The following is a 115,343-nucleotide window of genomic DNA, read 5'->3' as shown; positions in this document are numbered from 1 at the left end:
ACTCTCGTCCCTTTATGAAAAAAGGGACGAGAGTTTACCCGCGTTGCCACCCTGGTTGAAGCTGTCCTCACAACTCCCACTTTCACAGTTAACGCCTGCAAAACGTTTGTATTTACTACCTTCAATACAAAACCTCCGGGACGTCTTTCAACAGATCATCATGGAGAAGTGCTCTCAACCTGTGGCACTTCCTCTCTGTTCATGTGTACTTCTGCCTACTTTTCCCTTCCATGGTTGTTCGGTCGATATTAAGAATTGTTTATAATCATAATGTTTGCCGCTTCTCTTGTCAAGCGCGGTTCAATTTTTCTTTCAGTTTTTTTACATCTCCAAGTGAGATACCAAGATCTTCAGCAATTTCAATCCTGTTCAACTGCCCTTCAATTTCCATAAAGCGGTGAAAGTCTGCTCCAAAAATACTCGGTCCTGCTGACTGCATATCCGATTGCTTTTGGTCGTACCGCATCGACTGTAGTCCTCCTTATTGATTGGATTTCCTAACGACTAGCCAAGCGAAACACAGTAGATAATGAATGGTGCTCCGTTTTCTATCCTAAGTATGCCCAAGTCAATCGACGACTATGCCACCCTGAAGAGCGTTGTTCAGTAATCAAAAGTGGATTCAAATCATGTACGTTTTCACGGAAACCGTTATATCACTTTATCAGCGATCCGAGCTGTCCAATAGCAAGGTTACAGGGCCATCGTTTGTTAGATGGACCTGCATATCTGCCCCAAATGTTCCGGTTTCAACGTTAATGCCGGAGTCCTCTATATATTGATTGAATGCCTCATACAGTTGCTTAGCAGGGCCCGGTTTTGCCGCGTCCATGAAGTTTGGTCGCCGTCCCTTCCTGGTATCCGCGTACAAAGTGAATTGAGAAATAGAAAGCACACTACCTCCTATTTCTTTTAAGGACAAATTCATCTTACCCTGATCATCTTCAAAAATCCGGAGTGATGCGATTTTATTCGCCAAATATTTGGCATCTTCTGTTGTATCCTCATGCCCGACACCCAGTAAGACAACCAACCCGGATTCTATTTTGCCCACCGTTCTATCCTCTACCGTAACTCCGGCTTGTTTTGCTCGTTGAATGACAGCTTTCACCTTTCAAGCACTCCTTACTGCAGCATTCTTGTTACCGTGTAAACATCTTTTATTTGCTTCAGTCTGTCTACTATCTTTCGGAGGTGACTGATATTATGAATCAAGATGGTAATATGAATAAGGGCCATCTTATTGCGATCTGATTTACCATTGACTCCAATGATATTCGTTTTCGTTTCATTGACAGCTTGCAGGACTTCGTTCAGTAATCCCCGACGATCGAACCCAGATATTTCTAAATCTACATGATACTGCTTTGACAATGCATCATTGTTTTCCCAATCAACTTCTAATATTCGGTCCTTAGCTTCCTCTGTCTGTATGTTCGGGCAGTCACTTCGATGAACGGAAACACCACGGCCTTTTGTGATGTAACCGACAATATCGTCGCCCGGAACAGGATTACAACATTTAGACAACCGGACTAGCAGATTGTCGACACCTGCCACCCGGACACCAGAATCTCTTTTTCGACCTTGTCCTGGTTTTACATCTGTTTTCGCTACGCCTTCCAACGTTTCAGCTAAATCCTGCGTTTTCAAGTTCTGTTTTTTCTGTTTCTCCGTCAGACGCGTGGCGATTTGTGCAGCGGTGATTCCCTGGTATCCTACAGCCGCATACATATCGTCTTCATTGCTGAAGTTGAATTTCTCTGCAATCTTTTCAATATTCTCAGCAGTTAAAATATCTTTTGGCTCGAAGCCTGCTGCTTTCACTTCTTTTTCAACCAATTCTTTTCCTTTGACTACATTTTCATCACGGCGTTGTTTTTTGAAGAATTGTTTGATCTTGTTTTTCGCCTGTGATGTCTGTGTAATACTAAGCCAGTCCTGTGAAGGTCCATAGGAGTGCTTAGAGGTCATTACCTCGACGATATCCCCGGTATGAAGGCGGTAGTCAAGCGGCTCCATTTTTCCGTTCACTTTGGCGCCGATTGTTTGGTTGCCGACCTCGGTATGGATTTTATAGGCAAAATCCAGCGGTACAGAACCAGACGGAAGCTCAATGACATCTCCTTTCGGTGTAAAAACATACACCATATCGGAAAACAAATCGACTTTCAACGACTCCATGAATTCTTCTGCATCATGTGTTTCATTTTGCCATTCCAATATTTCCCGGAACCAGCTCAACTTGGCTTCTGAATCCTCTTGAGTCTGATCAAGCTGCTTCCCTTCTTTATACGCCCAATGAGCGGCAATTCCAAATTCAGCAATCTCGTGCATATCCTTTGTCCGGATTTGAACTTCCAGGGGTGCCCCTTTCGGCCCGATTACCGTTGTATGCAAGGATTGATAAAGATTTGGTTTCGGCATAGCGATATAATCTTTGAAACGACCCGGCATTGGTTTCCAGCAGGTATGGATGATTCCCAATACAGCATAACAATCCTTAATGCTGTCGACGATTATTCGTACAGCCAGTAAATCATAGATTTCATTAAACTGTTTGTTCTGCAAGGCCATCTTTTTATATATACTATATAAGTGCTTCGGCCGTCCGGAAAAATCTGCCTTGATATGGACTTCATCTAGCTGCTTTTGCACTTCCTGCATAACTTCTTCAATATAATTTTCTCGTTCCTCGCGCTTTTGTTTCATCAAATGCACGATCCGATAGTACTGCTGGGGATTTAAATATCGTAATGCCGTGTCTTCTAATTCCCACTTGATGGTGGAAATACCAAGACGATGCGCCAAAGGGGAAAATATTTCCAGTGTCTCGTTTGAAATCCGTCTCTGCTTTTCAGGCGGTAAATGCTTCAGCGTTCGCATGTTATGGAGTCGGTCCGCTAATTTAATCAAGATAACCCGAATATCTTTGGCCATAGCCACAAACATTTTACGATGATTTTCTGCCTGCTGCGCCTCTTTGGACTTATATTTAATTTTCCCAAGCTTGGTAACGCCATCCACAAGCATTGCAACCTCATCATTAAAAGCTTCTGCAAGCTGCTCTACCGTTACATCGGTATCTTCGACAACATCATGTAAGAAGCCACCGGCAATCGTCTCCGGATCCAATTCCAAATGAACGAGAATACCCGCTACTTGGACAGGATGAATAATATAAGCTTCTCCAGATCGCCGGTACTGGCCTTCATGAGCTTTCTCAGCATAATTGTAAGCTTCTCTGATAAAGGATATATCTTCTTCGGGAAGATACGTACCGGCTTGCTCCATGACATCTTCTGCTGTCAAAATTTTATCTTTCGACATGTAATCACCTTGATTTCTTTTACTATTGGACTGGATGGACAATGTATTGGGAATAAAAATCTAACATATTAAAAAGGCAGATCGCCTGAATCAAGTAAGAAAGTTTTCGTTTATTTCCATGAAGATGAACCTGTCGCAAAAGGTGTAAAATAACATCATTTGCTGTTGATGCTTTCTTCTAGTATAAAAAAAGCGTAAAAAAAGTAAAGAAAAAAAGTTTGTTCAATCACAAAAACACACTGGAATGTAGCTAAACAGGAGTACTCTTGAGAGCACTCCTTCTTTTTGCCTTTATTTAATATTGCATTAAAGTAAGAACCTCATAGCCATCCAGCTTTTCACGGCCGTGTAAGTAAGTCAATTCTATCAGGAATGCACAACCTGCAACAATCCCGCCAAGTTCTTCAACAAGTTTGATGGTTGCTTCGATTGTACCTCCTGTCGCCAGCAAATCATCCGTGATCAGGACACGCTGGCCAGGCTTGATGGCATCCTTATGGATTGTCAGTACATTCTTTCCATATTCAAGACCGTAATCGACTTTGATCACTTCACGCGGCAGTTTGCCTTCCTTTCTTACTGGAGCGAAGCCTACTTCCAACGCATAGGAAACCGGGCAGCCAACAATGAACCCTCTTGCTTCTGGTCCTACAACCAGATCGATTTCTTTGTTGCGGGAATACTCGACAATTTCATCGACTGCAGACTTATAAGCAGTCCCGTTATCCATGAGGGTGGTGATATCTTTGAATTTCACTCCCTCTTTAGGCCAATCTTCTACTACGGTAATATATTTTTTATAATCCATGGCTTACTTCCTCCTTAGGTGATCCGCTCTTTTCTATAAATGGATCAAACCATGCTCTCAATTCATCATAAGACGAGTAATAAAGTTTTTTTTCTATTTCCAGCCTGTTTTGCATCTTCTGATATGCAGGCGCTTCGGTTAAATCCTTTTTTGCTGGATGAGGATTCGTTTTTAGCAGACCATCTTCTATTTTAACAAATTCCAATTCAAAAAACACTTGACTGATAAATTTTATCTTTTCTTGCTTCCAACCTTTGTGTTTTGCAAGTATATCTAATTCTTTCTTCATGTCAAATTGTTTTCGCTTTAACATCATGGCATAGAACCACTTGAAATCCTCCCGGCTGGGGAGCACTTCCAGGAAATGGCCATCTTTTTCATAAAAACAGGCAAAAATCTTACCTGGATTCAACCGGGACAGTAGTTGCTCCAAATCATTTAAACGTTCAGGCAAATCAAGCAAAATCAAACTGTCAACATTTTCCTGATCCCAGGAAGACAGCTTGTCCTCGCTGTATAACGATGCGGTGACTTCAGCTGGTACGCGTAACCCCATGGATTCCTCATGGAAACAGACAGCAAGACTTTCCTGGAAAAGCTCCAATGGTATTTGCTTTGTGAGATGCCTGGACCCTCTATAATCAAAGAGCTGCCAAGTATTCACGGCTAGATCTTTAACCATTAACTGCACTTTTTGTTTACCGTTCCATTCGTTAATCTCCAACTCTCCGATCAAATCAAGATTGGATCGCGGAGAAATCTTATGATAAAGATCACCCATTCCGAAAGCAATGCCATCCACTATTTTTTGCTCTCCTTGAAATGAAAATTTCAAATGATTTTGCTGGCTTCCGATCAGCCTTATTTCTGCAGGCTTGGCCTGAACGTGGAATAACGGTTTTGGGTTGCTCATCCCGAATGGCGCCAGTTTATTAATCTCCTTGATGATCGAGACATCCAACTCATTGATATCGACGGTTGAATCAATTGTCAATGACTGTTTGTAATCCTCTTCGGTAAGTTTACTGGCTGCAGCATCGTTCAAAAGATTACGAAGTATCGGAAGGTTTTCCTCCGGCAATGTCATACCGGCAGCTTGCGCATGCCCGCCAAAGTGCGTAAAGGTTTCCCTGATTTCCATACAGTTTTTAAACAAATCAAAAGCATCGATACTTCTTGCAGAACCCTTGGCTTGTTTCTTATCAGCATTAATGGATAAAACAATCGCGGGACGATCATACTTTCTTACCAATTTGGATGCTACAATCCCAAGAACCCCTTCATTCCATCCCTCTTGGGCGGCAACAATCACATGTTCTCCTGTATCGCCTGCTTCAACCAATGCTTCAGCTTCTTTGGCAATATCTGCAACTATTTTCTGCCTTTCCAGATTCAATTCCTGGACGAACCCTGCCAATTCTTCCGCTTCGGATGAATCTTTGGTAAGCAGTAAATCTACAGCCATATCTGCATCCTGCAGTCTCCCCACGGCATTGATTCTTGGACCAATAAAAAAACCGATATGTTCTTCGGTAATATCGCCTTCTATTTTACAAACCTTCTTCAAAGCTTTTATCCCTGGACGATTTGATTGGGAGATAGCTTTCAAGCCAAATTTCGCCAACACTCTATTTTCATTGACCAGCGGTACCAAATCAGCTATGGTTCCAATCACAGCCAAATCCAACAGGTGCTTAGGAAAATAGCCTAGTAAGTGCTGGGCAAATTTAAATGCTACACCGACGCCAGCTAGTTCCTGAAACGGATAGTCAGTGGAGCATTTTGGATGAACGATCGCCAGTGCAGCAGGAAGCTGTTCTTGTACTTCATGGTGGTCGGTAATAATCAGATCCACCCCGATTTCTTTGGCGATTTCTGCCTCCTCAACTGCAGCAATCCCTGTATCCACCGTGATGATCAAGTCTATTCCTTCCGTTTTCGCTTTACGGAAAGCTTGTTCATTGGGGCCGTATCCTTCTGTAAAACGGTTAGGGATGTAAAAAGTACATTCCGCTCCTAATTCTCGAAGCGTCTCCAGCATGACAGCAGTCGAGCTTACGCCATCTGCGTCATAGTCACCAAAAACAAGGATTTTTTCTCCTTCCGCTATGGCTTGGTGTACTCTTTCCGTTGCTTTATCAATGTCATTCATTAAAGCCGGATCATGTAAATCTTCCAGACTTGGATGAAGGAATTTTTCCGCCTGCTCCTTTGAAACGATACCTCTCTGAAATAACAGCCGCTCTGTTACGGGAGTTAAGGAAAACTCCTCTTGAAAACCGATATCATTATCTGAATCACTATATGTAAACTTCCAATTAGCTTGGCTTTGTAACATAAATTCACCCCTGACCCACTTATTATACTAGAGTGAATCAGGGGTAGCAAATGGATTTTCCGTAGTTCTCGTCATTCCTTGTGATTTGGCAATTCTGCTTTTTTCTCTTGCTCCTGACCGCTCGCCATCGAATCTATCTCTACGACAGGCTCGTTTAACTGTTCATTTTCCTTTTTTAAGGAGCGGACTTCCCTTTGTAGCCGCAGCACTTTGACCGAGCCGACAGCAGCTGTAATTAATCCCCCCATCAACACAGATATCAAGATAACAAGAATCAACGGTGCATTGCCAGTTCCAAATAAGTAATCGACTTCTACAGGCTCGACATTAATAACAGCAAAAATTGCTACAATTAATGCAAAAATAAGTGCAAGAATGATATAGCTTTGCCCTTTCATTTCAGTCCTCCTTTAACCGCATGATAGAAGGATATATACATCGGTCATGGATATACTTCCCAACAAAAGCATAAAAAAAACCCCGTAAATACAAGGCCACTGAACCTAAGGGGCTGTCAAAGTTTGTTGTTGACGAAAAGCGGTCTGTATGGAAATTAAATTCCACACAGACCGCTTTTTAAAATTCTACCTAATTATAGAGATTCAGTTTTTCAGTGTCCATGGAAACACCGAGGTTACCTTACACCTGCGGTCCACCGGTTTGTTTTTTCTTCACATAGTTGATCGGTTTTTCTTTGATATTTCTACCACGGAAAATCAACCAAAGCTGGGCAGCAATAAATAATGACGAATAGGTTCCGGCAATCAGCCCGACAACTAACGCAAACGAAAAGTTAGTAATTGAGGATGCGCCGAACACCAGTAGCATAACTGCGGCAAACACCACTGTAATCACCGTGTTGAAGCTTCTCGCCAAGGTTTGCATTAAGCTGCGGTTGACGATTTTCGCCAGTTCGCCGAACGATTTTACCCGTTTCTTCAGCTTCAGGTTTTCCCGGATCCGATCAAAAGTAACAATGGTATCATTGATCGAATAACCGACTATTGTCAGTATCGCAGCGATAATTGTAATATCGAATTCCAATCTCGTAATGCTGAACAACGCCACAATGAAAAATGCATCATGCAGCAAAGCGATGATTGCTGTAAGTGCAAAGAAAAATTCAAAACGGATTGTCACATAAATGATGATGCATATCGCGGCATACAACACTGCCATCACAGCGTTTTTGGCGAGCTCCTGTCCAACGACAGGCGATACCGTACTAACGCTTGGATTGTTCCCGTATTCACTGCTGAAATAGTCTTGAATCTCCCCTACTTCTTCCTGAGCCAATACTGTACCAAACCTAGCTACCGCTATGTCGTTATTATCACCGGAGATGACAATTTGTTCCGGAGAATAACCTAGTTCATCGAAATCTTCTTCAATTGCTTCCTGAGTCAGGCTTGTATCAGCAAGAACTTCTACTCTGGATCCTGCAGTAAAGTCGATCCCGAGGTTCAAGCGGAAGACAGAAAGGCAAATGACACCGGCAAGGACAAGAATCAGTGAAATGGCAAAGAACTTCTTGCGATGGCCCACCAAATCAAATGTTCTTCCAAATAGCTTCGGCTCCACTTCTTCTGTACTAGCTTTATCCTGAATATCCTTGCTTTTCACCCCGAACCAGCCAGGGCGCTTATTTAGAAAGCGGCTATTTACCCAAAGACCAAGAAATAGCCTTGTCCCATAAACAGCTGTAATAAAGCTGACCAATATGCTGATTATCAGCATGGTGGCAAACCCTTTAACCGAGCTCGTCCCGAAAATAAATAACACGGCAGCCGCAATCATCGTGGTGATATTTGCGTCAAGAATCGTAGACAAGGAATTTTTGTTACCTGCTTTGAAAGCGGACTGTACCGATTTGCCGGTTTTTAATTCTTCTTTTATCCGTTCATACGTGATGATGTTGGCATCGACCGCCATCCCTACCCCTAGGATCAAGGCGGCGATTCCCGGCAACGTCAATACCCCGTTCATCCATTCAAATACGAGCAGAATCAAATAAATATAAATACTTAGTGTGACCGAAGCAATCACACCAGGAAAACGGTAGTAAATCATCATAAACAAGAAAATGAGCGCTACCCCGATAAAACCGGCAAATACCGTTTTATCAAGCGCCTGTTGTCCGAATTGAGCCCCCACAGAGGTGGAATATACCTCTGTTAAATTAACCGGCAAGGAACCGGCATTCAAAATATCGGCCAATCGCTGCGCAGAATCTACTGTGAAGTTTCCGCTGATTTGAACATTCGATGTATTCAGCGTTTGATTGACAGCCGGTGCCGAAATATATTTAGGGTCCTCTTTCTTCGATTCTTCTTCAAATGAATCGCCTTCTTCATAATCCATCCAGATGACCAGACGATTATCGGGCATCTGTGAGATTTGTCTCGTAACATCTGCGAACTTTGAAGGGTCCTTCAATTGAAGGGTAACGATCGGTTGATTGGTATTTGGATCAAAGTCCTGCCGAGCGCTATTTTCTTTTAAATCATCTCCGTTTAAGTATTCTTTATCATTCACGTCCCGGAATGATAATTCAGCCGAAGTCGATAGTAACTCCCGTGCTTCGTTCTGATCTTCCACCCCGGCAAGCTGAACCCTGATTCGGTTCGGCTCTTCAATGTTGAAATTCGGTTCATTGACACCGAGAACATCGACACGTTCACGGAGGGCTTCCGTCGTCGCTTCCAACGTGTCCATGCTGACATCCGAATCACCATCCAGTGTTTCCACCTCATATAAAACTTCAAAACCACCCTGTAAATCAAGACCTAGCTTGATATCTTTGGTTATGCCTGTAATCGTTGTCCCAATCGTCCCTGCAAAAATCAACACGATTAGAAAAAAGGCAACGATTCTGCCTCTTTTAACCATCCTGTTTGTGCCTCCTCTACTCCATCCGCTCTAACAGCAAATACAGCTAAATTGTGACCGGCTAAATTGCCGGGTTCTTTTTTCATTAGTTTCTTATCAAGCAACACATAGGAACATTATAGAAATTATTTACATGAAGGTCAATGGACTATTCTTAACCTTCTTCTTCGACAGGGCCGGATAAAGCGGCGATTGATGCCATTATATCGTCGTCTTGATAAGCTTGAACGGTTAAATAACTCATATAAATATTTGAACTTAAATGAAAAATATCTCCCACGACTTCATGAACACGCTTTGAAGGATTACCCTTCCACACTTTCTTCTTGAGACAATTCCACACATCATTTGAAGTCGCCCGGGAGTACCCCATCAATTTAAACTCTTCCACTTTGCTTTCCAGTATCAAATCCATTTCTTTCTTCCACTCATCAACCAGTCTTTCTTCCAAAATGGTGCGCCCCCTCTAGCGTTTAATAATTTTTATCCCTGCCTGTCATGCTTGGCCAACTACCTTGCATATACATTCATTGTATATGAATTATAAAAATTTGAGAAGGCAGGTCGTTACTTGTGACCAAGCAAACATTTCTTCAGGGGACCCTGATTTTGATAGCAGCTGGCATGATTACCAGATTTCTAGGCTTCATCAACCGAATCATAGTGGCAAGATTAATGGGGGAGGAAGGAATAGGACTGTATATGATGGCCTTACCGACTTTGTTCCTCGTCTATACCCTCACCCAGTTCGGGCTGCCCATTGCTATCTCTAAGCGTGTCGCTGAAGCAGAAGCGCATGGCGACCTAAAGAAAATCAAACGGATTCTAATTATTTCCCTGACTATAACCGGGACGCTGAGTATCATTTTCCTCGCAGGACTAATATTGATTGCCCCGGTTGTAGCAACTAAGTTTTTAACAGATGAACGGACGCTATATCCATTGCTCGCAATCAGTCCGATGGTGCCGATTTCGGCTGTTTCCTCTGTCATCCGGGGTTACTTCCAAGGAAGACAAAACATGAAACCACAGAGCTATGCCCAAGTCATAGAACAAATTGTCCGGATTTGCTGTGTTTCATTCCTAGTAAAGTTGTTTCTTCCCTATGGAGTCGAATTCGCAGCCGCCGGCGCCATGTTTTCTGTTATTGTGGGTGAACTTTGTTCGTTGTTTTTTATGCTGCGCATGTTTAAAACAAAGAAACGCATCAAACTGCGGGCTGACGTCCTTCAATATATTAAATCTGGACGGCAGACATTCAATGAACTTATGTCGATAGCCCTGCCCGGCACTGGAAGCCGTCTTGTTGGTTCTGTTTCCAATTTTATTGAGCCGATTCTCGTTTCACAAAGTCTAGCGATTGCAGGATTTCATACGGTAGCTGCAACAAAACTTTATGGTTCGCTTACAGGATACGCACTTCCACTACTGTTCATGCCGACCTTCATCACCCACTCACTTGCTGTTGCCATGGTACCTAATATTAGTGAAGCAGACGCCAAACAGAATAAACAACTCGTGCATTATCGCATTCATCAGGCAATCCGGATTTCGTTTGCTTCCGGTGCTTTAGCAACTGTGATTTTAATGCTGTTTTCCGTTCCCATACTTGAATTCATGTATGGAACCAGCAGTGCGAGTCGATTTTTGGTACTGATGGCTCCGTTCTTTGTTATGTTGTATGTCCAGTTTCCATTAAATGCTGCCCTGCAGGCGTTAAATTATGCTAAAGAAGCTATGTGGAATAGCATAATTAGCACAGGCATAAAATTCATTGTCCTGGTTATCTTTGCTACCAACCCTCAATTTGGGATCATGGGGGTTGCCTTGGGAATGATTGTAGGTGTAGTGCTCGGAACCATGCTCCACCTGGCGACATTGATAAAAGTCATTCACTTCAAACTACCATGGCTGGATTTTTTAAAAATGGCCTGTTTGTTTTCTATTACTTGGTGGGCAGGAAAGCTGCTAAAGCAATTGATTCCAGGATATGCGGACAATCTGGTGGTTTTCCTTTGCACACTTACAGTACTGGGTACCTTCTATCTCGTTTTACTGTTCCAGTTCAAGTTTTTATCGGTGGCCGAGTTGCATCAATTGCCGATTTTTAATCGTTTCATCCGTAAATAGGAAAGTACAGAGAACCTGCCGTGTCTTACTTGAAAAAGGGCATAAATTGTAAGGAAAGCGGCCAAACAAACAAAACTAAATCAGCTAAAGTAGAGTACGGGCAAGCGGACGGACAACATTCTGTTCCGTGAAGTGAAAAAAAACAACTTCTCCATATCTGAGAAGCCTGTTTAGGATATACGGTGAGACCCCGGAGGGCTAAGAAAGCTCGAGGTGGCTCACCAGCCCCATCCTCGGAAAGCACATTCCCGTTCCGTATCCGGTCGATAGTACATATCGAAGGATTTACCATCTATTTTTTTTCATTTTTTATATCGACAAATATTCGACCATCTTTGTCGATACTGCAAAAAGAAACCTGCTCAATCGTGAGGTCCCGCTTGTTCACTTCTCCCAATAGCCAGTCTTCGCTTTTATCGATTTTTTCCAAAGCACCATACTGGATTTTTCCGTCCACGATTACAGGTACAACATAGCCTTCTGATGAGATACCATCACTGCCATTAACCGACTTTTCAAATATGGATAATTTACCGGAAGCTTCAAGAATCGCAAATTCAACATCTTGAATACTTTTAGTACCATTTTCTCGCAGCTGTTGCATTAGATCATTAAAATTGTATCGTTGTTTGCGCATTTCATGCTCATCAATTTTCCCTTTCGAAATGATCACTGAAGGTTTGCCCTCAAACCATCCACGAAATCGTTGATTTTTCAAAGAGGCCCAGGCAGTAAAACGCTGTATGAGCAGCAAAATAGCCATAGGTATGATAGCTTGGGCGATATTCGACTTGGGTTCCTCGATTGCGAACACCGCCATTTCCCCTACCATGATGAATACCACGATATCCAGCAGGCTTAATTCTCCGATTTCCCTCTTTCCCATCAACCGAAAAATCACCACGATGATTAAATAGGTAAAAACAGTGCGGAATATTATCTTCCCCAGTTCAATTTCCATAAACAAGTTCCTTCCCACAATCACAATTACAGTTATTATTACTAATAGACTTGATTTTATGCTGAAGGTAATGCTTGCTTACAAGCTTTGCTGGAAAGGAACCAGATAGCGAAAATAAATATAAACGGTCGACACAATTAAAGAAATGATGACAAGCGGGATTCCATAGCATAGAAACCGAAGAAAAGGGATCCGCTGTCCATTCCCCTCTGCAAGTCCCGCTACTACCACGTTGGCAGAAGCCCCGATTAAAGTCCCGTTGCCTCCCAGGCAAGCCCCCAACGCCAAAGACCACCAGAGCGGATCCAGGTTCGCCATTCCGTATGATTGAAATTCCTTAACCACTGGAATCATTGCAGCAACGAACGGGATATTATCGATAATTCCAGAGAAAAGGCCGGCCGTCCATAAAATCAACAAAGCTGTAAAGGGCAAGTCCCCTTCTGTGAGCATCATAATTCCTCTAGCCAATTCGTCGATGACTCCTACTTTCTCCAATCCACCCACAAGCATGAATAATCCGATAAAGAAGAATAAAGTAATCCATTCCACCTCTTGAAATACTTTTTCTGTACCAGCTTCCTTGTCAGTGAGAAGAAGTAATAAAAGTGCTCCCGCTACTGCTACAGTTGTCAATTCAATATGAAATACTGGATGAAGCAAAAAACCTGTGATTGTCAATAGAAGGACCGTAACCGACTGATACAACATCGGTGTCTTCTTTAAATAGGTTGTTCCATCCATACCCATCAACTGATCAATTCGATCCTCGTTTTTCTGCAATTTATTCCGAAATAAAAGAATAATAGAAACCATCATGATTGAAAACAGGATGACGACAACCGGTCCCAGATGAACAATAAACGAAAGGAACGTTAAGTGCTCGACTGCCTGGCCGATCATGATGTTTGGAGGGTCACCGATCAAGGTAGCGGTGCCTCCAATATTGGCGCTAAAAATGATTGTCAATAAATATGGAAATGCCGGGAGTTGTAACAGCCTGGTCAAAGTCAAAACAATCGGAACAAACAGAAGTACGGTTGTCACGTTATCGAGCAATGCAGAGCCAAGAGCGGTAAGGACAGAACAGCCAACTAACAGTGGGATGGGATCCCCATGCACCCTCTGAGCAAATGTAACTGCGATAAATTCAAACAGCCCCGTTTTTTTCGTAATCGAAACGAGTACCATCATCGAAAACAATAATGCAATGGTGTTCCAATCGATGTAATGCGTATAAGCATCTTCCCATTGGTAAATGCCAGTAAGCAGAAGCAGAACTCCTCCGGATAAAGCAACAAGTGCCCGGTTGATTTTCTCGGTCATGATGAAAAAATAACTGATAATAAATATAGCAATGGCCACCACTGCAGACATATTTTTCTCTCCTTCCTGCAGATAACGCTTCCTGTTCGAGCTTTTCTTTTATAAAACCATTACTATGAATGTATTCACAGCTTGGGCAAATATTTAATTCTAATTTAAAAAAACTCGAATAAGCTGTTACAAAAGGGACAAACACATAGGGAGGTAATCAGATGGCGCGAGCACGATTGACCGCACTTCTTTATGGATGGATTACGGCATTGGGAATTATCCTGGCAGCAAGCCTGATTTTATCCATTCTGTTGAAGTTCACCAGTTTTGGGGAGGCTGCTTTGAATTGGACGACCATCGCAGTCAGTATTGCGGCACTATTCATCGGTGGGCTTATTTCTGGCCTGAAAGGGAAGGAAAAGGGATGGATATTGGGGTGTCTGACAGGATTGGGCTTTATACTTTTTATTCTGCTTTACCAGTATCTTGGATACCGCACGGGAATTAGGCTGGAACAGCTCGTTCATTACGGGGGATTCTTAGCAGCATCGGTAATCGGAGGCATGCTGGGGGTCAATTTAAGCTCGGAAAGTAACGATTCTAAATAGTAGCAAAGCGTGAAGAAGAGTAAAAAGCCCTTCTGTCAGTTTCTGTCTTTAGGAACAAGACCGGACGAATTTTCGAGTCTTGTTTCTTTTGTTGTTTCAAAACCTTATCTACTCCAGCTCTCCAAAATACATCATTCTTCCATTCACCTGTCCTATGCAAAGCGGAGCGACAACACTGCTTCAGGGCTGAGGGTTTTCGGTATTACTTACTTTCATTACCAAGGTAAAAAGAAAGATAAAAAACTCCGATGCTCCCACATATAGGGATGCATTCGGAGTTTGTAAAAACAAAAACGTATGATTTTAGTCTTGAGAAACTACATCCCTCACCGCAGAACGGTCGTATGTAATCTTTGTGCCATCTTGAGTAGTTAAAACAAGTGTACCCTCGTCCAGCGCATGCACGGTTCCATGCATACCGCCAATCGTGATAATTTTATCCCCTTTTTTCAGATTAGACTGCATTTGACGAACTTGTTTTTGCTTCTTTTGCTGCGGACGGATCAAAAGAAAATAAAAAATAACGAACATTAAAATGATCGGTGCTAATGATGCTAAGATATCCATCGTATTTCCTCCCTTCTAAAAGTTTTTTGCATTCGGTTTGTTGAAACCATATTGTTCAAAGAATTCCTCTCTGAAATCGCCAAGACGATCTTCTTTTATCGCTTCGCGGACTTGCATCATTAATTCTAACAGAAAATAAAGATTATGGTAAGTAGTTAAACGAAAGCCGAATGTTTCGTTAGCCTTAATCAAATGCCGAATATAAGCCCTGGAATAATTTCGGCAAACATGGCAGCCGCAATTCTCATCCAACGGCCCGAAATCCCGAGCATACTTAGCATTGCGGACAACAAGTCTGCCGTTAGAAGTCATACAGGTACCATTTCTCGCAACCCGAGTAGGTAGCACACAATCAAACATGTCTATTCCCCGGATTGCCCCGTCAATCAAAGAATCAGGAGATCCTACGCCCATCAGATAACGCGGTTTGTTTGTCGGCAGCAATGGAGTAGTAAACTCCAGCACTTTATTCATGACATCTTTCGGCTCTCCGACAGACAATCCTCCGACGGCATAACCGGAAAAATCAAGCGAAGTAAGATCCCGTGCACTTTGACGACGCAATTCTTCATACTCACCGCCCTGGACAATTCCAAACAGCCCTTGCTCTTCTGGACGTTTATGAGCCGCCAGACAGCGCTCAGCCCACCTGCTCGTCCTTTCCACTGAAGCTTTCATATAATCATGGGATGCTGGATATGGGGGACATTCGTCGAATGCCATCATGATATCCGAACCAAGGGAATTCTGGATTTGAATTGCTTTTTCAGGGGATAAAAACAATTTTTCGCCACTAATGTGATTCCGAAAATGAACCCCTTGCTCTTCAATATCCCGTAGATCGCTTAGACTGAAAACCTGGAACCCGCCCGAGTCGGTCAAAATTGCCCCATCCCAATTCATGAATTTATGAAGGCCGCCAGCTTCTTCTACGATGTCTTCACCAGGACGCAACCATAGATGATAGGTATTGGAGAGGATGATTTTAGCCCCCATCTCCTCCAGTTCTTCCGGGCTCATTGTCTTTACTGTCGCAAGCGTTCCGACAGGCATAAACATCGGCGTATCAAACGAACCGTGTGGTGTATGAACACGTCCCAATCGGGCTCCTGTTTGTTTGCATGTTTTGATATGTTCATAGGTGATTGGCATTAACTGCACCCTTTCTTTGTCGTCTGTTGTGACTTATACAATCAGCATCGCATCTCCGAAACTGAAAAAACGGTATCGGTGATCGACTGCTTCTCGATACGCTTTCAGGATGAAATCCTTCCCGGCCAGCGCGCTTACCAGCATAATCAGCGTTGACTTCGGAAGATGGAAATTCGTGATAAGTCCATCAATTGCTGTAAATTGGTAAGGAGGATAGATGAATATGTCCGTCCAGCCGCTGGCTTGTGTGAATTTTCCATCATTGTCCCGGGTGATAGTTTCCAGTGTTCTTGTCGAAGTCGTACCAACTGATATAATTTTTCCTCCAGCAGCTTTAATTCTATTCAACTGATTAGCTGTTTCCTCCGACATGTGGTAAAACTCACTATGCATATCGTGTTCTTCTATACTATCCACACTGACCGGCCGAAAAGTCCCCAAACCGACATGAAGTGTAACAAAGGCGAGCTCGACACCTTTCTCCTTAATTCGTTCAAGCAGTTGCTCGGTAAAGTGAAGTCCGGCTGTAGGCGCTGCTGCTGAGCCTTCTTCTTTTGCATAGACTGTTTGGTACCTGTCTTTATCCGGCAGTTGCTCCTTTATGTATGGAGGGAGCGGCATTTCACCAAGCTGTTCGAGCACTTCTAGAAAAATCCCGTCATATTCGAACCGGACAACTCTTCCACCATGCTCTTTGACCCCCGTGCAGACTGCCCTCAGTTGTCCGTCACCGAATGTGATGACTGTTCCTTCTTTTACTTTTTTAGCAGGTTTCGCAAGCACTTCCCACTCATCCTGCTGCTGTTGGTGAAGCAGCAAAACTTCTATTTTTCCGCCAGTATCCTGTTTGCTGCCATAAAGTCTTGCCGGCAATACTTTTGTATCATTCAAAACCAGGCAATCGCCAGGTGATAAATAATCAATCACGTCGGAAAAGTGCTGATGGCTGATTGTTTGTTTCTCGCGGTCCATTACAAGCAAACGGGAAGCAGTCCGATCTTCCAATGGTGTTTGAGCGATTAATTCCTCTGGTAAGTCAAAATCAAAATCATTTATATCCATCGTCAATCTCCTTACTATTTTATCGGAATTTTCCTATGATAAACAAAATCACCGATAAGATGATGCTGACCACAATTGAGGTCATAATCGGAAAGTGGAAGGACACATTGCCTTTTTTAAAACTAATATCGCCAGGAAGCCTGCCGAATATCCCCCACAACAATCCAATGATAATAAAAACGACTCCTATTACAATAAATAGTTTTCCCATTCCGGTCAAGCTTTCGGCACCTCCCGGTTGAAATGATGATATGCTTTAGCAGTGACCTGCCTTCCCCTCGGCGTGCGCTGGATGAATCCAGTCTGCAGCAAGAACGGTTCATACACATCTTCAATTGTCTGGGATTCTTCGCCTATAGTCGCAGAAATCGTATCCAATCCGACAGGTCCCCCGTTGAATCCATCTATAATCCCTATTAGCAGTTTATGGTCGATATGGTCCAGACCTGCAGCATCCACCTGCAACATTTCCAATGCCGTTTGAGTTGTTTGTTGCGAAATAATCTGCTCGCCTTTCACCTGGGATATGTCCCTGACTCTTTTTAGCAACCTGTTGGCAATCCGGGGGGTGCCCCTGGACCGTCTGGCGATTTCAGTAGCTGCTTCTTTTTCAATTCCTACTTGGAAAATATCAGCGGTTCTTTCCACAATGGCGCACAGATCCTTTGTTTCATAATATTCCAGCCGACTGAGGACTCCAAACCGATCTCGCAGCGGAGCTGTCAGCAAACCTGCTCGTGTCGTAGCACCTACTAGCGTGAACGGCGGCAAATCAAGCCGGACAGATCGGGCACTGGAACCGGAACCTATGACAATATCAAGGCAAAAATCCTCCATCGCGGGATAAAGAATTTCTTCTACCGCCCTGGGCAGCCGGTGAATTTCATCAATGAACAAAACATCTCCAGCTTCCAATGATGAAAGTATCGCTGCAAGGTCACCCGCCCTCTCGATCGCGGGTCCTGATGTGGTACGAAATTGCACACCCATTTCATTGGCTATGATGGAAGCCAATGTCGTTTTCCCGAGTCCTGGAGGTCCATAAAGTAAAACGTGATCAAGCGGCTCATTTCTCATTTTGGCTGCCTCTATAAAGATACGCAAATTGCCCTTTGCCTTGTCTTGTCCAATATACTGTGCAAGGTTGATCGGACGCAGGCTAAGCTCCATCGACTGGTCGTCTTCCTGCAATTCGCCGGAAATCATTCGTTCTTCCACGTTATCTCCCCTTTACCAATAAGAAATTCTCTCTGGTTGATTCATTTATGGCACAGCGCTTATTTCATCAACAAAGCCAATCCTTTGCGGATATAAGGATCGGGATTTTCATGTTGTTCCTGTTTTAATGTCGGTACGATTGCTTTTACTTCCCGTTCAGAATATCCTAACGCCTTCATAGCGGCAATTGCTTCCTCTAAGGCATTGTTTCCCTGGAGAGCTTCCGCTTCCGAAGATTGGGCGGCCGTTTCCACTGCGACAGCTGCAAATCCATCAGGCAGCTTCCCCTTCAAGTCGAGGATCATTTGACGTGCCGTTTTTTTGCCGATTCCCGGAAATTGTGTCAAGAACTTATCATCTTCCCTTTCGATAGCCGATACGAATTCTTCTACCCGCACAGAAGCAAGAACGGCTAACGCCCCTTTCGGACCAATACCCGATACATTCAGCAGTTTAGAAAACAATAATTTGTCATCTGTTTTTTTAAAACCAAACAAGGTTTGATTATCTTCTCTGACGTAATGATACGTATAAATCAGCACTTGCTCACCTAAAGCATCCTGAAATGCGAATGGGTTTGCACAAATAATTTCATAACCAACTCCATTCGCTTCTACAATTACAGCTTCTTCATTCACTGCTTCCAAATTTCCCTTTATGTATGCAATCATTACGATTATTCTCCCTTATCAATAGTAGCCTGTATCTATCTTACCATACAAGCGTATGTTCGTATAACTGTTTTCTTCCTCCTGCATACTTCGGTAATGTAGGCAGCTTCGCGCAAAATGGTAAAAAGGATTCCGGCTGGTAACCGGAATCCTCCATTAACTGTTAACTGAGCGTTGAGGAGCCATACCTCGATAAGCCTCCAGAACATATTCGTAAACTTGCTTGGATTCAATTTTAATCCCATCCTGAAGCCTTTGTCTCTGATAACTCTCCAACTCACCTGTATCAATCTGATAAAAGGACTGTATCACCTGCTCATGGATCGGTAATCCTTCAAAAATAGCCAATTGATCATCTGATAAACCGAAATAACCATTCTCCTTCATATACGGGGATATATCTGCTATTTCTTTTTTTAAGACAACCTTTCCTTCCTGCTGCTCAACTACCTGCCAATCATGGTAATAGGACCAGAAGTCTTCCATTGCCCAAATTTTTTCCTCATGTGTGCTTTCTTCTACATGTCCGTCCATGTACTGTTTCTGCAAGGTCACTTCCAATACAAGCGGTTCTTTTTCCGTAACCTGTACTTCTTGTTCTGCCGCCCGAGTCGTCCGCTCACCGGTTGATTGTATTAAACCAAACTGTAGCAATACGCTGGTTATCCCTATAACTGCCATACTGCAGACAAAAAGCTTCCGTCGTTTTCTCACACTATTCACCCCATGTGTTAATATAACTAAACCTCTATTTGACAGTTTGGCCATTTTCACACTTTTTATCCTAATGAAGAGTGATCAGCGTACAGAAAAACCGGCTGTTTCCCATGAGACAGCCGGTTAAGAGGCACTCTATAGTTGGGCGAGGATTTCCTCGTCCGCGTCCAGGTTATGGTAAACATCCTGAACATCTTCGTTATCTTCGAGCATATCCACTAGACGGATCATCTGTTTCGCTTCGTCTTCGCCGAGCGGTGAGAGTGTCTGTGGTATCATCGTCAGTTCTGCCGTGGTAAACGTGTATCCATTATCTTCCAACTGCTGTTTCACTTCAGAGAAGTTTTCCGGATCTGCATAGATTTCAAAAACGTCATCCGTCGTTTCCATTTCTTCCGCGCCGGCTTCTATGACCGCCAACAACATTTCATCCTCGTCCGCGTCTGTTGTACTTCTATCAATGACAAGATAGCCTTTTCGATCGAACATGAACGCTACACATCCATTTTCACCGAGGTTCCCGCCATTTTTATTGAAAGCATAGCGAACTTCAGAAGCAGTCCTGTTCTTATTATCTGTCAAAGCTTTCACCATCACAGCCACCCCGCCTGGTCCGTAGCCTTCATATGTCATTTCTTCATAGTTTACGCCTTCCAGGTCACCAGTCGCTTTTTTTATCGCACGCTCGATATTATCATTCGGCATATTATTTGCTTTTGCTTTATCGACTGCTAAACGGAGTGACGGATTCATTTCGGGATCCCCACCGCCCTGTTTCGCGGCGACGAATATTTCCTTCGCCATCTTCATGAATACTTTCCCGCGCTTTGCATCCTGTGCATTTTTGCGTCGTTGTATATTTTTCCATTTAGAATGACCAGCCATAGGACATTCTCCTCTCTTAATGCTGAATAATTCAGTCAGGCACTGCCTGTAAGTAAAAGTTGAGAAAAAATTCCTTTCTTACTATAACATAAAATTTTTACCTTATAAATGTTTATATTTTGAAGCTGATTTTTGAAGAGATAAATGCAGCGTGTTAGTTAACCACCGCTTCGGCAGCATACTTCGCTTTCCACGGGCACGGCTTCAGCTAACTTGGTAAAGAAAATAGCTTTTCCAATTGGTTCTTCAGCTCGCGCTTTCCCCGCAGAGTCTGTGTATGCTCCTGCGCTAAGAGGCATGCTGATTAGTGCTAGCATAGAGACTTTCCCAACAAGACTTCTTAAAACGGTTTTCTGTAAATGTGTGCCTTTCTATCTAAAAACAGTTGGGGTTCCGTCTTTTCTCCTTCTCAAGCTGTCCAAGTATTATAAACCGGATTTACTGCTATTCAATGTATTGATTTCCAGCGCAAAAAAGCCTTTGCTACAGCAACTACTGTGCAAAGGCTAAGTTCCTTCCAAATGTATCACCTGGCTGGTTCTCTGGCATCCCGATCTCTCATTTGATTCCAATAAATATCCCCGTTGTAAACAAGGACCTCTTTGCCTTCAGCTTGGCGCTCCACCTCGCTGTACACTTTATCTGCTATCGATGCAGCCTTGTCATCATACTCCTGATTCAAAGTAAGAGATACAATGATCCGATCATCGCTAACGTAAACCTGAGCAAGTTTGATTTCATCCAGTTTATTTAAGTCCTCGGAAATGGATTGAGACTGCTCATTATAGAAACCTTCCAAATGCTGCTGGCCTGGCGGCAGGTTCTCCTGGTAGCCGGTAATATCCTGTGCTTTTTCCTCTTGGCCATTTTGATTCTTCCCATCATCCAACTTGCTTTCCGCCTCATCATGTGTACTATAGTCGATCGGCATGGTCGAGTCTTCCATGTCCTCACTGATCATTTGTCCTTCTTCCTGCTGATCGGAACACCCTGCTGCAAGAAGAAAGAGCAAACAGCCAAAGACGAATAATAGTAGTTTATTCAATAAAAAAACCTCCCTTACCCTGTAGAATGGGATAAGGAAGATTTTTTAATCAGTTATTTTCTGGGAGCAGTTTTTACAAGGATGGTCCTGGAGCGATTTCCCTCTTATGAGCAGACTTTTTATGGAGCTGCTCAATAATTTCTTTGTCTTTTTGCGGGATTTCTTCGCCTTTCAAATACTTGTCGATTTTCTCATAAGTCGTGCCCATTTCATTCTCGTCAGTTTGGCCTTCCCATAGTCCTGCACTAGGCTGTTTATGGACAATATCATCCGGTACGCCCAAATATTCCGCCATTTTCCGGACCTCGCCTTTACCCAGGCTGACTAATGGGACCAAATCTACACCGCCATCTCCATACTTGGTAAAATAGCCAGTATAAAATTCTGCCGCGTTATCGGTTCCGACTACTAAGTACTGATAATTAGCCGCTAAAGCATATAAGGTGCTCATCCGTAGACGGGCGCGTAGGTTAGCATCCGCCAGCTGCTGGTTATCCGGATTGACAGACTGCTGGTCGTTAAGCTGGGTTTGAATGTTGTTGAACAATACGTCATGTGTCTCTGATAAGTCAACAGTTATTGAGTCAATTCCACAGCTGTCAATCACCTTTTTGGCGTCTTCCATGTCCTGTGGGTTACTTTTGCAAGGGAGTATTACACCTAGTGAATGATTCGGCGCCGCCCGTTTTATTAGATGGGCAACAACGGCAGAATCGATACCGCCACTAACGCCTACCAATAAACCCTTCACTCCAGATTCTTCGATTTTTTCCTGAAGCCATGCTACAATCTTTTCTACTTTTTCCTGCATCGTATGTCTCCTCCCGTTTGATAATAATTTATGTTAGCACAATTTCTACGTCTTTCACAAATTTAACCCGCTGCTTCCATTTCTCCTCCAAGTTGGACACATATTCGGACAGTTGCTTCCATGATCGCTTTCTTCGGGAAAACAACAGCCATTCTCTAATCAAATCGACCGGTGTTGCAACACTTCTTAAAATAAATTCAATTTCCTCCTCCTTTTTCAAGAAGAGATGGCTGCACAATTGTTTTATATCATGGTTGACATAAGGCAAAAAACGCTGGCCAAGTTGAATCCAGTCGTAACTTTCAGGAGCCATACTAAGCAAATCAAAATCGATAACATTCACAGTGCCCGAGTTTGTTCGTAAGAAATTATGGGATGCGACATCACCGTGTGTCCAACTGCGTCTATCCACGGCTGTTTTTTCCATTGTGTACCAGTCAATGTCTTTCCGTAGTCGTTCCAAAAGGCTGGCCGTCGTGTCGATGATTTCCCGGGCCAATGAATCTTTACCTGCAGCCTCAAAGAGAAAACGGGTTTTAGAAAACCTGTGCAACCGTTTTTCCCACTTATACACTAACGGAGACCGGATGACCGGATCCGCTACGTTTATTCCCCTGGCTGCCAAATGAAAATTCCGGAGAACCTCCACGGCCATTTCCCTATCTTGTTTGTTGGCGAACTGAAGGGATAGTCCCTCCCGGTAAGGCATTAAAAGCCAATAGTAACCATATTCATATAAAAAGAGTTCCCCATTTGGAAAATGGACAAACCTGACAATGTTCGGATCAGGATAAGCCACTTGAAAATCGAGCTGTTGCTGCACTGATGCCCTTTGTTTGATTCCTTTCAGGATATATTCCTGGCCACAATTATCACGGAGAACAAAGACGGCGTGCTTAAGGTACCTTAATTTTTCCGGACACAGATGTGCCTTCGTTTGTAAAAAGGAAGAGAGACGAGCCTGAAAGGCTTCGTCTCTAAGTGCCAGCTTATTCACTTTCTTCTTCTTCCTCCCGAGAATATGGCGGATATGGAGGATTGAAATTTGTCATCCCTGTATATGGCTGCTGCGGCTGGAATTGTTGGTAGGATGGCTGATTGTAGGCAGGGTACATTTGCTGAGGCATCATCTGTCCACCAAATGGCTGCATACCCTGCGGGGACATAAAGCCCGGGTATCCATAACCCGGCCATTGCTGACCCGGATATCCAGCCATGGACTGGTTAGGGTCGGCATACTGCCCCAAGGTTTGAGAACCGCCGCATCCGCAATCATCACTGTACATTCCTGCTACGTTTTGTGGCATTTGGGTCATTTCCATCGACGAAGAGGATTCCATCAAGTCTTCCATTCCCTGTGAAACACCTTGCACGGTGGGATAAGAAAATGATTGATTGGCCGTCATATTCTCTGCACCGAACTGGGAGCCACACGGTACGGTCTCACCCATCGGATAATGGTGTACCGGCATGGTCATAGGCTGCATCGGAATACAATATGGCATCGGTTGATAATAATGCATAGGCATTGGTTGTTGTGCTGGCAATGTCTGTGCAGGTATTTCATAAGCCGGTTTTTCCTGTTTCCATTTTTTATCCTCGTGTTTTTTTGGCGACTCATAAGATGGCATTTTCGGGACGGTCATATTGATTGGGAACTTTTCCATATGCTGTTCCATCATCGGCACTTTTGGTACATCCATCATTTTGGAAGCTGGTTTCTTATGGTCATCTTCCTTGATTACCGGAAATGCTTTTGGCGAAGTATCCTTCCAAGGATGCTTCGCAGGCTGTTTACCAGCCTGTGGCTGTGTTTCCGGCTTTTCTTTTTCCTTAGGCTTCTGCTGGCTTTCCTGTTGCTTCTTCTTTTGTTTTTGCTGCGCAGTTTGGGGAGGGTATTGCTGCATTTCCTTATCTAAACTCCCCTCTTGTTTAACTTGAACTGAATTGCCAGGTATCTTGATTTTCATTCCCGGCATGATCATATCCGGATTGGACAGGTGCGTATTCACCTGCTTCAGTTCTTCAAAATCCACTCCATACTTTTTGGCTATTTCCCACAGTGTTTCTCCTTTTTGCACTACATGAATTCTCAATACTGAAACTCCCTTCTGTATAATTATGGCAGACACTAGCGAGCCTGAATTACAGAACAATTCCATACAACATATGCGAATGCCCCAGAAAGGTTGATGAAATATTCCATGATCATGAAAAATATACCCAAAAAATACAAGCTGCCGGCAGGGATGACTTTCTTTATCCTTGCCGGCAGCTAGACTTTTCACACTTCATCCGTGTTCATTTGGTAAACGGGATAGGTACCGAGGAGTGTCACTTTACAGCCTAACGCCTCCAATTCGGCCTTCACCCCGGGAAACAAAACTTGGTCATAAGCTTGGTTGACATCAATAATGAAATAATAGTTTCCGAGCCCTGTCTTCATCGGCCTGGATTCGATTTTGGACAAGTTCATTTTCCGCCACGCAAAAGCGGACAACACTTGATGCAATGCACCCGCATAATCGCTCGGAAGCGTAATCAATAAGGTTGTTTTTTGCGTGCCGGCAGCATGCCCGCTGCTGATTACGGGTTCCTCTTGCTTCGATAACACTGCAAATCTTGTATGGTTATTCGGATAATCATGGATATCCTCCGCCAAAATTTTCAAACCATATTCTTTAGCAGCAAGTTTGTTGCCAATTGCTGCGGCGGTCGGATCCGAGGCCGCAACCATTTCTGCCGCCTTCCCTGTGGAAGTAGTGTAATGCACATCCGCCTGCTGCAAGTGTTTATGTAAAAATTGATGACACTGAGCAATTGCATGGCTGTGTGAATACACATGGGCGATATCTACAAAAGAGTCGGTCGCTCTTTCGTTTACCAGCAAGTGCTGTTTGATTGGAACGACTATTTCTGCAACGATAGGCAGTCTGACTTGATGGATCATATAATCAATCGTCAAGTGGACCGTTCCCTCGATTGCATTTTCCAATGGCACGACGGCTATATCGATTTCTTCATTTTCTACGGCGTCCATACATTCAGGAATAGTCGCATAATCTGCTTTTTCTTCCCCATTAAAAAGGGAATCCACTGCAATTTTCGTAAAGGTCCCCTTTGGCCCCAAATACCCTATTTTCTTTGTCACCATACTTCCCCCTGTTCTAAGCACCAGAACTTAATATTTCCACTTTATCGACAAAATCCAGCCGTTTCAATTGTTGGATCAACGTCTCGATTTGAATAGTCATTGCGGAAGTATTCAAGGATAACGTCACATTGGCCTTTCCCTGGAGCGGAATCGTCTGGTGGATAGTCAGAATATTTCCTCCTGCTTTTGCTACCGTATCTAGCAAGTTGGATAATGTACCTGCCCTGTCTTCCAAGTGAAAAAACAAGGTGATCATCCGCTCCTTTACCATTGCCTGGAAAGGAAATACTGCATCCCGATACTTATAAAAAGCACTCCGCGACAAATCGACCTGTTTCACAGCATCAAATACAGATTCCACTTTGCCGCGTTCAATCAGCGCTTTCGCTTCAATCGTTTTTTTCATGGCATCAGGAAGAATGTCGCTTCGTACAAGATAAAATTTTTCCTCTTTTTCAGCCATCGGTTTATTCCCCTTTGTTATTGCCTAGCTCCGCCTGCCAGTACTCTATTCTATGAACTCAAATTCGTAATCCAGCAGTCGTACTGTATCCCCATCTTCGGCTCCCTGCTTTCGGAGGGCTTCATCGATTCCCATCCCCCGCATTTGCCGGGAAAACCTACGGACGGACTCATCGCGGTTGAAGTCGGTCATACGGAATAACTTCTCGATACGCTCGCCGGAAAGGACAAATGCACCGTCAGGATCACGGGTGATTTGGAAACCTTCCTGCTCCGGCTCATACTTATAAACAACACGTTCTTCTTTCTCCTCGATCGGCGTGCTCTCTTTGGGAATGGTATCGAGTAAATCTGCAACAGCGAACAATAGCTCGCGTACCCCATCTCTTGTTACGGTAGAAATTGGATAGACAGGATAATCGTCCGTCAATTTCGACCTGAATTTCTTAAGATTTTCTTCGGCGCCCGGCATGTCCATTTTATTAGCGACAATTATCTGCGGCCGATTTTCCAATGCCATGTCGTATTCCTTCAATTCTTTATTAATAGCTACATAATCCTCGTATGGATCCCGTCCTTCGCTGGCCGCCATATCGATCACATGGATAATTACCCGGGTTCGTTCCACGTGCCGCAGAAACTGATGTCCTAATCCAACCCCTTCATGGGCACCTTCTATCAGTCCAGGCAGATCAGCCATGACAAAACTGCGCTGATCCGTCGTTTCTACTACTCCGAGATTTGGTGATAAAGTAGTGAAATGGTAATCGGCAATTTTCGGCTTTGCCGCACTGACAACCGATAATAAAGTTGATTTCCCTACACTAGGAAAGCCAACTAAACCAACATCCGCTATCAGCTTCAATTCAATTTGGATATAGCGCTCTCGTCCGGGCTCTCCATTTTCGGCCAATTCCGGTGCCGGATTTCTCGCAGTCGCAAACCGGATATTTCCCCGTCCGCCGCGTCCGCCCTGAGCAATCACTGCCCGTTGTTTATGTTCCACAAGATCAGCAATGACTTGCCCTGTATCATCATCTCTCACCGTTGTTCCCGGGGGAACAGCCAATACTAATGGTTCAGAATTTTTTCCGTGCTGTCCCTTGCTCATGCCATTTTCTCCACGTTTTGCTTTAAAGTGTTTTTGGTATCGGAAATCCATCAATGTGTTCAAGCCTTCGTCCACTTCAAACACAATATCCCCGCCATTCCCGCCGTCTCCTCCGGCAGGTCCGCCCATCGGCACATATTTCTCTCTCCGAAAAGCAACCAGGCCATTTCCACCATCGCCTGCTTTTACATACACCTTTACTTGATCGACAAACATAGTTGATCACCTCTTCAGCTGCACACCCATTTGACTGTACACCGATTTTTTTCTGTTTCTGAGACCTTAACAAGAAATCGTTCGTCAAGTTCAGACAGCTCTTTGCTCATTTTTTCAGGCGTATTGTACACCCCTGAAAATTCCAACAACACAACCAATTGATCCAATTGATCAGAATGAAGCGTAAGATTCCCCTCATACATTTCCATTTCGTTTGTATGCCGGCCGATTACCTCTATCAGCTTATTCAGCCGAGACACTATCTCTTCATCATAAATAGAATACCCGTTTGACTCCAGCGAAATGTCGTAATCAAGCCGAAAATTGCTGTGATGCCAGTTAAAACTTATCGCCCATAAAGCTATTTGCGGCAAGCATGCACTCGTAATCCTTCGTTCCTTTTCCATTTCAGCACTGATTTGGTGGATTTTTTCCTTTACCTTATCTAGTTTGCCCATTGAGGCATATCCACTAATCAACTGCATCGCATTCATCCAATCATGACGATAATGACTTAATAGATCTACAACCTTTTCGGGTTCCATCTTGTTATCCGCCCCCCACTCAGTTATCAAAATTATAGCAAAAAAGCCGGAGAACGAAAACAGGGCTAATTTCTATTTATGTACAGGCATAAAAAAAGACCCTAGCCTCTACTGGTTAGGGTCTTTTTTCCATTAAGCTTCTTGTACTTCCGGATACACGCTCACTTTTTTGCGATCGCGTCCCACACGTTCAAACTTAACGATGCCGTCAGCTTTAGCGAACAACGTATCGTCGCCGCCGCGTCCTACGTTAGCACCTGGATAGATTTTTGTTCCGCGTTGGCGGTAAAGAATAGATCCGCCTGTTACGAATTGTCCGTCTGCACGCTTCGCACCAAGACGTTTCGATTCGGAATCACGGCCGTTTTTCGTACTACCTTGACCTTTTTTCTGTGAGAAAAATTGTAGATTAAGACGTAGCATTTGGTTTGCACCTCCTTATTTTTCAGAGATGGTAATATACTTCCCATAGTCTCTAGCTATGGTCTCCAAGGATACCATCATACCCTCAAGCAGTAAATATGCTTTCGCTTTTGTTTGTTCTGTTAAGTTTTCAGGCAGTTCCATCCGTAAATAACCGCCTTCTTCACCAGCCTGTTCAATGATTGGTTCCATTTCACAAAGACGGATAACGGCATTTACAGATCCGAAAGAAACTGCTGAAACACCAGCGCAGACCAAGTCATAGCCTTCTGATACACTATCAGCATGACCGCTTAATTCAAACGCATGGATATTGCCTTGTTTACGGTACACAGTCACCTTAATCATGCTAGCAAACCTTATGCATTGATTTTATCAATGGTCAGTTTGGTGTAAGGCTGACGGTGACCTTGTTTACGATGGTAGTTCTTTTTCGGCTTGTATTTGAAGACAGTTACTTTTTTGCCGCGGCCTTGTTTTTCAACCTTAGCAGTTACAGTAGCACCATCTACATATGGAGCGCCGACTTTCACGTCATCTCCACCGACTACAAGTACTTTATCAAAAGTGACAGTAGCGCCGTCCTCACCCTCTACTTTTTCTACGTAGATAGCTTGGCCTTCTTCTACTTTCACTTGTTTACCACCAGTTTCAATAATTGCGTACATACTTCTGCACCTCCTCGTTAGACTAAGACTCGCCATTCAGGTGTCAACGAGGTTGACTTATCGACCTGTTCTGAGCGGTTGTAGCATCGGGTGCTACGATGAATAACATACTGATGTTACCATAGTTTAAAAATGTTTGTCAATACTTTCTGCTGCTTTGCCATCGAGGTACACTTCTGCCTGCTCCTGGCTGCCTGCAAAACCGATCTGATAACCTCTCAGGCTGTTGTCGGTTACAGTGTATAACGTATAGCTCAATTTTGCCGAAAGTTCTGGCAAGGAAAGCAACTGTGAAAATAACTCTATCAATTCGTAACTTGCCACCACCACTATTGCCTCGGCCCCGCCGTAAGATGCTTCATATAAATCCCTTTCCAGCATGTAGACCAGCGTTGAAGCAGAAAGCGCCATTCCGCTATTACTATTGTCCACAAGCAAATGCGAAAGAGAATACGACTCTCTTTTTCTGGTCATCTCTAATAAACCAAGCTTCGTAAATCCATAAATCTCTGTTCTTATCGGGTCGCCAGCCAAGTGCTGTCGAAAATAGTGGATCAAATCGGAACGGTCTTCCTCTCTATCCATGTTGATAAAATCTACGATAATGATACCAGCAATATTCCGCAACCGCAATTGTCTGGCAATCTCCTCTGCCGCTAAACGGTTTGCTTTAACCGCGGTATGTTGCTTGCTGTTTCTTCCTGTAAAAGAAGCAGAATTGACATCGATAGCCGTCAATGCTTCCGTTTGGTCTATGTACAACTCTACCCCCTTGTGCAACTTGACGCGTCTCCTGATTGCATGTTCAAAAAGTTGATTTACAGAGTAAGGGAGTTCCTTTATCAGGTCTTTCTTCCATTCTGTTTTTCCCGCTAAAGCAGGGTAATCTTGTCTAACCTTTCGGACCAAGTCCGCGCTGTCCATCACTACTCTGTCCACTTTGTCCGGTTCGAAACTCCGCAGCAAGCGGTTGGGAATCAATCGGTCCTCAAATATACAGGAAGGAGTTTTGGCAGACACTGCTTTTCCCGAAATCTCCTTCCACTGCTGACGCAGCCTGTTCAATTCTTCCGCAACCCACACGAAATCGGTTTGCGCAGCACTGGTCCGGATGATAATCCCCTCTTCCTGATTAAGAATGGATCCCAACTTTTCTCTCCACTCGCTGCGCTGTGGTTCGGCAATTTTTTTAGAAACAGCCACATAGCCTCCAAAGGGCATATATATAACTGAAATTCCCGGCAGGGTAAGATTAGCCGTAAGCTTTGCTCCTTTATCGCCATATGCCGCTTTTTGAACTTGCACGAACAGACGCTGACCTTGGGTTAGCATATTTTCCAGTTTGCGTTCTGAATTTTTTCTAGACTCAGGAAGTTCTTTTTTAAGTAAAAATCCAGGTCTCGAGGCACCAAAATCGACAAAGGCAGCCTGTAGACCCTTCTCGATTTTGGAAACTTGAGCCTGATAAATATTACCGACTTGGTCCTCCCATCCTGGACGATCGACGACAAACTCTTTGACTTCTCCATTTTCTTCAATGATTCCGACTTTTTCTGTTGCTTGTGCTTGTATATTAATGGTTAACAATGATTTTCATCCTCACTTGGAGCGGCTAAGTAATTCACCTGCACTTATCTGGTGCTGCTTCAATTTGAAGTATGCATGTAGACAGGTTTGTTCTTCCAGCCAGTCGGAACCCCTTTTGGCTGGTTTCACATAAATATGATGTGTCTGGCCACGCTTAAATTGAAAAAACACGTGAAGCAGTCTTGTACTGGGGGAAACGATAACCGGCCGGATTTTCGATTTTTCAGGAGTTTCCGTTAAGTAACGTTTTAACAGAAACCGCAAAAAGATATAATAACGCTGTTTCCATTCTAATCTATTTTCCCATAAGATAAAACCTGTCAGCATGACTGCGCTCAATGTGAATGGGAAAAACAGAATGAACGAGACAGCCGCGAACAAAGAGAAGGCAATCGAACTGACGATTGTCATGGTGTGGGCTAGTTTAAACGGAAAAAAATAGGATAAAAACAAAAATACCATTTTGCCCCCGTCCAGTGGCCAAATCGGCAGCAAATTAAATAACAAGATGGTCGTGTTGTACAGTAAGCCAATTTCGATGATGGAAGCAGGTACTACGGAAATTTCTTTAAAAGAAAACAGCATTGCGTATATCCATAGGTGTTGCAACGGGCCGGCGACAACAATCCAGGCTTCCTCCCTGATGGGCCTGCTGCTATGTTCTTCTGTTTCCATCACCCCGCCAAAGACCCAGAGATTGATCTTTCTTATCCGCCAGCCATACCATTTCGCTGTAAAGTAATGGCCAAGCTCATGAACGACAACAATAAAAAATATAATCAGAAATTCTGCAAGTGTACCAGTCAGGACGGCTGTAAGTGCGAATAACCATAGTATCGGGTGAATATGCAGTTGCGGAACCATGTTATGGCTGCTCGTCAACTTGCATCACCTGAACCGGATCGAGATACTGGTTGTTTTTTTGTATTGCAAAGTAAATGTCTTGTTTCTCTCCTTCTACAGGATCAAACTGCCCAATCACATGATTATCCCCAATAAATTGATATTGATACACATCGATATCGGTCAAATATCCATAGATGCTTTTGCTCCGGTCTGCATGCTGGACAATGACTGTTTTTCCAGTATCCGATTTATTGCCCGCGAAGATCACCGTGCCGTCTTCTACAGCGACTACTTCAGATTTTTCACTGGCAGCTATCCGGATCGCTTCCCCATTTGATTGAAATGACTGGCTTACTGTCCCGTTCACTGGTAGAACAGCTGGAAGCTCCTCCGTTTCTTCCTGGTTCGGCACCATTGCCAACGGGCTGCCGAATTTATTTTGATACCATGCATTCACGGAAGCAAACGGAAATTCTTCAGAAAAAGCTTGGGTTGTCCATTGTTTTGGACGGTCAACCCAGTCAGCATCCAACTGATGGATCATGGAGACGCCAAAAAACAGGACACCAGCCAGTATCCCTTTCAATATTAAGGTGGCAGCGAAACTTTCTTTGCGTGAACGTGGGCTTGTCCCCTGACTCGAATTAAAAGGCAGATAACCATGTTTTTCTTCCTCTTGAGGGAAAGGAGCCACTACTTGTTTATCCGGAACCGTATGGCTCAATGGATGTTCTTTTTTTCTTTTGGCAATGTTTTTTCGAATTTGCCTGACATCTTTTTTCATTTGCTTCACTTTCCTTTGCGGGATTTGTACAAGTCTATGAAGCAACGAAAACAGATATACCTGTCCGAATCCTCTAATACCTTCTAGCTTCATCTTTTCATCTGTTTATTCCGCTCCTATGCTGCGGAGCTATTTTTTATGTTCCAGCGAGAATGTGTACAATAAGTTCCATAAAGATCAATTAACCCTCATTTCAGAAATTCTCTTTCAGAGTAGGAAGGGTAACATCCACAGAATCCTGCGGGAACAGGATGAACATGAAAAAACAGGAGGAAATGTTTTTTGCATAAAAATTACTCACCGCACGCAGAAAACGAAGTGTGCACCGGCCAGTCAGTTAGCAAACAATTTTCAAGGAGAGCATGCATGTTTCTCTCGCTGTAACGGCATTAATAACAAAAAAATCTCTCAACTGTTGATGACAGGTTGAGAGATTGGTAGCAAACATATCAGAATCAGGAACGCATCCCCAAGAATTTTTTCATTTTGGCAAACATGCCTTTTTCTTCTTCCAGAGACAAAAGTGGTACCGTCTCGCCAAGAATCCGCCGGGCTATATTCCGATAGGCCAGTGATGCTTTTGTATTTGGGTGAAAAGCAACAGGTTCGCCGTGATTGGATGCTTTGATCACTTCATCATCATCTGCGACAATGCCCAGCAGTTCAACGGACAGGATTTGTACTATTTCATCCACATCAAGCATATCGCCATTTTTAACCATATGATTACGAATACGATTTACGATCAAATGAGGCGGTTCCACATTTTCCTCTTTTTCCAACAAACCGATGATACGGTCTGCATCCCGCACGCTTGACTTTTCTGGTGTGGTGACGACAATCGCCTTATCTGCACCAGCAACCGCATTTTTATAACCCTGTTCAATGCCGGCAGGACAATCTATTAAAATATAATCATATTCCTGTTTTAATTCCGCGACAATCGCTTCCATCCCTTCAGGAGTAAGATCAGATTTATCACTCGTCTGGGCAGCAGGAAGCAGATACAAACAATCAAATCGTTTATCTTTTATCAGCGCCTGTTTTAATTTACAGCGCTTCTGGATAACATCGACGATATCATAAATAATCCGGTTTTCAAGCCCCATAACAACGTCTAAATTACGAAGCCCGATATCCGTATCGATCAGACAAACTTTTTTCTCCATTAATGCGAGAGCGGTACCTATGTTGGCCGTTGTGGTGGTTTTACCCACACCGCCCTTACCAGAAGTAATTACGATTGCTTCACCCATGTATCATTCTCCTTTCAAACCCGTTTATGTCCGGACGTTTACGTGCCAGAATCTGAAGACGGTCTATGATGATTTTTTCTTTCTCGTGGTCGATGATTCCGCATTCCATGTAAACGCCTTCTGTTTCATAGTCCGGGGAACGACTGATGTAATCAGCTATCCGCAGTTGGGTTGGCTTCATGTAAGCAGCGGCAATCACCGCCTCACGATTATTCGGCACTCCCGCATGGGCGACTCCCCGTAAGTTACCCATCACGAAGATGTTTCCACTGGCCATAATCTTTCCGCCAGGATTAACATCCCCGATCAACAACACGTCCCCCTGGACCTCGATTACCTGACCTGAACGGACTACTTTGTTAATCACCTTGACTTCACTGTCCTCCAGCCATTCCAGTGCCTGCTTTTTCGGAATGACATTTGATTCGATCGATTGAACGACCAATTTATTTTTACTGCGGATCAACTCACGCAGTTGTTCTTCTTGATTTTCATGTAAATAACGATTCCCCAGCTGGATGGTCACGGTGATCATCGGCTCATCTTCTGCCACATGATTAGTGGACAGAGTTACTTCGAGTTCGGTAAGCATTTCATTGAATGAGCATGAATCATCAATATACAGGGTTAGACCATCCCGGGTTCCTTTTATCGTTATTAATTGCTTGCTGCCTGCCACGATCATTCACCTCAAACCTTTTTAATTAATCTTTTCTTGGACTAATAACATCCTCTTGAATCTTACAACTTTCCAGAAGTGTTGAAACGTTCCGTTGACCACTTGACCAACTTCGGTTTAGTCAATGGATAAATAAGGAGTAAAAACAACACGTTGGCCAAAAGAGTCGGGATCAGACGGATGTAAAAGTAATCCTGCCAAGGCAGCTCGGTCAACCCGATAAAGGAGTACACAATGTAAATGCCAGTATCTGCAAGAGCAACTGCAAGGGCGGAAAGTACCAATGCCACCAGAAAATTGGTGTGAAGCAGCTTCTTCAGCCCGTGAATTCCATAGACGACTAATGGATAGATAAACATGTAAACGCCTAAAACGCTGGTATAAACGATATCAATCATCAAACCGAAGACGATGGCATATAACACCGATACATATGTATTTTCCAAGTCGTAAAAAATACTGATTAACACTAAGTATAACAACACCCAGTGAGCTGCGATCATCCAGCGGCCGGTTACCAGGCTGTTCGGGAGGAAATCAACGGCGACACCCTCCAACACCAACAGGAGTAAAAGAAAAAAAGGAAGATAGAATTTTGCCATTATTCCTCCTCCTCCTGCTGATTTCCATCTGCTGCATTAACGACGATCACATGATCCATGTTATCTACATCGGCTGCAGGAGTCACATAAGCCATTTGGGTAAGACCGTATTTATCCGGGGTAACTTCCTCCACTATCCCTATCTCTAGACCGCGGATAAACACCCCTCCCATACCGGAAGAAACGACTAAGGCACCTTCTTCAACTTCCGATTCATAGGAATTTAGCTTTAACATCAATGCTTCTTTTTCTTCATCATATCCAATGACAAATCCTGACTCGTCCTCTTTGTCCTCCTGTGAGACCGTTACAGAAATCCGGTTGGATCCGTCAAAGCCTCTAAGCAATTGGACAGTGGAAGAAAACTCGGCTGCAGATTGGATTTTGCCGACCATCCCTTGCCCTGTAATGACTGCCATATTTTTTTTGACGCCATCCTGTTTTCCCTTGTTGATGGTGACTTCCTTGAAAAAAGGTTCCGGACTTTGGCTCCTTACAGAAGCCTGAATCGGTTCATAATCGGAAATAGACTCGGTCTTGTCCAGTATTTGCCGCAGTTCTTCGTTATCCTGTTTTAGTTCCTGTATCTCATAGAGCAGCGACTTATGATCAGCCAAGCGCTCCTTCAATAGTTGATTTTCTTCATATGTGTGTTTGATTTCATCAATATTGGAAAAAATACTGCTGGTGAACTCTGCCGGCCGGTGGACCACTCCCTGCAGCCATCCGACCGTATCCTTCAAGAATTCCTCGCCAACTGTCAGGTTGCTCCGATCGCTCAAAGAGAATCCGATTAAGCCAACCAGCACAATAAAACCAATTAGAATGATAAACAAACGAGTTCTTCTAAAAAAAGACATCAATTAACACCTACTTATTTCATCGAAGATCGACTGGATACGTTAGGCTGGGAGGTAAAGTGATGGATGTATTCCAACGCCTTGCCTGTACCAATAGCTACACTGTCCAAAGGCTCTTCCGCAACAAATACTGGCATTTTTGTTTCCTCGCTGATGACATCATCCAGCCCTTTAAGCAGCGCGCCGCCGCCTGATAGGACAATTCCTCGGTCCATGATGTCTGCTGCGAGTTCAGGAGGCGTTTTTTCCAACGTATTTTTAACTGCTTCCACGATAGAAGATACAGTGTCTTGCAAAGATGAAGAAATTTCGTCAGATGTTATGGTGATCGTTTTTGGCAGGCCTGTCAACAAATCCCTGCCACGGATATCCATCTCCTCAACTTCAGAAGGACGACCTGCCGATCCAATATCCATTTTAATGGACTCCGCTGACCGTTCGCCGATCATCAGGTTGTATTGCTTGCGAATATATTGAATGATTGCATCATCCATATCATCGCCTGCTGTTCTGATAGATTGACTTGTCACAATACCGCCAAGTGAGATGATAGCGACTTCCGTAGTGCCTCCGCCGATGTCAACAATCATGCTTCCAGTGGGTTCCCAGACAGGCAGACCAGCGCCAATTGCAGCTGCAAACGGTTCTGCAATTGGAAATGCATCTTTCGCTCCTGCCTGTTTTGTAGCATCGATAACTGCCCTTTCCTCAACCATCGTGATACCAGAAGGTACACAAACCATGACATTCGGCTTGCGAGCAAAGGCCGAGCGGGTCTTTTGCGCTTTTTTAATGTAGTATTTCATCATGACAGCGGTCGTATCATAATCGGCAATGACACCGTCCTTCATTGGGCGAATCACGGAAATATTTCCTGGCGTACGCCCGATCATGTTTCGTGCCGAGCTGCCCACTGCCTCTATTTCTCCTGTTGCTGTGTTTTTAGCTACAACCGACGGCTCTCGTACAACAACACCCTTTCCTTTGACGAATACCAGGGTGTTCGCCGTTCCCAAATCTATACCCAAGTCTTGTGATAAACTGAATCTTCCCAAAAAAATCTCCCTTTCCAACACATCTCATAATCATGTCATTACATTCTTTTGTATATTTTACTATATCGATTACCGACATAACTTGCAATTAATCCCATTGCAGTTCGTTTGACGGATTTTCTGTTTAAGCGGACAAACTGTCATCCATATCCCGCGCACAAAGCTGCATGAGAAGAAGCGCCAAACCCTGGAAATAATCCTGAGCATGGCGCTGACTGTATCATCCGCCTATATAATTATACGAAAAAAATTTAAAAATAGATAGTGTTACAGATATCCTTTTTCTTTCAATGAGACAAATTTACGATCGCCGATTACTAAATGGTCTAAAAGTTCGATACCGATCATCTTGCCACACTCGGACAATCGTTTGGTAACATGGATATCTTCCTGGGAAGGCGAGGGATCTCCGGAAGGGTGGTTATGTGCACAAATGATGTCTATCATTATGCTAACAAAACTGGATTGGTATCAAGACCAAAAATTGTTGTAGATTGTGCTTCAGGTTATTCATGTAATTAAAGTTGTTAAATATTGATAGATAATCCAACCTAATATTAGGTTGGATATGATATCCTAATAATAACTATGAAGCTATATGAAGAGTATTAATGGAGGATATTTAAATGATATTACTCAGAATTTTATTAGGATTAATCATTGTATCTTTATCTGTATACAGCTTAATAGCCAGTAAAGCTAACTTAATTGGCTATTTAATAATTATGTTAGTAGCATTGATGATAGTGACTGTAATAGATCGCCGACGTAGACAAAAGTAAGTATAAAAAACTATTCACATAGAAAAGCCCTACCACAAGGTAAGCTTTTTTCTTTACTTTATAGGCACATCATAAACACCAGTATATTGTATATAAAACTAATAATTAATTAAAAGATAGAGAAGTTATTACAAATTATCACCGAGAAAACATAATCCAAAGGTCTAGTTGAAAAAGTAATAAATTAAAAGACCCTCTTTTTAGGGTCTTTTAATAGGTTAAAATTCAGATCATGAAAAAATAAAATATTATCTTAAGATTAACTCTCAGTTTTCTAATATGAAAGAAAACCATTAACCATAATACTGAACCCAGAGCGTCTGATTTAAAACTGTATAGCTAGTTGCATGTTTTGTATAAAATTCTGCTCTTTGATTCGCTCCGTCAAAAGCTGCGTCTTTCATTACACCATAAAGATTTTACCCAGCTACAGGATCATCAGGGTTGGGTTCAGGGTCCGCTTAAAATATAGTGTTACAGATATCCTTTTTCTTTCAATGAGACAAATTTACGATCGCCGATTACTAAATGGTCTAAAAGTTCGATACCGATCATCTTGCCACACTCGGATAATCGTTTGGTAACATGGATATCTTCCTGGGAAGGCGAGGGATCTCCGGATGGGTGGTTATGTGCACAAATAATAGAAGCAGCAGAGCGTTTTACCGCTTCGCGAAACACTTCTCTTGGATGGACGATTGATGCGTTCAAGCTGCCTATGAAGATCGTCTGTCTGTGGAGGATTTGATTTTTGGTGTTTAAAAATAAACAAACAAAATGTTCTTGATTGAGGTTTCTCATTTCTTCCATGATGTAATCTGCTCCGTCTTCTGGACTGCGAATGACATAGCGTTCTTCCTGACGAAAACGATGGAGACGTTTACCGAATTCGATGGCAGCCAGAATCAACACTCCCTTTGCTGTACCAATTCCCTTGATTGCCGTCAATTCTTCGATCGTGGCGTCCTTTAGTAAATGTAGCCCCTCGAAATGCATAAATACACGTTGGGAAAGCGTGGTGACCGATTCATCCTTTGTACCGGTACCAAGCAATATGGCAAGCAGGTCCTGGTTCGATAACGTTGCCGGACCTTTTTCCATCAGTCGTTCCCTTGGCCTGTCCTGCTTGGGAACATGTTTTAACGTAACATCCGCTTGCACCATAGCATCTATCAGCCCCTTTTCGTTAAACCTCAATTACCCGGATGAAAATGGGACAATTCCGAAGTGCTCAAGCTCGCGGACCACCTTTGACAGTGGAAGGCCGACCACATTAAAATAATCGCCATGAATTTTTTGAACTAATAAAGCTCCCTTCCCTTGGATACCATATGCACCAGCCTTGTCAAAAGGTTCACCTGTATCAATATAGGCTGCCAGTTGTTCATCAGTCATTTCCCAAAAAGTGACCTTGGTTGCAACAGAAAAAACGGTTGATTTGCCCTGTGAACGAATGGAGACGCCTGTATGTACTTGGTGTGTCTCTCCATTCAATTCAGAAAGCATGGCAAATGCATCTTCCCTGCTTTCTGGTTTGGTGAGAATCCGTTCATGCTGGCTGACTACCGTGTCAGCACTAAGCACTACTTCCCCTTTTGCAGGGGGCAGCTTTTCTCCTTTCATTACGGCTAATTTTTTCACTAGCTGGCAAGCATCACTAGCAGTAACCGACTGTTCATCTACATCGGGGATCTTTGTTAAAAACTGCAATCCAGCCTGTTCCAGTAGTTTTTTTCTGCGCGGTGACCCGGAGGCTAAAATAAGCTGCAATTCTAAGTGTCCTTTCCGTTGGGTATTTGAGTACATTTATTGTAACCGAGAAAATAACATGCATTCAACCGGACAAAAAACGATTTCTGGTTATTTTACTAGTTGCAAATAAGGTTTTTTTCTGTCAATAATCAGGTGTTTGAATGAACGTCACCGTTCTAAACGTTATATATACCTGAAAGATTACAAGTTAACGGCCTTATTCCATAGGGTCAACAGTTCAATCTGCACCTGATTGTGAGACAGATCTTTTGCTTCGTTTGTCAGCTTTTCAGCTTGGTCATGCAGTTGCACCAGCGCTTTCTCAGCATCCTTCGGAAGTAAGCCCAACCAATCTTTCCACTCCTCCCGATTTAACTCCCCACCGGCATTCACACTGTCTTGCCATAATCGAGGAAATTGCTTCAGCCACTCAGCTTCTTCTTCTGTCAGATTGGTTTCGATGGCTGCTGTCTGCCATGGTTTCACATAAGTTTCCAGTTTATTTTCTGTCATCGTTAACGCTGTTTTTTTAGCGGCGGCTTCCGTGTCGGCTAATCCGGCAAAGAGATAATACTGCCCTTCTCGCTCCCATACCATCGTGGGAAAGTCAGCTTCCGTGAAGTTTTTCTGCCATGCCTCCGCTTTATCTTTTGATGAAAACACTCCCCCCTGAACAACGAATGCCTCCATTCCTTTTATGCCCGTTTTATTTGCAGCTGTTTCTTTTCCTGTATCACCTGTATCATCGGAGGCAGGATTTGTGTAGGACGAGGGCATTGTTTCCGGGTCGCTTGCTTCATCAATACCGGCAAACATTCGAAGCATAATAAAACCCAACGCAAGTCCAATTGCCAAAGCTGCAAACGCCGCAAAAAGAAACACTTTATAAATGCGAGGCAGCTTCTTAGCAGGTGTTTCCCTCTGATACCACTCGTTTGTACCGTCTTCTATCGGGCTCTCGAAAAGCGGACTTGCAGAACCATGTAAGTTTTTCTCTAAAGCAGCTGCTTGTTCATTGATGGTCTTCTTGCTTTCTTCCGGGTATTCATGGTGTTTGGTGTTGACATGCTTCCTTTTGTCGTCATTGATTCGTACAGTGATCGGTTTATGTTTGTCCACTCCAATTTCCCCGTTTCTACTAGAATTTCTTTCAACTCTAGCACACGGAATGCAAAAAGTAAGAGGAGAATTGTCTAAGACAACTCTCCTCTTTTCAACAAATGCTCTTCTATTTATTTAATTTCCGTCATTATTTTTAAATGGATTTTGACTCCATTTTTGTCGTTGGCTCATATCCATTGCTTTCATCCAGCAGACCGTCCAGATCAGGGGCATAAAACGCTTGAATATGAACAGTGAAACCAACACTATTCTCGTCCGCAGTCACTTCCAGATGATTGACTTTCAAAAGGCGTTCATCTTTTTCCAACTGTTTGAGAAAATTGTCGACCGCCTCGTATTGTTCCGATTCCCCTTTCAATTCATAGGCGAAGCTGTCAATCTCCACCAAAGCTTTTGAATCTTCCTGTTCACCGGCGTTTTCTTCACTTTCCTGTATTTCGACCATTTCATTAAGAGATACCCCTGTCGATTTAGCTATCTCCTCTAACATTACAAGGATTTGGTCGATTTCTTTATCGATTGGAAGCTTTAATTGCAACGTGCCGGATGCTTCCGGAAGATCCGCAGCATCTGCTCCAGACTCGATCCGTTGCAAAGCCTTGTTCTGTATTTGTATCTCATCCTCCAGCTCTTTCATTTCATCTTTTGCTGGTGCCACAAAATAATGATAACCGAGACCGTAAAAGCCGCCAACGATACATAGCGCAATAAGGATTGTCAATAACAGAGGGAGACGGTGATTATGCGCCATCGCCCATCACCTCCTTGAATCTTTCAGGGTCCACCTGAAATCGAAAACTAGTTTGATAGATTTGACTGTCTTTCGTTTCCTGAGGGTAAACATCAATCAAACTGGATTCCTCAATATATGGCTGGTTTGTCAATGCTTCCGAAAAAGCTGCCGCTCCTGAGAGCGAGTCAGCCGCGATGGTCAGTTTTACGCCTTCCGTTTGATTGTAAGCAAAATTTGACAAATAGCTATTTTTCGGCAAAAGAGACGCTACATCCTCCATTAAATCTCTTGTGGAAAACAACGCTGTCTCTACAGTTTGCACCCGCTTCGCCAACTCACTCCGCTGTCGTTGAAGATTGTGACTGCCAGTTCGATCATTGAGTGTGGTATTGTTTTTTTTCCACTGAACTTGCATATCGTCCACCTGGCTATCAATGAAAGATCGTTGCCAAAAAAGCAACCCGGTACAGGCAAGCAGAATAACAAGCAAAAGGACAGTAATAACAGAAATAAAGCGTTTTTTCTTTGGTTGTACTATAAAATTAATTTCAACCGTCATTGGCAGTTCCCACCTTGATTTCCTATCACTTTTTTATCGATAGACCCAGCACATCAGCAAATTTTCCTGGAACCTGTGTTTTCTCTTCTAATTCATCGACGGTGACTATGGGCATACGATAATTTTCCTTCAGATAAGACTCGACTTTTGACAAAAAAGGAAAGTCGCCGCAAAGCAGCAGTTTGTTGATTTGTTTCTCTCCGTCCATTACGGAATACTGATAAAAATCCAAAAACCTTTCCAGCATTGTCAATTGCTCATCAATCGATTCGGAGATTTCAATTTGACTCCCCTGCCAGGTTATTTCTTCCGCTTCCTCGCTGAATTGCCACGAATCCTGGGGTAGGACTGATTTAATTTGACGAGTGAACACCGGCTTGTTTTCATTGAATGCCGACAATACCGCTGAATCCCTTCCCCACTGTGCCAAAAGCAAATGGTCACCCTCCTCTGCATAGCCAAGTTCGTTATAAAGACGGTACAACGATAACGAGGAAAGATCCGCCACAACCGGGAGAAGACCGGCATGCTTGAATGCATGCAAATATTCGTTTATTCGTTCTTTCGGATAGGCGAACAATAGTATCTTTACTTGTTCCTGTTCTTCTCCTATGACAACAAAGTCGAACACCGGATCAGAAAAAGGCAGCCGGATGCTTTCTTCCAATTCCATGTTAATATAGCTTTTCATCTCTGTTTTTTTCAATTGTTTTGGCACCAAATGCTCCCGGATGGTTACAGAGGCATCAGGTACACAGAAAGACATCGGTTTACTTTTCCATTTCTTATTGGAAACCAGCATATGCAAAGCAGCCGCAAAGCCTTCCGGATCAGAAACTTTTCCGTCCATGATAATGCCGGTGTCCAGCTGTATTTCTCCATAGTCTACAATTCCTGTAATTGTCGGCTGATTTGTGACCATGTATCGAATCGCTTGATCCTTGATTATCAAATTGACTTGCTTTTTGTTTTTCTGAAACATGATCCACCTACTTTAGAAAAAAGATGTTAAGTACCAGTTGAATAGTTTATCACCAAAGAAATAGACCGTAAGGCTTCCGAGTACGATAAATGGTCCGAAGGGAACCGGTTTTTTCCGTTCTATCCGTTTACTAGCAAGTAAAAACAGCGTGATCACTGCTCCGTAAACAGTTGAAATAAAAAATGCCAGCAACACTTTTTTCCAGCCCAGTACGATTCCTAATACGCCAAATAATTTCATATCTCCTGCGCCCATCCCGCCTCGGCTGGCAATGATGATAGCTGCAAGCTGTAAAACCCCTGCAATACCGCCAATGATTGGAGTCCACCATGGATCAAGCGGGCTAATGATTCTTCCTGCTAAAAAAAGCGGCAAAAATAATAACAGTACACGATCAGGTATTTCCATATACCGCAAGTCTGATACCAGGATGATGGCGAGCATCGAAATTAATAGCAAAGCGACCAAAAGTTCCGGTTGAAAGCCAAAATGCCAGAAACAGACCGCAAACAGCAGGCCGGTACCCAATTCAGTCACGGGATATAGTGGTGAAATCCGTCCACGGCAATGCCGGCAGTGACCTTTTTGCAATAGATAGGAAAGGACGGGAATCAATTCAAACCATTGTAAAGAACGACGACAATGTGGGCAATAGGAACGATTCTCTGCGAACAACTGCCGCCTGGGGACCCGCATACCGACAACATTGAAAAACGAGCCTAAAATCAAACCGAGGATGAAAAAATAACAGAGGTAAAAGATTGTCATTATATTCTCCTATAGTTAGAGAGATCCCTTGGCAGGGATCTCAGATTTAACAAAATTAATCTTCCTCAAACTCAAAGCTATGTCCATTTTCCCCAGGATTGCTATTGTAAACAACTTTCCCAGTAGGCAAATCGGTACCATCTTTTTCTTCCAGATAGCCTTTGTCTACCAGATTGGCTACTGTAATTTCCGTATCGAATTCATCGGCAGCATAAGCAATCCGGGCAGCTTCAATAATCATATCAATTTCTGCTTCATCCGCTTTTGTCTCTGTATTACTAATAATCCCGCCGATAGCAGGAACAGCGATGGCTGCGATAATTCCTAAAATAACGATAACTGCAAGCAACTCGACCAATGTAAACCCTTTTTCTTCCTTGCACTTCTTCCAAAATCTTTTAAGCATGAATGATTCCTCCTTGACTATGTATTTTTTGTAGAAAAGCCTATGAGCACCGTGCATTTCCGGTGTGTTCTCCCGTTGTTCTCTCATCTAAACTTATTATACTATATAAACCAGTTTTGAACAGGACCTTTTTACTAGATTCCGCGCATCTTTTGTTAAATGTTTTCAAAAATAGAAAACATCGGAATGATAATAGCCAGAACGATGGCTCCGACCATGACGGCCAAGAACACAATCATGATCGGCTCGATCAGCGATTTCAACTTATCGGAAGCATCATCAAGTTCCTGCTCGTAAAAATCGGCAACCTTTTTCAGCATGCTGTCCAAAGACCCCGAGCTTTCTCCGACGGCGATCATTTGGGTCACCAGCTTCGGAAAGGCCCAGTGGTCTTTCATCGGGCCAGCCAACGATTCTCCCTCTTCCAAAGAAGCCTGACTGTCTTTTAGCACCTGCTTAAACACCTGATTGCCGATTACACGTTCGGTAATACTAATCGCCTGTAAAATCGGAACCGAGCTGGCCAAAAGCGAGCTCAACGTCTGGGTCATCCGGGCTAATAAAGCTTTTTGCAGAAACTTGCCGAACAACGGAAGTTTTAGTTTAGCACGGTCTAACCGTTTTGCGATATGAGCCTTTTTGCTTAAGTATTGATAGATAACGGAAAGAAGCACAGCCAATATAACTATTACCCACCAATACCCTTGGGCCAAACTACTTATTCGCAAAATAATCGCCGTATAAACAGGTATTTCTTCCCCGAATGATGCAAACATGTCCGTGAAAATCGGTACAATAAAAACAAGCAGAAAAATCGAAACCAGGATAGAGATTGTACCGACTGCCATTGGATAGGCAAGCGAAGAAGTAATTTTTTGCTTTAAACGATATTGCTTTTCATAATAGGACGCCATGTTATCGAGAATTTCATCCAGGCTGCCGCTAATCTCCCCTGCGTGGACCATACTCACCAATAATTCCGGAAAAATTTTAGGATATTTCTCCATTGCCTCGGTTAGCGTAACGCCGGTTTCCAAATCTCCTTTGACGTGTTCCAGTGCTGCTTTTAGATATTTGTTATCAGATTGTTCTGCCAGGATCCCAGTTGCAGCCACCAGTGATATGCCTGCATCGATCAAGGTCGCAAATTGTCGCAAAAACAGGACGAAATCACGATTTTTCACCTGGCGCCCAAAATAAATATCTTTGTATAGGATGCTGTTGAGCTCTTCCAGCTCATAAGCGACCACACCCTCACTCCTTAAGTAGGATAGCGCTTCCTGCTTCGATTCTGCATTTACTTTTCCCGCTTTCGCTTTTCCTTCCTTGCTTCTCCCTTGGTAGCGGTAATAAGCCATCAGCCATCACCCTCTTTCCTTCAGGTAAGGAAGAGCGAGTTCTTCGGAAATTTCTCTTGTGCGCAGCATTTTCTTTATGTCCATCGTCATGGTATGCATTCCCTGCTCACGGGAAACCTGCATGGTATTCGGTATTTGATGCATTTTTTCGTTTCGAATCAAATTCTTTATCGCTGCGGTATTCCGCAAAATTTCCGTTGCGGCTCTCCGCCCTTGCTTATCGGCGGTCTGAAATAAGCGCTGCGATATGATCGCCTGCAGAACGTTGGCTAGTTGGATGCGGATTTGACCCTTCTGATGGGAAGGAAAAACGTCAATGATTCTGTCCATCGTCGAGGAAGCATCGGTCGTGTGCAAGGTTCCGAGGACAAGGTGACCAGTCTCAGCAGCCGTGATAGCGGTCGCTATTGTTTCCAAATCGCGCATTTCTCCGACAAGTATCACGTCTGGATCCTGTCGCAGACAAGCACGTAAACCATTTTGAAAGTTTTTTGTGTCGAATCCTACTTCCCGCTGGTCGATAATACAATTTCCGTGGGCGTGTAAGTACTCAATTGGATCTTCCAGCGTAATGATGTGCTTGTGCATTGTTTTATTCATATAATCGATCATGGCAGCAAGCGTCGTACTTTTGCCACTTCCTGTCGGCCCTGTAACCAGCACCAACCCTTGTGTGCTCGTTGCTATTTCCTTGATTACCCCTGGCAACTGGAGATCATCCAGACTAGGAATGACCGTGGGGACGACACGGACAGCAAGTGAAAGACAATTACGTTGATGAAAAATGTTCATCCTAAATCGGGATACTCCTGGTATGCCATAAGACAAATCGATTTCTCTTTTCTCCTCCAATCGTTCCCATAACTTATCATTGATTGCGCTTCTGACCATTTCCTCCGTATCCTCTGGTGAAAGCTTGTCCTGACCGAATGGTCGTAATTCCCCATTGATGCGAAAAACTGGCTGAGTTCCTACTGTAAGATGTATGTCAGAAGCATTTTGGAAAAAAGCTTCCTGTAATAAAGAATCCAATCGATTCATGTTGATCCCCCCTTACTCTTCCGTTGCAACCCGTAACACTTCTTCCAGGCTGGTGGTTCCCTGTTTCACTTTTTCCAGCCCGTCATCCATTAAAAACTTCATGCCATTCTGTTTCAAATAATTTTTCACCTCAGACATCGAGCTGTTTTCCATCATCATGTGCCGGATGGCATCGTCAATCACCAATAGCTCCTGAATCGCTGTCCTGCCTTTATATCCAGTCTGCCTGCAACTGTTACAGCCTTTTCCTTCATATAGCCTATCTATTGCAATGTTATGTCTTTCAAAGATTTCTTTTTCCATCTGATTGAGTCCTCTGCTTTGTTTACAATCCTTGCACAGTTTTTTTACCAGCCGCTGTGCCATAATGCCGGATAGCGAGGATACCACCAGATAAGGCTCTACTTTCATATCAAACAACCTAGGTATGGCAGCCATGGCACTGTTCGTATGAAGGGTGCTGAACACCATGTGTCCTGTAAGAGACGAACGGACGGCTATTTCTGCTGTTTCCGTATCCCGGATTTCTCCTACCATGATGATATTGGGATCCTGGCGTAATATCGACCGGAGTCCGGCGGCAAAATCGAGACCGATTTTTGCATTCACCTGTACCTGGTTAATTCCTTCCAACTGATATTCCACCGGATCTTCTACCGTGATAATGTTGACTTCCTCACGGTTCAGTTGGTTGATTGAAGCATACAAAGTCGAGGTCTTTCCCGACCCTGTCGGTCCCGTCAAGAGGATCAATCCGGAAGGCTGCTGGATCAGCTTGCGATAATAATGATAATTTTCTTCGCTGAAGTCCAGATCGGTAAGCTTCTTAACAATATTGGAAAGATCGAGAATCCGGATTACGATTTTTTCACCGAACACGGTCGGCAAAATCGATATTCGCAAATCGATTGGCTTTTCGTCAATGACCACCCGGACTCTTCCGTCCTGAGGTAGCCTCGTCTCGGTAATATTCAAATTCGCCATGATTTTCATTCGGGCTGTCAGCGAGTTCTGTAAACGTTTCGGAATGGTTCTTTCTTTATGAAGCATGCCATCAACACGATAACGGACAGATAAACTGTCTTCGGCCGGATCAATATGGATGTCGCTCGCCTTCAAATGGACTCCTGTCTGCAGCAGTTGATCCATTATCCGGACAGCGGGAGCGTCATCAGCCAGATCCGCGTCATCTTCCTCCATAGCGAAGTCTTCTTGATCGTAATACTTGTTGATCGCCTGTAAAATATCATCCTTTGAAGCAATCACCGGTTTGATATCGAAACCCGTCGACAACTCCAAATCATCTATTGAAAAATAGTCTATCGGATCATTCATCGCTACTGTCATCGTATTTTCTCTCAAAGTCAACGGCATCAGTACGTTTCGTTGGGCCATTTCCTTTGGCACCATTTCCGTTAGTTTTTGATCAATTGGATACCTATATAAGGACACGCTTTGGATACCAAGCTGTAACTCCAACACTTCAAGTAGCTGCTGCTCGGTAATAAAACCTTGTTCCAGTAAAGCGTCTCCGAGTTTCTGCCCCTGTTTTTTTTGTTCGAGTGTTTCCACAATCTCCGTTTCCGTTAATACGCCCGCTTCTTTCAGTAGATCGCCCAGCTTCTTTTTATTGCGGATCGGCATGTTATTCCTCCTGTTCGTCTGTTTCCCTGATTGGTTCTTTGGTAAGGATCTCTTCGATCTCTGAAGGACCTCCACCCGATACAAAAGGAAGCGCATCGATATTGAATTCTTCGTACGCAATCCTGCCTCCTCCGTCTCCGGTCAGTGATTCAGAAACAACCATTCCTTTCAGTTGGCCACCTCCCGTGAAGTGGAAATCTGCATGTGGTGCGTATATAAGATAGGCACTTCTTGCACCGCCATCGACTTTCACGTTTGATCCGCCGGTGAAAATGTGTCCGGTGAATCCACCACCTCCCGTTAATTCGATGTCAGCCCGTTCCGCAAACAGGGAACCTCTTATCACTTGAGACCCTGCAAGCTTCAGTTTTTCCAAACCTTTATAGTAAACGTCGACAGTGTCGATTTCTCCAGACCCATTCAGCGTGCTACCCGAACCAAATGTGATTTTGTCCCGTACAAAAAACGTCAGCTTACCTGGATTCTTTAGTTGGATATGGCCATTTTCTAAATTCAAATGATCCACCACTATGGAAAGATTGTTGCCATGTAGATCCATGGTCAGTTGATTGTTGCTGCTGATTTTAATTTCTTTAAAAAAAGTGCTCCGTTCCAGGGACAGGGAATAATTGCCCCCGCCACTAATCTTCAGCCTCCCATCCTGGATGACTCCTGTTCTGCCGCCTTGCAAGCTACGATCCTCCGCTTGAGGATACTCGGGAAACGCTGGGAACTCCGGCAACTTCATTGTTCCCTTGGCCTGTCCTGTGGGTTTTGGCAAATCATCCAGCATCCAATCTGGTGCATCAAGTGCACGATTCTCTGATCCAAACGGTACATAAATGTTTCCATCATGCAGGGTCGCGCCTCCATCAAAACGTATGGAGTGCGCTTTATCTGAATTTGTTTTCATGTTTCCCTTGATTGTCGCACCACCCGATAAATCGATAGTCGTATTGGTATATACCGCAGTCCCGACAGGTAAATCGACGCCGCCGTTGTCTCTAGGTAGCCAGTTGATGGTGAATGGCCGTTCCACCGTTCTGGAACGCTTGCCGATAGTCCCAGTGGAAACAAGCTTGTACTGAATGGTTTGTCCATCATCCTTTGAATTCACCTCTATATGAACGACAGCTTCAGGCTGATTTCCAAACGCCTGTTCAAAGTCGCTATATGTCCGTTCCGTTTGGATCAGTTCCTTGATCTCCGCTTCCGAACCATCCTCTTCATGGTAATAACGTTCGATTGCTGTTTCGATTTCCGCGTATTTCAAGGCTGCCCCCGCCTCGGCAATATAGTAAGCAGACTGCTCGCTCCGTTCACTTGAACTCAACTTTGTGTGATGGACAATCACTCCGAGCAAGCTCAAACCCAAAACCGAAAGAATGACGAGTACGATCAACGTAAAAGCTAGAGCAGATCCTGCCTGGCTATTCCATATACTTTTCCAGTTCATCCTTTTTTCCGGCATCATTCATCCCTACTCCCTGATATATAAAACTGTTGATACTTCAGACAGCTGATGAGAGTCGCCTGCACCCTTTATTTTCAGTGTCACACCAGTGCCTTGCTCTGTCGGTTCGACTTGGAATTCTGAAATCCCTTCGGCCACCATTCGTCCGTTGCGTAACAGATCGCCTTCATTTAACCGGTACACAACCTCATCAAGCTTTAATTGGTTGTTTGTCACGGTTAAGGAATCAGCTTGGCGCACATCCTTGGTGATTTGTTTTAAAGCCAGCCTGACTTCTGATTGTTGTTTTGTCTCTTCTAACTGGCTCGTATATTGTGTTTGACCAAACCAGGCAACAGATCCTGCAAGCATAATAATCAAACCGAGTAGTGCCAGAACAGCCAGTAACTCTACCAGTGTAAAACCTTTGCTATTGGTCATTTTCACCTTGCTGCTCCTTCCAATTGATAGTAGTTTCCATCTGAGCTTCGAGTTTGGAAGAACCAGATTGATAGACTTTCACCATCACATTGCCAAGACTACTATTCTCAAGCAACGGTTTTAGCTCTATTTTCACCTCATAACCATCCGCAACTTCCGTGTACTTTCCACCGCCTTCTTCATTTCCATATTCATCAGCTAATTTATTTTCACATTCTGTGTAGCCAGTACAACTGACACTTAAATGATAAATTTCTTCCATGTACCTTTCGGCCACATAGGTAGCTGTAACAATCGAATCGGCATTTTTGTTAGTCTTGGCAGCCTGAGCAAAAAAAGCGAAAAACGTGGTAATGATGATGGATAATATCGCAATGGAAACAACCACTTCAATAAGAGTCAGTCCGCTTTCGTTCTTCATAAGCCACTCCTTTATTTTCACAAACAAGCCCCCTAATTCCTTGTGGTTGGTTTCCTTAAACACCACCCTATCAATTTTTTATGGACTGCTGCCATAAAAAAACTGCGGCCGTCTATTGGCAGCAGCGAGTTAGTGAAAAGTCCCTATTTCTCATAAACAGCCACCCTGTTTCGGCCCTTCTGTTTTGCCCCTACGTACATTGCCCTGTCTGCATGGCGGATGAGTTCCATGGGTTCTTCACATTCATCAGGATAGGAAGCAATACCGATACTTGCAGTCAGAGATACTTTAATCGTTTCTTCCCCATCCATTATGTGATCTGAAAGGTGAAAAGGATCTTCCGATATCGATTTACGAATGACTTCAGCCAGGAACAATGCCGCCGACTTATTGGCATTCGGAAGAAAAACAATAAATTCCTCTCCACCGTATCGGGCAGTAATCCCTTTCTGTCCAACTATCCTTGTAAGTCTGGCAGCAAGTTCCCGCAATATTTCATTTCCACTTTGGTGACCGTATGTATCGTTGAATGCTTTGAAATGATCAAGATCGAGCAAAATCAAAGAGGAGGGCTCTTTGATACTTTCCGGCCGCTGACTGGCAAAGTACATATGCAAATAGTCTTCAAAGTAACGGAAGTTGTACAAACGGGTAAGAGCATCCCGCTCACTTCTCATTTTTGTTTCTTCATAATTTTTTGCATTTTGCAGCGATACTGCCAAGTAATTAGTCAGAATGGAAAGCATCATAAATTGAGATTTTTCAAAAGCCCGTTTTTGCTTGGAAATCAGCGTGATGACGCCGACAACCTTATTATCTCTTTCCAGAGGCACAGACATCAGACTTTCCCCCGGCATCTCTAAGTGTTTTGCAACCATACCCGCCCACTGACTTCTCCGGCGGTAATGCACACCTTGTCTACTGGCCCAAACACGACCGCTTACTGCTTCCTTTTTATAGAGACGATCATATTCAGGAAAATCCATGCGTCTTTCCTTGTCAATGAAGCGGACAAGCCGCATGCTCGAACTATCTTCTACTTCATAGACCATCGTATAGTCTACAGGCAACAGTTCATGAATTTGCTCGTTGAAAAGATCGATGACTTCATTCACTTCCATTTGCGCTGTCAGCAGATGACCGATTTCGCTCGTTTTTTGCAAATGATAGTTTATCTTCTGGCTTGAATGATACATACGTAAAATATAACTAATACTTAATAACGGGAATCCGATAAACAGAATTGCAGTCGTGCCGTTTTGTACAAACAGCAAATGTAGGATTAGCCCGATCGGAAGGACCAGAATCAGTGTATATGCTTCCCAAATAAGCCCACTGTCAAAAAAAGAAGCCTTTATGCCGTACACAAATCGCTTGATCAGACGAAGGGAGAACTGATTGGTGAAAAAAGCGGTTAAAACATACCCGATAATAGGCAGGGCGTTTTGCGGATCTTTCAACACACCCTCTCCATTACTTCCGCCCAACAACCAATAGACCAATGCCGATACAATCGAAATTATTAAAAACATGAATAGATTCATAGGGATACGAAACCATTCCGCTCGCTTCAATCGAATACCAGCCAAAAGACAAAGGATGGAAAACTGCGTTAGAATGATTTCGATGAAAAGACCGTAATATAAAAACACAGCTAAACTAAGCCCATTGACGAAAAAGATAGGCGTTTGATTGATGATAATCGGAAACAGGGCGACACTGCACATCAGTAAACCAAATAATACTATGTCATACCAGTTGACTGGTATATCAGGATTCCATTGCTGATAACTTAACCAGGCAAGTAATGGCCAAAGAATGAGCCATGTAACTAAGAGAAAAATTTTTTTATTTTTGCTTACCATTCTCAGCATCTCCCCGACTTCTCTATCACTTTCACACCATCAAACTTAGGTCTTAAGCCTTATTTAATTTCCTAAATTTAAAATACCATACTTATCAAGGTTTAACAAAGAATTTTCTGACTAATTCTATGAAATATAAGGACCCGGTGATAAATAAAATGGATTCTCCCGTTGATTCCAAATGGTTTTGGATAACATCTTCCCACTTATCTATCTTGCTGTTTTTTTCTGGATAGTATGTCTGCAAGACCTCAGCGGAAGCTGCCCGTTCGTGCGGGAAGCTAGTAAAATGGACATATTGAAAGTCATTTCCCAACTGTGAAAGCATCTTGTGAAGAGGCTTGTCTTTAAAAGCTGCAAATAGTAATTGCTTCTTCTTGTTAGGATAAAAATGTTCCACAGTCGATAAAAAAGCTGCCATTCCTTCTGGATTATGAGCCGCATCGATGATGACGGCCGGGTGGTCATGAATTTTTTCAAATCGACCTTGAATAGCAGCATGTTTCAATCCCTGTAATACTCTCGTCCAATCCATTGGAAAGCGATTTTCTAAAAGCTTTACAGCCATAAGAGCCAACGCTGCATTTTTCACTTGATGTCTACCTGCCATCGAAATGACCGCTTCGAGTGACAATCCGTTGTATTTAAATGTGAATTCCGTATTTTCCGGGTGTTCAGCCTTCACTTTCGTCAAGGTAAAATTCTTGAAAATTTGGTAGACAGGAGAGCAAAGGTCCTTTGCTGTTTTTAAAATCACTGCTGCTGCTTCCTCGGTAACATCTCCCAGAATAAGCGGAACATGCTGCTTGATGATACCCGCCTTATGACCGGCAATGGCAGCAATGGTTTCCCCAAGGATCCGCTGATGATCCAGACCTACATTGGTGATGATGGAAAGGATTGGTGTAAAGCAATTGGTGGCATCCTCTTTGCCACCCATTCCTGTCTCAATTACGCTAATTTCCGCATTTTCATCCAGAAAACAAAAAGCAGCTACGGTTTTGATTTCAAAGGCAGTCGGAGGATTTCCGATTTCATCTAAAGCTTGAATGGCAGGTAACATCCGATTGACCAATTGGACGGACTGGGTGTCTGTCATCTGCTTTCCATCAATTTCGATTTCTCCTTTTAGTCCCGTGATGTGCGGGGTTGTATAAGTACCGACCTTCCAGCCGCCGCTCCCGAACATTTCCTTTATGTAAGTAGTCGTTGAACCCTTGCCATTCGTCCCTGCAACATGAATAGCACGTATGGTTCGTTCCGGATTGCCCAGCCTTTCCAAGAGAAACTGTACACGTTCAAGACCGGGTTTTACGCCAAGTTGTTCTCGTCCCTCCAAAAACATCTTTACTTCCTGATAATTGCTGAACATCGTGAAACCCCCGTATTTTTTCCATTTCATCTATCTTTTCTTGGACACTTTTGCTTTTCAAAAACTTGAAACCTTTTTAAAATATAATATAGCAACTAACGGAATTGCTTGTTTATAGATACGCATGCTCATTATATACTATCACTAGAAGACGAAAAAGGAGAATAACATGGTAAAAAATGGATGGGTTGTTTACAATGGACACCTGCCTGGTACGAAATTCAAAGATTTTGCGGAATGGATACAGGCAGCAGCTAACGAAAAAAATATCCAGCTGACGTTAATCAAGAATAATGAAATGCTCGCTTTACATCAGCAGACTGGCGGGACGATTTTCCCGGAATATTACAGACGACCTGATTTTGTCGTGTTTGGCGATAAAGATATACACTTGGCTAAACAACTGGAACTACTGGGCATACCCGTATTCAACAGTGCAGAGGCAATCAGTCTGTGTGATGATAAAATCGCTACCTATCAAGCGCTGTCAGCCCACCATCTGCCTATTCCGAAATCCATTGCAGGACCAAAGATTTTCCCTAATCCCCGCGCTTTGGAAACCGCAAGTTTTATCAAATCCGGAAAAATGCTCGGTTATCCACTTGTTATAAAAGAAGCATTCGGATCATTTGGCGAGCAAGTTTATCTGGTAGAGACAGAACAAGAATTGATAGAAAAAGTAGTAGAACTCCAGGACCGACCGTTTATTTTACAGGAATTCATCTCTTCCAGTTATGGAAAGGATGTACGGCTGAATGTGGTCGGGGACAAAGTGGTTGCTGCGATGAAGCGCACTTCTTCCAATGACTTTCGGGCGAATGTAAGTGCGGGCGGCTCCATGGAAGAGTACCAACCGACCAAAAAAGAAATAGAATTGGCGATAGCTGCTTCCCGTGCTGTAGGTACAGACTTTGCCGGAGTCGATCTTCTGTTTGGTCCTGAAGAAACTCCACTTGTCTGTGAAGTGAACTCCAATGCGCATATCCGCAATATATTCGACTGTACTCGTATTAATGTAGCGGATTGGATCATCGATTATATTGTGGAAAAGCTTCAGGAGGGATAAGATGCAAGCAACAGGTTGGCTGATTTATAAACAGGAAGATGCTGCTATCAACAAAGCTTATATCGATTGGTTCATCCAAGAGTGTGAAAAACAGGACATCAAGCTACTTCTCGTTTATCGGGAGGAACTGACCGTCGGTATCTTTGAAGGTAAATTGATCGTTAAAACCGCTGAAAACATGAAATTTCCCGATTTTTGTGTCGTCCGCACCATCGAACCATTACTAAATAAACAGCTCGAAATGCTCGGAATACCTGTTTTCAATTCCTCTGAAGTTTCTTACCTGTGCAACAATAAAGCAGTTACCCATCAAAGATTGACAGCCCTGGGTATTCCGATGGTCGATACCATCTTTCTGCAAAAAAATCTGCTAAGTGAACACTTGCCTGTTCCCGTGCCATTCGTTGTGAAAGAAGCCACAGGAAAAGGTGGACAGCAGGTTTACAAAATAAACGATCTCGATGACTGGCTGTCTGTCAGACAAAAAATCGAGTCATCAGACATTATTATACAGGGATGTGCGGTATTGCCCGGTAAGGATTTGCGAGTGTTTGTCGTTGGGAAAGAAATTGTCGGAGCCGTCCTCCGTAGTAATGAACATGATTTTCGGGCCAATTATAAACTTGGCGGCACCGCTGAGTGGTATGAATTGTCTGCAGAAGAAATACGTTTGATTCGTAAGATTGTCAATCATTTTCCTTTTTCCCTGGTCGGAATCGACTTTTTGTTTTCTAATTCTGGTACCTTGTTGTTCAATGAAATAGAAGATGTCGTTGGCAGCAGAACGTTAAGCAGAGTTAGTGAAATCAATCTTTTAGAAAAATATGTAAAATTGATCCTAATCCAAATAAACAAGGAGGAAACTTGATGGTTCGTATCCGGAAAGCAGCAATAGACGAGGCCGAAGCAATCGCCAAAGTCAGTGTCGATTCTTGGTTTTCCACTTATCGTGGAATTATACCAGAGAAGATATTGGATAAAATAACCTACCAGCAGCGCAGTGCTGCCTTCAAAAAGCGTCTAGTCGATCCGCAACATTATATATTTGTGGCCGAGACGACAGATGGTCAAATAGTCGGTTTTGTTAATGGAGGACCGGAAAGAAGCGGTGATTATCCCTATAATGGCGAAATTTACAGCTTATACATACTCGATGAATATCACCATCTCCAAATTGGTAGAAAGCTTGTCCGTGCGATAGCCGAACAGTTACAGACTGATGGATGTGACTCCTTGTTGGTGTGGGTTCTGGAAGAAAACCCTGCCAAGGGCTTTTACGAGCATTTAGGTGCAAAACCTGTCGATCGTAATTACCTTGCGGAACTGGAAGCCTTTGAAACAGCTCTAGGCTGGGCCGAGGTCGACCACCTTTTGTAAATAAGAAAATCTCTATTTTTTTAAAGATGGTTGATTTTGAACATAAGGTATAAACAACGCAGTAACTGTGATGGGAAGTTCCATTGCCTATTCAGAAAGAATGTTAACCACCGCTTCAATGGCATACTTTGCTTTCCGCAGCGCCTGACTACACCACTACTATAAAAAGGACCAAGGACTACAAAGAAAATTACTGCGTTGTTCAAATTAAATGAGCAACAAAATATATGAAAAATATACTTTAAGAAAAGGAAAGATCGTCTTTAGTTTTCGTGAAATAGGATCTACAAATCGATAAGTCGGCGGGTATTGCCCAAGGTGGTAACATATCCACAATGATAAAATTCCAACCATGTAAAAACACAGGGGGTCATGACAAACACCCCTGTGTTTTTTTCTACATTTCTCAAGATTGTAGTTCATCAAGTCTAGCTTGGACTTTTGCACGCTTCTCCAAATAATCTGCCTGTTTTTGTTTTTCTTCCTCGACTACGCTTGCTGGAGCCTTGCTGACAAATCCTTGATTCGAAAGTTTCTTTTCAACTCGATCTACTTCTTTATTCCATTTCTCGAGTTCTTTTTTGAGTCGCTCTATTTCTTTATCGATATCGATCAAACCTTCAAGCGGAAGAAATAACTCTGCTCCTGTTACTACGGCAGACATTGCTTTTTCAGGTGCATCGATATTGTCCGCAATTTCCAATTTGCTCGTATTACAGAATCGTTCTAGATAATGACGGTTTTTCTCCAGCTTTTCAGCTATAGGCTGGTTTTCCGTTTGAATAAGCAGTTGAACTTGCTTCGACATCGGTGTATCGACCTCAGCTCTGATATTTCTTACAGAGCGGATGATGGCAACCAACTGTTGCATTTCCTGAGCTGCTTCTTCATTGTGAAGTTCCCTTCTTACAACCGGCCAGGAAGCTCTCGTAATCGATTCTCCTTCATGAGGCAAGTGCTGCCATATTTCCTCTGTAATAAACGGCATAAATGGGTGCAGCATCCTCATCGTTTGATCAAGCACATATGCAAGGACCGATCTTGTCGTATGCTTCGCTTGTTCATCTTCACCATACAATGGCAGCTTAGCCATTTCAATATACCAGTCACATAACTCATCCCAGATAAAATTGTACAGCTGTCGTCCAGCCTCACCAAATTCATATTTATCCGCATTTTTGGTAACCTGTTCTATGGTTTGGTTCAAGCGAGTGAGAATCCATTCATCAGCAACCGACTTCTCTCCGGTCAAGTCGATTTGATCATATCGTAAATCCCCCATGTTCATCAAAGCGAACCGGGAAGCATTCCAAATCTTGTTGGCAAAATTCCAGGTAGATTCAACCTTTTCCCATTGGAACCGCAAATCCTGTCCTGGAGTTGTTCCAGTCAACAGGAAGTAGCGAAGAGAGTCTGCACCATATTTATCGATAACATCCATCGGGTCGACACCATTGCCAAGGGATTTACTCATTTTTCTACCGTCAGCCGCACGAACAAGACCATGAATCAATACGTCTTTAAACGGACGTTTACCGGTGAATTGTTTTGATTGGAAAATCATTCTCGAAACCCAGAAGAAGATAATATCATAGCCAGTAACAAGCGCATCCGTCGGGAAGTACCGCTTGAAATCCTCCGCCTCTTTGTCCGGCCAGTTCATTGTCGAGAATGGCCACAATGCAGATGAAAACCATGTATCAAGTACGTCTTCATCCTGTTCCCAATTCTCAATGTCTTCCGGTGCCTGCTTTCCTACATAAACTTCTCCCGTTTCCTTGTGATACCAGGCAGGTATACGATGTCCCCACCATAGCTGACGGGAAATACACCAATCTCGTATATTTTCCATCCAATTTAAATAGGTGCGTTCAAACCGTTCAGGAACGAAATTAACTTTTTCTTCTTGATCCGACTGCAACTCGACAGCAGCATCAGCCAGTGGTTGCATTTTGACAAACCATTGCGTAGACAAATATGGCTCGACCACAGCCCCACTGCGCTCCGAATGACCGACTGAATGCATATGTTCCTCTATTTTAAACAATACATCCTGTTCTTGGAGATCCTTAATCAATTGCTTCCTGCACTCAAATCGATCCATGCCCTGGTAGCTTCCTGCATTTTCATTCATCGTTCCATCTTCATTCATAACCAGGATTCGTTCCAAATTATGGCGATTTCCGATTTCAAAATCATTCGGATCATGGGCAGGTGTAATTTTCACTGCACCAGATCCAAACTCCATATCGACATAATCATCGGCAACTATTTCAATTTCACGGCCAACTATCGGCAGGACAACTTTTTTGCCGATCAAATGCTGATACCTTTCATCTTTCGGATGGACAGCAACAGCACTGTCGCCGAGCATAGTTTCAGGTCGGGTAGTCGCTATCTCGATGTGCCCGCTACCATCCTTCAATGGATACTTCATGTGATAAAAATGCCCCTGAATTTCTTCATGGATTACTTCAATATCCGAGAGCGCTGTTTGAGTTGTCGGATCCCAATTAATAATATACTCTCCGCGATAAATTAATCCTTTGTTATATAACGTAACAAACACTTCTTTAACGGCTTCTGACAAACCTTCATCAAGGGTAAAGCGTTCACGTGAATAATCCAGACCCAGGCCCAGCTTGGCCCACTGGCGACGGATAAAGGCTGCATATTCTTCTTTCCACTCCCATGATTTTTCAAGGAACTTTTCGCGGCCTAAATCGTAACGATTTTGCCCTTCTTCCTTAAGCTTTGCCTCGATTTTAGCTTGGGTAGCGATGCCTGCATGATCCATCCCAGGCAACCAAAGTACATCATACCCCTGCATTCGCTTCATCCTTGTAATCAAATCCTGTAAAGTTGTATCCCAAGCATGACCAATATGCAGCTTTCCGGTAACATTGGGTGGTGGAATGACAATCGTGAAAGGTTTTTTCTTCTCATCACCGTCCGCTTCGAAATACTTCCCTTCCACCCAGAATCGATAACGGTCACTTTCGACTGCTTGTGGATCATATTTAGTCGGCAGCGAATGCTCTTGTTTATTTTCATCCATTTCGTTATACCTCCTGCTTCCATAAATTCCTTGCGGATAAAATAAAAGATGGTACCATGACAGCATTAAACCGTCTGGAAAATCCTTTCATATAAGAAAAACACCTTAGTCCAGCCAAGTCTTATACTTTCAGACAACATACAAAAGCCCTCCTCATCCTAAAGGACGAAAAGGGCTGAATTTCCGTGGTACCACCTTTGTTTACAGACGGACACATCCAATCTGCACACTCGAATGTTTTAACGGCTGTAAACCGGCTTCCTTTACTCCATTTCAAGGAAGCTGCATCCCGGGCGACCTTCCAATAACAACCATCCTGGACAACCTCTCAGCTAATGGTTCCCCTCTCTAAAGGCGTTGTATTGTACTCTTCCCGTTCACGGCATTTATGGTTTTCAATTTATATTCCTTATTTTATCCAAATTTCAGCTATCAAGTCAACAAAAAGATGATAAAAATAGACGGACAACAAAAATCGGGCTGAAATAATGATTTGTTCTTGCTTTTAAGTACCAAATTGATTTCTGTTTCATAGGATACACCAAAAGGCTAAGAAAAGGAGTGAAAGTCATTGGCTCGCTATTACCGATATAAGCTCCCTCCATGGTGTAGATATTGGCTTGTCGTATGCGAAAGGGCTACCCTGCCGATCATGATCTTTCAACTGATCCGGACTTTATTTTTTCCCACTACATTGGACGTTTTCCTTCTCGGTTTGTTTGTCGGGGTTTTTGTTGCATTTTATATGGAATGGATTTAATCTTCTTCCTCCAGCTTTTCCAAGTATTCCTTGCGTTGACCTTCAAGTACTTCCTGGAACTTCAGGCCATGGTACAACCTGCGGTAAGTCCGCTCCAAGTCTCTTATTTGAAATGCAAGCGGTCCGTTATACGGATGCCGGAGGTGATCTTCCACTGTGTCCAGGTAATTAGACGGATTGATAGATAAAATAGCCAAAAGGGATTTCTCACTCTGTAGCAAACGGTTCTGCTTTTCATATAGCGGGAAAGACTGCAAAGTATCCTGAAGGGAATAATCATGGAATTGCCATTCCTGTTGAAAGTAAATCGATAAATCTTGTACAGGATTACCAGTGAAGGCATGTTCCCAATTGATAAACTTTGCTTGTTCCTGGGCAGTTAACAAATGTGAGGGTCGTAAATTTCCATGACACAGACACGTTCTGCCAATTTGGTCCCTTTGCAAATCTTCCATGTAAGCCTCAAGCCATACAGCAGTTTTAGAAAATGCGATCTCGATATCTCGATAATGAGTGCAAACTTCTAGTTCAAACGGTGACATATAACGGCGTGCTTCAAACAGTTCTACATGTTCGAGTAAATCTGCCCGACGGGACTCCAATTGTTGTAATTCATTAGCGACTGTATCCTGAACCAGTTCCTGATTGATAGCATGTTCTTCCATCGTTATAGCATGAATATTCGCCAGTTCCCTGTAAAAACCTTCTAGTTCATGGACTGGCTCATCTCTTTCCAGCTTATCCTGCCAGGGATACAAATAATAAATATCCTTTTCATAAGAAACATATAATTGTCCTTTTTCAGTCAAATAGACAGGAACGATGGAAGAGAGCCTGTGCAAGTTAGCCTGCCGATAAACATTTTCCCAGCCAGAAAGGTCCTCTGGTTTCATGCGAGATCGTTTTAGGGCAAAGGTATAATCAAACGTATGAATTTTATACAATCGGCTTGTTATTGGTACAATTTCAGCTGGACCGATTTGATATTCCTGTAAAACGGTTTGTATCCATTCCACCGATCTCCCTCCTAAAAACTCTCCATTCCTTATTTGGATTTGACGCGGTCATTGATTTTTTTTAAAAGCTTTCTGTCGAATTTTTTGTTACGTAAGAAATCCCTTGACCGCTTCTGGTTGGCAAGGGATTTTCTTATAAGCTCTTCACTTCTTAACAGGTATATAGAGAATTTGCCCTTCTTCTATATCATCGTCACCTAAACGATTCGATTTCGAAATATGAAGAGGTGAAACCTTGTACTTCTCTGCTAATGAAGCAAGCGTATCGCTTTCCTGTACGATACACATTTTCAGCCGGGCATACCGTTCTTCTTTATTATCGAATATGTTCAATAAATAGCGAGTATCCGGTTTTTCTCCTTCCCTTCCTTCTGAAGATTCCTCACTCGATTCCAAGGCGTCTTCATACTCTTCATCGGATTTCCCATCGTAGCTTTCATATTCTGTATTGCTCGATTCAGCAGATTCCTCTACTTCTTCCACTTTACCGAAGAACTCTGCCAGTGATTGGGTTTTCTGTTTCCATCTGTCTTTTTCCTGTTCCTTTTCGCTCCGTAATGAATCTTGATCGACAGCATCTTGTACGCGCTCGTATCCCTCATCGGGGCTCTCCGCTTTTTCTTTTACATCAAATCGGAAAACTTCCTGCTCTTCTGTTTCAACTGCCGGCTCTTCTTTTACTGCTTCCAATATTGGTATATCAGGAACCGTGGTGTCACGTGCTTCCTCTGCAGTTTCAAATTCTGTATCTTCCAGCAAAGCTTCTGCTTCTGCTTCTTCCTCTGCTTCCGCTTGCTCTGCCGTGTCAGTCTCTGTTTCAATCTCGGGGGTACTTTCCTGCCGCTGCTCCGTAACGCCGTGGATCGCCAAGGATGCATTTAATTTCAATTGGTTGGATGCAGGCAACTCATAATCAAACGACTCAATTCCTACCCTCACCTCATCCAGTGAACGGACTCGATATTTTGGTATGGATACTTCGACTGGAAAATGGTGAAAAAACTCGTTTACACCATCTTCATAAGCTTCTATTTGATCAACCAGCCGATGGGAAGGATGCTCTCTGAAAGAGTCAGCATCTTCATCAGATTGCCCCTGACTCTTCACCTGAAAGTACTCCCCTTTCAACTCAATTACACCCCTGATCGATACAAAATCACCCATCTCTTGAATAGAAATTTCCGGATCCAGGGATATTCCCATCATTTCATCAACTTCCTGTCCTTTTTTGAACCAGACAGATTCATTCAAATCAAACGTAAACACGGATTGACCACCTTCTGCCAAAACTTACTCCTCCCTTCAAGATCCATAAACCTCGAACACTCTCTCCCTTAAGATATATGACCTTCGCCATGAAATTATGCCAAAACCCGCTAGGTAGGCAGGAGAAGCTTAGAATTCGATTTGAACGATGGATCTAGAGGCACTATGGTGCAGCAGATGGGGGTCAGTCCCTATCCATGCAAAAGCGGGTCCAGATGATGCTGTGGGGACTGTCCCCCAAAAGGGGGGATTTCCACCACTTATCATTCTAAAAGCCTTGAATTCAGTAATCCCAACGAAATAGGTCTGTCCCTCTCTAATCTTGTAACAAGATTAGAGGATATACGGGGACTGACCCCCGAATCCGGCGTTTCCACAAAAAAAGCATCCTGCGAAGGGGCAGGATGCTTGTATTTTTATTGATTTTTGCTGATTTTTTCAAATGCGTTTCTGGCTGCCTGGATTGTCTTTTCTATGTCCTCGTCCGTATGGGCTACTGACAAGAATATTCCTTCGAATTGAGACGGTGGCAGGAAAATGCCTTGTTCCGCCATCGAACGATAATAACTTGCGAAGTGATCAAGGTTTGCCGATTTAGCTGTTTCGTAATTAATGACATCGGCTTTAGTGAAAAAGATTCCAACCATAGATCCTGCACGGTTGACACAAATCGGCACACCATAATCTTCAGATGCCTGCTTATATCCTTCGATAAGTTTGTCTACCGTATCGCTGATCTGATTGTAGGCAGCTTGATCCATAAGACTTAACGTTTCATATCCAGCCGTCATTGCCAACGGATTGCCAGATAGAGTACCAGCCTGATAAATATCGCCTGTCGGTGCAACACGCTCCATAATTTCACGTTTACCACCGTAAGCACCTACCGGCAATCCGCCGCCGATTACTTTTCCGAGACAAGTCAAATCTGGCGTTACACCGAAATGACCTTGCGCACTGTTAAAACCGACACGGAATCCTGTCATAACTTCGTCAAATATGAGCAGTGTACCATTATCTTCTGTCAATTGACGCAAGTCTTGTAAAAAGTCCCCTTGCGGCGGAACAACCCCCATGTTTCCGGATACTGGTTCCACAATGACGGCCGCCAGGTCATCACCAAATTGTTCAAAAACGTAGCGGACGCTTTCAGTGTCATTGTATGGAACAGTGATTGTGTTTTGAGCAATCGACTCTGGCACTCCCGGGCTATCCGGAAGACCTAGCGTAGCAACACCGGAACCGGCCTTGATTAACAGCGAGTCACCGTGACCGTGGTAATTGCCTTCAAATTTTAAAATCTTGTCCCTTCCGGTATAACCGCGTGCAAGTCGCAATGCACTCATGGTCGCTTCGGTTCCAGAGTTGACCATCCGAACCATCTCAATCGAAGGTACCCGATCAATTACCAATTGTGCCAGCTTGTTTTCGATCTCGGTCGGAGCACCAAAGCTGGTACCGAGCTCGGTCACTTCCTTTAACCGATTGACCACCCTTTCATTGGCATGTCCTAAAATCAACGGTCCCCAGCTTAGGACATAGTCGATATATTCATTGCCATCGATGTCCCATATCTTCGAGCCTTTCCCTCGTTCCATAAATAATGGATTCATTCCTACTGATTTAAAGGCTCTGACAGGTGAGTTAACCCCTCCGGGCATCAAATCCACCGCTTCCTGATAAGCATGCTTAGAACGATCATAATTAGCCATTATCCACTACCTCCAACGATTATTCTTCTTTTAACCATTTTGCTACATCTTTAGCAAAATAGGTGACGATTAAATCTGCACCCGCGCGTTTCATCGAAGTCAGTTTTTCCATCACCAATTCCCGCTCATTGATCCAGCCATTTTGCGCTGCTGCCTTCACCATTGAATATTCTCCACTTACGTTATAAGCGACCAACGGTGCATTAAAACGGTCTTTGACTTCCCTCATGATGTCCAAGTAAGACATCGCTGGCTTGACAATAAGGAAATCCGCACCTTCTTCCATGTCGGAAGCCGCTTCTCGAAAAGCCTCCATTCTGTTGGATGGATCCATCTGGTATGTCTTTCTGTCGCCGAATTGCGGTGTACTGTCCGCTGCATCACGAAATGGACCATAGTAAGCCGATGCATATTTAACTGCGTACGACATAATCGGAATGTGTTTAAACCCGGCATTATCCAACCCTTCTCTGATAGCAGCAACAAATCCGTCCATCATATTAGAGGGAGCAATGATATCCGCTCCCGCTTTGGCCTGGCTGATGGCTGTTTCGACATGGAGTGGAAGAGAAGCGTCGTTATCTACGTCCCCATCATGAATGACTCCGCAATGGCCGTGGGATGTGTATTCACAGAGACAAGTATCCGCAATGGTAATCAACTGCGGAAATTCTTGTTTGATTTTTCTCAATGCTTGTTGAACTATACCTGTTTCACAGTAAGCCTGGGTTCCCTGCTCATCCTTCTCCTTTGGAATTCCGAACAACAAGACGGAACGAATGCCCAGTTCGACAAGCTTGTCCATCTCTTCAGAGAGATTGTCGAGCGAAACCTGATATACTCCAGGCATCGATGGAACTTCCCGTCTAATGCTTTCCCCTTCTATCACAAATATCGGATAAATCAAATCGTCAGTCGACAACTGTGTTTCCCTGACCAACGCCCGCATGGCTGCTGATGTTCTTAATCGTCGATGTCTTTTAAACTCGTTCATATCGTTCACCTAGTCCCTTTCTGTATCAAAATACCTGGCAAGCTGTTCAATCATACCGTCAAGCGTGTAGTCTTGCGGTACAAGAATATTTGTAAACCCTTGTTTTACAGCAGCTTCTTTAGTAGTCGGTCCGATGCATACGGTCAACGCTTCTGAAACAACTTTTTCTTGTAATTCCGGTTCATCTGACGTTAAATTCATAAACGCTTTGACTGTCGAGGGGCTGGTAAATGTGTAGACGTCCAGTTTTCCCTCTCTAATGAAAGACAAAAGATTATCACGGGCTACTGTATTTATCAGCGTATCATAAACCACTGCTTTCTGAAAATAAACCTGCTGCCGTTCTAGCTGTTGAGGAATATCCTGTCTCGCCAAGCCACCACATACAAGCAAAACCGGACCCGGATCAGGATACTTCTTCATGAATTCGATGGCCATGCGCTTCCCAGAATACTTTTCCGGAATAAAATCGACGGATAAACCATGTTTATGTAAAGCCTGTCTAGTTTTTCTGCCGACTGCCGCCACCCTGTTTTTGTCCAACTGCTCCCCATTAAGACCGCAGTCTCTCAATTGCTCGAAAAAAAACTTCACGCCATTGGCACTTGTGAAAAACACCCATGTAAATTCGTGAAGTTTGGAGAGGATTTGTTTGCTCGATTGTGCTTCCCTTTTTTGCAAGCGAAGAAGCGGAACAATTATTGGAACTGCTTCCGCTTCTTCTAATTTCCTTGCGAAATCCTCCGCCTGATGTTCACTGCGGGTGATTAAAATTTTTTTGCCTGTAAGAGGCTTGCCCATTATTGGTCAAGCTCCTCTTTGGCGTCATCGACAATTTTCTGAGCTCCTCGTGCCTTCATCCGCTCAGCAGCTTCTTTGCCGACTTCCACGGGATCTTTGCCTTTGACGACTTCCTTTAAAACCGTTTTTCCATCTGAAGTGGCAACAAGTGCAGTCAGGTTAACCTCGTCTTCTTCCATATGAGCATAACCTGCTATCGGAATTTGGCACCCACCTTCCAACAAATGCAAGAAAGTACGTTCAGCCGAGACAGTATGAGCCGTGTACTGATCATTTATTTTCTGAAGCAGTTCACGCAGCTCCTGGTCATCCTCTCTGCATTCAATAGCCAATGCTCCCTGCCCAACGGCCGGAACACAAAGATCCGGATCAAGAAATTCGGTTACGATATCTTCTCCCCATCCCATACGAATCAGCCCGGCAGCAGCCAGAACAATGGCATCGTAGTCTTCTTCTTTCATCTTCCGAAGACGGGTTTCAATATTACCGCGAATAGACTTTATTTCGACATCCGGTCTGGCTGCCAGTACTTGCGCCGCCCTGCGCAAACTGCTAGTACCGACTACCGCTCCTTCCGGAAGATCTGTCAAAGATACTTTGTCATTGGAAACAAAGGCATCACGGTGATCCTCACGAACCGGGATGGAAGAAATGACAAGTCCTTCAGGTAGTTGAGAAGGCATGTCCTTCATACTGTGAACAGCCATGTCGATTTCCTTATCAAACATCGCCTGTTCTATTTCTTTGACGAATAATCCCTTCCCGCCCACTTTTGAAAGAGTGACATCAAGGATTTTATCCCCTTTGGTCATAATTTTCTTGATTTCGAACTCATATGGCACCCCTGCTTTTTTCAATTGGTCAATCACCCATTCTGTTTGGGTCAAAGCCAGGTTACTTTTCCGGGAACCGATTACGATTTTGCGCATTGTTATCCTCCTGACATCATGAAAATAGAGCAATTTTATTCTAAAGCAGGTCTACCTTTTCAAAAGTGAAAATTAGACAGCATGCTGAATAAAAAGAAATTTATCAACAGAAACAAAAATGCCCCTGTATTATACAAAGCAATTGTCCTGCCTTGATACCCTTTCACCAATCGTAATATCAAGTGGACCATATAGACAATCAAAACGAACATAGAGCCCATTGTTTTAAAGTCATTCCAATAAAACTCCGCACCCGAGGAATACGCCCAAACGATACCCAGGATGATGGAGATCATAAGAGTAGGAACCCCTACCGTCACCGTTTGGAATGACAAGGTATCAAGCCGGTCGAGCCCACCGAAGCGACGAAGCCATTTGTACCCTTTTTTTTCCTTCAGCAAACGGTATTGCAATAGGTACATAATTGAAAATAAAAAGGAAACGGTAAAAAAACCATAGGATAATAGCGCTAGGCTGATATGGGCAATTAACAACTCACTAACAAGGTGGACTCCCCGTTCTGTTCCCAGATTTTGAGCACTAGCCCCTACATGGAGAAGCATAATGAAAAAACCTAGCAGATTCGTAAAAAAAACTATCAAATCCACTCGAAAAAAGCGGTTGATCAACAGAGAAAATGTAACGAGTATCCAGGCATAAAAATAAAGCCCATCATAAATGTTGAGTACCGGAAAGCTGTCTTCAAGCAACAGCTGATAAATTAGGAACAAGGTTTGTAAAACCCACACCAAACTAAGCAACCAGAAGGCAATCCGATTGGCCTTCCGGTTGTATTGAATAAAATCGATAAAGTATCCCATCACACTAGCGCCGTATATGACAAGAATCAGTTCATAAAGCCACTTCATTTCCAGCATATGGGAAATCCTCTCATTTGTATAGCATTACAGCCCACTTTTTCGGGGGTTAACTGGTTTCAATTCGTCGAAGCTTTTTGCACAGCAACCGTTTGCGACACCTTTGAGCCTTGATCAAAGCTGAAGACTTTGCCGCCGGACTGTTTGTTCAATTCCTCTTGAACCATCTCTTCAATACCGAAAATTTGCATGAACATTTGCAGGGATTCTTCCGCTTGTGGCTTCCCTGCCATTTCTTTCGCTTGCAAAATCGGCTGTTTCAGCATCTGATTGATGATACTTTTCGTATGTTTGTTCAGCACCTTGCGTTCGCGATCGGATAAATCCGGCATTTTACGCTCAATGCTTTTCATGGTTTCCGCCTGGATGGATAACGCTTTTTCCCTCAAAGCAGAAATGACTGGAACCACACCCTTAGTCTGAAGCCATTCCTTAAATACAACAATTTCTTCTTCTATCATCAATTCAATTGCCTCTGCGGCTTGCTTCCTTGTTTCCAGGTTAGCATCCACAATTCCTTGCAAATCATCGATGTCATATAAAAACACACTGTCAAGATCGCCAAGAACCGGATCAATATCTCGTGGCACAGCAATATCGACTAGAAAAAGGGGACGTCCCTTCCTCAGCTTGTGTACTGGTGCCAACAAATCTTTGTCCAACACATAATTGTTTGCTCCGGTAGAACTGATCAGTATATCTGCATCCTTCAGCACTTCTGGAAGGCTATCGGATGTACGTGCCTGTCCGGAGAATTGCTCAGCAAGCGCTTCTGCCTTTGATAGCGTGCGGTTGATGACCGTCACTTTTTCCACACCCGATCCCTGCAAATTTTTTGCTGCCAGTTCCCCCATTTTTCCAGCACCAAGAATGACGACATGCTTGTTCAACAAATCACCAAATATCTTCTTGGCAAGCTCTACGGCCGCATAACTGACGGATACCGCGTGATCACCGATTTCTGTTTCCTTGTGAGCACGCTTTGCCAGTGTAACAGCTTGTTTGAAAAGTTCATTATAAATGGTGCCGGTTGTTCCAGATTCTTGCGCCAAAAGAAATGCCTGCTTCATTTGACCGAGAATCTGGGTTTCTCCCAGAACCATGGAATCAAGACCGCTCGTCACTTTGAACAAGTGTTCTATCGCTCCATCTGCTTCATAAATAGCCAGATGCGGAGAAAAGAAGTCTTTGTCCATGTCAAACCATTCTGCAAGGAACTGCTTGATATAATAGCGTCCTGTATGAAGTTGATCAACCACCGCATAAATCTCTGTCCGGTTGCATGTGGAAATAATCACATTTTCCAGAACGCTTTTTTGTTGATTCAAAGACTTCATTGCTTGTGAAACATCTTGATTTTCAAAAGTGAGTTTTTCCCTAACTTCCACAGGGGCTGTTCTGTAGTTTATTCCGACAACTAAAATATGCACTTTATTCTACCCCCAATATTACGTATAAAAACTGTCGCAGCCGGATGCAGCCACATGCGGTATTCATGCCGCTGGCCAGTGCCTTTTGCTTTTCTAATTAGTATAAGTCCATCTTTCATTATAACACGCATGGTACCAGCGACTAATAAAATTTGTGAACAGATATTGAAACTATATGTTAGGATAATATCAGTACGTAATTGTACCCTGCTGTTTTTCAATCCTTTTGTACTTTACCATATACCCAGTACATAAGCAACTAATTAATACTATTTAATAATTATTATAATTTACGGAGGAACCCTTGTGAAGAAACAAAACATTTTTACCGGATTTTTATTGATCGGTATCGGCTGCTACTTTTTTCTCCAACAGTTCCAGATACCCTTTTTCACCGATTTTTATTCCTGGCCAACGTTGTTAATGATTATCGGTATTGTCTTCCTGTTTCATAGTTACTTTTCCAAGGAGTACAAAAATTTATTCCCGGGTACCCTTCTACTTGGTTTGGGTCTACACTTTTTCGGTTTGCATCATTATGGGTTCTGGATTGATCATTGGGGTGTTTACCCATTAATTATTGGCATTGCATTTCTTATTCGGTTTCAAAAAACAAAAACCGGATTGCTTCCCGGACTGCTATTACTGGGAATTGCTTTGTTCGCGATCTATTCGGTTAACAAACCCGGCTGGTTCAGCTGGATAAACGAAACGGCTTCTTTGCTGGAAAGCTTTTGGCCCCTCCTCTTGATTGCTGTCGGTGGTTACCTTGTTTACCGAAAAAAGTAGTATAACAAAAAGCGGAAGCAGTTTAAAGCTGCTTCCGCTTTTTTGTTACAAACTCTGTTCACGTACATAGTTATTTCCATTACAGCAAGTAAATTTTTACCAATATACTGGATGCTTGATTTCGAATCGGCAAAATACTCGACCATCCGTAGGATAAGCTTCAAGCATATATATCCTGCATAAACTTCCTTGCACCCTGGGAGGGCGCAGTATCCTGCTGCGAAGCTAGGCAGTAAGACGGGTAAGCGTATTTCTTACAAAAAACTTTGTAACACTTTCCAAGCTTCTTCTTTTCCCTCTGCCGTTTCTGCGGAAAAAGGAAGGACGATATCCTCGGCGTCAGCCTGCAGTGTTTTAATAACTCTTTGCAGATGTGCTGCCCTTTTGGTTTTCGAAATCTTGTCCAACTTCGTAGCGACTACGATGACAGGAAGATCGAAATGCTTCAAAAAGTCATACATCATGATATCGTCTTCTGTTGGTTGATGCCTGATATCTACTATAAGAACGGCAGCTTTCAGATTTTCCCGCTGCATAAAATATTCTTCCATCATCTTGCCCCATTTTTCCCGTTCCTTCTTGGAAACTTTGGCATAGCCATAACCGGGCACATCCACGAAGTAAAAACTCTGATTAATTTTATAAAAATTCAATGTCTGGGTTTTCCCCGGCTTGGAGGAGGTCCTGGCAAGGTTCTTACGGTTAATCATTTTGTTGATAAAAGAAGACTTGCCAACGTTTGACCTGCCCGCCAATGCTATTTCTGGTAGCATATCGCCTGGATATTGCTTTTTTGATACTGCACTAATTACGATTTCCGCCTCAGTTACTTTCATGTTTCTCCTCCACTAACGCATGTTCCAGCACTTCATCTAAATGCTCGACAGGGATAAATGTCAGCCCTTCTTTAACGCTCTCGGGAATGTCATCCAAATCGCGTTTGTTATCAGCCGGCATAATGATCGTTGTCAAACCCGCTCGATGGGCACTTAATGATTTTTCTTTTAAGCCACCGATTGGAAGCACTCTTCCCCTAAGTGTAATTTCCCCGGTCATGCCGACTTCACGCTTCACAGCACGACCAGTCAGTGCAGAAACCAGCGCAGTAGCCATGGTAATCCCGGCTGAAGGCCCATCCTTCGGTGTTGCCCCTTCCGGCACATGAATATGAATGTCATTTTTCTCATGAAATTCACGGTCTATTTTCAGTTCTTCGGCTCTGGAACGTATATAACTGAATGCCGCTTGAGCTGACTCCTTCATGACATCACCCAGTTTCCCGGTCAGTGTCAATTTTCCCTTACCCGGATATAACGTAACCTCAATCGACAGTGTATCTCCGCCAGCAGAGGTATAAGCAAGCCCGGTTGCGGCACCCACTTGGTTTTCCTCTTCCATTTTCCCATACCGGAAAAGTGGTTTGCCAAGCAATGATTCCAGCTGCTTATCAGTTACTACGACTCGTTTTTTATCTTCTGATACGATTATTTTTGCTGCTTTTCTGCACAAGGATGCAAGTTGCCTTTCAAGTCCCCGCACACCAGCTTCTCTTGTATAAGTACGGATCAGCTTAGTTAGTGCCTCATCTCGTACTTGCAGCTGCCCTTTGTTCAAACCATTTTCTTTTATTTGTTTTGGCAGGAGGTGTTCTTTTGCAATATGAAGTTTTTCCACTTCTGTATAACCTGCAATCGAGATGACTTCCATCCGGTCACGCAGCGGTCCAGGGATTGAAGCCAAATTATTTGCCGTTGCAATGAACATTACATTGGATAAATCATACGTTTCTTCAATGAAATGATCACTAAAATTACTGTTTTGCTCCGGATCTAATACTTCGAGCATAGCTGCCGAAGGATCCCCACGGAAATCACTTGCCATCTTATCGATTTCATCCAGTAAGAAAATCGGATTGACCGTTTTTGCCTTTTTCATCCCTTGGATGATTCTGCCGGGCATCGCACCGACGTAAGTCCGGCGATGGCCGCGGATTTCCGCTTCATCCCTGACTCCGCCTAAGGAGATTCTGACAAAATTCCGATTTATTGCCCGGGCAATGGACTTTGCCAATGAAGTCTTCCCTACGCCCGGAGGGCCAGCCAAACACAATATCGGTCCCTTGATTGTTTTAGTAAGCTGCTGAACCGCCAAATATTCCAAAACACGCTCTTTTACTTTCTCGAGCCCGTAATGATCTTCGTCCAAGATTTTTTCAGCATGGTTGACATCTAGGTTGTCCTCCGTTTTGTCGGTCCAGGGAATGGAGACCAGCCAATCGACATAGTTTCGGATAACCGAGCTCTCCGCCGAGCTTTGCGGGACCTTTTCGTAACGGTCCAGTTCTTTATAGGCAATTTCCTGGATTCTTTCCGGCATATCGGAAGCTTCGATTCTTTCCTTCAGCTGACTGACTTCGGAGGCTTTGCCATCCTTATCACCGAGCTCTGTCTGGATAGCTTTCATTTGCTCACGCAAGTAATATTCCTTTTGTGTCTTTTCCATCGACTTCTTGACACGTTGTCCAATTTTTTTCTCTAAATCGAGTACTTCACGCTCATTTGTGATCAACGAAATCAGACGGTTCAAGCGTTCTTTGACATTCTCTGTCTCCAACAGTTCCTGTTTGTCTTTGAGCTTTAAAGATAAGTGAGAAGTAATGATATCAGCAAGTCTGCCTGGTTCATCAATGTCTGTAACCGTAGCGAGGGTTTCCTGACTCACCTTCTTCGATATCTTTATGTATTGCTCGAACTGTTCGATTAGAGACCGCATCAGTGCTTCTTCTTCGTTGTTGTCTCCATGCACTTCTTCAAATTCCTGGACCTCGACGACAAATTGGTCATCTTCTTCAAGAAACTGAACAATTTCTCCGCGATACAATCCTTCCACCAGGACACGAATTGTACCATTGGGCAGTTTTAACATTTGCTTTACATTTGCCATCGTTCCCACTCTGTAAATATCATTTACAGCAGGCTCATCCACGACGCTTTCTTTTTGGGCAGCAAGAAAAATACTTTGATCTTCCATCATTGCTTTTTCCAATGCATTTATCGACTTTTCCCGCCCGACATCTAAGTGTAAAACCATTGCGGGGAAAACCAACAACCCGCGTAGCGGAAGGAGGGGGATTTGTACTTTATTTTCTTCAGTCACTCTTGGCACCTCCATATCTTCGCAAACCTGTCCCACGACATGCTTCCATTTCATTATTACTCCACTAATAAGGCTCTTTTATACCATTTAATAAAAAGTTCATCAAATCCAGCCTTTTACATGCATGCCGTTTGTTATCATTACCTGCCTTTTTCTTAACTGAAACCCCAGAATTTTCTTAGTAAATTCTTTTATCCATGTGTAAATCCCTTGTTATGACATAACAAGGGATTTACAACGTAAGGAAAATGCATGTCTGTTTTTAATGGGCTGGTGTCTTATCGTTTTATTAAGCACTTTCTTTCGGTGATTCTTTGTTTTCGTCTTTTACCGTACCATCACTTAACACTAACTTCGGACGTCCATTTTCCAATAGAACAGTGTCCTTGGTAATGATACACTTCTCAATATCATCCCTTGATGGCAACTCGAACATGACGTCAAGCATAATTCCTTCGATAATAGAACGCAGGCCACGTGCCCCTGTTTTTCGCTCAATTGCTTTTCGTGCAATTTCAACTAAGGCTTCTTCTTCCATTTCCAATTCCACATTATCAATTTGGAAGAGCTTTTGGTATTGTTTAACAAGCGCATTTTTTGGCTTTGTCAAAATTTCAACCAACGCTTCCTCATCCAATGGCTCCAGAGCACCGATAACCGGTAGTCGACCGATGAATTCAGGAATCAAACCGAAACGAAGCATGTCTTCTGGAAGAACTTTAGAAAGCAGTTCTGCTTTGGTTAAGTCTTGATTCTCTTCATCTGCGCCGAAACCAATCACTTTGTTGCCTAGACGGCGCTTAACGATTTGCTCAATCCCATCAAAAGCACCCCCGCAAATGAACAATACGTTAGTCGTATCAATTTGAATGAACTCTTGGTGTGGATGTTTTCTTCCGCCTTGCGGAGGTACGCTTGCAACAGTACCTTCAAGGATTTTTAGTAATGCCTGCTGTACCCCTTCACCGGATACATCACGAGTAATCGACGGATTTTCGGATTTTCTGGCCACTTTATCAATTTCGTCGATATAAATAATCCCTTTTTCGGCCTTTTCCACATCATAGTCAGCTGCCTGGATTAGTTTCAGCAAGATGTTTTCTACATCTTCACCTACATAACCAGCTTCCGTTAGGGAAGTGGCATCAGCAATCGCAAAAGGAACATTCAATATCCTTGCAAGCGTCTGTGCAAGCAATGTTTTCCCGCTCCCGGTCGGCCCAATCATCGCAATGTTACTTTTTGATAATTCAACATCATCGGAAGCAGTCTTACCCGAGTTGATTCGTTTGTAATGGTTATACACTGCTACTGATAAGTTCTTCTTGGCCTTTTCTTGGCCGATTACGTAATCATTAAGGATTTCACAAATCTCCTGTGGCTTCGGGATTTCTTTGAATTCCACTTCTTCTTCATTACCTAATTCTTCTTCCACTATTTCCGTGCAAAGTTCAATACATTCATCACATATATAAACGCCAGGGCCGGCAACTAATTTACGTACTTGATCTTGGCTTTTTCCGCAAAAAGAACATTTTAATTGGCCCTTTTCTTCATTAAATTTATACATCTAATTCACCCCTCAAGTAATAAGTATCTATTATGATATGAGAAATCATTTGAGTTTCAATCAAGTATTCCTTTCTTTAGCTCATAATATCAGATATACCGTTTTGAAAAAAGTAAAATACCTCAAATGGTCACATCTTATCTTCGCGAGCAAAAAACAATCTCATCAAAAGTCTTGCCATTAAACCGTTCGAATAAACTGCAACCTGTGAAGAACAGCAAACAGTTTTCACCAACAGTGTAAATCTTATTATGTAAGAAGATTCTAAAATGTCAACTAATATGTTATGTAAGTTTGTCTTCTATTTTATATTCACGTTCTCGATTTTATGTTATGAGTGACAACTTTTTTACTATTTCCTGCGGACTGCATTTTTAAACGAAATCCCTTTATAGAGAAAACAAGGCACGAACCAGAATCGCACCTTGTTTTTCAATTTTTATTTATTTTGTTTTGCTGTGCTCTACTAGGAAGTCGATTGCCTTTTTGAATTTAAGGTCTTCTTTGATGGCGTCCGTGTTTCCGCCAAGCATTTGTTTCAGCTGGTCTACTTCTGTTTGATACATAGAAGCCATCGACTCAAGCTCTTTATCGACATCTTCATCTGTAACTTCAACTTCTTCCTGATTAGCAATTGCGTCAAGAGTCAAGTTTGTTTTAACGCGCTTTTCAGCATCGTCTTTCATTTGCTCTTTCAAACCTGCTTCATCTGTACCGGAGAATTGATAGTACATATCCATGGACATTCCTTGCATTTGCAAGCGCTGTTCAAACTCTTTGACCATCCTGTCAAGTTCTGTATCTACCATTGCTTCCGGAATATCAACCTCTGCATTCTCGGATGCCTGTTCAATCAGAGATTCACGCTTTTTATTGTCAGCGTCCGTCTCTTTTTGTTCTTTAAGGCGATCTCTGGTTTTGTTGCGAAGCTCTTCCAGTGTTTCGACATCTTCGTCGACATCTTTTGCGAACTCATCGTCAAGTTCCGGCAATTCTTTCCCTTTGATTTCATGGATTTTGACTTTAAAGGTAGCTTCTTTACCGGCAAGCTCTTCTGCATGGTATTCTTCAGGGAAAGTCACCTGAACTTCTGTGTCTGCTCCCGTTTCTTTTCCAATCAATTGCTCTTCAAACCCAGGAATAAAAGAACCTGAACCGATTTCTAATTGATGGTTTTCCGCCTGTCCGCCTTCAAATGCTTCTCCATCAACGAAACCTTCAAAATCGATAACGACAGTGTCGCCTTCTTCAACTGTTCCTTCTTCTTTGACGACTAACTCCGCTTGATGTTCCTGCATATGAGAAAGCTCGTGCTCAACGTCCTCATCCGTTACTTCTGTCTCTTCTTCTTCTACTTCCAGGCCTTTGTATTCACCAAGCTTCACCTCAGGTTTAACCGTAACCTGTGCAGTGAAAACAAGCGGCTTGCCTTTTTCGATTTGCGTTACATCCACTTCCGGTTGGTCAACCGGCTCGATGCCAGTTTCTTCAACGGCGTTTGTGTATGCCTCAGGAAGAATGATATCGACCGCATCCTGGTATAGTGATTCTACACCAAAGCGCTGTTCAAATAGTCCTCTTGGCATTTTCCCTTTACGGAATCCAGGAACCTGTACTTGCTTAACCACTTTTTTAAAGGCTTGATCTAGTGCTTTGTCGAACTCTTCAGCATCAACTTCAATGGTTAATGTCCCTTGATTTCCTTCTTGTTTTTCCCATTTTGCTGACATGTAATTCCCTCCAACATCTATAAATTCAGTATGTCTTGTTTGACGTTCATTCGGTGTATAATAAAATCATACGAAGGCGGAACGCAATTGCAACCACCTTATTATAACATAAACAGACTTGCTTTCAACAATTAGAACAGACTGGAAATTTGTGAAACACCACTTAGATCTATATACACTATTCCTCAATGATTGAGAAATAACTTTTTTCATTTTGTGCTATTTCTTCCATATATGTATCAAGTTCCACATTTCCTGCCTGTTTTTTATATGTATGATACAGTTCTTCGAGCTGCAAATACTTCGCACCCATTATTTTAATGGCGTGGCTGACAGCGATTAGTTCTCCTTCCGCAGGCATAAACGGATACTTTACGTATAAATATCTGTACAGCAATTTTTCTAAAAGTTGATACAAAGTCGGATTATCCTGCTCCACTTCCCTTAAAAGAACCTTTATTTGCTTGGTGACAGGATGGTCTTCCACACTTTTCAAATCAGCAGGGTTTACTGATATCTCAGATCCCGCTTTTTTAATTACTACTTCCGTATCAACCTCCTGTTCAGCAAGCCACTCCATGATTGCCGTCTTTACTACAGAGTCTATCCTGTCGTCCTTCAGTAATTGTTTCAAATAGCGAAGGTAAGGAGCTGGTTTCAAATTAGCACTTTGTACGAGAATGCGCCATTGTCGCAATGGATCACCCTGTTTCACAGCTTTGCTTAGTTCATTGATGTGGTCGTTCGCCTCTTCTTCCATTTTATCCTGCAACAGCTTCCTGCTCATTTCTGCAAGTTGTTCAAGTTGAGAATTCATTGGCTCGGGAACTGTTTTACGGGCAAATACATCATCAATAATTTCAAGGAGCTGCTCATACTCGCTCATTTGAAACAGCAGCGTTACATAAATATGCAAGTACTCAAAAAAGTACTCATCTTCCAGCGAAACGAGATGGCGGCACAATGCTTCTGCTTCATCTGTTTCTCCGAGCTCCATCAAACAAATAATTTTCCCTGCAAAAATCTCATGGGAATAAATTTCATGATCAATCAGTTCATTTAACTTCTTCAGTGCATCCTCGTACCGTTTCTCTTTCAATGCCTGCAAACTTTCTTCTTCTAATGCATCCTTCCACTTCGGAAAGATAATTACCTTATCCTGCTTTGTATTCATCCGCATCCTTCCTTACCTGTTGTATATATGTATAATCATTATCTTATCTGTACCCTAAAACGGTTGATTGAAAACTAATAACGAAAAATAATTCAATAAATAGAAATTCAGCATCCGCTTGTCAGAAGCGAATGCCGAATTAATTCATCTTACTCTACTAAGAAAAGTCACCTATTGTGAAAAAGGGTTCAACTGGAAAGTTGAACCCTTAATGATAACGTCCCAGGAGAGATTCGAACTCCCGACCCACAGCTTAGAAGGCTGTTGCTCTATCCTGCTGAGCTACTGGGACATGAAAATAGTATATAAGATAAACTAGATTATGTATGGAGCGGGTGAAGGGAATCGAACCCTCATCATCAGCTTGGAAGGCTGAGGTTTTACCACTAAACTACACCCGCACAATCACTCTGCACTTTTTTACTAGCCTGTTAATATGCTTTGTCTTTAACGGACAAGATTCATTATATTAACTATCAACTCACTTGTCAACCGCATTTTAAATTTTTCCATTAATTTTTGTCGGAGGGACTGACTGTAAACGGACTCTCCTTGCCAAATCGACCGTTTACAGCCTTCCATCAATTTAACGATGTTTGATAAACTAGCCCTTCGACTGTTTTCCCGTCCAAATCCTTAAATTCGACAGTAATGTTACCCTTATCTTCCCAGCTCAAAATAGCGTAGGTATGCTCCCTTCGGCCGCGCGGCAATCTGATGCTGCCTGGATTAATAAACAACTGATTATCAACCCGCTCCGCACCTGCCATATGAGTGTGACCGAAGCATACCACTTGCGCACCAACTTCTTCTGCACGATAGGATAAAGGCATCAACGTGCTTTTCACTTGATGCATATGACCATGGGCTACATAAAAATCAAGGCTTCCTACAGAAAAATAAGATTCATCAGGTAAACGGCTATCCAAATCGCAATTCCCGGCCACTTTCATAAATTGCTCTAGCTCAGGAGCGTCCGCGTCCAGTTCAGAATCACCGCAGTGGATGAACTGATCTACCTCCTCCATATGTCGATCGCGGATTTCCGCAACTTCTTCTGTCCACCCATGGCTGTCGCTCATGATTAAAACTTTTGGCATGACAGCTTCTCTCCCTTTTAAAGATCTTGCAGCCACTTTTCCAGTTGCACAATTGCGTTCTTTCGGTGACTGATTTGATTTTTTTCTTCCGAAGACAGCTCGGCCATCGTTTTTATTAGTCCGTTAGGATAGAAAACAGGATCATAACCAAATCCATTTTCTCCTATGGGGTGGTTGGCGATCCTTCCCTCACACGAACCTCTTTTGAAAATGGTCGGTTGCCCCGGTCTTGCAACCGCCAATACACAAACAAACCTCGCTGTACGCTCTTCTTCGGGGACACCTTTAAGTTCTTCCAAAAGCTTGGCGATGTTAGCCTGATCGCTTTTTTCTAAGCCAGCAAAACGCGCTGAATAAATACCCGGCCTGCCGCCCAAGGCATCCACTTCCAGACCTGAGTCATCTGCCAACACTGGAAGGGAAAATCTTTCTGCAATGGTTTCAGCTTTTAAGGCAGCATTTTCCTCAAAAGTTTTACCGGTTTCTTCTATATCCGGAATATTTTCTTCCAAATCTAGCAAAGATTTAATCGTAATATCGTATTTTGAAAATAAATTTCGAAAATCTTTTACTTTTCCTTTGTTTTTTGTTGCTATAATCAATTGCTCCATGACCATTCTCCCTACTGCTTATTCGTTTTCTGCACTCCCACCAATTAAGCCTGCCCATTTTCCGAGCGCTTGTTTTTGAAGGGTGAAAATGTCCTGCAACCCTTCATTAGCAAGGCCGAGCATCGTTTGTAGCTGTTCCATTGAAAAGGTCGCTTCTTCTCCTGTACCTTGAATTTCCACAAATTCCCCAGATCCAGTCATGACAATGTTCATATCGACGTGCGCCTGGGAATCTTCTTCATATTGTAAATCCAAAATTTCTGTTCCATCAGGGAGAACCCCTACGGAGGTAGCCCCCAGAAAGTCTGTTACCGGCATCTGTTTAAGTACGTTTTTTTCCAAAAGACTTGCGAATGCTAGCACTACCGCGACAAAAGCACCGGTTATAGAAGCCGTTCTGGTTCCACCATCTGCCTGGATTACGTCACAGTCAACCCAGACCGTCCGCTCCCCGATTTTTTCCAAGTCTACGACGGCACGGAGTGAACGACCAATCAAACGTTGGATTTCCATTGTTCTTCCTGACACTTTCCCTTTTGAGGATTCCCGGATATTACGCTGCTCGGTAGCCCTTGGCAGCATGGCGTATTCTGCAGTAATCCATCCTTTTCCTGAACCTCTCATGAAAGGAGGAACCCTGTCCTCTATACTTGCATTGCAGATCACTTTTGTGTCTCCTACCGTTATAAGGACTGAACCTTCTGGGTGCTTAACATAATTTACTTCCATATGTATAGGTCTTAATTGATTGACTTTTCTATCGTTGTTTCTCATCGTAAGAATCCTCCTTCTAATCACTTATTAATCGTAACATATTTTTGCCAATTTATATAAGTTCATACTCCACCTTCTGAATACGAAAAGCTAAGACACCTTTTTCATTCTCGAAAAAACTTAGGAGCTTGAATGATAATCGATAGTAAAATTGCAAAACCTAATAATTCGGATTACATGAAAAAGGAGCCAGTAGCCCGGCTCCCATCCATGGTTTACAAATTGCCCGTTGGCACGAACATGCTTTTTGTCACTGGTTCCGTGTAAGCTGTTCCTGCTTCATTATAAATTTCCTCCACGTCTGCTACATTTACGTCCACAGCCTCCACACCAGGTTGATCAGTTAATGTCAGCACCAATGTTTCCATGACTTCATCTGAAATAGAGGCGTTCTCCACGCTATCCAATATATTTTCATTAAAATCAAGCGTCAGTACGCCATCTTTCATTGTCGGTTCTGCCGTCAGGCTCGTACCTGCATTGAAAACATTCAACAAATTCAAATCCAGGGAAGGACCTTCAACCAAAGCTTGTACGATAGAGGCCATATCCTCTGCGTCCTTGGTTTCAACATGCTGGGTGACTGGTACGTGGTAAACTTGTTCGCCTTGCTGAGCTGGATAGTAAAGCGTCACCGCTTTACTATCCAGTAAATCTACATTGTCCCCATTGTATATATTGATGCCATTGGCCCTGGAGACGCCTTGGCCAATCGGCGTTCCACTTACTGGCATTTCCTCTTTTGCTTCCCCGTTTATTTGCAATTTTACCTTGTCGACGTTTTCAAATTGGGTCAACGTATAGGTCATGGATTGTAAGATTTTTTGTTCATCTTCTGCCTGATATTCGGCAAACTCCTCTGATACATCCACTGTCAGGATACCGTCCTTAAGATTCAGACTGTTGATTGTTGTTCCTGCCGGCAATACTGCTTCAAAACCATCTGGAAGCAGTTCTGTGACCGGTCCGTCTTTCACCAAATATTCCAGCGCCTGTTTCGCTACCTCTTTCGATTCCATTTGTGGTAATTCCAACGTTTGCGGTACTACCATTCCATTAGCATCCAACAAATACAATTGCCGCTCGACAGTGGTCGGTTCCGCTTCTTCAGCATCTGTTCCCGACTCTTCCGTCTCCTGGCTGTCCCCTTCTGCTTGTTGCTCATCCTCTTCTGTCATTTCATCCAAGTTATCTGTAAGGGATGCTTCTTCTGGAGGATTATCCATTTCCTTCAAAGATTGCTCTCCCTGAAATACCCCGCAACCTGTTAACCCGAAGGCTGCACTTACGATGCCCACAGTAATGATCAATGCCCGCTTCCTCATGCTTTCCCCTCCTACGATGGTTTGTACTATTATATATACGGCTTGTAAGAAAAATTAGACCAAGCATTGAAAATTTAGTTTGTAATATTAGTTAAAAACATACAAGGAAAGGAGAAAAGAGAATGGGTTCCATAAGAAAAACCGGACATAACACGTCCGGTTTTCCCTCTATCTTCGTAAGGAACCACACCAATCCAAACTCCTTAAGAAAAGCAATTGTCCGTTATAATAAGTAGCTTCCCATATCTCCACCTAGAAAAAAGAGCAGTTAGAAACTGTGAGAAAAAATTCGATTAGCATTTTAAGTTCTTTCGGTTTTTGCCTTGGCCCCATGATTTTGTCCGGCCCCAGCCAGACTCCTGGAGGAAGAGCGCCAGCTGGAGGTTGCTCGGTAAAACGGTTTCCATTATCAAATTAGCTAGCTTCAGACTGTAAGTGATACATTGGCTATTTCCATTACCGGCTGATCAAGCCAGGACTTAGCGATGCTTTCAAACACTGTAAGTTTTCCAGTTGTGTATAATTTATGCTGCGGCTTTCGATCCCCATTAAACAGCTTGCTTTGATATTCCAGGATAGTACTGACTTCTCTGGCTGTTTCTTCACCTGAAGATATGATTGTCACTTTGTCACCGATAACTTTCTGTATCACTTCCCGAAGAAGGGGATAGTGTGTGCATCCCAATATCAGCGTGTCGATATGATTGCTCTCCTTCATAGGAATCAGTGTTTCGGCAACAATCCGATACGTTTCCTCTCCCGATAATTTTCCCTGTTCCACTATTGGAACAAAACGAGGACAAGCAAGTGCATTGATATGAATTTCCTCATTAATATTTTTCAGCGCAGTAGGATATGCTTGGCTTTTTATAGTTCCTTCCGTTCCAATGACACCTATGTGAAGATTTTCCGTCGATTTTATTGCAGCCCTTGCTCCTGGTTGAATAACACCGATGACCGGGATGGGAAGTTCTTTCTGCAACAGCTCAAGTGTGAAGGCTGTGGCTGTATTGCATGCAATAACCAACATTTTTATCCTTTTTCCCATTAAAAAATTCACCAATTCTTTAGTGAATTGAACGACTTCTTGTTCTGGACGCGGCCCATAAGGACAACGGAGGGTATCTCCTAAGTAAATCAATTCCTCCCGCGGCAGTTGACGCATCAATTCCCGCGCAACTGTCAATCCGCCGACGCCGGAGTCTATTACACCTATTGGTTGATCCACCATTCTCGCTCCTTTTCTTATTTTGTGCTGACTTTTTCCATCTGTATATGGAGCAGGTTTAATATTCGTTCCAGTGTATCAACCTCTAATTCCGAAACATTTTCTAATACCTCTCCCAAATATTCCTGGCGTTTTCGTATTACTTCTTTTATAATGCTTTTTCCTTTATCAAGTAAATGGATGCGTACAACCCGTCGATCTTTGGAATCCTTTCTTCTCTCGACAAGTTGATTTTTTTCCATTCTGTCTACTAGATCCGTAGTGGTACTGAAAGCCAGATTAATTTTATTGGACAGCTCGCCAATGGTCAAGTCCCCACTTTCATCCAACCATTGTAACGCGACAAACTGAGGAGCGGTGATCGGGTAATTCGTCAAGATTTCTCTGCCTTTTTGTTTAATAATGGCTGCTATATACCGTAATTTCTTTTCAATTTCTGCGATTGTTGTTTCTTCTGAAGTGTTATGCAACTGATAGCCCCCTTTCGGCAGGACACTTATATAAAATGTAATAATAAATCCGTGAAAGTGCAAGAACTTCTTAATCTCGGACAAAACCAGTTTTTAATTCATCAGCTATTGCTCGATGTAATTGCTGCCCAGCCAATATATATAACGAGTCACCCTCCTGAATAACTGTATTTCCACTGGGAGTGATCACCTGACCATAGCGAACCACCGCATTGATCAACGTATTTTTGGAAAGGTTGGTATCTTTGAGCTTTTTCCCATTTATCCAATCCTGTTTTTCAACTTTATATTGTACTATGTCTAGGTTCTTTTGACCAAGGGTGAGAATTTGGAGCTGTTCCAGATCATGCGGTTTGGGCGGGTTGACCAGACCCAGTTTTGTTGCTGCATAAGGAATCGTGGAACCTTGAAGGAGCGCCGAAGTTAACACAATAAAGAAAACAGCATTAAAAAACAATTGGCTGTTTTCCATCTCGGCAAGCATGGGGAATAAAGCCAAAATAATCGGTACAGCTCCCCTCAAACCAGCCCATGATAAAAAAGTCTTCTCTTTAACGCTGTAACTCCAGGGAAACAGCGAAATCCAAGTCGCGATCGGCCTTGCGACCAAAATCAATATTCCGGATAATAAAAGTCCATGGAAAATAATCCAATCGGAAAACAATCTGGAAGGGAACACAAATAGCCCCAGAATGATGAACATCAATATTTGGGCCATCCAGCTAAAACCTTCATTGAACTTGTGGATCGACTCCCGAAACGATAAATCCAGGTTTCCAACTACCAGTGCAGTTACATATACAGCAAAAAATCCACTGGCGTTCACCAAGGATGTAATGCTATACGAAAAAAAAGCAAATGCCAATCCAAACAAGGGATACAGACCACCAGACGATAACCTTATTTTGTTAAGGGAAACACTTGCCATTTTTCCGATAAGAAGTCCCAGCATCAATCCCCCTGCCATTTGCCAGAAGAATTGCAGTACCAGAGACAATATGCCCGACCGATCTGTAGTGATCAATTCTATGAAGGAGATGGTCAAAAAGAAAGCCATCGGATCATTCGTGCCGGACTCCCCTTCAAGTGTTGCTTCTATTTTGTCATCGATGTTCTTATCCTTTAAGACAGCAAATACTGCTGCCGCATCTGTGGAACCGACGAGAGAACCAAGCAAAAATGACTCAAGCCAGCTGAAATCAAAAACCCATTTAGCACTGATTCCTACAATGGCAGTAGTTATCAGCACACCGATTGTCGCCAACGAAACGGAAGGAAGAGCGACTGGTTTAATCGTCCTCCAATGTGTTTGGATTCCCCCCTCATACAAAATGACGACAAGCGAAAAAACGCCGATGGCTTCGGCTATTTGCACGTTATTAAAATATAACAACCCAAGACCATCGGAACCAACCACCATTCCCGCTATGATAAACAGGACGAGTGATGGAAGACCGAACCGATCTGACAACCTGGTTATCAAAATACTGAATAATAGCAATAGCGAAGTTAATAAAATGATTTTATCTGATTCAACAACCTCTTGTATCACAAATTTCCCTCCCGCGTCGACAAATACAGCAATTTTTGAAACTGTTATGCCTAAACACATACCCGTTTTTTCTTTGCCTGTATCATGGTTTCTGCAGTTTGCAGACATAATCGCCGTGAAAGGAGCGCAATCCCATTAAATAAAACATTAAAAAAACCGACCTTCTTAAAGAAAGTCGGTTTCTTACTAGAGCTTTAGTTCCCCCATACGAAGGAGCTCTACGACTGCTTGTGAACGCCCCTTGACACCTAGTTTTTGCATAGCATTTGATATGTGATTCCGAACAGTCTTTTGTGAAATAAACAGTTCCTGGGCTATTTCTTTTGTTGTTTTGTCCTGTACTAGAAGTTCAAATACTTCTTTCTCACGTTTGGTCAATAGTTGCTTCGGCTTGTAGTCACTATCATTCAAGTGTTAACCCCTCCTTGCTGTCTTTAAAGCCACATGGTGAAGGGTGTTTATTTAGTCAATGTATTTTATGTGAAAGTTGAATAACCCGTGAATTAGTTTTGCGTAAATATGCGATTAATTTTGCGAATAAGGAAAGGTGTCACGGTTCGGCAGTGAGCCGTTTCCTCTCCTCTTCGGAGAATGGGGCCGGCTTACCTGTGTGAACGTTTATTTGGACCAGCCTTCCTCTTCCTGTAATGCATACCTCATCCTTTTGATTCACCCCTAAATAATGTATGTCGATGGATGTGTTACCGATGTGGTTCGCTTTGACAAATAATTTTATCTGGTCATTGAAATACATTTGCCGATGATAGTCACACTGCAAATCCGCTACAATCGGAATTGTATCTGCTTGCTCCATATCCGTCCGGAAAAGTCCAACTTCTTTTAAGAAAGCAATACGCGCCTCTTCAAAATAAATAAATGGAGAGACATTATTTACATGGCCAAACATATCCGTCTCCGAGAAACGGACGTTGACCGGAATAAAAAACGAAAATGATTCTTTCCAAGTATCAAAATCTTCTATGTAATTAACCGCTTTCATTTTTGACCGCCTTCCAAGAGTAATTGAATGAATTAATGGTGATAAAGAAGCCCTTACCCAAAAGGGTAAAGGCCGTTTTGTTAAGACAATTTCCCTGTTAATTAATAGACATGGTCACTGCCAAAGAAGTTCTTAAATGCTTGTATATTGGTATCTCTGTTCATCGCTGCTATGGAAGTCGTCAATGGAATGCCCTTCGGACAGACCTGGACACAGTTCTGTGAGTTTCCACATCCATGGATCCCGCCGTCTTCCATTAAAGCTTCCAAACGTTCGCCTTTGTTCATTTGGCCGGTTGGATGCGCATTGAACAGACGCACTTGAGACAATGCAGCTGGTCCGATAAAGTCAGAATTACTGTTTACGTTCGGGCAAGCTTCCAAACAAACGCCGCAAGTCATACATTTTGATAATTCATAAGCCCATTGCCGTTTCTTTTCCGGCATACGTGGTCCTGGTCCTAAGTCATACGTTCCATCGATCGGGATCCAGGCCTTTACCTTTTTAAGTGAATCAAACATTCTGCTTCTGTCTACTGCCAAATCCCTGACTACAGGGAAAGTAGACATGGGTTCCAGCCGGATAGGCTGTTCAAGCTGGTCGATAAGTGTGGCACAAGATTGTTTTGCTTGTCCGTTGATTACCATCGAACATGCACCACAAACTTCCTCCAGGCAATTCATTTCCCAAAAAACCGGAGTAGTATTTTCCCCGTTGGCATTGACAGGATTTCTGCGAATTTCCATCAATGCGGATATCACATTCATATTCTCTCTGTAAGGTACTTTAAAGGTTTCCTCATAGGGAGAAGAGTCTGGACTGTCCTGTCTTGTAATAATCAAAGTTATCGTTTTATCAGCCATGATTAACTTGCCCCCCCTTTATTTTTTCTTACTATAGTCGCGTTTTCTTGGTTTTATCAATGACACGTCGACATCTTCATATTCGAAAACCGGTTCATTGTTAACCGCATCATACGATGCCTTGGTCGTTTTCAACCATTCCTCGTCGTTACGCTCCGGAAATTCCGGTTTGTAATGGGCACCACGGCTTTCATTCCGGTTATATGCCCCGATGGTAATGACCCTGGCTAGCTGTAGCATGTTCTTAAGTTGCCGGGTGAACATGACACCTTGATTGCTCCAACGGGAAGTATCATTGATATTGATGTTCTCCCAACGCTCCATCAATTCTTTGATTTTTTCATCTGTTTTCATCAGTTTTTCATTGTCCCGTACAACGGTCACGTTATCGGTCATCCATTCTCCAAGCTCCCGATGAATCTGATAAGCATTCTCCTCTCCGTTCATGCTCATCAACTGTTCAAAGGTTTCCTGCTCCTCTTTCAGCTTTTCATCATAAAGAGAGGACGGAATATCTTCTGTCGTTTTCTCCAGCCCCTCGATATATTTAATGGCATTCGGACCAGCTACCATGCCGCCAAAAATAGAAGACAGCAGGGAGTTAGCTCCCAAGCGGTTTCCGCCATGCTGAGAGTAATCACACTCGCCGGCAGCAAAGATTCCAGGAATATTGGTCATCTGATTGTAATCGACCCAAAGGCCGCCCATTGAGTAATGGACTGCAGGGAAAATTTTCATCGGTACTTTACGCGGATCTTCACCGACGAATTTTTCATAGATTTCGATAATTCCGCCCAATTTAACATCCAGCTCTTTCGGATCTTTGTGAGAAAGATCCAGGTAAACCATGTTTTCCCCATTGATACCAAGCTTCTGGTTAACACAAACATCAAAGATTTCACGTGTTGCGATATCACGAGGTACAAGGTTTCCATATGCCGGATATTTTTCTTCAAGGAAATACCATGGTTCCCCATCTTTATAAGTCCAGACCCTTCCGCCTTCTCCGCGGGCAGACTCACTCATCAAGCGGAGTTTATCATCTCCGGGAATAGCCGTCGGATGAATTTGGATGAATTCCCCGTTTGCATAGATGGCACCTTGCTGATAAAGCGCACCAGCAGCCGAACCAGTATTGATGACCGAGTTAGTCGATTTACCGAATATGATTCCCGGACCGCCGGTTGCCAGAATTACTGCATCTGCTTTATATACCTTGATGTCATGGCTCTGAATATGCTGGGCCACTATTCCACGGCCTACGCCCTCTTCATCTATTACCGCAGAAACAAATTCCCAGTTTTCATACTTGGTAACCAACCCTTCGACTTCAAAGCGGCGAACTTGTTCATCCAATGCATAAAGGAGTTGCTGTCCGGTTGTAGCCCCGGCATATGCTGTCCGATGATGCTGCGTCCCGCCAAAACGACGAAAATCCAAAAGCCCTTCCGGTGTTCTGTTGAACATTACGCCCATCCGATCGAGCATATGGATAATGCTTGGCGCCGCATCGCACATTGCTTTAACAGGAGGTTGGTTGGCAAGGAAATCTCCTCCGTAAACGGTATCGTCAAAGTGTTCCCATGGAGAGTCGCCTTCTCCTTTCGTATTAACCGCTCCGTTAATACCTCCTTGCGCACAAACAGAGTGAGAACGTTTTACTGGTACGAGGGACAGCAAATCGACGTGAACCCCTGCTTCTGCTGCCTTTATTGTCGCCATTAAGCCGGCCAGACCGCCACCAACGACGACGACGTTAAGATTACTCATTTTTTGCTCACTCCCCTATATTCACTAAATACTCTTTTTTCTGTTTACATTTAAGCTCCGTATGCAAAAGCAAAAATTGCTCTTACACCTATATAGGTCACAATAAGAAAAACGACCAGCGTTGCGTATGTAGCCACTCGTTGAGATCGTGGTGTAATTGTGAATCCCCATGTAACCAGGAAGCTCCATAGACCATTTGCAAAATGAAATGTAGTTGAAACGACTCCAATGATATAGAACCAGAACATAAACGGCTGTGTCAGGATGTTCTCCATTAAGCTGTAATTAAGTTCCGCGTTCCCAAGGCCAATAGCAATCCGCGTTTCCCATACGTGCCAAGCAATAAAGATAAGCGTAATGATACCGGAAACCCGTTGCAGTGTGAACATGATATTCCGGAAGAAGCTGTAACGCCTATTGTTGTACTTGACTGTAAAAACAATATAAACACCTAAAATTGCATGGAACAGAATTGGAATGTAAATCACCACAAACTCGAGCACAATCCTGAACGGCAAGTCATGAATAAAACCGGCCGCTTGTTCAAAACTTTCTCTTCCATACACGGCAAAATGATTGACCAGCAGATGCTGTATCAAAAACACACCGATTGGAATTACTCCTAAAAGTGAATGTAGTCTGCGATAGAAAAAATCGCGATTCTCCGCCATGTGTACCCCCCTCACCAAAAGTTCCTCTTGATATGATCTGTGCACCCTTCTTGTTAAAGCGCTTTACTTTCCAGTAAAATGGAAAATCAAACGCGTGAGATTTCCTCGAAAAATGCACATTTTTGTGACACACTTATTGTACTTCTATCCTAGTGGAGCGTCAAGAAAACGATTCACAAAATCCTCCAGCGGGTAAGGAATTAATAGCCCGTTTTTTTCTAGTACGGGTTGCATGAATAACAAAAACGGGTAATAATAGTTTGGTAGGAAAGGAATGAATGATATGGGGAAAAACAGACAGCTTACCGACGAAACAACCCTTGATTTTTTACATACATCCGGAGCCGGATATGATATATTACGGTACATTTGCCTGCCGGACTTACTTGGAAAGGAAGCCCAGCCCATTCTTTATATTATGGGTAAAAACCTGGCAAGAAAGATGCAAGTTGGCAGCATGGAGGATATCATCTCTTTTTTTGAAAAACTAGGTTGGGGAAACTTACAATTAATAAAAGAAAAGCGACGGGAGATGATTTGGGAATTGACTGCAGAGCAAATTAACACTCGTCAACAAGCACACCTCCCCGAAGTCGAATATCGTTTGGAAGCCGGATTTCTTGCAGAGTCTATTCAACAAATCAAAGGACTTCCCTGTGAAGGGGTTGAAGAAATCAAGCCAAAAAACAATAGCGTTCAATTCAGTATTGTCTACACGAAATGACTATGCTAAAAGCGAAAGGCTGCTTCCATATAAGCATGAAGCCTCGACTAGAATAGACGTTCACAGAGCTCCCTTTTACTTATTAAGGACTCCTTGAAATATAGGCCCGTTTTCTGTGTGTAGTGAGTCACCGCCGATTCGTTTCTTAGCGCCAGAAGTAAAGAACACTTCTTCGAGTCTCTTCGGAAGTGGAAAGTACTTATAGTGGCCTATGCATTATGTCTTCGGTTGATCAATTCCTAAAAGCAGGAACAGAAAATTCTCCTTTTGTGTACTTCTTATAGGAGAAATTTATTACCAAGCGGAAGTCAAGATGAGAAAGAAACGAAGTACTACCATTATTGCGACCGTAGCCATCCGAAGAGCGAGATGGTCTCTGCGAAAAGAAGATTTTGACGTAAAATCGACCTAACATTCTTTATAAGGCACAAATATGACCATTCCTTAGATAAAAACTCTAACTCTTTTTACTTCAGATAAAAGAAACCGGACGGCAATAGAAATTATGCCGGTCCGGTTTTGCTTATTCATCCCCACCTTTTTCCTCATCATTCAAATGTTGAAGAATTGCATCCGCAGTCGGAGCAGGCAACCCTAGTCGGATCAGGTCATCTTGACTGGCACTTTTTATTTCGGTAACCGATTTGAAATGCCTCAGCAGTAATCTCCGCCGTTTTTCACCTACTCCCGGTATGTTATCAAGTTCGGACTTAAACACGCTTTTTCCCCGAAGCTGCCTATGAAAGGTGATAGCAAACCGGTGAACTTCATCCTGTATACGCTGAATCAGGTAAAATTCTTTTGAGTTCCTGTCTAGATTTACAACGGCAGGAGGCACTCCATAAAGCAATTCACTGGTCCGATGCTTATCATCCTTTGCAAGTCCACACAAAGGAATATCTAGACCAAGCTCATTTTCCAAGACATCGGAAGCGGCCTTCATCTGCCCTTTTCCTCCGTCAATTACAATCAAATCGGGAAGGGGAAGCCCCTCTTTTAATACCCTGGAGTACCGTCGTCTTACAACTTCACGCATCGTTTCATAGTCATCCGGACCTTCCACACTACGGATTTTGTATTTCCGATACTGCTTCTTGTCCGGTTTTCCGTCAATAAATACGATCATCGCAGAAACAGGATCGGTTCCCTGGATATTCGAATTGTCGAAAGCTTCGATTCGATGGGGTGTTTCTATGTGAAGCTTTTCGCCTAAGTTTTCGACTGCAAGTATTGTCCGTTCTTCATCTTTTTCAATGATGGAAAACTTTTCTTCCAGTGCAATTTCCGCATTTTTTTCTGCCAGTTCCACCAGTTCTTTTTTCCTGCCTCTGTATGGAATTGTAACATCTATTTCAAGCAGTTCTTTTAACAGGTCTTTGTCTGTCGGAGCGGGAACTAGTACTTGCTTCGGTTTCGGGTGGTTTTGATGGAGATAAAACCTGCCGATAAAACTTAAAAAAGTATCTGCCGGGTCATCAAAAAACGGAAAAACCGAGACATCCCGCTCAATCAGCTTACCCTGTCTCACAAAGAAGACCTGGACACACATCCATCCTTTATCATAGGAATAGCCGAACACATCTCTGTCCACGGTATCTTTCAGCGTCATTTTTTGTTGCTCCATCACTGCATCAATATGCTGAATTTGATCGCGGAGCTCTTTGGCCCGTTCAAAGTCGAGGTCCTCAGATGCTTTAAACATCTTTGTTTTCAGCTCTTTTTTTATCTCCTTATGTCCGCCACTCAGAAAAGAACTGATACTTTGTACGATTTGCCTGTTCGTTTCTTGGGAAACCGGGTATTGGCAAGGGCCAAGACACTGGTTCATATGATAATATAAACAAACCCGGTCCGGCATCTTGTCACACTTTCGAAGAGGATACAGCCTGTCCAGGAGCTTTTTTGTCTCTCTGGCCGCGATTACATTCGGGTAAGGACCGAAATATTTTCCCTTGTCTTTTTTTACTTTCCTCGTCACAATCAACCGTGGATGCTCTTCGGCTGTGATTTTTAAATAAGGATATGTTTTATCGTCTTTTAGCAGGACGTTATATTTAGGGTCATATTTTTTAATCAAATTCATTTCAAGAATAAGTGCTTCTATTTCAGAAGAGGTGACTATATATTCAAATTCGACAATTTCCTGCACAAGCCTTTGTGTTTTCTGATCATTCGCTCCGGTAAAATAAGACCGGACCCTGTTTTTCAAAGCTTTCGACTTTCCCACATAGATAATGGTCCCATGTTTATCTTTCATCAAATAACAGCCTGGTTGAGCGGGTAGTACTGCAAGCTTCTCTTTTATTCGTTCATTCATTTGTTTCTTCCCCCAAATGCGGTATTAAGTCTCATTCCCGTGTGAAGTGCACAATCGCCTTGCTCACGCTGGTTAAAACTCTCGCTGACTGGCGAGCCTCCTGGGGACACCAGAGTCATAGTTGTACCTCATTCCTGAATACATTCGTTGCATGGACTGGCACCCACACAACATTTAATGCCCTCTGAAGCGCAAGCTTACATCAACCTTAAGGAGGCGTATTCCGCCTCTGTGAGGGATAGTTAAGACCTCGTGAACTTAGCTGCTGGGAATAGACAACACAACGCCAGAACTCCTAATTTCCTATCAATAACATAAAACAGTCCCTTGTCACAACCATGGCAACAAGGGACTGTTTGAGCATTTATCCAGCACAACGACAGTTGGCAGACTTTTAGGAGTGCTTATTAATCAAATCTACCAAAGCTTCTTTCGGTTGGAAGCCAATTACTTGATCCACTACTTCTCCGTCTTTGAACAAAAGAAGTGTTGGAATGCTCATAACTCCAAACTTTCCAGCCGTTTCCTGGTTTTCATCAACATCAAGTTTGACGATTTTTACTTTGTCGCTCATTTCATCATCAATTTCTTCCAGTACAGGAGCGATCATTTTACATGGTCCGCACCATGGTGCCCAAAAATCGGCCAGTACGACACCGTCCCCTGTTTCTGTTGAGAAATTTTGATCGGTTGCAGTTACAATTGCCATTTATATTTCCTCCTCTAGCGTCCTATTTTCCATCCCTGGATGGAAGCATCACTAATTATTATCCAAGTTCGGATATGATTCATTAGTATAGCAGACATTTTTGTCAGGATAAATATTGATTCGTCTTAGAGTATAGCATCATTTTTTTCTTTAAAGCCAATAGTTTGCTTATAATATATCATTTCCAAGGTTGCCTTTTCCATTCAATATTCCTATTCCCATATTTGATTTATCATATTTCACCTTATCTCTATAAGTGCATAAAAAAGCGACGGCAGAAGCATTTCTCCAGCCCTGCCGCCTTTTGTTTTCAGGCATTCACTTTTACCTGTTTAATTTCTTCAATCAATTGAGGAATGACTTCAAACAAGTCTCCAACAATTCCGTAATCAGCAATATTGAAAATGTTTGCTTCAGGATCTTTATTGATGCCGACAATCACTTTAGAATTGGACATTCCTGCAAGATGCTGAATCGCTCCCGAGATACCACAGGCAATATATAGATCTGGCGTAACCACTTTTCCTGTCTGGCCAATTTGCAGGGAGTAGTCACAATAATCGGCGTCGCATGCACCTCTTGATGCACCAACTGCGCCTCCCAATACTTCTGCCAATTCGTATAAGGGGTCGAACCCTTCCTTGCTTTTCACACCTCTGCCGCCGGCAACAATTACTTTGGCTTCCGATAAATCAACTCCATCAGCGGTTTTCTTAATGATATCGGTAATAACCGTTCGCAAGTCACCAATTTCTACATCGATAGCTGTCACATCCCCGGTACGGGATGTATCCTTATCCAACGCGGAAATATTGTTAGGGCGGATGGTCACAAACAGAATGCCATCTGTAATGATTTTCTTTTCAAATGCTTTCCCGGAGTAAATGGGCCTGGTGAAGACCACATTGTCGCCGCCCTCTTCTAACTCTGTCACATCAGATATCAAACCTGTTTCAAATCGGGCAGCCAATTTAGGAGTGAGATCTTTTCCTATTGCCGTATGACCCATCACGATCGCTTCGGGCTTTTCTTGTTCAATAACCCGACCGACAGCCTGTGCAAATCCTTCTGATGTATACGTTTCCAATTTTGAATGTTCTACTACAATCGATCGATCTGCCCCAAAATGGATCATTTGTTCAGCCAGCGGATTCAAGCCAGATTCTCCACAAATAAGACCGATGATCTCTCCTCCGTTGCTTACTGTTTTAGCAGCCGCTATCGCTTCGAATGTTACATTTCTCAAGACACCATCACGTGTTTCTCCTATTATCAGTACTTTTCTGCTCATGTCCATGCTCCTTTCTTCATGCTCTATTATAAAACCTTAGCTTCTGTTCTAAGCAATGTCACCAGTTCTTTCACCTGGTCATTTACCTCTCCATCCAAGATTCTCCCGGCCGCTTTTTCCGGAGGAAGAAAAACTTCAATTGTTTTTGTTTTTGGCTCGACATCATCCTCATCGAGATCCAAATCATCTATCTCGAGTTCTTCCAAAGGTTTTTTCTTTGCTTTCATGATCCCTGGCAATGATGGATAACGCGGTTCATTCAATCCCTGTTGGCAAGTTACAAGGAGTGGCAATTGGGTATCGACTTTTTCCACATCGCCCTCGACATCCCTTTCAATGTGAACGCTTTCTCCATCGATATCCAGTTTTGTAATGGTTGTGACATACGAAATCCCAAGTCTTTCCGCAAGTCTAGGTCCCACTTGTCCGCTCGCTTCATCAATTGCAACGTTTCCGGCCAATATTAAATCAGGCTGCTTATCCTCAAAGTATGCTTCCAATATTCTTGCGGTTGTGAATTGGTCACCTGCCTCCAAATCATCTTCCGTGTTGATCAGCACTGCCTTGTCTGCCCCCATCGCCAGTGCAGTTCTCAATTGTTTCTCGGAATCTTCTTCTCCGATGGTTATCACGGTTACTTCACCGCCATGTTGATCACGCTGGTTAATCGCTTCCTCTACGGCATATTCATCATAAGGATTGATAATGAACTCTGCTCCGTCTTCATCAATCCTGCCTTGTTGAATATTGATTTTTTCTTCCGTATCAAACGTCCTTTTTAAAAGTACATAGATATTCATCTTATCCTTCCTTTCTACTTATCTTGAAAGCTCGGTTTTCTCTTTTCTATAAAAGCGGTAATTCCTTCACTGGCATCCTCATTACCAAAAATCTCCCCAAATGCTTCTGCTTCTGCCTCAATCCCTTTGTGGAAATTTTTATTTTTGGTATAAGGGATGAGCCTCATCACACGGTGGATTGTCGGTCCGCTTTTCGCGGCCACTTTCGCGGCCAACTCGTCCGCCTTTTCGAATAATACCTCTTCCGGATAGCTATGATTGGCAAGTCCGTATTCGGCAGCCGTCCTCCCACTGATAGGTTCACCGGTCAAAATCATTTCATAGGCTTTCGCTGCACCTACATAAGCTGGCAAACGCTGCGTTCCTGCAAAGCCTGGAATAATTCCAATTGTCAGCTCTGGAAGGCCCAGCTTTGCTTGTTCACTGACAAGCCGGATATGGCAGGCCATTGCTAATTCAAGACCTCCACCTAAGGCGGCTCCATGAATAGCTGCAATTATTGGGATTTTAAAACCTTCCATTCGATTAAACAGTTCTTGCCCTTGTTTAGCCAGTGCTGTATAGTCTTCCGCCTGTTGAAGGGAAGTGAACTCTTTTATGTCAGCTCCCGCCGAGAAAAATTTCCCTTCGCCCTTTAAAATTAACGCTTTTATGTCCTGTTCTTGTTCCACTTCATCTAAAATGGCTTCAAGCTTTTCCAAAATGGAACGGGATAAAGCGTTGGCGGGGGGACTGCTAATCGTCAGACTGGCCACCTGTCCCGACTTCTGATAATGTATAGTACTCATCCGTTCTCCTCCCTCGATTCCCTTAAAGGGTTACCTTTTTGATATTCCGTTGACCAGCAGTTCGTGAACTTCTTCGGCCTGGCCGACCAAACTGTATTTATGATCCTTCATTACCCAGTTTGTAACTGTTTCATCAATGGTCCCGAAGATCATCTGCCGGACCAGCTTTTTGTTCAGATTTTCCTGAAACAGTTTCTCCTCTATGCCTTCTTCGATGATACTGTCAATGACGGTTAAATACCGTTTCAATACGTCATTGATTTTCTTTCTCAGGTCGGGATTGGATTGGCGTAGTTCCAGCTGGGTTACAATTGCCAAAGGAAGATTAGCACCGAGCTGTCTGAAATGCAGCTGGATTAATTCAAGTAATTTTTCCTCCGCATTGTTTTTCTCAGCTATTTCCTGTTCAATCCTTTCGATGAACTGCCCCATTTTTTCTTGAAACAAGGAGACCAGAATATCCTCTTTATTTTTAAAATATAAGTAGATAGTCCCGTCTGCTACCCCTGCTTTTTTAGCAATCTTGGACACTTGAGACGAATGATATCCATTCATGGCAATGACCTCTACTGCTGCATCGATAATCTGATTGAATTTTGGTTTGGTGTTTTTCATTGGCACATTCTCCTTGCGGAAATTCTAGTAATGAATGAATAATCATTCATGTATATTTTACAAGTGCCTTCTGATTCTGTCAACCATATGAGGCTTGTCTATTAAAAAAGCAACCTGGCTTTCGCCAAGTCTGCAGCACTGCCAAAAAAAAATCAAACTGTCTTAGTTGCTTCTCTCACTTGTTTCTTCTTATCTTCTTCGACCAGTTTCCGGCGAAGTATCTTACCCACTGCAGTTTTCGGTAATTCATCCATAAATTCATAAATACGCGGGACTTTATAAGCCGCTAGCCGTTTGCGGCAGAATTGGTCCAACTCTTCTTCTTCAAGTTGCACTCCCTGTTTTGGAACGATATAGGCCTTTACTGTCTCCCCGCGATATTCATCAGGGACTCCTGCAATGACTACCTCCTGGACTCCAGCAAACTCGTACAGTACCTCTTCTACTTCTCTCGGATAAATATTATATCCGCCAGCAATGATCATATCTTTTTTTCGGTCGACAACGTAAAAATAGCCACGCTCATCCATATAACCGATATCACCTGTTAGGAGCCAGCCGTCTTTTAAAACCTGTTCCGTTTCTTCTTTCCTGTTCCAGTATCCCTTCATCACTTGGGGGCCTTTGACAGCGATCTCGCCTATTTCCCCGTTCGGTAGTTCTTGAAACGTCTCCATATCGACTATTTTAGCGTCCGTATCCGGCCAAGGGACACCGATACTGCCATTCACATTGTTGCCGTTCAGAAAGTTGGAATGGGTCACGGGAGATGACTCTGTCAGTCCATAACCTTCCACTAAATTCCCTTTCGTCACATGTTGAAATTGTTGCTGCACTTCTGCCGGAAGTGGTGCAGACCCACTTAAACACGCTTCAATGGATGATAAATCGTATTGCTTGAGCCGTGGATGATGGAGCAGGGCAATATAAATAGTCGGCGCGCCCGGAAACACGGTTGGCTTTTGTTTCTCAATTGTTTTCAACACATCCTCCGGGTCAAATTTCGGCATAAGAATCATTTTAGAACCAGTCATAACAGAATAGTTCATCACGGTTGTCATTCCATATACGTGAAAAAACGGCAGTACTCCCATGACGATATCCCGCTTTTGTTTGCTTCCAAGCCAGGCCTGGGACATCAACCCATTGGAAACCAGGTTGTAATGGGTAAGCATGACGCCTTTCGGATAACCAGTTGTGCCTCCTGTGTATTGCAATAAAGCCAAGTCTTGTTTCGGATCGACATCACAAGCTTTCAAACCGTGCCCCTTTTCTGTAATCACCTGGTTCCAAAGGTGCGTATCAGCGGACGCTTCCAGTTTTACAACCATATTATATTGCTTTTTTTGGATAAATGGGTAAATCAAATTCTTCGGAAAAGGCAGGTATTCTTTAATTTGCGTAACCACTATGTGCTCCAACGCCGTGTTTTTCTTTACCTGGGAAACACGAGGAAGCAAAATGTCGAGACAAATGATCACTTTCGCTCCCGAGTCCTGTAGTTGATATTCCAGCTCACGTTCCTGATAGAGAGGATTGGTTTGAACAACAGTCCCTCCTGCCAAGAGAACAGCATAATAACCGATGACCGCCTGGGGAGTATTCGGCAGCATGATCGCGACCCGATCCCCTTTTCCGATGCCAAGCGATTGAAGGAACCCCGCCACTTTCAAAGCTTGATCATAGACCTCCTCGTATGTCATCTCCCTTCCCATAAAATAAAGCGCTTTCATTTTTGGGCTATTTGAAGCACTTTCCTCCAAATATTCGTGCAGAGGTTTCTCGTCATAGCGAATACTCGTTGGAATATCAGCAGGATACTGTTTTAACCATGGTTTTACATTATCCATCCAACTACCTCCTTTTTTGTATTAAGTTCATTATAACTTTTTCCACTGTATTTTGAAATGTTTTTATTTTTCAACATTTTCTATACTGCTATGACGTCCCTCTAATCAGGATACATTCACCATATAGATGATTCCCACAACGAGAAATACAATAGCGACTACCGCCAGGACCTTTGCCAATGTTTCCATGCTGCACTTCCCCCTTTGTTTTTATCCAATACTCGCTCCGATGACAAATGACAGACCAACCGATATAACCATTGACACGAAGCCCACCGCCCGATTATCATTAGCTATTTCATCATCGATTTTGTATGTAGGCGTCAAAAATTCAAAAATGAAATATCCGATTAATAATAAAAAGAAGCCAAATATCCCCCAGCCGATACTTTGTAAAAGTGTATCGTTATGTTCGATGGAATACCTGAATATATTGGCAATACCAAATATTTTTCCTCCTGTAGCCATGGCTACTGACATATTTCCATTTTTGATTTCTTCCCAATTTTTATAGGAAGTGACGATTTCGAAAATAGCGAGAAACAAAACCAGACATAAAATAGAAACACTGTACCTTGCTGCTGTTTCGATGAGCGTATTTTCCCAAAAGCCGGTCATAGTGACAACCCCCTTATAGATTGCTTTACATCCTTATCCATCTTAGAGCGAAGTGCTCCCGGGCTTTTGATTACCCGGGACCTGTTCGCTTGATTTAAAATTCTAAAACCGTGACGCCGCTTCCTCCTTCATTCATACCTCCCGCACGATAGCTTGTGATACGGGGATGCCTTTTGGCAAACTCCTGCACCCCGTTTCTCAAGGCACCGGTTCCTTTTCCGTGAATGATCGACACGCGCGGATATCCGGCTAATAAGGCGTCATCGACATATTTCTCAAGTTCCTGTAAAGCATCCTCGTAACGTTCTCCACGAAGATCCAGCTCTGTTTTCACACGATAGCTGGAACCTTTGACCGTGGCCATCGGTTTTTCGACCAATGGTTGTTCCCGTTTTACGAATTGTAAGTCCTTTTGCTTTGCTTTCATTTTCATTATACCAACTTGAACGAGGTATTCTTTATTGCTCACTTTCTCCAATATTGTGCCATGCTGATTGAGGGTTAAGAGTTTGACCTCATCGCCCGGGTGCAACTCCTGGCTTTCCTGTTTATTTTCCTTTGGAGAGGTTTGTTGCTTTTTCGTTAATTGTGGCTGTGCTTCATCAAGCATCTTTCTCGCTTCTATCCATTCATGCTCTTTCAACCCGCTTTGCTTCATGGAGCGAAGCTCAGAAACTATTGCCTCGGCCTCTTCTCGAGCTTTTTGCACGGCTTTTTCTGCCTTTTCTTCTGCTTTTCGATATACCGATTCTCGCTTTTCTTCTAGTTCCCGCCATTGTTTTTCTAGATCCTGTTTTAACTGTTCTGCATCGTCAAGTGTACGACTGGCGGCTTCATAATCTTTCTCTGCACCACGCCTGGATTCTTCTAAAGATGCTATCATATTTTCAACACTTTTCGAATCTGTACCTATATGGTTTTTGGCAATGCCGATAATATTCTCATCCAACCCAAGCCTGCGGGAAATTTCAAAGGCGTTGCTTCGGCCCGGCACGCCGATAAGCAGTCGATAAGTCGGTTTGAGTGTTTGGACATCAAATTCCACAGAAGCATTGATGACGTTTTCCCGGTTGTACCCATAAGCTTTCAGTTCCGGATAGTGAGTTGTGGCAATGATCCGTGCATCCTTCTTGATTACTTCATCCAGAATCGCCATAGCGAGTGCAGCACCTTCCTGCGGGTCTGTACCTGCCCCTAATTCGTCAAACAACACAAGGGTTTGATTATCAACAAGTTTTAGAATCTCGACGATGTTGGTCATATGAGAGGAAAAAGTACTCAAACTTTGTTCAATCGATTGTTCATCGCCGATATCGGCAAATACATTGGAAAATACAGCCAGCTCGCAACCATCCATAGCCGGCACCTGTAATCCTGATTGCGCCATCAATGTGCAAAGCCCAATCATTTTCAATGTGACCGTTTTACCACCTGTATTCGGTCCGGTAATTACGATGGACGTGTAGGATTCTCCAAGTTCCACATCGTTCGCCACCACCTCATCTTCTGGAATGAGTGGATGCCGAGCCTGCTTCATTTTTATGATACCTTGAGCATTCATTGTCGGCATAGCAGCACGCATTTGTTTACCGAGTTTTGCCCGTGCAAACATGAAATCAATTTGTCCGAGGGATTCCACGTTCTGATACAAAAACGCCTGGTCTTCCGCAATCCGTTCCGATAAATCACGCAGAATACGTTCTATTTCATTTTTCTCCTCTGCTCTTGCCTCTGATAACTGGTTATTTAAGTCAACTACTGTCTGCGGTTCAATGAACAGCGTGGCACCTGATGAAGACTGGTCATGAACAATCCCGCCAATCGCTCCTCGGTATTCCTGTTTTACTGGAAGAACATAGCGCTCATTCCGAATGGTTACAATTGCATCAGAAAGCATTTTCGATTTAGTTCGCGTGTAATTTTCCAGACGGTCCCGTACACGGCTTTCGTTCGTCCGGATTTTAGACCTGATGGTTCTCAGCTTATCGGAAGCCCCGTCCATCACATGTCCGTGATCATCAATGCAGCTCTTGATCTGGCGCTCTAATTCATTCAAAGGGACAATCTGCTCGGTAAACTCCCGGATTATCGGCAGTTCCGGTTCTTCCATCTCGGCGATGAAAGACTTCAACTGCTTTCCGCCATAAATGGTACTGGCAATATCAAGACATTCGCCAGGATTCAAAACGCCCCCGATAATCGTCCGTTGGATGCTGGGTTTAATATCAAAAATACCACCTAACGGAACATAGCCTTTCAGTCTCAGTACTTGTGCTGCTTCGTCTGTCTCTGCCTGCAGCCGATTGACGCTCTCCAATTCGCGGGACGGCTTCAAAGCTGCGGCCCGCTCCTTTCCTAATGAAGAGGCTGCTTGTTCGGTAAGCATGTCAATAATTTTCTTATATTCAAGTACTTGATATATTCTTTCGTTCATGAATATAAAACTCCTTTTTATTCGAAAGGCTTTTCCATCAAGCCTTTTTATTTGTTACGGTTAAACAAAGTCAGTAATTCGTCTTTCGTCCACGTATTAATTACAGATTCGGGTTCCAACCAGCCCTTTCTGGCAGAACCTACCCCTACCTCCATAAATTCTAAGGTATGATAGCTGTGTGCATCCGTATTGATAGCAATATTGACCCCTTTTTCCCGGGCCTTTTGCAGCCACTTCCAAGATAAATCAAGACGATTTGGATTGGCGTTAAGCTCTAACACCGTTCCCGTTTCCTTGGCTTTTTCAATCAGCATATCAACGTCTGCATCATAGCCTTTACGACGTCCAATCAGCCTTCCTGTAGGGTGGGCAATAACATTAACGTAGGGATTTTCCACAGCTGCCAGAAGCCGCTTCATGATTTTGTCCTGCGACTGAGAAAAGCTGGAATGAATCGCTCCGATGACATAATCCATTTCCATAAGAAATTCATCATTGAAATCGAGAGAACCGTCCGGCAAAATATCCATTTCAACGCCGGCGAAAATATGAATATCGGAATATTTATCATTCAACCGGGCGATTTCTTCCGCTTGTTTCTTCAAACGTTCTTCATTCAATCCGTTGGCAATCCTTAGATATTTGGAGTGGTCAGTAATAGCAATATACTCATAACCTCGTTCGCGGGCCTTTTCCACCATCTCCTCTACGGACTGGGCGCCATCACTCCATGTTGTGTGCATATGCAAATCTCCGCGGATATCTGTCGGTTCGATTAAGCGTACAGAGGAACGGAATGCTTCTAGTTCACCCTGGTTCTCCCTGACTTCAGGAGGAATAAAGTGAAGGCCAAAATGTTCAAAAAATTGCCGTTCGGTGTCAAACGTCATAATTTTGCCTGATTCACTATTTTCTATCCCATACTCGTTGATTTTTTCTCCTTGTGCTTTTGCAAGCTGTCGCATGGCGACATTATGCTCCTTTGACCCTGTGAAGTGATGGAGTGTCGTTGCGAACTCTTCAGGTGATACTATCCGGAAATCAACATTTACGTCATATCCTTCTTCTAGTACGATAGAAACCTTTGTATCTCCTGTAGCTATTTCTTCTTTTATGTTTTCGAGTTTTAACAAGGCATCCCGGACCTTGTCCGGCTGTTCGGCTGCAATGATAAAATCAAGATCCTTGATTGTTTCACTCATGCGACGGATACTGCCTGCACGGGAAAAACGAAGGATGGGTTCAACTTGCTGTAAATATTCCTCAATTCTTTCAGCAATTGGCAGCATAAATGCAATCGGGAGTCGTTCTGGCCGGCTCGATGCCTCATCGAGTGCTTTGACTATTTTTTCTGCGGATTTTTTCCCGAAACCGCTTAGCGCTTCGACCTTGCCTGTTTCACATGCTTCTTTTAAGCTCGCAGCATCCACTACTCCGAGTTCTTGATAAAGCCTGGCTAGTTTTTTTCCACCCAAGCCTGGCAAATTCAAAAGCGGTACCAATCCCTCCGGCACTTCTTCTTGCAGTTGTTTCAAGGTGTCCGATTCCCCATTAGCGATAAACTCGTCGATGACAGTCGAAGTTCCTTTTCCGATTCCGTTTATTTTCGTAAAATCATCGATTTCATTTAACGATCGGTCGTCTGTTTCCAAAGCCTGTGCAGCTTTTCGGTAAGCAGATATCTTAAAAGGGTTCTCTCCCTTCAGTTCCAAATAAACCGCCACTTTTTCCAACAATTTAATGACGTCTTTTTTATTTACTTCCATCCTTGGCACCGTCCTTTTAATTGGCTTGACTTTTATTTAGAAGGGTTCCTATATAAGTGTTGTTTCATAACAAATCTAAGCGAGTAAAAAGAGACTACTCCTTTGACAGTTTGTTATCTCCTCTCCCGGATCCCGGAGTACTTACTCAATAACTGGTCTCATCCAGCCATGCAGTGCAGTGTCAGGAGATAACTGCCTGTTGGAACAGCCTCTTCAGCCGGAGAATAAATACCGGCACTCTATTATTTAGCCTGAAATAGCCCAGCTACGTGCTCGAACCATAACGCTTTTATTTGCCCTGATATAAAGGGAGTATGCTCAATCATAAAAGAGGCAATCATCGATCGCTCCAGAATAGTCTGGACGAATTGGACCGGAAGCAGGGCGCCGATATATAAAAGCAGGAAAACTAGCAGATATACTTCCACAAACCCAAGGATGCCGCCAAGCAATCCATTAATGGAACTCAAAATCGGCAAGGCAGCTACAAAATCCAGCATAGAAGCGATGATTTGAAGCGCAATCCGCACGGCAAAAAAGATGATGGCAAACGCTATCGCGTTATAAAAAGCCGTCTCTAACGGCAGGGAATCGAGAAAGACTCCCCATGAAGCATCATCCGGCATATCCGGGTAAGGAATCCAAAGTTCCAGCTTCGGGGCTAAATCATCATAATAAGCTGCTGCAATAATAAAGGCAGCAATAAAACCAATTAAGTGGAATAATTGCAGAATAAACCCTCGTTTAAGGCCTGTAAAAAAGCCAAAAATGAGAATGACAATCAAAATTAAATCAATCATTGTTATCTTGTTCCTTTTTCTGTTTAATTGAACCTAATAGTTCAGTGTACTCTTCTTTCAATTTTAAATAGTCGTTCATCGTGTTGACAGCTGTCAGCACCGCAAGCCTGGTCGTATCCAGGCTTCGATTCGTTTCCTGTATTTCCCTCATTTGCTGATCAACAAGACTTGCCACCATCCTGACATGGTGAGCAGGCTCATCTCCTATAATGGTGTAGGATCGATTGTGTATTTCGACTGTAGTACGTGTTTTGTCAGATTGGGACACGTTTTTCCCCCCTTGTTCTCATAGCTACCATATGTTCAAACAGCGTTAACCGCTTTTCACTTCCTTACATCAACTTCTTCAAAATCTCAAATTTACGCTTATTTAGAAATCCAAACCTATTTTACGAGTGAATCATGATTGTGATAAAATCCTAAAGTTAATATTAACACGAAGATTGTCATTTAGGAAACTAATGTGACGTGATTATTCCTCCAAACAGGAAACTGTTATAATTTATGTATCCTACTGGAAATGGGGAGATTGATTTGCCGCAAGTAGTATTGAAATTGAATAATAAAACCATTGAAAAGATGAAAGTATTTTATCGGGATCGTCTGAAATCTGCCCCTCCCGGTTCAGTCTTTGCTGCTAAAACTTCAGATTGCTCGATAACTGCATATAATTCTGGTAAAGTGCTATTTCAAGGAAAGGGCTCTGACAAGGAAGCAGGCAAATGGGGGATTGTAAACAAGGACAATCCTTCCAAAACCAAACAGACAACGAGGAAAATTCATTCCTATTCTCCACCGCAGAAATTGTTCACAAGTTCCCATATCGGGTCGGATGAAGCCGGAACTGGAGACTTTTTCGGTCCGATTACCGTAGCGGCAGCCTATGTAACTGCAGATCAGATTCCTTTTTTGAAGCAACTCGGAGTCAGGGATTCCAAAAACCTAACGGATGAAAAAATCGAGACGATTGCCAAAGCATTGCTAGCCCATTCCATCCCTTACTCGTTGGTCGTTCTCCGAAATGAAAAGTATAACCACTTGCAAAAGAAGGGATGGTCTCAAGGAAAGATGAAGACCATGCTGCATCATCATGCACTTGAAAAACTTTCTAATAAAATTGCTCCAGAACGACCGGAGGGAATTTTGATTGATCAATTCTCCGATCCTGGTGTCTATATTAACCATTTAAAATCAGAACGATCTGTTCTCCAAGAAAATGTGTACTTTATGACAAAGGCAGAGAGCTACTCCATTGCCGTGGCAGCAGGATCCATACTGGCAAGAGCAAGCTTTGTCAACGAGATGAATAAATTGTCAAAAAAAATGGGGATTGAACTACCTAAAGGTGCTTCTCAAAAAGTCGACCAGACTGCCGCAGGAATCATTCAAAAACATGGAAAACAAGCTTTAGGGGAAATTGCCAAGCTTCATTTTGCCAATACAAAGAAAGCAGAAGCCTATACGCAGAAGGATTACTGATATATCTTAGAAACTTTAATAAAAGTCTCACAGATAACAAACAACCACTCCGGCAAGATACTTCGCTTGCCGGAGTGGTTGCATTTGAAAAAACAGTAGCTGCTTTTCCCTTTGATTTTTCAAAGACAATCGAGCTATCTGTGAGAAAAAGCTTGATGAGAAAGAAGGAATTCTATTTATTAAAAACAAGGGCTGCCCCATAAATGGGACAGCCCTTGTTTTCATGTTATTATCCTCGCAATTCTGCCTGGTGATTCTTTTCAACTGCTGACAGGATAGCCTGATAGGACGCTTCTACTTCTTCATCTTTCAATGTTCGCTCAGGGTCTTGGTAGAATAAGCTGAAGGCGATCGACTTTTTACCAGCCTGTAAGTGCTCACCCTGATAAACATCGAACACTTGGACGTCCTTCAACAATGCACCAGCTTTTTCCACAATCGTGGCTTTTATATCACCGGCCGGAATTTCCTGGTCTACTACCAGAGCAATGTCCCTTGATACAGACGGGTAACGCGGAATTTTTGAAAAATCCGGCTCGTTATTTGTCTGACCTAATAATGCTTCCATATCCAGATCAAATACATAGGTGTCCTTTAAATCATAGGATTGCTGCAGAGAAGGATGAAGCTGACCAAGGAAACCAATTGATTGTTCCCCTAAATAAACCTGCGCCGTTCTGCCAGGGTGCATTCCTTCTAGTTTAGCTTGCTTAAATGTCGCCGTTATTCCTAATTTATCAAGCAACCCCTCGACAATACCCTTGACCAGAAAGAAGTCAGCTTGTTTCTTTTCCTGCTGCATTGGATGAAGGAGCCAGTCTCCTGTAACGGCACCAGCAACCCTTAATAATTCGCGCGGCTGTTCCGTCAGTTTTTCAGCGACAGGGGAAACAAATACAGTGCCTATTTCATAATAAGCGAGGTTTGCCTGTTTTCTGGCTGTATTATACGAAAAAGATGCCAGTAATTCCGGAAGGATGCTTAACCGTAAGTTGCTATGCTCTTCACTCATCGGCATCGATAAGCGGATCGATTGCGTAGCATGTTCACGGATTTCCGGGCTAACTAGGGTTTCTGCCCGCTCTTTACTGGTCAGAGAATACGTGATGGCTTCCATTAAGCCAGCACCCTCCATATAGTGTTTGATTTCCCTTTTTAATGATTGCCGCGATGTGAGTCCGCCTGCTTGGCCTGCCCCGGCAGGGAGCGTGTATGGTAAATTATCATAACCATAAATACGGGCAATTTCTTCTACCATGTCTTCAAATAAAGTAATATCCCCACGCCGTGTTGGAACCGTTACAATAAATATACCGTCGTTCGCTTTAAAACCGAAATGAAGCTTTCGCAAGATATCAGAGATCTCGTCTGAGGTAATTTCGGTTCCTAGTCGCTCATTGACTTTTTCGGTGCTCACTTCCACTGTGGCTTCCGTGCAATTTAATTCATCAAATTCTACAGGGCCTTGCAGTATAATGCCATCAGCATATTCACTTAACAGCTGGCACGCTCTCAACCCCGCTCTTTTCACCCGCTCAGGATCGACTCCTTTTTCAAACCGGGTGCTGGATTCGCTTCGCAGACCATGATCTTTTGAGCTTTGTCTGACTGCGGCAGGAGAAAAATAAGCGGCCTCCAATAATACCGTTTTGGTTTGTTCAGACACCTCCGAATCTGCTCCGCCCATGACTCCTGCAATAGCCGTCGGTTCCTGGCCATTAGTAATGACCAAATGATTGGAATAAAGTTCCCTTTCCTGATCATCTAACGTGGTAATGGTTTCCTTGTCATGCGCTCTCCGTACCACAATTTCCTTTGATCCGAATCTATCGTAATCAAATGCATGCAGCGGCTGGCCATATTCCAGTAAAACATAATTAGTAATATCCACCACATTGTTGATTGGTCTGATGCCTGCAGCAATTAAATAATTCCGCATCCATAAAGGAGAATTTTTCACCTTCACATCTTTGATCACAAACGCTCCATAATATGGATTAAGCTCTGCATCCTCTACCGTCACGGAAACATAATCTGCAGCCTGTTCAGATGAAAGGTTGACGGATTCATCTGGCAGTTTAACTGGTGTATCCAAAATTGCCGACGTTTCGTAGGCGACCCCGAGCATACTCATTGCGTCTGCACGGTTCGGTGTAAGTCCAAGTTCCAGAATGGCATCATCTAAATTCAGCAATTCCCGTGCATCAGCACCTACTTCTGCATCTTCCGGGAAAACAAATATTCCTTCCGCAAACTCCTTCGGAACAAATTTCTCTTCGATTCCAAGTTCTTGTAGTGAGCAAATCATCCCTTGCGATTCAACACCACGTAGCTTAGCCTTCTTGATTTTCACGTTTCCAGGCAATACTGCGCCCGGTTTTGCAACCGCAACTTTTTGACCTTGTGCCACATTAGGCGCTCCGCATATAATCTGTAGTTCTTCATCGCCGGTGTCCACCTGACACAAATTTAATTTATCTGCGTTAGGATGCTTTTCACAGGATTGTACATAGCCGACGACTACATTTGAACTTGCTTCAGCAACATACTCGATGCCTTCCACTTCTATCCCGGATTTTGTTATTTTTTCAGCCAGCTGCTCTGACGAAATATTGTCTATATCCACATAATTTTTCAGCCAATTCAATGATACGAACATATTTTTTCCTCCTGCCTTACGCTTTATGGTACTGCTTTAAGAAACGGATATCATTTGTATAGAAATGCCGAATATCATCAACACCATACTTCAGCATAGCGATTCGTTCAGGCCCCATTCCGAAAGCAAAACCAGTGTATTCTTTAGAGTCATATCCCGCCATTTCCAACACGCGGGGATGAACCATGCCGCCGCCCAGTATTTCAATCCACCCGGTTCCTTTACAAACAGAACAACCTTCTCCATGGCAGACTTTGCAGGATATATCCATCTCAACTGACGGTTCAGTAAACGGGAAGAAACTTGGACGCAGGCGGATTTCTCTTTCTTCTCCGAACATTTGCTTGGCAAAGCGGTTCAAAACACCTTTCAAGTCGCTCATACGTACGTTCCGATCCACATACAGTCCCTCTACCTGTGTAAATTGATGAGAGTGGGTGGCATCATCCGTATCTCTGCGGTACACTTTTCCAGGACAAATCATTTTGACTGGTTTGCTTCCCTGATATTTCCCCATTGTTCGTGCTTGTACTGGAGAAGTGTGTGTGCGCATCAGCAGTTCCTCCGTGATATAAAAAGAGTCTTGCATATCCCGGGCTGGGTGCCCCTTCGGAAGGTTAAGAGCCTCAAAATTGTAATAATCAGTTTCGACCTCAGGACCTTCTCGTACTTCGAATCCCATCCCAATAAACAAATCCTCAATTTCTTCGACAATGGAAGTAAGCAAATGTGGTCCGCCTAAAGTGACCGGACGGCCTGGCAACGTGACGTCAATTGTTTCTTTTTCAAGTTTCTCCTCTAGTTCTCTAGCTTCGAGTTTCTCTTTTTTCGCGTCCAATTCGCCGGCAATTGTTTCCCTTACTTTGTTAGCCAGTTCCCCGATGACAGGTCGCTCTTCTTTCGACAGCTTGCCCATTCCACGTAATACTTCCGTGATCGGCCCTTTTTTACCAAGATAAGCCACCTTTATATCCTGCAGCTCGTTCAAGGTGTCTGCCTGATCTACCTTGGCTAACGCTTCCTCTTTTAATGCCTGTAATCGTTCCCTCATGTGCAGGAACCTCCTTTTCGTCATCAAGTGATAAATTAGCCGATTAGCTATTCTTCGCTCGTCCTGTTTTCCCTGCAATAAGAAGCGTTTTGCTATGCTCCGACAAGCCTCACATCTGAACCAACACCTCTTATCACAAAAAAAGCCTCGCTCCCTCTTTATAAAAGAAGGGACGAGACTTGTGTATCGCGGTACCACCCTTGTTGGTGCCTTAATGCACCCACTCGAGTTTGATAACGGAATAAATCCGGAACACCGTTACTTGCCAGAAAACAAGGTCCAAGTGTCGGCTCCAGAGTGAAAATTCAATCATTACCACGACAGAAATGCTTCCAGTCTACGGCATTTCCTCCCTGAAATCGATTTGTAATCATTTACTGACTCTTTCTCGGCCTGTAAATATAATGGATGTTATTTTCTTATTATAGAAAAAGCTTTCGTTTCTTGCAACCCTTAACGTCCATTACTTTTCAACCGATGCAAGATGATAAAGCAAAATGCCTGCAGCTACACTGACATTTAATGATTCTGCTTTGCCGAAAATCGGAATGGACACGATTTCGTTTACCTTTTCCAATATCGACGAAGAAATTCCCGAACCTTCGTTTCCGACAACAAGTGCTGCTTTTTCAGGTATCGGTAGAGCCATATATGGCCGGGCATTTTCCAATGCAGCACCCCATACGGTGAAGTCATCTTCTTGTAGTTGGTCAATTATTGGAAGTAGATCGGTTTGAAAAATCGGTAAATGAAAAATAGATCCTTGAGTCGAGCGCAATACTTTGTCATTAAAAATATCCGCAGATCCAGCACCTACATAAATTCCATCGAATCCGGCAGCATCTGCTGTGCGGACCATGGTCCCAAGATTGCCTGGATCCTGAACATTGTCGATGAGCAGCAGCTTCTCAAACTTCTGTTCCTCTGGCTGCTTAACTTCCACTACAGCAGCAATACCTTGAGGAGTTTTAGTATCTGTTATCGATTTTAAGATGTGATCGGTAACTATAATTGCTTCCTGATTTTCAAGCCAGTCAGGGATTACCGCCCCATCGGCCAGAATGAATTCCTTTACGTGCCAATCGCTCTTCGATGCCTCTTCAACCATATGATAACCTTCTACAATAAAGGTGTTTGTTTTCACTCTTTCTTTCCGTTTTTTTAGTTTTTGCCAGTTTTTCACCCTGTTGTTCTGAACAGAAGTAATCACGTACATCATCCTTTTGGTAAATTCTTTTCTATCATACATATTTCCCTACATCGTGGTCAAACTATCTATCACATACTGAATAATGAAGGATATGAGGTGAAAAAATGGATTTAAATTTACGTAGAGCTATACTTGCCAATGTAGCCGACAATAATACCGAACAATTAGAGGCAACGATTCTTGATGCTATTGAAAGTGGCGAAGAAAAAATGCTGCCTGGCTTAGGAGTTTTGTTCGAGCTGATTTGGCAGCAATCCGATGAATCTGATAAAGAAGAAATGCTGTCTGCACTAGAAAAAGGGGTTCAGCAAGCACAGTAACAAGAAATGCGGATGTCACCTTGCTCACCCTCTAAGCCCTAAAACTTAAGAAGAGCCTCTGTGGCCCAGAGGCTCTTCTTAAGACCTCGAGAAGGTTGACGCTGGACAAATCAAGTCACGATTAACAAATTATGATAAAATCACTACATCCTGTAAAAAACATCCTTGCACGTTAGAAAATAAGGGTGTTTTTTGTCGTTTTAACCGTTGCCTGTCCAGGTAAAATAAGGTAATATAAAAGTAACGACCTACCTATCGGAGGAACATACATGGAAATCAGACAGCTTCAAAACCTCATCCAAATGCAGGCAATGTCTATTTTAAATACAGGAAGCAGTTCTTCTAGTAATTCTGCTTTTCTAGAGACTGCTTTTCAACAAATACTTCAACAACAATTGACAACTGCCCAAACACCAACTAACAGCACTAGGCCTGAAGCTTCTTCTATGGCTAATAGCACCCCGGTTATGCCGGTGTACACGCCAGATATTGATTATACAGAAAATAAATCAACTAATCATTCTGGATCGATTGAAAGTTATATCGAGCAAGCCGCAGAAACATTCGGAGTCGACCCTAAATTGATTCGATCGGTTATCGAAGCGGAATCAAATTTTAATGCCAACGCCGAAAGTGGTGCTGGTGCACAGGGATTAATGCAGTTAATGCCTTCAACGGCCCGTGGACTCGGCGTTCAAAATGCTTTTGATCCATTGCAAAATATCATGGGCGGAACCAAGTATTTAAAACAAATGCTGAATCGATACAGCGGGAACACCTCCCTTGCACTGGCGGCTTACAATGCCGGCCCGGGCAATGTGGATAAATATGATGGAATTCCGCCTTTTCAAGAAACACAAAGTTATGTTGGCAAGATTCTCGACTCCTATCGCGTATAAGCAAAAAGGAGCTGTTCCAAACGGACAGCTCCTTTCGCATTTCTTAGTTAATTCAACCGAACGTAATCTCTTTCACTTTATCTTCATCCAATCCTTTGATCACTTCCACGATTATCTTGACAGCGTTCTCAAAGTCATCTTGATGTAAAATTGCTGCATGAGTGTGAATGTAGCGTGTGGCAACTGTGATCGATAATGCCGGAACACCATTTGCCGTTAAATGGATAGAACCTGTATCTGTTCCCCCTGCAGCCATTGTGGCATACTGATAAGGAATTTTATTGGCATCAGCAGTGTCCAGTACAAAATCACGCAATCCTTTATGAGAGATAGCCGACGCATCATAAAGAATGATTTGCGGGCCTTCTCCGATTTTACTGTCCGCTTCTTTATCGGATATTCCAGGAGTGTCTCCAGCAATACCAACATCGACGCCAAAACCGATATCAGGTTTTATTGTATGTGTAGCAGTACGGGCGCCTCGAAGACCTACCTCTTCCTGTACCGTTCCCACTCCATAAACGATATTTGGATGATTTTCATCTTTTAAGCGCTTCAGTACTTCAATGGCAATCGCACAGCCAATCCGATTATCCCACGCTTTAGCCAGAAGTAGCTTTTCGTTGTTCATTTGGGTGAATTCGAAGTAAGGAACAATCGAGTCTCCCGGCCGAACACCGAACTCCTCTGCTTCTTCTCTGCTGGATGCGCCGATATCAATAAACATATCCTTTATTTCTACTGGCTTTTTACGTGCTTCCGCCGGCAGGATGTGAGGAGGCTTCGAACCGATAATCCCGGTTACATCGCCTTTCCTTGTCATAAGTGTAACTCGCTGTGCAAGCATTACCTGGCTCCACCAGCCGCCGATTGTTTGGAAATAAACAAATCCTTTATCATCAATACGAGTGACCATAAAGCCCACTTCATCCAAGTGTCCGGCTACCATCACTTTAGGTCCGTTTTCTTTTCCTGTTTTCTTGGCAATCAGACTTCCGATATTATCGGTAAACACCTCATCCGCATACGGAGCTATATACTTTTCCATTACTTCTCTTGCTTCTTTTTCATTACCGGATATCCCTCTTGCATCCGTTAACTCCTTCAACATTGTAACTGTTTCATTGTACGCTGCCATATGTAAATTCCTCCTTTTTTAGGGTTCACATAGAATTATAGCGGTTTTCTTCAGGATAGACAAAACATAGCCTTCATCGGTACGTATCAATAACCCTGTTGTTGACGCTGATGGTTCACTTCGTTTTTCTTGTTATATGCTTCCTGAATGGCTTCTTCTGGAAAACCCAGCTGCGCCCCCAACTGTAGGTATGTTGTAAATAACTGATTGTAGTTTGCTTTACTGGGATCTTGCTTGAATGCTATGATTTGTTCATAGACTTGGAGAAATAACTGCGTATCATCTAAATCAGTGGACTGTACCGCCTCAGAATCATAGCGGTATCCGGTATCAAGTCCTAGTGAAAGAATAAAATGCAAACCATCCACGTATTCTTCCAGGATGACAGCCGATTCACTTTTCGGTTTTTTGCTCCAAAACTTGAAACAACGTGTTTCATTCGCTAATTCTCCAGTTTCCACTAATAGAGCTAATACTTTTCTTTCGAACAATTCATCTGCTTTTACGCGATTATTCGTTTGAATATGCTCATCTAATTGTCTTTGTGTGTCAAATAACTGCTCCCAATACATCTTTATGTTTCTCCTTTTTGAACTTTTTCTCGATTATAACATGCTTAATTGCAAATTGTTGAAACCTTGCCCGGGTTTTATTCGTAAAGGAGAGAAGACTCTAAAACAGGAGACGGTGTGTATGATTGTTTTATTATTTCGCTTACTGATTTTTGTCGCAATGGTGATGCTTCTTTATACGATATATAAGTATTGGATCAATCCTAACAGAAAGTTGGAAGTAGCCCGGGAAAAAAAAGATTTTTTCTTTCTGGATGAACCTGACAATATTAAAAAGAATTTTCTGATGACCTACAAAGGGTTTATTTTTGAAGGAGAGAAATACTTAGGAACGACCGAGGATTCATTTGACGTACTGAATATCAGTATCCATGCGCACTATCCCGGAGAGTTGAAGGGTCTGGAAAGAAAAGATTTATACTTCATGGAAGAGGAAGTGTTGATCAGGTATCCCTATGCAACAATTGAATGGAAGCATCCAATAGATAAACTACTGATTAAAAAGTAATAAGTAACAAACAGAAGCAGACGCATTCGTGCATCTGCTTCTTTAAATAAAAGCAAACTTACTAAATGATATTTTTAACCAAACCCGTGAACTGCCCTCTGAGGATTAAGGACAAAATACTGTATGCAAAAAAAGCCACTTCGAAACAGGCTCAATCTGGCCGGAATACAAAGGACCATGGGCTTTTTTACTGTTTGACTGTTGGACTTTTTCCAACAAAGAATTCAGCCCATTTTATCGTTGTTTGTTTTCTGCGGAGCAGATATAGAAACGGCAGCAGTAAAAGGATAAAAGCCATCATGACCACCGGCGATAAACTAGATATCCATTTCCCGAAAGAGGTATAAAGCACCGCCAGCGGAATATTGGAGTAAAAAGAAGAGCGAACATATTCTTTAAAACTAGAAGAGATCTCTAAAATACATAATGATAACAAATGAAAATGAATAAAAGGGATGAGCCGCAGTACTGCCACCTGGGAGGTCGTCAACGTCGATCGTTCCCCCATCAACTTTTGCTTTACATGCACGAGTTTATCAGACATGCCCGGCATCCACTGTATCAGTTTGTAAAATGTCATGCTTGATAAGGTAATACCGATTACAGAGTATAATGTGCCGGCTATCGCTCCGAATAATATCCCTCCTGTTATACAGATCAAGATTACGGGCAGGAAAAACAACGGACGCAATAAATGAAATCCTATGAACAGCAGAGGCGTCAAAAAACCACCTGTCTCGGCTATGGTCAACAAATAGCTGTTGACATCTCCCATCTCCTTTGCCTCCTTTTTCTTTCAGCTCATTCTATGACAATAGACGAGCTGTTATGACAAGAAGCTTTTATCGGAGTTGTCCCATTTAGCCGAATTACTGTTCAGGTGAGATTACCCCTTCCATTGAACGATTAAATAGAGATGAATGATGAAAAGTACTGGCATACCCAGTCTAAATTTGAAGTGACGGGTTTTATGCCTGAAGGTGTACATCCCTGCCACACCTCCTGCTGCCCCTCCAATTAAGGCCCCTATCCAAAGTGTTTTTTCAGATATCCTCCACTGATGGTTGACGGCCCTCCGCTTATCTATTCCCATGAGAACCCACTCGGCAATATTTATCCCTATTATGTATAGTAGCAAAAATCCATTTGGCATGGTTCATCTCCAATCCGGTTTGTTAGTAATCTTCAAGAAAGGCTGTTTCCTAAAAGATTATTGCTTTCAAGCAAAAGATATAAAAATACGATATTTACTTTAATAGAATGGGTACCCATTCTGTACACCATGTTGCAATGCTGAGTTTTCCGCACTTCTCGACTGGTTTCGGCGCCCCGCCTCTTCACCCTATTGCTAGAGACACTTTCTAATACGGATAAGCGCTGTTAAAATGCAGGTACACACAACTCCTATCTGCCTTCTTGTTTCTTTAGCCATTCAAGTCTAGTAGAGATAGGAGCTTGGGTGTATTTTTTATGCGAAATTTTTCTAAAACCCCGAAAAATAGTAAGAACCAGAAAAAACCATCCCCGCTTACGAGGATGGTTTTAGACTTTCATTATTTCAATGCGTCTTTAGCTTTATCAGCTAGTTGTGCAAATGCCTTTTCATCATTGATAGCCAAATCAGAAAGCATTTTACGGTTTACTTCGATTCCAGCTTGTTTCAGACCGTGCATCAAACGGCTGTATGACAGGTCATTCAAACGCGCTGCAGCATTGATACGTGCAATCCAAAGCTTACGGAATTCACGCTTTTTCTGTCTGCGGTCACGGTATGCATATTGACCTGATTTCATTACTTGTTGTTTAGCTGTTTTGAATAGGGCATGTTTCGAGCCATAATATCCTTTAGCAAGCTTTAATACGCGCTTACGACGTCTGCGAGTAACTGTTCCACCTTTTACACGTGGCATAATAATTCCCTCCTAATATATATAACCGATAGATTCGGACTTAAGGTTTATTTGTTTGGCAGCATTTGCTTAATGCGTTTGTAGTCTCCAGCAGAAACAATGTCGCTTTTACGCAATTTACGTTTTTGCTTTTGAGACTTGTTGGCAAACAAGTGACTTGTGTATGCATGAGAGCGTTTAAGCTTCCCGGAACCTGTTTTTTGGAAACGTTTTTGAGAACCTTTGTGGGTTTTCATTTTTGGCATGTTATGTTCCTCCTTGTAATGAATGTTCATACTTGCGGGGAAAATTACCGGCGTATCTCTGCGTCAGCTTGACCCTACGGTACGCACGTATCTTTCCATACGTTGTGTGCCTCG

The 115,343-nt window shown here is 43.0% G+C and carries 111 protein-coding genes, 2 tRNA genes, 1 pseudogene and 4 other annotated features; of the genes and pseudogenes, 11 read left to right on the top strand and 103 right to left on the bottom strand.

Features of this window, described 5'->3' with window-relative positions:
- Positions 1 to 19: 19 nt before the first annotated feature.
- Positions 20 to 240, bottom strand: a binding site (T-box leader).
- 49 nt (positions 241 to 289) lie between these two features.
- From BLR82_RS20885 to BLR82_RS18455, 8 genes are all read right to left on the bottom strand, one after another.
- Positions 290 to 466: a 4-alpha-glucanotransferase gene (locus BLR82_RS20885; protein WP_139187008.1), complete on the bottom strand. Its 177-nt coding sequence runs from the start codon at positions 464 to 466 to the stop codon at positions 290 to 292.
- A 198-nt stretch (positions 467 to 664) separates the two neighbouring features.
- The gene (gene dtd / locus BLR82_RS18485) at positions 665 to 1,111 is read right to left on the bottom strand and encodes a D-aminoacyl-tRNA deacylase (protein ID WP_074600916.1); all 447 of its coding nucleotides are present in this window, start codon (positions 1,109 to 1,111) and stop codon (positions 665 to 667) included.
- A 14-nt stretch (positions 1,112 to 1,125) separates the two neighbouring features.
- Positions 1,126 to 3,330, bottom strand: a complete 2,205-nt coding sequence (locus BLR82_RS18480) for a RelA/SpoT family protein (protein WP_074600915.1) — start codon at positions 3,328 to 3,330, stop codon at positions 1,126 to 1,128.
- Between the two features lie 295 nt (positions 3,331 to 3,625).
- Entirely contained in the window at positions 3,626 to 4,138 is a 513-nt protein-coding gene (locus BLR82_RS18475) for an adenine phosphoribosyltransferase (protein ID WP_074600914.1), read from the bottom strand.
- The gene (gene recJ / locus BLR82_RS18470; RefSeq protein ID WP_074600913.1) at positions 4,128 to 6,476 is read right to left on the bottom strand and encodes a single-stranded-DNA-specific exonuclease RecJ; all 2,349 of its coding nucleotides are present in this window, start codon (positions 6,474 to 6,476) and stop codon (positions 4,128 to 4,130) included. The genes BLR82_RS18475 and recJ overlap by 11 nt, the downstream gene beginning before the upstream one ends.
- Positions 6,477 to 6,547: 71 nt before the next feature.
- Positions 6,548 to 6,874 (bottom strand): LapA family protein, encoded by a 327-nt coding sequence (locus BLR82_RS18465; RefSeq protein WP_074600912.1) that lies wholly within the window; start codon positions 6,872 to 6,874, stop codon positions 6,548 to 6,550.
- 241 nt (positions 6,875 to 7,115) lie between these two features.
- Complete coding sequence (secDF, locus tag BLR82_RS18460) at positions 7,116 to 9,365, bottom strand: protein translocase subunit SecDF (protein ID WP_074600911.1); 2,250 nt, start codon at positions 9,363 to 9,365, stop codon at positions 7,116 to 7,118.
- Positions 9,366 to 9,519: 154 nt separating this feature from the next.
- The gene (locus BLR82_RS18455; RefSeq protein WP_074600910.1) at positions 9,520 to 9,816 is read right to left on the bottom strand and encodes a post-transcriptional regulator; all 297 of its coding nucleotides are present in this window, start codon (positions 9,814 to 9,816) and stop codon (positions 9,520 to 9,522) included.
- Between the two features lie 122 nt (positions 9,817 to 9,938).
- Here BLR82_RS18455 and spoVB point away from each other — a divergent pair, with 122 nt between their 5' ends.
- The gene (gene spoVB, locus BLR82_RS18450) at positions 9,939 to 11,495 is read left to right on the top strand and encodes a stage V sporulation protein B (protein ID WP_074600909.1); all 1,557 of its coding nucleotides are present in this window, start codon (positions 9,939 to 9,941) and stop codon (positions 11,493 to 11,495) included.
- 292 nt (positions 11,496 to 11,787) lie between these two features.
- Here the strand turns inward: spoVB and BLR82_RS18445 are convergent, their stop codons facing one another.
- Positions 11,788 to 12,456 (bottom strand): DUF421 domain-containing protein, encoded by a 669-nt coding sequence (locus tag BLR82_RS18445; RefSeq protein ID WP_074600908.1) that lies wholly within the window; start codon positions 12,454 to 12,456, stop codon positions 11,788 to 11,790.
- Between the two features lie 78 nt (positions 12,457 to 12,534).
- The gene (locus BLR82_RS18440) at positions 12,535 to 13,833 is read right to left on the bottom strand and encodes an ArsB/NhaD family transporter (protein WP_074600907.1); all 1,299 of its coding nucleotides are present in this window, start codon (positions 13,831 to 13,833) and stop codon (positions 12,535 to 12,537) included.
- Positions 13,834 to 13,994: 161 nt separating this feature from the next.
- Here BLR82_RS18440 and BLR82_RS18435 point away from each other — a divergent pair, with 161 nt between their 5' ends.
- A complete protein-coding gene (locus tag BLR82_RS18435) occupies positions 13,995 to 14,381 on the top strand; it encodes a TIGR04086 family membrane protein (protein WP_074600906.1) in 387 nt (128 codons plus the stop codon).
- A 303-nt stretch (positions 14,382 to 14,684) separates the two neighbouring features.
- Here the strand turns inward: BLR82_RS18435 and yajC are convergent, their stop codons facing one another.
- The 44 genes and pseudogenes from yajC to BLR82_RS18215 form a co-directional block, all read right to left on the bottom strand.
- Positions 14,685 to 14,948, bottom strand: a complete 264-nt coding sequence (gene yajC / locus BLR82_RS18430; protein ID WP_074600905.1) for a preprotein translocase subunit YajC — start codon at positions 14,946 to 14,948, stop codon at positions 14,685 to 14,687.
- Between the two features lie 15 nt (positions 14,949 to 14,963).
- Positions 14,964 to 16,100: a tRNA guanosine(34) transglycosylase Tgt gene (tgt, locus tag BLR82_RS18425; protein WP_074600904.1), complete on the bottom strand. Its 1,137-nt coding sequence runs from the start codon at positions 16,098 to 16,100 to the stop codon at positions 14,964 to 14,966.
- A gap of 33 nt (positions 16,101 to 16,133) precedes the next feature.
- Positions 16,134 to 17,162 carry a tRNA preQ1(34) S-adenosylmethionine ribosyltransferase-isomerase QueA gene (queA, locus tag BLR82_RS18420; protein ID WP_074600903.1) on the bottom strand — a complete coding sequence of 343 codons (1,029 nt, stop codon included), beginning with the start codon at positions 17,160 to 17,162 and terminating at the stop codon, positions 16,134 to 16,136.
- A 19-nt stretch (positions 17,163 to 17,181) separates the two neighbouring features.
- Positions 17,182 to 17,373, bottom strand: coding sequence for a DUF2905 domain-containing protein (locus BLR82_RS18415; RefSeq protein ID WP_074600979.1), 192 nt, complete (start codon positions 17,371 to 17,373; stop codon positions 17,182 to 17,184).
- 5 nt (positions 17,374 to 17,378) lie between these two features.
- Positions 17,379 to 18,380, bottom strand: a complete 1,002-nt coding sequence (gene ruvB, locus BLR82_RS18410; protein WP_074600902.1) for a Holliday junction branch migration DNA helicase RuvB — start codon at positions 18,378 to 18,380, stop codon at positions 17,379 to 17,381.
- Positions 18,381 to 18,439: 59 nt separating this feature from the next.
- Entirely contained in the window at positions 18,440 to 19,051 is a 612-nt protein-coding gene (gene ruvA, locus BLR82_RS18405; protein ID WP_074600901.1) for a Holliday junction branch migration protein RuvA, read from the bottom strand.
- Positions 19,052 to 19,207: 156 nt separating this feature from the next.
- Positions 19,208 to 19,765, bottom strand: coding sequence for a BofC C-terminal domain-containing protein (locus BLR82_RS18400; protein ID WP_175486855.1), 558 nt, complete (start codon positions 19,763 to 19,765; stop codon positions 19,208 to 19,210).
- A gap of 138 nt (positions 19,766 to 19,903) precedes the next feature.
- Positions 19,904 to 20,653, bottom strand: a complete 750-nt coding sequence (locus tag BLR82_RS18395; protein ID WP_074600900.1) for a YebC/PmpR family DNA-binding transcriptional regulator — start codon at positions 20,651 to 20,653, stop codon at positions 19,904 to 19,906.
- Between the two features lie 526 nt (positions 20,654 to 21,179).
- Positions 21,180 to 21,698, bottom strand: a complete 519-nt coding sequence (locus BLR82_RS18390; RefSeq protein ID WP_074600899.1) for a YhcN/YlaJ family sporulation lipoprotein — start codon at positions 21,696 to 21,698, stop codon at positions 21,180 to 21,182.
- Positions 21,699 to 21,771: 73 nt separating this feature from the next.
- Positions 21,772 to 22,509 (bottom strand): NAD(+) synthase, encoded by a 738-nt coding sequence (gene nadE, locus BLR82_RS18385; RefSeq protein ID WP_074600898.1) that lies wholly within the window; start codon positions 22,507 to 22,509, stop codon positions 21,772 to 21,774.
- A 28-nt stretch (positions 22,510 to 22,537) separates the two neighbouring features.
- Positions 22,538 to 23,506, bottom strand: coding sequence for a phosphotransferase (locus BLR82_RS18380; protein ID WP_074600897.1), 969 nt, complete (start codon positions 23,504 to 23,506; stop codon positions 22,538 to 22,540).
- A complete protein-coding gene (gene safA / locus BLR82_RS21525) occupies positions 23,499 to 24,605 on the bottom strand; it encodes a SafA/ExsA family spore coat assembly protein (RefSeq protein ID WP_074600896.1) in 1,107 nt (368 codons plus the stop codon). The genes BLR82_RS18380 and safA overlap by 8 nt, the downstream gene beginning before the upstream one ends.
- A 188-nt stretch (positions 24,606 to 24,793) precedes the next feature.
- Positions 24,794 to 25,663, bottom strand: coding sequence for a prephenate dehydratase (pheA, locus tag BLR82_RS18370; RefSeq protein ID WP_074600895.1), 870 nt, complete (start codon positions 25,661 to 25,663; stop codon positions 24,794 to 24,796).
- Positions 25,664 to 25,676: 13 nt separating this feature from the next.
- Positions 25,677 to 26,126 carry an ACT domain-containing protein gene (locus BLR82_RS18365; protein ID WP_074600894.1) on the bottom strand — a complete coding sequence of 150 codons (450 nt, stop codon included), beginning with the start codon at positions 26,124 to 26,126 and terminating at the stop codon, positions 25,677 to 25,679.
- Between the two features lie 45 nt (positions 26,127 to 26,171).
- Positions 26,172 to 27,452: a GTPase ObgE gene (obgE, locus tag BLR82_RS18360; RefSeq protein ID WP_074600893.1), complete on the bottom strand. Its 1,281-nt coding sequence runs from the start codon at positions 27,450 to 27,452 to the stop codon at positions 26,172 to 26,174.
- A 14-nt stretch (positions 27,453 to 27,466) separates the two neighbouring features.
- Positions 27,467 to 27,997 carry a Spo0B domain-containing protein gene (locus tag BLR82_RS18355; RefSeq protein ID WP_074600892.1) on the bottom strand — a complete coding sequence of 177 codons (531 nt, stop codon included), beginning with the start codon at positions 27,995 to 27,997 and terminating at the stop codon, positions 27,467 to 27,469.
- 132 nt (positions 27,998 to 28,129) lie between these two features.
- On the bottom strand, positions 28,130 to 28,420 hold the full coding sequence (gene rpmA / locus BLR82_RS18350; RefSeq protein WP_026569821.1) for a 50S ribosomal protein L27: 291 nt from the start codon (positions 28,418 to 28,420) through the stop codon (positions 28,130 to 28,132).
- Positions 28,421 to 28,435: 15 nt separating this feature from the next.
- Complete coding sequence (locus BLR82_RS18345) at positions 28,436 to 28,768, bottom strand: ribosomal-processing cysteine protease Prp (RefSeq protein WP_074600891.1); 333 nt, start codon at positions 28,766 to 28,768, stop codon at positions 28,436 to 28,438.
- An 11-nt stretch (positions 28,769 to 28,779) separates the two neighbouring features.
- A complete protein-coding gene (gene rplU / locus BLR82_RS18340) occupies positions 28,780 to 29,088 on the bottom strand; it encodes a 50S ribosomal protein L21 (protein ID WP_026569819.1) in 309 nt (102 codons plus the stop codon).
- Positions 29,089 to 29,103: 15 nt separating this feature from the next.
- Positions 29,104 to 29,178, bottom strand: a sequence feature (ribosomal protein L21 leader region).
- A gap of 36 nt (positions 29,179 to 29,214) precedes the next feature.
- The gene (locus BLR82_RS18335; RefSeq protein ID WP_074600890.1) at positions 29,215 to 30,675 is read right to left on the bottom strand and encodes a ribonuclease E/G; all 1,461 of its coding nucleotides are present in this window, start codon (positions 30,673 to 30,675) and stop codon (positions 29,215 to 29,217) included.
- 12 nt (positions 30,676 to 30,687) lie between these two features.
- Entirely contained in the window at positions 30,688 to 31,557 is an 870-nt protein-coding gene (locus BLR82_RS18330; protein ID WP_083334940.1) for a M50 family metallopeptidase, read from the bottom strand.
- Positions 31,541 to 32,398: a M23 family metallopeptidase gene (locus BLR82_RS18325; protein ID WP_083334939.1), complete on the bottom strand. Its 858-nt coding sequence runs from the start codon at positions 32,396 to 32,398 to the stop codon at positions 31,541 to 31,543. The genes BLR82_RS18330 and BLR82_RS18325 overlap by 17 nt, the downstream gene beginning before the upstream one ends.
- 362 nt (positions 32,399 to 32,760) lie before the next feature.
- A complete protein-coding gene (minD, locus tag BLR82_RS18320) occupies positions 32,761 to 33,561 on the bottom strand; it encodes a septum site-determining protein MinD (RefSeq protein WP_074600889.1) in 801 nt (266 codons plus the stop codon).
- Positions 33,554 to 34,240: a septum site-determining protein MinC gene (minC, locus tag BLR82_RS18315; RefSeq protein ID WP_139187007.1), complete on the bottom strand. Its 687-nt coding sequence runs from the start codon at positions 34,238 to 34,240 to the stop codon at positions 33,554 to 33,556. The genes minD and minC overlap by 8 nt, the downstream gene beginning before the upstream one ends.
- Before the next feature lie 62 nt (positions 34,241 to 34,302).
- Positions 34,303 to 34,842 (bottom strand): rod shape-determining protein MreD, encoded by a 540-nt coding sequence (mreD, locus tag BLR82_RS18310; protein WP_083334938.1) that lies wholly within the window; start codon positions 34,840 to 34,842, stop codon positions 34,303 to 34,305.
- Positions 34,842 to 35,702: a rod shape-determining protein MreC gene (gene mreC / locus BLR82_RS18305; RefSeq protein ID WP_074600886.1), complete on the bottom strand. Its 861-nt coding sequence runs from the start codon at positions 35,700 to 35,702 to the stop codon at positions 34,842 to 34,844. The genes mreD and mreC overlap by 1 nt, the downstream gene beginning before the upstream one ends.
- A 14-nt stretch (positions 35,703 to 35,716) precedes the next feature.
- Positions 35,717 to 36,757 carry a rod shape-determining protein gene (locus BLR82_RS18300; RefSeq protein ID WP_074600885.1) on the bottom strand — a complete coding sequence of 347 codons (1,041 nt, stop codon included), beginning with the start codon at positions 36,755 to 36,757 and terminating at the stop codon, positions 35,717 to 35,719.
- Between the two features lie 267 nt (positions 36,758 to 37,024).
- Positions 37,025 to 37,195: pseudogene (locus BLR82_RS18295) on the bottom strand (JAB domain-containing protein); the annotation flags it as partial.
- 818 nt (positions 37,196 to 38,013) lie between these two features.
- Entirely contained in the window at positions 38,014 to 38,703 is a 690-nt protein-coding gene (gene radC, locus BLR82_RS18290; protein WP_074600884.1) for a RadC family protein, read from the bottom strand.
- Positions 38,704 to 38,736: 33 nt separating this feature from the next.
- Positions 38,737 to 39,309 carry a Maf family protein gene (locus BLR82_RS18285; RefSeq protein ID WP_245693888.1) on the bottom strand — a complete coding sequence of 191 codons (573 nt, stop codon included), beginning with the start codon at positions 39,307 to 39,309 and terminating at the stop codon, positions 38,737 to 38,739.
- A gap of 183 nt (positions 39,310 to 39,492) precedes the next feature.
- Complete coding sequence (locus tag BLR82_RS18280; protein ID WP_074600882.1) at positions 39,493 to 40,410, bottom strand: hypothetical protein; 918 nt, start codon at positions 40,408 to 40,410, stop codon at positions 39,493 to 39,495.
- 136 nt (positions 40,411 to 40,546) lie between these two features.
- The gene (locus BLR82_RS18275) at positions 40,547 to 41,164 is read right to left on the bottom strand and encodes a hypothetical protein (protein ID WP_074600881.1); all 618 of its coding nucleotides are present in this window, start codon (positions 41,162 to 41,164) and stop codon (positions 40,547 to 40,549) included.
- Positions 41,154 to 41,705, bottom strand: a complete 552-nt coding sequence (locus BLR82_RS18270) for a hypothetical protein (protein ID WP_074600880.1) — start codon at positions 41,703 to 41,705, stop codon at positions 41,154 to 41,156. Before BLR82_RS18270 ends, BLR82_RS18275 begins: the two co-directional genes overlap by 11 nt.
- Before the next feature lie 25 nt (positions 41,706 to 41,730).
- Positions 41,731 to 42,687 (bottom strand): type IV pilus biogenesis protein PilM, encoded by a 957-nt coding sequence (gene pilM, locus BLR82_RS18265; RefSeq protein WP_074600879.1) that lies wholly within the window; start codon positions 42,685 to 42,687, stop codon positions 41,731 to 41,733.
- A 12-nt stretch (positions 42,688 to 42,699) separates the two neighbouring features.
- Positions 42,700 to 43,455, bottom strand: a complete 756-nt coding sequence (locus BLR82_RS18260; protein WP_074600878.1) for a prepilin peptidase — start codon at positions 43,453 to 43,455, stop codon at positions 42,700 to 42,702.
- A gap of 55 nt (positions 43,456 to 43,510) precedes the next feature.
- Positions 43,511 to 43,861 carry a competence type IV pilus major pilin ComGC gene (locus BLR82_RS18255; protein ID WP_074600877.1) on the bottom strand — a complete coding sequence of 117 codons (351 nt, stop codon included), beginning with the start codon at positions 43,859 to 43,861 and terminating at the stop codon, positions 43,511 to 43,513.
- Positions 43,862 to 44,016: 155 nt separating this feature from the next.
- Positions 44,017 to 45,219: a type II secretion system F family protein gene (locus BLR82_RS18250; protein WP_074600876.1), complete on the bottom strand. Its 1,203-nt coding sequence runs from the start codon at positions 45,217 to 45,219 to the stop codon at positions 44,017 to 44,019.
- A gap of 6 nt (positions 45,220 to 45,225) precedes the next feature.
- On the bottom strand, positions 45,226 to 46,260 hold the full coding sequence (locus tag BLR82_RS18245) for a type IV pilus twitching motility protein PilT (protein ID WP_074600875.1): 1,035 nt from the start codon (positions 46,258 to 46,260) through the stop codon (positions 45,226 to 45,228).
- A 12-nt stretch (positions 46,261 to 46,272) separates the two neighbouring features.
- Entirely contained in the window at positions 46,273 to 47,904 is a 1,632-nt protein-coding gene (locus BLR82_RS18240) for a GspE/PulE family protein (RefSeq protein WP_074600874.1), read from the bottom strand.
- A 1-nt stretch (position 47,905) separates the two neighbouring features.
- On the bottom strand, positions 47,906 to 49,378 hold the full coding sequence (locus tag BLR82_RS18235; protein ID WP_074600873.1) for a DUF7305 domain-containing protein: 1,473 nt from the start codon (positions 49,376 to 49,378) through the stop codon (positions 47,906 to 47,908).
- Between the two features lie 6 nt (positions 49,379 to 49,384).
- Positions 49,385 to 49,798 (bottom strand): prepilin-type N-terminal cleavage/methylation domain-containing protein, encoded by a 414-nt coding sequence (locus BLR82_RS18230; protein WP_245693891.1) that lies wholly within the window; start codon positions 49,796 to 49,798, stop codon positions 49,385 to 49,387.
- Positions 49,788 to 50,240 carry a type IV pilus modification PilV family protein gene (locus BLR82_RS18225; RefSeq protein WP_074600871.1) on the bottom strand — a complete coding sequence of 151 codons (453 nt, stop codon included), beginning with the start codon at positions 50,238 to 50,240 and terminating at the stop codon, positions 49,788 to 49,790. Before BLR82_RS18225 ends, BLR82_RS18230 begins: the two co-directional genes overlap by 11 nt.
- Before the next feature lie 122 nt (positions 50,241 to 50,362).
- Positions 50,363 to 52,084 (bottom strand): sensor domain-containing diguanylate cyclase, encoded by a 1,722-nt coding sequence (locus BLR82_RS18220; protein ID WP_175486853.1) that lies wholly within the window; start codon positions 52,082 to 52,084, stop codon positions 50,363 to 50,365.
- Between the two features lie 94 nt (positions 52,085 to 52,178).
- Positions 52,179 to 53,456 (bottom strand): bifunctional folylpolyglutamate synthase/dihydrofolate synthase, encoded by a 1,278-nt coding sequence (locus tag BLR82_RS18215; protein WP_074600870.1) that lies wholly within the window; start codon positions 53,454 to 53,456, stop codon positions 52,179 to 52,181.
- A 169-nt stretch (positions 53,457 to 53,625) separates the two neighbouring features.
- On the opposite strand from BLR82_RS18215, the gene BLR82_RS18210 reads away from it, so the two are divergent.
- Genes BLR82_RS18210 through BLR82_RS18200 form a run of 3 tightly spaced genes read left to right on the top strand, consistent with a single transcriptional unit; the run spans position 53,626 to position 55,899 of the window.
- Complete coding sequence (locus tag BLR82_RS18210; RefSeq protein ID WP_074600869.1) at positions 53,626 to 54,522, top strand: ATP-grasp domain-containing protein; 897 nt, start codon at positions 53,626 to 53,628, stop codon at positions 54,520 to 54,522.
- Position 54,523: 1 nt separating this feature from the next.
- Positions 54,524 to 55,390 carry an ATP-grasp domain-containing protein gene (locus BLR82_RS18205; protein ID WP_074600868.1) on the top strand — a complete coding sequence of 289 codons (867 nt, stop codon included), beginning with the start codon at positions 54,524 to 54,526 and terminating at the stop codon, positions 55,388 to 55,390.
- Complete coding sequence (locus BLR82_RS18200) at positions 55,390 to 55,899, top strand: GNAT family N-acetyltransferase (protein WP_074600867.1); 510 nt, start codon at positions 55,390 to 55,392, stop codon at positions 55,897 to 55,899. Before BLR82_RS18205 ends, BLR82_RS18200 begins: the two co-directional genes overlap by 1 nt.
- A 406-nt stretch (positions 55,900 to 56,305) precedes the next feature.
- Here BLR82_RS18200 and BLR82_RS18195 read toward each other — a convergent pair whose 3' ends face one another.
- From BLR82_RS18195 to hemA, 9 genes are all read right to left on the bottom strand, one after another.
- Positions 56,306 to 58,957 carry a valine--tRNA ligase gene (locus BLR82_RS18195; protein WP_074600866.1) on the bottom strand — a complete coding sequence of 884 codons (2,652 nt, stop codon included), beginning with the start codon at positions 58,955 to 58,957 and terminating at the stop codon, positions 56,306 to 56,308.
- A gap of 158 nt (positions 58,958 to 59,115) precedes the next feature.
- Positions 59,116 to 59,347 (bottom strand) — a binding site (T-box leader).
- A 366-nt stretch (positions 59,348 to 59,713) separates the two neighbouring features.
- On the bottom strand, positions 59,714 to 60,733 hold the full coding sequence (locus tag BLR82_RS18185; RefSeq protein WP_074600864.1) for a phosphotransferase: 1,020 nt from the start codon (positions 60,731 to 60,733) through the stop codon (positions 59,714 to 59,716).
- 144 nt (positions 60,734 to 60,877) lie between these two features.
- Entirely contained in the window at positions 60,878 to 62,020 is a 1,143-nt protein-coding gene (gene spoVID, locus BLR82_RS18180; RefSeq protein ID WP_083334934.1) for a stage VI sporulation protein D, read from the bottom strand.
- A 395-nt stretch (positions 62,021 to 62,415) separates the two neighbouring features.
- Positions 62,416 to 63,711 carry a glutamate-1-semialdehyde 2,1-aminomutase gene (hemL, locus tag BLR82_RS18175; protein ID WP_074600863.1) on the bottom strand — a complete coding sequence of 432 codons (1,296 nt, stop codon included), beginning with the start codon at positions 63,709 to 63,711 and terminating at the stop codon, positions 62,416 to 62,418.
- Positions 63,712 to 63,730: 19 nt separating this feature from the next.
- Positions 63,731 to 64,705, bottom strand: coding sequence for a porphobilinogen synthase (hemB, locus tag BLR82_RS18170; RefSeq protein ID WP_074600973.1), 975 nt, complete (start codon positions 64,703 to 64,705; stop codon positions 63,731 to 63,733).
- A 9-nt stretch (positions 64,706 to 64,714) separates the two neighbouring features.
- Positions 64,715 to 65,506 (bottom strand): uroporphyrinogen-III synthase, encoded by a 792-nt coding sequence (locus tag BLR82_RS18165; RefSeq protein ID WP_074600862.1) that lies wholly within the window; start codon positions 65,504 to 65,506, stop codon positions 64,715 to 64,717.
- On the bottom strand, positions 65,506 to 66,435 hold the full coding sequence (gene hemC, locus BLR82_RS18160; RefSeq protein WP_074600861.1) for a hydroxymethylbilane synthase: 930 nt from the start codon (positions 66,433 to 66,435) through the stop codon (positions 65,506 to 65,508). The genes BLR82_RS18165 and hemC overlap by 1 nt, the downstream gene beginning before the upstream one ends.
- A gap of 59 nt (positions 66,436 to 66,494) precedes the next feature.
- On the bottom strand, positions 66,495 to 67,313 hold the full coding sequence (locus BLR82_RS18155; RefSeq protein WP_074600860.1) for a cytochrome C assembly family protein: 819 nt from the start codon (positions 67,311 to 67,313) through the stop codon (positions 66,495 to 66,497).
- Positions 67,314 to 67,372: 59 nt separating this feature from the next.
- On the bottom strand, positions 67,373 to 68,743 hold the full coding sequence (gene hemA / locus BLR82_RS18150; RefSeq protein ID WP_074600859.1) for a glutamyl-tRNA reductase: 1,371 nt from the start codon (positions 68,741 to 68,743) through the stop codon (positions 67,373 to 67,375).
- Between the two features lie 306 nt (positions 68,744 to 69,049).
- Between hemA and BLR82_RS18145 the strand changes: the two genes are divergently transcribed.
- The gene (locus BLR82_RS18145) at positions 69,050 to 69,532 is read left to right on the top strand and encodes a LiaI-LiaF-like domain-containing protein (protein ID WP_074600858.1); all 483 of its coding nucleotides are present in this window, start codon (positions 69,050 to 69,052) and stop codon (positions 69,530 to 69,532) included.
- Positions 69,533 to 69,786: 254 nt separating this feature from the next.
- Here BLR82_RS18145 and yihA read toward each other — a convergent pair whose 3' ends face one another.
- The 19 genes from yihA to BLR82_RS18050 form a co-directional block, all read right to left on the bottom strand.
- Positions 69,787 to 70,368, bottom strand: a complete 582-nt coding sequence (gene yihA / locus BLR82_RS18140; RefSeq protein WP_074600857.1) for a ribosome biogenesis GTP-binding protein YihA/YsxC — start codon at positions 70,366 to 70,368, stop codon at positions 69,787 to 69,789.
- Positions 70,355 to 72,703: an endopeptidase La gene (gene lon / locus BLR82_RS18135; protein ID WP_425440913.1), complete on the bottom strand. Its 2,349-nt coding sequence runs from the start codon at positions 72,701 to 72,703 to the stop codon at positions 70,355 to 70,357. Before lon ends, yihA begins: the two co-directional genes overlap by 14 nt.
- 274 nt (positions 72,704 to 72,977) lie before the next feature.
- Positions 72,978 to 74,258: an ATP-dependent protease ATP-binding subunit ClpX gene (gene clpX / locus BLR82_RS18130; protein WP_074600856.1), complete on the bottom strand. Its 1,281-nt coding sequence runs from the start codon at positions 74,256 to 74,258 to the stop codon at positions 72,978 to 72,980.
- Positions 74,259 to 74,701: 443 nt separating this feature from the next.
- Positions 74,702 to 75,988 carry a trigger factor gene (gene tig, locus BLR82_RS18125; protein ID WP_074600855.1) on the bottom strand — a complete coding sequence of 429 codons (1,287 nt, stop codon included), beginning with the start codon at positions 75,986 to 75,988 and terminating at the stop codon, positions 74,702 to 74,704.
- 178 nt (positions 75,989 to 76,166) lie between these two features.
- Positions 76,167 to 77,162 (bottom strand): hypothetical protein, encoded by a 996-nt coding sequence (locus BLR82_RS18120; RefSeq protein ID WP_074600854.1) that lies wholly within the window; start codon positions 77,160 to 77,162, stop codon positions 76,167 to 76,169.
- Between the two features lie 218 nt (positions 77,163 to 77,380).
- A tRNA-Arg gene (locus tag BLR82_RS18115) sits at positions 77,381 to 77,454 on the bottom strand.
- Between the two features lie 35 nt (positions 77,455 to 77,489).
- Positions 77,490 to 77,563 (bottom strand) — tRNA-Gly (locus BLR82_RS18110).
- Between the two features lie 180 nt (positions 77,564 to 77,743).
- Positions 77,744 to 78,262 carry a metallophosphoesterase family protein gene (locus BLR82_RS18105; RefSeq protein WP_074600853.1) on the bottom strand — a complete coding sequence of 173 codons (519 nt, stop codon included), beginning with the start codon at positions 78,260 to 78,262 and terminating at the stop codon, positions 77,744 to 77,746.
- Between the two features lie 17 nt (positions 78,263 to 78,279).
- The gene (locus tag BLR82_RS18100; protein ID WP_074600852.1) at positions 78,280 to 78,873 is read right to left on the bottom strand and encodes an XTP/dITP diphosphatase; all 594 of its coding nucleotides are present in this window, start codon (positions 78,871 to 78,873) and stop codon (positions 78,280 to 78,282) included.
- Between the two features lie 18 nt (positions 78,874 to 78,891).
- The gene (gene rph, locus BLR82_RS18095; protein ID WP_074600851.1) at positions 78,892 to 79,647 is read right to left on the bottom strand and encodes a ribonuclease PH; all 756 of its coding nucleotides are present in this window, start codon (positions 79,645 to 79,647) and stop codon (positions 78,892 to 78,894) included.
- Between the two features lie 215 nt (positions 79,648 to 79,862).
- Positions 79,863 to 80,972, bottom strand: coding sequence for a GerMN domain-containing protein (locus BLR82_RS18090; RefSeq protein ID WP_074600850.1), 1,110 nt, complete (start codon positions 80,970 to 80,972; stop codon positions 79,863 to 79,865).
- Between the two features lie 424 nt (positions 80,973 to 81,396).
- A complete protein-coding gene (racE, locus tag BLR82_RS18085) occupies positions 81,397 to 82,200 on the bottom strand; it encodes a glutamate racemase (RefSeq protein WP_074600849.1) in 804 nt (267 codons plus the stop codon).
- 17 nt (positions 82,201 to 82,217) lie between these two features.
- Entirely contained in the window at positions 82,218 to 82,670 is a 453-nt protein-coding gene (locus BLR82_RS18080) for a MarR family winged helix-turn-helix transcriptional regulator (RefSeq protein ID WP_074600848.1), read from the bottom strand.
- 70 nt (positions 82,671 to 82,740) lie between these two features.
- Complete coding sequence (locus tag BLR82_RS18075; RefSeq protein WP_074600847.1) at positions 82,741 to 84,222, bottom strand: potassium/proton antiporter; 1,482 nt, start codon at positions 84,220 to 84,222, stop codon at positions 82,741 to 82,743.
- 186 nt (positions 84,223 to 84,408) lie between these two features.
- Complete coding sequence (locus tag BLR82_RS18070) at positions 84,409 to 84,633, bottom strand: helix-turn-helix domain-containing protein (protein WP_026569771.1); 225 nt, start codon at positions 84,631 to 84,633, stop codon at positions 84,409 to 84,411.
- 139 nt (positions 84,634 to 84,772) lie between these two features.
- Positions 84,773 to 85,222, bottom strand: coding sequence for an acyl-CoA thioesterase (locus BLR82_RS18065; protein ID WP_074600846.1), 450 nt, complete (start codon positions 85,220 to 85,222; stop codon positions 84,773 to 84,775).
- Positions 85,223 to 85,323: 101 nt separating this feature from the next.
- Complete coding sequence (sdhB, locus tag BLR82_RS18060) at positions 85,324 to 86,085, bottom strand: succinate dehydrogenase iron-sulfur subunit (protein WP_026569769.1); 762 nt, start codon at positions 86,083 to 86,085, stop codon at positions 85,324 to 85,326.
- Positions 86,086 to 86,103: 18 nt separating this feature from the next.
- The gene (gene sdhA / locus BLR82_RS18055) at positions 86,104 to 87,855 is read right to left on the bottom strand and encodes a succinate dehydrogenase flavoprotein subunit (RefSeq protein ID WP_074600845.1); all 1,752 of its coding nucleotides are present in this window, start codon (positions 87,853 to 87,855) and stop codon (positions 86,104 to 86,106) included.
- 50 nt (positions 87,856 to 87,905) lie between these two features.
- The gene (locus tag BLR82_RS18050; RefSeq protein WP_074600844.1) at positions 87,906 to 88,526 is read right to left on the bottom strand and encodes a succinate dehydrogenase cytochrome b558 subunit; all 621 of its coding nucleotides are present in this window, start codon (positions 88,524 to 88,526) and stop codon (positions 87,906 to 87,908) included.
- Positions 88,527 to 88,809: 283 nt separating this feature from the next.
- Between BLR82_RS18050 and BLR82_RS18045 the strand changes: the two genes are divergently transcribed.
- Positions 88,810 to 89,250, top strand: a complete 441-nt coding sequence (locus tag BLR82_RS18045; protein WP_074600843.1) for a YslB family protein — start codon at positions 88,810 to 88,812, stop codon at positions 89,248 to 89,250.
- 523 nt (positions 89,251 to 89,773) lie between these two features.
- On the opposite strand, the gene uvrC is transcribed toward BLR82_RS18045, so the two are convergent.
- From uvrC to zapA, 12 genes are all read right to left on the bottom strand, one after another.
- On the bottom strand, positions 89,774 to 91,567 hold the full coding sequence (gene uvrC, locus BLR82_RS18040) for an excinuclease ABC subunit UvrC (protein WP_074600842.1): 1,794 nt from the start codon (positions 91,565 to 91,567) through the stop codon (positions 89,774 to 89,776).
- A gap of 394 nt (positions 91,568 to 91,961) precedes the next feature.
- On the bottom strand, positions 91,962 to 92,276 hold the full coding sequence (gene trxA / locus BLR82_RS18035) for a thioredoxin (protein WP_026771093.1): 315 nt from the start codon (positions 92,274 to 92,276) through the stop codon (positions 91,962 to 91,964).
- A 310-nt stretch (positions 92,277 to 92,586) separates the two neighbouring features.
- On the bottom strand, positions 92,587 to 93,567 hold the full coding sequence (locus BLR82_RS18030; protein ID WP_074600841.1) for an electron transfer flavoprotein subunit alpha/FixB family protein: 981 nt from the start codon (positions 93,565 to 93,567) through the stop codon (positions 92,587 to 92,589).
- 26 nt (positions 93,568 to 93,593) lie between these two features.
- Complete coding sequence (locus tag BLR82_RS18025) at positions 93,594 to 94,367, bottom strand: electron transfer flavoprotein subunit beta/FixA family protein (RefSeq protein ID WP_074600840.1); 774 nt, start codon at positions 94,365 to 94,367, stop codon at positions 93,594 to 93,596.
- A 14-nt stretch (positions 94,368 to 94,381) separates the two neighbouring features.
- Entirely contained in the window at positions 94,382 to 95,155 is a 774-nt protein-coding gene (locus BLR82_RS18020) for an enoyl-CoA hydratase (RefSeq protein ID WP_074600839.1), read from the bottom strand.
- Positions 95,156 to 95,185: 30 nt separating this feature from the next.
- Entirely contained in the window at positions 95,186 to 95,770 is a 585-nt protein-coding gene (locus tag BLR82_RS18015) for a fatty acid metabolism transcriptional regulator FadR (protein WP_074600838.1), read from the bottom strand.
- Between the two features lie 152 nt (positions 95,771 to 95,922).
- On the bottom strand, positions 95,923 to 97,620 hold the full coding sequence (locus BLR82_RS18010) for a long-chain-fatty-acid--CoA ligase (protein WP_074600837.1): 1,698 nt from the start codon (positions 97,618 to 97,620) through the stop codon (positions 95,923 to 95,925).
- Positions 97,621 to 97,830: 210 nt separating this feature from the next.
- Positions 97,831 to 98,238 carry a DUF350 domain-containing protein gene (locus BLR82_RS18005; RefSeq protein ID WP_074600836.1) on the bottom strand — a complete coding sequence of 136 codons (408 nt, stop codon included), beginning with the start codon at positions 98,236 to 98,238 and terminating at the stop codon, positions 97,831 to 97,833.
- 94 nt (positions 98,239 to 98,332) lie between these two features.
- A complete protein-coding gene (locus BLR82_RS18000; RefSeq protein ID WP_074600835.1) occupies positions 98,333 to 100,672 on the bottom strand; it encodes an endonuclease MutS2 in 2,340 nt (779 codons plus the stop codon).
- A gap of 47 nt (positions 100,673 to 100,719) precedes the next feature.
- Entirely contained in the window at positions 100,720 to 102,438 is a 1,719-nt protein-coding gene (gene polX / locus BLR82_RS17995) for a DNA polymerase/3'-5' exonuclease PolX (RefSeq protein ID WP_074600834.1), read from the bottom strand.
- Between the two features lie 242 nt (positions 102,439 to 102,680).
- Positions 102,681 to 103,238 (bottom strand): CvpA family protein, encoded by a 558-nt coding sequence (locus BLR82_RS17990; RefSeq protein WP_074600833.1) that lies wholly within the window; start codon positions 103,236 to 103,238, stop codon positions 102,681 to 102,683.
- On the bottom strand, positions 103,231 to 103,506 hold the full coding sequence (gene zapA / locus BLR82_RS17985) for a cell division protein ZapA (protein ID WP_074600832.1): 276 nt from the start codon (positions 103,504 to 103,506) through the stop codon (positions 103,231 to 103,233). Before zapA ends, BLR82_RS17990 begins: the two co-directional genes overlap by 8 nt.
- Before the next feature lie 266 nt (positions 103,507 to 103,772).
- On the opposite strand from zapA, the gene rnhC reads away from it, so the two are divergent.
- The gene (rnhC, locus tag BLR82_RS17980) at positions 103,773 to 104,717 is read left to right on the top strand and encodes a ribonuclease HIII (protein ID WP_074600971.1); all 945 of its coding nucleotides are present in this window, start codon (positions 103,773 to 103,775) and stop codon (positions 104,715 to 104,717) included.
- A gap of 229 nt (positions 104,718 to 104,946) precedes the next feature.
- Here rnhC and pheT read toward each other — a convergent pair whose 3' ends face one another.
- The 3 genes from pheT to BLR82_RS17965 all read right to left on the bottom strand — a co-directional run bounded on the left by pheT (position 104,947) and on the right by BLR82_RS17965 (position 109,637).
- Positions 104,947 to 107,376 carry a phenylalanine--tRNA ligase subunit beta gene (pheT, locus tag BLR82_RS17975; RefSeq protein ID WP_074600831.1) on the bottom strand — a complete coding sequence of 810 codons (2,430 nt, stop codon included), beginning with the start codon at positions 107,374 to 107,376 and terminating at the stop codon, positions 104,947 to 104,949.
- Between the two features lie 16 nt (positions 107,377 to 107,392).
- Positions 107,393 to 108,427, bottom strand: a complete 1,035-nt coding sequence (gene pheS, locus BLR82_RS17970; RefSeq protein ID WP_074600830.1) for a phenylalanine--tRNA ligase subunit alpha — start codon at positions 108,425 to 108,427, stop codon at positions 107,393 to 107,395.
- 165 nt (positions 108,428 to 108,592) lie between these two features.
- Positions 108,593 to 108,826 (bottom strand) — a binding site (T-box leader).
- Positions 108,827 to 108,890: 64 nt separating this feature from the next.
- Positions 108,891 to 109,637, bottom strand: coding sequence for a TrmH family RNA methyltransferase (locus BLR82_RS17965; RefSeq protein ID WP_074600829.1), 747 nt, complete (start codon positions 109,635 to 109,637; stop codon positions 108,891 to 108,893).
- 104 nt (positions 109,638 to 109,741) lie between these two features.
- Here BLR82_RS17965 and sspI point away from each other — a divergent pair, with 104 nt between their 5' ends.
- Positions 109,742 to 109,957, top strand: coding sequence for a small acid-soluble spore protein SspI (gene sspI / locus BLR82_RS17960; protein WP_074600828.1), 216 nt, complete (start codon positions 109,742 to 109,744; stop codon positions 109,955 to 109,957).
- A 269-nt stretch (positions 109,958 to 110,226) separates the two neighbouring features.
- Positions 110,227 to 110,856, top strand: a complete 630-nt coding sequence (locus BLR82_RS17955) for a lytic transglycosylase domain-containing protein (RefSeq protein WP_074600827.1) — start codon at positions 110,227 to 110,229, stop codon at positions 110,854 to 110,856.
- A 52-nt stretch (positions 110,857 to 110,908) separates the two neighbouring features.
- Here BLR82_RS17955 and BLR82_RS17950 read toward each other — a convergent pair whose 3' ends face one another.
- Together BLR82_RS17950 and BLR82_RS17945 are read right to left on the bottom strand one after the other, a co-directional pair.
- Positions 110,909 to 111,994 (bottom strand): M42 family metallopeptidase, encoded by a 1,086-nt coding sequence (locus BLR82_RS17950; RefSeq protein WP_074600826.1) that lies wholly within the window; start codon positions 111,992 to 111,994, stop codon positions 110,909 to 110,911.
- Positions 111,995 to 112,080: 86 nt separating this feature from the next.
- Complete coding sequence (locus BLR82_RS17945; protein WP_074600825.1) at positions 112,081 to 112,566, bottom strand: dUTP diphosphatase; 486 nt, start codon at positions 112,564 to 112,566, stop codon at positions 112,081 to 112,083.
- Positions 112,567 to 112,687: 121 nt separating this feature from the next.
- Between BLR82_RS17945 and BLR82_RS17940 the strand changes: the two genes are divergently transcribed.
- Entirely contained in the window at positions 112,688 to 113,074 is a 387-nt protein-coding gene (locus BLR82_RS17940) for a sigma-w pathway protein ysdB (protein WP_074600824.1), read from the top strand.
- A gap of 187 nt (positions 113,075 to 113,261) precedes the next feature.
- On the opposite strand, the gene BLR82_RS17935 is transcribed toward BLR82_RS17940, so the two are convergent.
- The 4 genes from BLR82_RS17935 to rpmI all read right to left on the bottom strand — a co-directional run bounded on the left by BLR82_RS17935 (position 113,262) and on the right by rpmI (position 115,229).
- Positions 113,262 to 113,849 carry a TVP38/TMEM64 family protein gene (locus tag BLR82_RS17935; protein ID WP_074600823.1) on the bottom strand — a complete coding sequence of 196 codons (588 nt, stop codon included), beginning with the start codon at positions 113,847 to 113,849 and terminating at the stop codon, positions 113,262 to 113,264.
- 111 nt (positions 113,850 to 113,960) lie between these two features.
- The gene (locus BLR82_RS17930) at positions 113,961 to 114,227 is read right to left on the bottom strand and encodes a DUF1294 domain-containing protein (protein ID WP_074600822.1); all 267 of its coding nucleotides are present in this window, start codon (positions 114,225 to 114,227) and stop codon (positions 113,961 to 113,963) included.
- Between the two features lie 400 nt (positions 114,228 to 114,627).
- The gene (rplT, locus tag BLR82_RS17925) at positions 114,628 to 114,984 is read right to left on the bottom strand and encodes a 50S ribosomal protein L20 (RefSeq protein ID WP_026569744.1); all 357 of its coding nucleotides are present in this window, start codon (positions 114,982 to 114,984) and stop codon (positions 114,628 to 114,630) included.
- A 47-nt stretch (positions 114,985 to 115,031) separates the two neighbouring features.
- Positions 115,032 to 115,229, bottom strand: a complete 198-nt coding sequence (rpmI, locus tag BLR82_RS17920) for a 50S ribosomal protein L35 (RefSeq protein ID WP_026771086.1) — start codon at positions 115,227 to 115,229, stop codon at positions 115,032 to 115,034.
- Positions 115,230 to 115,343: the final 114 nt, after the last annotated feature.

Source organism: Sediminibacillus halophilus, from assembly GCF_900103695.1.
Taxonomy (GTDB): Bacteria; Bacillota; Bacilli; order Bacillales; family Amphibacillaceae; genus Sediminibacillus; species Sediminibacillus halophilus.
This window is presented reverse-complemented; position numbering and strand designations above follow the sequence as displayed.

Excerpts from the sequence above, each read along its gene's own strand:
- yihA (WP_074600857.1), bottom strand. The coding sequence starts at position 70,368 with ATGAAAGTAACTGAGGCGGAAATCGTAATTAGTGCAGTATCAAAAAAG.
- BLR82_RS20885 (WP_139187008.1), bottom strand. The coding sequence starts at position 466 with ATGCGGTACGACCAAAAGCAATCGGATATGCAGTCAGCAGGACCGAGT.
- tgt (WP_074600904.1), bottom strand. The coding sequence starts at position 16,100 with ATGCCAATCACCTATGAACATATCAAAACATGCAAACAAACAGGAGCC.
- BLR82_RS17940 (WP_074600824.1), top strand. The coding sequence starts at position 112,688 with ATGATTGTTTTATTATTTCGCTTACTGATTTTTGTCGCAATGGTGATG.
- rplT (WP_026569744.1), bottom strand. The coding sequence starts at position 114,984 with ATGCCACGTGTAAAAGGTGGAACAGTTACTCGCAGACGTCGTAAGCGC.
- queA (WP_074600903.1), bottom strand. The coding sequence starts at position 17,162 with ATGGATATAAATGATTTTGATTTTGACTTACCAGAGGAATTAATCGCT.
- hemC (WP_074600861.1), bottom strand. The coding sequence starts at position 66,435 with ATGCGCAAAATCGTAATCGGTTCCCGGAAAAGTAACCTGGCTTTGACC.
- BLR82_RS18010 (WP_074600837.1), bottom strand. The coding sequence starts at position 97,620 with ATGGATAATGTAAAACCATGGTTAAAACAGTATCCTGCTGATATTCCA.
- pilM (WP_074600879.1), bottom strand. The coding sequence starts at position 42,687 with ATGTTTCAGAAAAACAAAAAGCAAGTCAATTTGATAATCAAGGATCAA.
- BLR82_RS18355 (WP_074600892.1), bottom strand. The coding sequence starts at position 27,997 with ATGGAACCCGAAAAGGTTGTAGATCTATTAAGTCATTATCGTCATGAT.
- BLR82_RS17950 (WP_074600826.1), bottom strand. The coding sequence starts at position 111,994 with ATGGCAGCGTACAATGAAACAGTTACAATGTTGAAGGAGTTAACGGAT.
- pheT (WP_074600831.1), bottom strand. The coding sequence starts at position 107,376 with ATGTTCGTATCATTGAATTGGCTGAAAAATTATGTGGATATAGACAAT.
- radC (WP_074600884.1), bottom strand. The coding sequence starts at position 38,703 with ATGGTGCAAGCGGATGTTACGTTAAAACATGTTCCCAAGCAGGACAGG.
- tig (WP_074600855.1), bottom strand. The coding sequence starts at position 75,988 with ATGTCAGCAAAATGGGAAAAACAAGAAGGAAATCAAGGGACATTAACC.
- sdhB (WP_026569769.1), bottom strand. The coding sequence starts at position 86,085 with ATGGCTGATAAAACGATAACTTTGATTATTACAAGACAGGACAGTCCA.
- BLR82_RS18105 (WP_074600853.1), bottom strand. The coding sequence starts at position 78,262 with ATGCCAAAAGTTTTAATCATGAGCGACAGCCATGGGTGGACAGAAGAA.
- BLR82_RS18235 (WP_074600873.1), bottom strand. The coding sequence starts at position 49,378 with ATGATGCCGGAAAAAAGGATGAACTGGAAAAGTATATGGAATAGCCAG.
- minD (WP_074600889.1), bottom strand. The coding sequence starts at position 33,561 with ATGGGTGAAGCAATCGTAATTACTTCTGGTAAGGGCGGTGTGGGTAAA.
- BLR82_RS18475 (WP_074600914.1), bottom strand. The coding sequence starts at position 4,138 with ATGGATTATAAAAAATATATTACCGTAGTAGAAGATTGGCCTAAAGAG.
- BLR82_RS18345 (WP_074600891.1), bottom strand. The coding sequence starts at position 28,768 with ATGATTAAGGTGACTGTGTACCGTAAACAAGGCAATATCCATGCGTTT.
- rph (WP_074600851.1), bottom strand. The coding sequence starts at position 79,647 with ATGAGAAACAACGATAGAAAAGTCAATCAATTAAGACCTATACATATG.
- BLR82_RS18260 (WP_074600878.1), bottom strand. The coding sequence starts at position 43,455 with ATGACAATCTTTTACCTCTGTTATTTTTTCATCCTCGGTTTGATTTTA.
- BLR82_RS18445 (WP_074600908.1), bottom strand. The coding sequence starts at position 12,456 with ATGGAAATTGAACTGGGGAAGATAATATTCCGCACTGTTTTTACCTAT.
- BLR82_RS18245 (WP_074600875.1), bottom strand. The coding sequence starts at position 46,260 with ATGAATCGATTGGATTCTTTATTACAGGAAGCTTTTTTCCAAAATGCT.
- BLR82_RS18155 (WP_074600860.1), bottom strand. The coding sequence starts at position 67,313 with ATGCTGGAAATGAAGTGGCTTTATGAACTGATTCTTGTCATATACGGC.
- rplU (WP_026569819.1), bottom strand. The coding sequence starts at position 29,088 with ATGTACGCAATTATTGAAACTGGTGGTAAACAAGTGAAAGTAGAAGAA.
- mreC (WP_074600886.1), bottom strand. The coding sequence starts at position 35,702 with ATGTCTTTTTTTAGAAGAACTCGTTTGTTTATCATTCTAATTGGTTTT.
- obgE (WP_074600893.1), bottom strand. The coding sequence starts at position 27,452 with ATGTTTGTCGATCAAGTAAAGGTGTATGTAAAAGCAGGCGATGGTGGA.
- BLR82_RS18395 (WP_074600900.1), bottom strand. The coding sequence starts at position 20,653 with ATGGCTGGTCATTCTAAATGGAAAAATATACAACGACGCAAAAATGCA.
- BLR82_RS18435 (WP_074600906.1), top strand. The coding sequence starts at position 13,995 with ATGGCGCGAGCACGATTGACCGCACTTCTTTATGGATGGATTACGGCA.
- BLR82_RS18215 (WP_074600870.1), bottom strand. The coding sequence starts at position 53,456 with ATGTTCAGCAATTATCAGGAAGTAAAGATGTTTTTGGAGGGACGAGAA.
- BLR82_RS18195 (WP_074600866.1), bottom strand. The coding sequence starts at position 58,957 with ATGGATGAAAATAAACAAGAGCATTCGCTGCCGACTAAATATGATCCA.
- BLR82_RS18000 (WP_074600835.1), bottom strand. The coding sequence starts at position 100,672 with ATGAACGAAAGAATATATCAAGTACTTGAATATAAGAAAATTATTGAC.
- clpX (WP_074600856.1), bottom strand. The coding sequence starts at position 74,258 with ATGTATAAATTTAATGAAGAAAAGGGCCAATTAAAATGTTCTTTTTGC.
- BLR82_RS18020 (WP_074600839.1), bottom strand. The coding sequence starts at position 95,155 with ATGAGTACTATACATTATCAGAAGTCGGGACAGGTGGCCAGTCTGACG.
- BLR82_RS18100 (WP_074600852.1), bottom strand. The coding sequence starts at position 78,873 with ATGGAGCAATTGATTATAGCAACAAAAAACAAAGGAAAAGTAAAAGAT.
- uvrC (WP_074600842.1), bottom strand. The coding sequence starts at position 91,567 with ATGAATGAACGAATAAAAGAGAAGCTTGCAGTACTACCCGCTCAACCA.
- trxA (WP_026771093.1), bottom strand. The coding sequence starts at position 92,276 with ATGGCAATTGTAACTGCAACCGATCAAAATTTCTCAACAGAAACAGGG.
- BLR82_RS18480 (WP_074600915.1), bottom strand. The coding sequence starts at position 3,330 with ATGTCGAAAGATAAAATTTTGACAGCAGAAGATGTCATGGAGCAAGCC.
- mreD (WP_083334938.1), bottom strand. The coding sequence starts at position 34,842 with ATGGCAAAATTCTATCTTCCTTTTTTTCTTTTACTCCTGTTGGTGTTG.
- BLR82_RS18230 (WP_245693891.1), bottom strand. The coding sequence starts at position 49,798 with ATGACCAATAGCAAAGGTTTTACACTGGTAGAGTTACTGGCTGTTCTG.
- BLR82_RS18325 (WP_083334939.1), bottom strand. The coding sequence starts at position 32,398 with ATGAAGCTAGAAGGTATTAGAGGATTCGGACAGGTATATCTGTTTTCG.
- BLR82_RS18365 (WP_074600894.1), bottom strand. The coding sequence starts at position 26,126 with ATGGCTGAAAAAGAGGAAAAATTTTATCTTGTACGAAGCGACATTCTT.
- BLR82_RS18030 (WP_074600841.1), bottom strand. The coding sequence starts at position 93,567 with ATGAGCAGAAAAGTACTGATAATAGGAGAAACACGTGATGGTGTCTTG.
- hemB (WP_074600973.1), bottom strand. The coding sequence starts at position 64,705 with ATGAACGAGTTTAAAAGACATCGACGATTAAGAACATCAGCAGCCATG.
- BLR82_RS18200 (WP_074600867.1), top strand. The coding sequence starts at position 55,390 with ATGGTTCGTATCCGGAAAGCAGCAATAGACGAGGCCGAAGCAATCGCC.
- BLR82_RS18005 (WP_074600836.1), bottom strand. The coding sequence starts at position 98,238 with ATGACCGGCTTTTGGGAAAATACGCTCATCGAAACAGCAGCAAGGTAC.
- BLR82_RS18205 (WP_074600868.1), top strand. The coding sequence starts at position 54,524 with ATGCAAGCAACAGGTTGGCTGATTTATAAACAGGAAGATGCTGCTATC.
- BLR82_RS18220 (WP_175486853.1), bottom strand. The coding sequence starts at position 52,084 with ATGGTAAGCAAAAATAAAAAAATTTTTCTCTTAGTTACATGGCTCATT.
- BLR82_RS18440 (WP_074600907.1), bottom strand. The coding sequence starts at position 13,833 with ATGTCTGCAGTGGTGGCCATTGCTATATTTATTATCAGTTATTTTTTC.
- BLR82_RS18090 (WP_074600850.1), bottom strand. The coding sequence starts at position 80,972 with ATGAGGAAGCGGGCATTGATCATTACTGTGGGCATCGTAAGTGCAGCC.
- BLR82_RS18275 (WP_074600881.1), bottom strand. The coding sequence starts at position 41,164 with ATGGCGCATAATCACCGTCTCCCTCTGTTATTGACAATCCTTATTGCG.
- pheA (WP_074600895.1), bottom strand. The coding sequence starts at position 25,663 with ATGGTGACAAAGAAAATAGGGTATTTGGGGCCAAAGGGGACCTTTACG.
- rpmA (WP_026569821.1), bottom strand. The coding sequence starts at position 28,420 with ATGCTACGTCTTAATCTACAATTTTTCTCACAGAAAAAAGGTCAAGGT.
- rpmI (WP_026771086.1), bottom strand. The coding sequence starts at position 115,229 with ATGCCAAAAATGAAAACCCACAAAGGTTCTCAAAAACGTTTCCAAAAA.
- BLR82_RS18250 (WP_074600876.1), bottom strand. The coding sequence starts at position 45,219 with ATGGCTTATTACCGCTACCAAGGGAGAAGCAAGGAAGGAAAAGCGAAA.
- BLR82_RS17935 (WP_074600823.1), bottom strand. The coding sequence starts at position 113,849 with ATGGGAGATGTCAACAGCTATTTGTTGACCATAGCCGAGACAGGTGGT.
- yajC (WP_074600905.1), bottom strand. The coding sequence starts at position 14,948 with ATGGATATCTTAGCATCATTAGCACCGATCATTTTAATGTTCGTTATT.
- ruvA (WP_074600901.1), bottom strand. The coding sequence starts at position 19,051 with ATGATTGCATACATAAAGGGAAATTTGGAAGCAGTGAATGAAGAAGCT.
- BLR82_RS18120 (WP_074600854.1), bottom strand. The coding sequence starts at position 77,162 with ATGAATACAAAGCAGGATAAGGTAATTATCTTTCCGAAGTGGAAGGAT.
- BLR82_RS17955 (WP_074600827.1), top strand. The coding sequence starts at position 110,227 with ATGGAAATCAGACAGCTTCAAAACCTCATCCAAATGCAGGCAATGTCT.
- BLR82_RS17945 (WP_074600825.1), bottom strand. The coding sequence starts at position 112,566 with ATGTATTGGGAGCAGTTATTTGACACACAAAGACAATTAGATGAGCAT.
- BLR82_RS18065 (WP_074600846.1), bottom strand. The coding sequence starts at position 85,222 with ATGAAAGCGGTTAATTACATAGAAGATTTTGATACTTGGAAAGAATCA.
- BLR82_RS18165 (WP_074600862.1), bottom strand. The coding sequence starts at position 65,506 with ATGGGCAAGCCTCTTACAGGCAAAAAAATTTTAATCACCCGCAGTGAA.
- nadE (WP_074600898.1), bottom strand. The coding sequence starts at position 22,509 with ATGCAGGAAAAAGTAGAAAAGATTGTAGCATGGCTTCAGGAAAAAATC.
- BLR82_RS18255 (WP_074600877.1), bottom strand. The coding sequence starts at position 43,861 with ATGCTTAAAAGATTTTGGAAGAAGTGCAAGGAAGAAAAAGGGTTTACA.
- sspI (WP_074600828.1), top strand. The coding sequence starts at position 109,742 with ATGGATTTAAATTTACGTAGAGCTATACTTGCCAATGTAGCCGACAAT.
- pheS (WP_074600830.1), bottom strand. The coding sequence starts at position 108,427 with ATGAGGGAACGATTACAGGCATTAAAAGAGGAAGCGTTAGCCAAGGTA.
- BLR82_RS17930 (WP_074600822.1), bottom strand. The coding sequence starts at position 114,227 with ATGCCAAATGGATTTTTGCTACTATACATAATAGGGATAAATATTGCC.
- lon (WP_425440913.1), bottom strand. The coding sequence starts at position 72,703 with ATGGAGGTGCCAAGAGTGACTGAAGAAAATAAAGTACAAATCCCCCTC.
- BLR82_RS18465 (WP_074600912.1), bottom strand. The coding sequence starts at position 6,874 with ATGAAAGGGCAAAGCTATATCATTCTTGCACTTATTTTTGCATTAATT.
- BLR82_RS18240 (WP_074600874.1), bottom strand. The coding sequence starts at position 47,904 with ATGCCGATCCGCAATAAAAAGAAGCTGGGCGATCTACTGAAAGAAGCG.
- secDF (WP_074600911.1), bottom strand. The coding sequence starts at position 9,365 with ATGGTTAAAAGAGGCAGAATCGTTGCCTTTTTTCTAATCGTGTTGATT.
- BLR82_RS18210 (WP_074600869.1), top strand. The coding sequence starts at position 53,626 with ATGGTAAAAAATGGATGGGTTGTTTACAATGGACACCTGCCTGGTACG.
- hemL (WP_074600863.1), bottom strand. The coding sequence starts at position 63,711 with ATGGCTAATTATGATCGTTCTAAGCATGCTTATCAGGAAGCGGTGGAT.
- BLR82_RS18415 (WP_074600979.1), bottom strand. The coding sequence starts at position 17,373 with ATGGGAAAACTATTTATTGTAATAGGAGTCGTTTTTATTATCATTGGA.
- sdhA (WP_074600845.1), bottom strand. The coding sequence starts at position 87,855 with ATGAGTAATCTTAACGTCGTCGTCGTTGGTGGCGGTCTGGCCGGCTTA.
- BLR82_RS17990 (WP_074600833.1), bottom strand. The coding sequence starts at position 103,238 with ATGATTGATTTAATTTTGATTGTCATTCTCATTTTTGGCTTTTTTACA.
- BLR82_RS18025 (WP_074600840.1), bottom strand. The coding sequence starts at position 94,367 with ATGAATATCTATGTACTTTTAAAAAGGACGTTTGATACGGAAGAAAAA.
- recJ (WP_074600913.1), bottom strand. The coding sequence starts at position 6,476 with ATGTTACAAAGCCAAGCTAATTGGAAGTTTACATATAGTGATTCAGAT.
- polX (WP_074600834.1), bottom strand. The coding sequence starts at position 102,438 with ATGGAAGTAAATAAAAAAGACGTCATTAAATTGTTGGAAAAAGTGGCG.
- BLR82_RS18045 (WP_074600843.1), top strand. The coding sequence starts at position 88,810 with ATGGGGAAAAACAGACAGCTTACCGACGAAACAACCCTTGATTTTTTA.
- BLR82_RS18270 (WP_074600880.1), bottom strand. The coding sequence starts at position 41,705 with ATGACGGTTGAAATTAATTTTATAGTACAACCAAAGAAAAAACGCTTT.
- BLR82_RS18015 (WP_074600838.1), bottom strand. The coding sequence starts at position 95,770 with ATGAAAAACACCAAACCAAAATTCAATCAGATTATCGATGCAGCAGTA.
- BLR82_RS18050 (WP_074600844.1), bottom strand. The coding sequence starts at position 88,526 with ATGGCGGAGAATCGCGATTTTTTCTATCGCAGACTACATTCACTTTTA.